The organism is Glutamicibacter sp. V16R2B1, assembly GCF_005774635.1.
Lineage (GTDB): Bacteria > Actinomycetota > Actinomycetes > Actinomycetales > Micrococcaceae > Glutamicibacter > Glutamicibacter creatinolyticus.
Map to the genome: position 1 here is coordinate 1 of NZ_VATX01000005.1, position 109,653 is coordinate 109,653.

Annotated in this window: 126 protein-coding genes, 3 tRNA genes, 1 other RNA gene and 6 pseudogenes; 93 read left to right on the forward strand and 43 right to left on the reverse strand. The window is 63.6% G+C overall.

Going from position 1 to position 109,653, the window contains the following annotated elements:
- Positions 1–608, reverse strand: a pseudogene (locus FDN03_RS02130) (pyruvate dehydrogenase (acetyl-transferring), homodimeric type); the annotation flags it as partial.
- Positions 609–966: 358 nt separating this feature from the next.
- On the opposite strand from FDN03_RS02130, the gene FDN03_RS02135 reads away from it, so the two are divergent.
- Both FDN03_RS02135 and FDN03_RS02140 read left to right on the forward strand, forming a co-directional pair.
- Entirely contained in the window at positions 967–1,383 is a 417-nt protein-coding gene (locus tag FDN03_RS02135; RefSeq protein WP_054821583.1) for a DUF3052 domain-containing protein, read from the forward strand.
- Positions 1,384–1,388: 5 nt separating this feature from the next.
- Complete coding sequence (locus tag FDN03_RS02140) at positions 1,389–1,844, forward strand: redoxin domain-containing protein (protein WP_249354226.1); 456 nt, start codon at positions 1,389–1,391, stop codon at positions 1,842–1,844.
- A 3-nt stretch (positions 1,845–1,847) separates the two neighbouring features.
- Here FDN03_RS02140 and FDN03_RS02145 read toward each other — a convergent pair whose 3' ends face one another.
- On the reverse strand, positions 1,848–2,426 hold the full coding sequence (locus FDN03_RS02145) for a hypothetical protein (RefSeq protein ID WP_138173665.1): 579 nt from the start codon (positions 2,424–2,426) through the stop codon (positions 1,848–1,850).
- Positions 2,427–2,970: 544 nt separating this feature from the next.
- Between FDN03_RS02145 and FDN03_RS02150 the strand changes: the two genes are divergently transcribed.
- Positions 2,971–3,043: transfer RNA gene (locus FDN03_RS02150), tRNA-Val, on the forward strand.
- Positions 3,044–3,205: 162 nt separating this feature from the next.
- On the opposite strand, the gene FDN03_RS02155 is transcribed toward FDN03_RS02150, so the two are convergent.
- The 3 genes from FDN03_RS02155 to FDN03_RS02165 are packed head-to-tail and all read right to left on the reverse strand — an operon-like array spanning position 3,206 to position 5,339.
- Positions 3,206–4,360 carry a site-specific integrase gene (locus FDN03_RS02155; RefSeq protein WP_138173667.1) on the reverse strand — a complete coding sequence of 385 codons (1,155 nt, stop codon included), beginning with the start codon at positions 4,358–4,360 and terminating at the stop codon, positions 3,206–3,208.
- Positions 4,361–4,370: 10 nt separating this feature from the next.
- Complete coding sequence (locus FDN03_RS02160; protein ID WP_138173669.1) at positions 4,371–4,733, reverse strand: ImmA/IrrE family metallo-endopeptidase; 363 nt, start codon at positions 4,731–4,733, stop codon at positions 4,371–4,373.
- A 54-nt stretch (positions 4,734–4,787) separates the two neighbouring features.
- Positions 4,788–5,339, reverse strand: coding sequence for a hypothetical protein (locus tag FDN03_RS02165; protein WP_138173671.1), 552 nt, complete (start codon positions 5,337–5,339; stop codon positions 4,788–4,790).
- A gap of 279 nt (positions 5,340–5,618) precedes the next feature.
- Between FDN03_RS02165 and FDN03_RS02170 the strand changes: the two genes are divergently transcribed.
- From FDN03_RS02170 to FDN03_RS02335, 34 genes are all read left to right on the forward strand, one after another.
- A complete protein-coding gene (locus tag FDN03_RS02170) occupies positions 5,619–5,894 on the forward strand; it encodes a helix-turn-helix transcriptional regulator (RefSeq protein WP_171021102.1) in 276 nt (91 codons plus the stop codon).
- A gap of 41 nt (positions 5,895–5,935) precedes the next feature.
- Positions 5,936–6,223, forward strand: a complete 288-nt coding sequence (locus tag FDN03_RS02175) for a hypothetical protein (protein WP_138173675.1) — start codon at positions 5,936–5,938, stop codon at positions 6,221–6,223.
- A 183-nt stretch (positions 6,224–6,406) separates the two neighbouring features.
- Positions 6,407–6,556, forward strand: a complete 150-nt coding sequence (locus FDN03_RS16350) for a hypothetical protein (protein WP_171021104.1) — start codon at positions 6,407–6,409, stop codon at positions 6,554–6,556.
- 3 nt (positions 6,557–6,559) lie between these two features.
- Positions 6,560–7,387, forward strand: a complete 828-nt coding sequence (locus FDN03_RS02185; RefSeq protein ID WP_138173680.1) for a hypothetical protein — start codon at positions 6,560–6,562, stop codon at positions 7,385–7,387.
- On the forward strand, positions 7,384–7,623 hold the full coding sequence (locus FDN03_RS02190; protein WP_138173681.1) for a hypothetical protein: 240 nt from the start codon (positions 7,384–7,386) through the stop codon (positions 7,621–7,623). Before FDN03_RS02185 ends, FDN03_RS02190 begins: the two co-directional genes overlap by 4 nt.
- A 25-nt stretch (positions 7,624–7,648) precedes the next feature.
- Entirely contained in the window at positions 7,649–8,581 is a 933-nt protein-coding gene (locus FDN03_RS02195) for a hypothetical protein (protein ID WP_138173683.1), read from the forward strand.
- Between the two features lie 83 nt (positions 8,582–8,664).
- Positions 8,665–9,873 carry an AAA family ATPase gene (locus tag FDN03_RS02200; RefSeq protein WP_138173685.1) on the forward strand — a complete coding sequence of 403 codons (1,209 nt, stop codon included), beginning with the start codon at positions 8,665–8,667 and terminating at the stop codon, positions 9,871–9,873.
- A 2-nt stretch (positions 9,874–9,875) separates the two neighbouring features.
- On the forward strand, positions 9,876–10,100 hold the full coding sequence (locus tag FDN03_RS02205; RefSeq protein WP_138173687.1) for a hypothetical protein: 225 nt from the start codon (positions 9,876–9,878) through the stop codon (positions 10,098–10,100).
- A gap of 2 nt (positions 10,101–10,102) precedes the next feature.
- Complete coding sequence (locus FDN03_RS02210; protein ID WP_138173689.1) at positions 10,103–10,597, forward strand: single-stranded DNA-binding protein; 495 nt, start codon at positions 10,103–10,105, stop codon at positions 10,595–10,597.
- A gap of 197 nt (positions 10,598–10,794) precedes the next feature.
- Entirely contained in the window at positions 10,795–11,475 is a 681-nt protein-coding gene (locus tag FDN03_RS02215; protein ID WP_138173691.1) for a hypothetical protein, read from the forward strand.
- The gene (locus FDN03_RS02220) at positions 11,472–11,783 is read left to right on the forward strand and encodes a hypothetical protein (RefSeq protein ID WP_138173693.1); all 312 of its coding nucleotides are present in this window, start codon (positions 11,472–11,474) and stop codon (positions 11,781–11,783) included. Before FDN03_RS02215 ends, FDN03_RS02220 begins: the two co-directional genes overlap by 4 nt.
- Positions 11,784–11,940: 157 nt before the next feature.
- Positions 11,941–12,420, forward strand: coding sequence for a hypothetical protein (locus FDN03_RS02225; RefSeq protein WP_138173695.1), 480 nt, complete (start codon positions 11,941–11,943; stop codon positions 12,418–12,420).
- Between the two features lie 293 nt (positions 12,421–12,713).
- Positions 12,714–12,971, forward strand: coding sequence for a hypothetical protein (locus FDN03_RS02230; protein WP_138173696.1), 258 nt, complete (start codon positions 12,714–12,716; stop codon positions 12,969–12,971).
- 2 nt (positions 12,972–12,973) lie between these two features.
- Entirely contained in the window at positions 12,974–14,011 is a 1,038-nt protein-coding gene (locus tag FDN03_RS02235; RefSeq protein ID WP_138173698.1) for a hypothetical protein, read from the forward strand.
- Entirely contained in the window at positions 14,008–14,418 is a 411-nt protein-coding gene (locus FDN03_RS02240) for a hypothetical protein (protein WP_138173700.1), read from the forward strand. The genes FDN03_RS02235 and FDN03_RS02240 overlap by 4 nt, the downstream gene beginning before the upstream one ends.
- A gap of 129 nt (positions 14,419–14,547) precedes the next feature.
- Entirely contained in the window at positions 14,548–14,928 is a 381-nt protein-coding gene (locus FDN03_RS02245; RefSeq protein ID WP_138173702.1) for a hypothetical protein, read from the forward strand.
- Between the two features lie 8 nt (positions 14,929–14,936).
- Complete coding sequence (locus FDN03_RS02250) at positions 14,937–15,128, forward strand: hypothetical protein (protein ID WP_138173704.1); 192 nt, start codon at positions 14,937–14,939, stop codon at positions 15,126–15,128.
- Positions 15,125–15,364 carry a hypothetical protein gene (locus tag FDN03_RS02255; RefSeq protein WP_138173706.1) on the forward strand — a complete coding sequence of 80 codons (240 nt, stop codon included), beginning with the start codon at positions 15,125–15,127 and terminating at the stop codon, positions 15,362–15,364. The genes FDN03_RS02250 and FDN03_RS02255 overlap by 4 nt, the downstream gene beginning before the upstream one ends.
- Before the next feature lie 148 nt (positions 15,365–15,512).
- Entirely contained in the window at positions 15,513–15,788 is a 276-nt protein-coding gene (locus FDN03_RS02260; protein WP_138173708.1) for a hypothetical protein, read from the forward strand.
- Positions 15,785–16,306: an ead/Ea22-like family protein gene (locus FDN03_RS02265; RefSeq protein ID WP_138173710.1), complete on the forward strand. Its 522-nt coding sequence runs from the start codon at positions 15,785–15,787 to the stop codon at positions 16,304–16,306. The genes FDN03_RS02260 and FDN03_RS02265 overlap by 4 nt, the downstream gene beginning before the upstream one ends.
- Before the next feature lie 358 nt (positions 16,307–16,664).
- Positions 16,665–17,123 carry a hypothetical protein gene (locus tag FDN03_RS02270; RefSeq protein ID WP_138173712.1) on the forward strand — a complete coding sequence of 153 codons (459 nt, stop codon included), beginning with the start codon at positions 16,665–16,667 and terminating at the stop codon, positions 17,121–17,123.
- Positions 17,116–17,523 carry a hypothetical protein gene (locus tag FDN03_RS02275; protein WP_138173714.1) on the forward strand — a complete coding sequence of 136 codons (408 nt, stop codon included), beginning with the start codon at positions 17,116–17,118 and terminating at the stop codon, positions 17,521–17,523. Before FDN03_RS02270 ends, FDN03_RS02275 begins: the two co-directional genes overlap by 8 nt.
- A gap of 404 nt (positions 17,524–17,927) precedes the next feature.
- Positions 17,928–18,224 (forward strand): hypothetical protein, encoded by a 297-nt coding sequence (locus FDN03_RS02280; protein ID WP_138173716.1) that lies wholly within the window; start codon positions 17,928–17,930, stop codon positions 18,222–18,224.
- Entirely contained in the window at positions 18,214–18,609 is a 396-nt protein-coding gene (locus FDN03_RS02285; RefSeq protein ID WP_138173718.1) for a hypothetical protein, read from the forward strand. The genes FDN03_RS02280 and FDN03_RS02285 overlap by 11 nt, the downstream gene beginning before the upstream one ends.
- A gap of 75 nt (positions 18,610–18,684) precedes the next feature.
- The gene (locus FDN03_RS02290; protein ID WP_138173720.1) at positions 18,685–19,374 is read left to right on the forward strand and encodes a hypothetical protein; all 690 of its coding nucleotides are present in this window, start codon (positions 18,685–18,687) and stop codon (positions 19,372–19,374) included.
- Positions 19,375–19,612: 238 nt separating this feature from the next.
- Positions 19,613–19,855, forward strand: a complete 243-nt coding sequence (locus tag FDN03_RS02295; RefSeq protein WP_138173722.1) for a hypothetical protein — start codon at positions 19,613–19,615, stop codon at positions 19,853–19,855.
- Positions 19,852–20,121: a hypothetical protein gene (locus FDN03_RS02300; RefSeq protein ID WP_138173724.1), complete on the forward strand. Its 270-nt coding sequence runs from the start codon at positions 19,852–19,854 to the stop codon at positions 20,119–20,121. The genes FDN03_RS02295 and FDN03_RS02300 overlap by 4 nt, the downstream gene beginning before the upstream one ends.
- A gap of 62 nt (positions 20,122–20,183) precedes the next feature.
- The gene (locus tag FDN03_RS02305) at positions 20,184–20,441 is read left to right on the forward strand and encodes a hypothetical protein (RefSeq protein ID WP_138173726.1); all 258 of its coding nucleotides are present in this window, start codon (positions 20,184–20,186) and stop codon (positions 20,439–20,441) included.
- 128 nt (positions 20,442–20,569) lie between these two features.
- Positions 20,570–21,262, forward strand: a complete 693-nt coding sequence (locus tag FDN03_RS02310) for a hypothetical protein (protein WP_138173728.1) — start codon at positions 20,570–20,572, stop codon at positions 21,260–21,262.
- A gap of 434 nt (positions 21,263–21,696) precedes the next feature.
- Positions 21,697–21,768: transfer RNA gene (locus FDN03_RS02315), tRNA-Gln, on the forward strand.
- A 216-nt stretch (positions 21,769–21,984) separates the two neighbouring features.
- Positions 21,985–22,470 (forward strand): HNH endonuclease, encoded by a 486-nt coding sequence (locus FDN03_RS02320; protein WP_138173730.1) that lies wholly within the window; start codon positions 21,985–21,987, stop codon positions 22,468–22,470.
- Positions 22,471–22,482: 12 nt separating this feature from the next.
- Positions 22,483–23,985, forward strand: coding sequence for a phage terminase large subunit (gene terL / locus FDN03_RS02325; protein WP_249354233.1), 1,503 nt, complete (start codon positions 22,483–22,485; stop codon positions 23,983–23,985).
- Positions 23,986–24,006: 21 nt separating this feature from the next.
- Positions 24,007–25,521: a hypothetical protein gene (locus tag FDN03_RS02330; RefSeq protein WP_138173732.1), complete on the forward strand. Its 1,515-nt coding sequence runs from the start codon at positions 24,007–24,009 to the stop codon at positions 25,519–25,521.
- Positions 25,522–25,672: 151 nt separating this feature from the next.
- Positions 25,673–26,725 carry a phage minor head protein gene (locus FDN03_RS02335; RefSeq protein ID WP_138173734.1) on the forward strand — a complete coding sequence of 351 codons (1,053 nt, stop codon included), beginning with the start codon at positions 25,673–25,675 and terminating at the stop codon, positions 26,723–26,725.
- Here FDN03_RS02335 and FDN03_RS02340 read toward each other — a convergent pair.
- On the reverse strand, positions 26,705–26,872 hold the full coding sequence (locus tag FDN03_RS02340; RefSeq protein ID WP_138173736.1) for a 3-oxoacyl-ACP reductase: 168 nt from the start codon (positions 26,870–26,872) through the stop codon (positions 26,705–26,707). The genes FDN03_RS02335 and FDN03_RS02340 overlap by 21 nt on opposite strands.
- A 23-nt stretch (positions 26,873–26,895) precedes the next feature.
- On the opposite strand from FDN03_RS02340, the gene FDN03_RS02345 reads away from it, so the two are divergent.
- The 12 genes from FDN03_RS02345 to FDN03_RS02400 all read left to right on the forward strand — a co-directional run bounded on the left by FDN03_RS02345 (position 26,896) and on the right by FDN03_RS02400 (position 33,271).
- Positions 26,896–28,089, forward strand: coding sequence for a hypothetical protein (locus FDN03_RS02345; protein ID WP_138173738.1), 1,194 nt, complete (start codon positions 26,896–26,898; stop codon positions 28,087–28,089).
- A 5-nt stretch (positions 28,090–28,094) separates the two neighbouring features.
- Positions 28,095–28,451 (forward strand): DUF2190 family protein, encoded by a 357-nt coding sequence (locus FDN03_RS02350; protein WP_138173740.1) that lies wholly within the window; start codon positions 28,095–28,097, stop codon positions 28,449–28,451.
- 18 nt (positions 28,452–28,469) lie between these two features.
- Complete coding sequence (locus FDN03_RS02355) at positions 28,470–29,540, forward strand: hypothetical protein (RefSeq protein WP_138173742.1); 1,071 nt, start codon at positions 28,470–28,472, stop codon at positions 29,538–29,540.
- A 30-nt stretch (positions 29,541–29,570) separates the two neighbouring features.
- Positions 29,571–29,948: a hypothetical protein gene (locus FDN03_RS02360; RefSeq protein ID WP_138173744.1), complete on the forward strand. Its 378-nt coding sequence runs from the start codon at positions 29,571–29,573 to the stop codon at positions 29,946–29,948.
- Positions 29,948–30,367: a DUF6093 family protein gene (locus FDN03_RS02365; protein WP_283205473.1), complete on the forward strand. Its 420-nt coding sequence runs from the start codon at positions 29,948–29,950 to the stop codon at positions 30,365–30,367. The genes FDN03_RS02360 and FDN03_RS02365 overlap by 1 nt, the downstream gene beginning before the upstream one ends.
- A gap of 11 nt (positions 30,368–30,378) precedes the next feature.
- Positions 30,379–30,750 carry an HK97-gp10 family putative phage morphogenesis protein gene (locus FDN03_RS02370; protein WP_249354236.1) on the forward strand — a complete coding sequence of 124 codons (372 nt, stop codon included), beginning with the start codon at positions 30,379–30,381 and terminating at the stop codon, positions 30,748–30,750.
- Positions 30,750–31,175 (forward strand): hypothetical protein, encoded by a 426-nt coding sequence (locus FDN03_RS02375; RefSeq protein WP_138173748.1) that lies wholly within the window; start codon positions 30,750–30,752, stop codon positions 31,173–31,175. Before FDN03_RS02370 ends, FDN03_RS02375 begins: the two co-directional genes overlap by 1 nt.
- Positions 31,176–31,186: 11 nt before the next feature.
- A complete protein-coding gene (locus tag FDN03_RS02380; RefSeq protein ID WP_138173749.1) occupies positions 31,187–31,399 on the forward strand; it encodes a hypothetical protein in 213 nt (70 codons plus the stop codon).
- 2 nt (positions 31,400–31,401) lie between these two features.
- Entirely contained in the window at positions 31,402–31,923 is a 522-nt protein-coding gene (locus tag FDN03_RS02385) for a hypothetical protein (RefSeq protein ID WP_138173751.1), read from the forward strand.
- Between the two features lie 104 nt (positions 31,924–32,027).
- Positions 32,028–32,252 (forward strand): hypothetical protein, encoded by a 225-nt coding sequence (locus FDN03_RS02390; protein ID WP_138173753.1) that lies wholly within the window; start codon positions 32,028–32,030, stop codon positions 32,250–32,252.
- A gap of 27 nt (positions 32,253–32,279) precedes the next feature.
- Positions 32,280–32,939 carry a hypothetical protein gene (locus tag FDN03_RS02395; RefSeq protein WP_138173755.1) on the forward strand — a complete coding sequence of 220 codons (660 nt, stop codon included), beginning with the start codon at positions 32,280–32,282 and terminating at the stop codon, positions 32,937–32,939.
- A 113-nt stretch (positions 32,940–33,052) separates the two neighbouring features.
- The gene (locus FDN03_RS02400) at positions 33,053–33,271 is read left to right on the forward strand and encodes a hypothetical protein (protein ID WP_138173757.1); all 219 of its coding nucleotides are present in this window, start codon (positions 33,053–33,055) and stop codon (positions 33,269–33,271) included.
- Here the strand turns inward: FDN03_RS02400 and FDN03_RS02405 are convergent.
- Positions 33,268–33,687 carry a hypothetical protein gene (locus FDN03_RS02405; protein WP_138173759.1) on the reverse strand — a complete coding sequence of 140 codons (420 nt, stop codon included), beginning with the start codon at positions 33,685–33,687 and terminating at the stop codon, positions 33,268–33,270. The genes FDN03_RS02400 and FDN03_RS02405 overlap by 4 nt on opposite strands.
- Before the next feature lie 77 nt (positions 33,688–33,764).
- Here FDN03_RS02405 and FDN03_RS02410 point away from each other — a divergent pair, with 77 nt between their 5' ends.
- From FDN03_RS02410 to FDN03_RS02425, 4 genes are all read left to right on the forward strand, one after another.
- On the forward strand, positions 33,765–38,054 hold the full coding sequence (locus tag FDN03_RS02410; protein ID WP_138173761.1) for a phage tail tape measure protein: 4,290 nt from the start codon (positions 33,765–33,767) through the stop codon (positions 38,052–38,054).
- An 89-nt stretch (positions 38,055–38,143) separates the two neighbouring features.
- Positions 38,144–38,929 carry a hypothetical protein gene (locus tag FDN03_RS02415; protein ID WP_138173763.1) on the forward strand — a complete coding sequence of 262 codons (786 nt, stop codon included), beginning with the start codon at positions 38,144–38,146 and terminating at the stop codon, positions 38,927–38,929.
- A gap of 338 nt (positions 38,930–39,267) precedes the next feature.
- Positions 39,268–41,214 (forward strand): hypothetical protein, encoded by a 1,947-nt coding sequence (locus FDN03_RS02420; RefSeq protein WP_138173765.1) that lies wholly within the window; start codon positions 39,268–39,270, stop codon positions 41,212–41,214.
- A 101-nt stretch (positions 41,215–41,315) separates the two neighbouring features.
- Positions 41,316–43,019, forward strand: coding sequence for a hypothetical protein (locus FDN03_RS02425; RefSeq protein WP_138173767.1), 1,704 nt, complete (start codon positions 41,316–41,318; stop codon positions 43,017–43,019).
- A 5-nt stretch (positions 43,020–43,024) separates the two neighbouring features.
- Here the strand turns inward: FDN03_RS02425 and FDN03_RS16910 are convergent, their stop codons facing one another.
- Positions 43,025–43,624 carry a DapH/DapD/GlmU-related protein gene (locus tag FDN03_RS16910; protein ID WP_283205474.1) on the reverse strand — a complete coding sequence of 200 codons (600 nt, stop codon included), beginning with the start codon at positions 43,622–43,624 and terminating at the stop codon, positions 43,025–43,027.
- Positions 43,625–43,697: 73 nt separating this feature from the next.
- On the opposite strand from FDN03_RS16910, the gene FDN03_RS02435 reads away from it, so the two are divergent.
- From FDN03_RS02435 to FDN03_RS02445, 3 genes are all read left to right on the forward strand, one after another.
- Positions 43,698–44,120, forward strand: coding sequence for a hypothetical protein (locus FDN03_RS02435; protein ID WP_138173771.1), 423 nt, complete (start codon positions 43,698–43,700; stop codon positions 44,118–44,120).
- Between the two features lie 419 nt (positions 44,121–44,539).
- Positions 44,540–45,907: a peptidoglycan DD-metalloendopeptidase family protein gene (locus FDN03_RS16570; protein ID WP_212743851.1), complete on the forward strand. Its 1,368-nt coding sequence runs from the start codon at positions 44,540–44,542 to the stop codon at positions 45,905–45,907.
- Positions 45,901–46,194: a hypothetical protein gene (locus tag FDN03_RS02445; protein ID WP_138173775.1), complete on the forward strand. Its 294-nt coding sequence runs from the start codon at positions 45,901–45,903 to the stop codon at positions 46,192–46,194. Before FDN03_RS16570 ends, FDN03_RS02445 begins: the two co-directional genes overlap by 7 nt.
- A gap of 58 nt (positions 46,195–46,252) precedes the next feature.
- Here FDN03_RS02445 and FDN03_RS02450 read toward each other — a convergent pair whose 3' ends face one another.
- A complete protein-coding gene (locus FDN03_RS02450) occupies positions 46,253–47,242 on the reverse strand; it encodes a P63C domain-containing protein (RefSeq protein ID WP_171021105.1) in 990 nt (329 codons plus the stop codon).
- Between the two features lie 117 nt (positions 47,243–47,359).
- On the opposite strand from FDN03_RS02450, the gene FDN03_RS16375 reads away from it, so the two are divergent.
- Positions 47,360–47,707 carry a hypothetical protein gene (locus FDN03_RS16375; protein WP_171021106.1) on the forward strand — a complete coding sequence of 116 codons (348 nt, stop codon included), beginning with the start codon at positions 47,360–47,362 and terminating at the stop codon, positions 47,705–47,707.
- Positions 47,708–47,998: 291 nt separating this feature from the next.
- Here the strand turns inward: FDN03_RS16375 and FDN03_RS02460 are convergent.
- The 6 genes and pseudogenes from FDN03_RS02460 to FDN03_RS02480 all read right to left on the reverse strand — a co-directional run bounded on the left by FDN03_RS02460 (position 47,999) and on the right by FDN03_RS02480 (position 52,818).
- Positions 47,999–49,146: pseudogene (locus FDN03_RS02460) on the reverse strand (IS3 family transposase).
- Between the two features lie 624 nt (positions 49,147–49,770).
- Positions 49,771–50,064 (reverse strand): annotated as a pseudogene (locus tag FDN03_RS02465) (IS3 family transposase); the annotation flags it as partial.
- 4 nt (positions 50,065–50,068) lie between these two features.
- Positions 50,069–50,257, reverse strand: a pseudogene (locus FDN03_RS16575) (IS30 family transposase); the annotation flags it as partial.
- Positions 50,240–50,485, reverse strand: a pseudogene (locus tag FDN03_RS16580) (transposase); the annotation flags it as partial. The pseudogenes FDN03_RS16575 and FDN03_RS16580, both read right to left, overlap by 18 nt.
- Positions 50,486–51,540: 1,055 nt before the next feature.
- On the reverse strand, positions 51,541–51,834 hold the full coding sequence (locus tag FDN03_RS02475; protein ID WP_138173783.1) for a hypothetical protein: 294 nt from the start codon (positions 51,832–51,834) through the stop codon (positions 51,541–51,543).
- A 723-nt stretch (positions 51,835–52,557) separates the two neighbouring features.
- Positions 52,558–52,818 carry a GlsB/YeaQ/YmgE family stress response membrane protein gene (locus FDN03_RS02480; RefSeq protein ID WP_138173785.1) on the reverse strand — a complete coding sequence of 87 codons (261 nt, stop codon included), beginning with the start codon at positions 52,816–52,818 and terminating at the stop codon, positions 52,558–52,560.
- A gap of 559 nt (positions 52,819–53,377) precedes the next feature.
- Here FDN03_RS02480 and FDN03_RS02485 point away from each other — a divergent pair.
- Positions 53,378–53,626 (forward strand): type II toxin-antitoxin system HicA family toxin, encoded by a 249-nt coding sequence (locus FDN03_RS02485; protein ID WP_212743852.1) that lies wholly within the window; start codon positions 53,378–53,380, stop codon positions 53,624–53,626.
- Positions 53,623–54,126: a hypothetical protein gene (locus FDN03_RS02490; RefSeq protein ID WP_138173787.1), complete on the forward strand. Its 504-nt coding sequence runs from the start codon at positions 53,623–53,625 to the stop codon at positions 54,124–54,126. Before FDN03_RS02485 ends, FDN03_RS02490 begins: the two co-directional genes overlap by 4 nt.
- Positions 54,127–54,484: 358 nt before the next feature.
- Here FDN03_RS02490 and FDN03_RS02495 read toward each other — a convergent pair whose 3' ends face one another.
- Both FDN03_RS02495 and FDN03_RS02500 read right to left on the reverse strand, forming a co-directional pair.
- Positions 54,485–56,131 carry an ATP-binding cassette domain-containing protein gene (locus FDN03_RS02495; RefSeq protein ID WP_138173789.1) on the reverse strand — a complete coding sequence of 549 codons (1,647 nt, stop codon included), beginning with the start codon at positions 56,129–56,131 and terminating at the stop codon, positions 54,485–54,487.
- Positions 56,132–56,389: 258 nt separating this feature from the next.
- The gene (locus tag FDN03_RS02500; protein ID WP_138173791.1) at positions 56,390–57,415 is read right to left on the reverse strand and encodes a site-specific integrase; all 1,026 of its coding nucleotides are present in this window, start codon (positions 57,413–57,415) and stop codon (positions 56,390–56,392) included.
- Positions 57,416–57,607: 192 nt separating this feature from the next.
- On the opposite strand from FDN03_RS02500, the gene FDN03_RS02505 reads away from it, so the two are divergent.
- The 5 genes from FDN03_RS02505 (at position 57,608) to FDN03_RS02525 (ending at position 62,690) form a co-directional block, all read left to right on the forward strand.
- Positions 57,608–58,312, forward strand: a complete 705-nt coding sequence (locus FDN03_RS02505) for a GntR family transcriptional regulator (RefSeq protein ID WP_212743853.1) — start codon at positions 57,608–57,610, stop codon at positions 58,310–58,312.
- 196 nt (positions 58,313–58,508) lie between these two features.
- The gene (locus FDN03_RS02510; protein WP_138173793.1) at positions 58,509–59,894 is read left to right on the forward strand and encodes an MFS transporter; all 1,386 of its coding nucleotides are present in this window, start codon (positions 58,509–58,511) and stop codon (positions 59,892–59,894) included.
- 5 nt (positions 59,895–59,899) lie between these two features.
- Positions 59,900–60,838, forward strand: a complete 939-nt coding sequence (locus tag FDN03_RS02515) for an ornithine cyclodeaminase family protein (protein ID WP_349291703.1) — start codon at positions 59,900–59,902, stop codon at positions 60,836–60,838.
- A gap of 152 nt (positions 60,839–60,990) precedes the next feature.
- Positions 60,991–61,611 carry a class I SAM-dependent methyltransferase gene (locus FDN03_RS02520; RefSeq protein ID WP_138173795.1) on the forward strand — a complete coding sequence of 207 codons (621 nt, stop codon included), beginning with the start codon at positions 60,991–60,993 and terminating at the stop codon, positions 61,609–61,611.
- Positions 61,612–61,895: 284 nt separating this feature from the next.
- Positions 61,896–62,690, forward strand: coding sequence for a siderophore-interacting protein (locus FDN03_RS02525; protein WP_138173797.1), 795 nt, complete (start codon positions 61,896–61,898; stop codon positions 62,688–62,690).
- A gap of 128 nt (positions 62,691–62,818) precedes the next feature.
- On the opposite strand, the gene FDN03_RS02530 is transcribed toward FDN03_RS02525, so the two are convergent.
- Complete coding sequence (locus FDN03_RS02530; RefSeq protein WP_171021107.1) at positions 62,819–63,388, reverse strand: VOC family protein; 570 nt, start codon at positions 63,386–63,388, stop codon at positions 62,819–62,821.
- A gap of 155 nt (positions 63,389–63,543) precedes the next feature.
- Between FDN03_RS02530 and FDN03_RS02535 the strand changes: the two genes are divergently transcribed.
- From FDN03_RS02535 to FDN03_RS02560, 6 genes are all read left to right on the forward strand, one after another.
- Positions 63,544–64,173 carry a hypothetical protein gene (locus FDN03_RS02535; RefSeq protein WP_138173802.1) on the forward strand — a complete coding sequence of 210 codons (630 nt, stop codon included), beginning with the start codon at positions 63,544–63,546 and terminating at the stop codon, positions 64,171–64,173.
- 82 nt (positions 64,174–64,255) lie between these two features.
- A complete protein-coding gene (locus FDN03_RS02540) occupies positions 64,256–64,687 on the forward strand; it encodes a hypothetical protein (RefSeq protein WP_138173804.1) in 432 nt (143 codons plus the stop codon).
- The gene (locus FDN03_RS02545; RefSeq protein ID WP_138173806.1) at positions 64,684–65,391 is read left to right on the forward strand and encodes a hypothetical protein; all 708 of its coding nucleotides are present in this window, start codon (positions 64,684–64,686) and stop codon (positions 65,389–65,391) included. The genes FDN03_RS02540 and FDN03_RS02545 overlap by 4 nt, the downstream gene beginning before the upstream one ends.
- A gap of 114 nt (positions 65,392–65,505) precedes the next feature.
- A complete protein-coding gene (locus FDN03_RS02550) occupies positions 65,506–66,267 on the forward strand; it encodes an ABC transporter ATP-binding protein (protein ID WP_212743854.1) in 762 nt (253 codons plus the stop codon).
- Between the two features lies 1 nt (position 66,268).
- On the forward strand, positions 66,269–67,009 hold the full coding sequence (locus tag FDN03_RS02555; RefSeq protein WP_138173808.1) for an ABC transporter permease: 741 nt from the start codon (positions 66,269–66,271) through the stop codon (positions 67,007–67,009).
- A gap of 58 nt (positions 67,010–67,067) precedes the next feature.
- The gene (locus tag FDN03_RS02560; RefSeq protein WP_138173810.1) at positions 67,068–67,658 is read left to right on the forward strand and encodes a dihydrofolate reductase family protein; all 591 of its coding nucleotides are present in this window, start codon (positions 67,068–67,070) and stop codon (positions 67,656–67,658) included.
- A 3-nt stretch (positions 67,659–67,661) separates the two neighbouring features.
- Here the strand turns inward: FDN03_RS02560 and FDN03_RS02565 are convergent, their stop codons facing one another.
- The 3 genes from FDN03_RS02565 to FDN03_RS02575 all read right to left on the reverse strand — a co-directional run bounded on the left by FDN03_RS02565 (position 67,662) and on the right by FDN03_RS02575 (position 69,218).
- Positions 67,662–68,093, reverse strand: coding sequence for a RidA family protein (locus FDN03_RS02565; protein WP_138173812.1), 432 nt, complete (start codon positions 68,091–68,093; stop codon positions 67,662–67,664).
- Between the two features lie 111 nt (positions 68,094–68,204).
- On the reverse strand, positions 68,205–68,705 hold the full coding sequence (locus FDN03_RS02570) for a nucleoside deaminase (RefSeq protein WP_138173814.1): 501 nt from the start codon (positions 68,703–68,705) through the stop codon (positions 68,205–68,207).
- 90 nt (positions 68,706–68,795) lie between these two features.
- Positions 68,796–69,218 (reverse strand): hypothetical protein, encoded by a 423-nt coding sequence (locus FDN03_RS02575; RefSeq protein ID WP_138173816.1) that lies wholly within the window; start codon positions 69,216–69,218, stop codon positions 68,796–68,798.
- A 197-nt stretch (positions 69,219–69,415) separates the two neighbouring features.
- Here FDN03_RS02575 and argE point away from each other — a divergent pair, with 197 nt between their 5' ends.
- Together argE and FDN03_RS02585 are read left to right on the forward strand one after the other, a co-directional pair.
- Positions 69,416–70,585, forward strand: coding sequence for an acetylornithine deacetylase (gene argE / locus FDN03_RS02580; protein WP_246049819.1), 1,170 nt, complete (start codon positions 69,416–69,418; stop codon positions 70,583–70,585).
- A gap of 32 nt (positions 70,586–70,617) precedes the next feature.
- The gene (locus tag FDN03_RS02585; RefSeq protein ID WP_138173818.1) at positions 70,618–71,892 is read left to right on the forward strand and encodes an MFS transporter; all 1,275 of its coding nucleotides are present in this window, start codon (positions 70,618–70,620) and stop codon (positions 71,890–71,892) included.
- A gap of 86 nt (positions 71,893–71,978) precedes the next feature.
- Here the strand turns inward: FDN03_RS02585 and FDN03_RS02590 are convergent, their stop codons facing one another.
- Complete coding sequence (locus tag FDN03_RS02590; protein ID WP_138173820.1) at positions 71,979–72,674, reverse strand: hemolysin III family protein; 696 nt, start codon at positions 72,672–72,674, stop codon at positions 71,979–71,981.
- 272 nt (positions 72,675–72,946) lie between these two features.
- Between FDN03_RS02590 and FDN03_RS02595 the strand changes: the two genes are divergently transcribed.
- Together FDN03_RS02595 and FDN03_RS02600 are read left to right on the forward strand one after the other, a co-directional pair.
- Complete coding sequence (locus tag FDN03_RS02595; RefSeq protein WP_138173822.1) at positions 72,947–73,600, forward strand: hypothetical protein; 654 nt, start codon at positions 72,947–72,949, stop codon at positions 73,598–73,600.
- The gene (locus FDN03_RS02600; RefSeq protein WP_138173824.1) at positions 73,593–73,889 is read left to right on the forward strand and encodes a transcriptional regulator; all 297 of its coding nucleotides are present in this window, start codon (positions 73,593–73,595) and stop codon (positions 73,887–73,889) included. The genes FDN03_RS02595 and FDN03_RS02600 overlap by 8 nt, the downstream gene beginning before the upstream one ends.
- A 133-nt stretch (positions 73,890–74,022) precedes the next feature.
- Here the strand turns inward: FDN03_RS02600 and FDN03_RS02605 are convergent, their stop codons facing one another.
- Positions 74,023–75,300 (reverse strand): hypothetical protein, encoded by a 1,278-nt coding sequence (locus tag FDN03_RS02605; RefSeq protein ID WP_138173826.1) that lies wholly within the window; start codon positions 75,298–75,300, stop codon positions 74,023–74,025.
- A 242-nt stretch (positions 75,301–75,542) separates the two neighbouring features.
- Positions 75,543–75,803, reverse strand: a complete 261-nt coding sequence (locus tag FDN03_RS02610) for a GlsB/YeaQ/YmgE family stress response membrane protein (protein ID WP_138173828.1) — start codon at positions 75,801–75,803, stop codon at positions 75,543–75,545.
- Between the two features lie 366 nt (positions 75,804–76,169).
- Between FDN03_RS02610 and FDN03_RS02615 the strand changes: the two genes are divergently transcribed.
- The 4 genes from FDN03_RS02615 to FDN03_RS02625 all read left to right on the forward strand — a co-directional run bounded on the left by FDN03_RS02615 (position 76,170) and on the right by FDN03_RS02625 (position 79,169).
- Positions 76,170–76,688 (forward strand): gluconokinase, encoded by a 519-nt coding sequence (locus tag FDN03_RS02615; protein WP_138173830.1) that lies wholly within the window; start codon positions 76,170–76,172, stop codon positions 76,686–76,688.
- Between the two features lie 69 nt (positions 76,689–76,757).
- Positions 76,758–78,170 carry a GntP family permease gene (locus FDN03_RS02620; protein ID WP_138173832.1) on the forward strand — a complete coding sequence of 471 codons (1,413 nt, stop codon included), beginning with the start codon at positions 76,758–76,760 and terminating at the stop codon, positions 78,168–78,170.
- Positions 78,171–78,316: 146 nt separating this feature from the next.
- Positions 78,317–78,448: a hypothetical protein gene (locus FDN03_RS16915; protein WP_283205475.1), complete on the forward strand. Its 132-nt coding sequence runs from the start codon at positions 78,317–78,319 to the stop codon at positions 78,446–78,448.
- A gap of 46 nt (positions 78,449–78,494) precedes the next feature.
- On the forward strand, positions 78,495–79,169 hold the full coding sequence (locus tag FDN03_RS02625; RefSeq protein WP_212743855.1) for a phosphatase PAP2 family protein: 675 nt from the start codon (positions 78,495–78,497) through the stop codon (positions 79,167–79,169).
- 10 nt (positions 79,170–79,179) lie between these two features.
- Here the strand turns inward: FDN03_RS02625 and FDN03_RS02630 are convergent, their stop codons facing one another.
- On the reverse strand, positions 79,180–79,911 hold the full coding sequence (locus FDN03_RS02630) for an FCD domain-containing protein (RefSeq protein WP_138173834.1): 732 nt from the start codon (positions 79,909–79,911) through the stop codon (positions 79,180–79,182).
- A 203-nt stretch (positions 79,912–80,114) separates the two neighbouring features.
- On the opposite strand from FDN03_RS02630, the gene gndA reads away from it, so the two are divergent.
- Complete coding sequence (gene gndA, locus FDN03_RS02635) at positions 80,115–81,554, forward strand: NADP-dependent phosphogluconate dehydrogenase (protein ID WP_138173836.1); 1,440 nt, start codon at positions 80,115–80,117, stop codon at positions 81,552–81,554.
- A 120-nt stretch (positions 81,555–81,674) separates the two neighbouring features.
- Here gndA and FDN03_RS02640 read toward each other — a convergent pair whose 3' ends face one another.
- Complete coding sequence (locus tag FDN03_RS02640) at positions 81,675–82,253, reverse strand: TetR/AcrR family transcriptional regulator (RefSeq protein WP_138173838.1); 579 nt, start codon at positions 82,251–82,253, stop codon at positions 81,675–81,677.
- A 168-nt stretch (positions 82,254–82,421) separates the two neighbouring features.
- Here FDN03_RS02640 and FDN03_RS02645 point away from each other — a divergent pair, with 168 nt between their 5' ends.
- On the forward strand, positions 82,422–83,432 hold the full coding sequence (locus FDN03_RS02645) for an NADP-dependent oxidoreductase (protein WP_138173840.1): 1,011 nt from the start codon (positions 82,422–82,424) through the stop codon (positions 83,430–83,432).
- 92 nt (positions 83,433–83,524) lie between these two features.
- On the opposite strand, the gene FDN03_RS02650 is transcribed toward FDN03_RS02645, so the two are convergent.
- From FDN03_RS02650 to msrA, 5 genes are all read right to left on the reverse strand, one after another.
- On the reverse strand, positions 83,525–84,019 hold the full coding sequence (locus FDN03_RS02650) for a GNAT family N-acetyltransferase (protein WP_138173842.1): 495 nt from the start codon (positions 84,017–84,019) through the stop codon (positions 83,525–83,527).
- A 2-nt stretch (positions 84,020–84,021) separates the two neighbouring features.
- Positions 84,022–86,283, reverse strand: a complete 2,262-nt coding sequence (locus FDN03_RS02655; RefSeq protein ID WP_138173844.1) for an excinuclease ABC subunit UvrA — start codon at positions 86,281–86,283, stop codon at positions 84,022–84,024.
- Positions 86,284–86,427: 144 nt separating this feature from the next.
- On the reverse strand, positions 86,428–87,012 hold the full coding sequence (gene epsC, locus FDN03_RS02660; protein WP_138173846.1) for a serine O-acetyltransferase EpsC: 585 nt from the start codon (positions 87,010–87,012) through the stop codon (positions 86,428–86,430).
- A gap of 150 nt (positions 87,013–87,162) precedes the next feature.
- The gene (gene cysK, locus FDN03_RS02665) at positions 87,163–88,098 is read right to left on the reverse strand and encodes a cysteine synthase A (RefSeq protein WP_138173848.1); all 936 of its coding nucleotides are present in this window, start codon (positions 88,096–88,098) and stop codon (positions 87,163–87,165) included.
- 159 nt (positions 88,099–88,257) lie between these two features.
- On the reverse strand, positions 88,258–88,788 hold the full coding sequence (gene msrA / locus FDN03_RS02670) for a peptide-methionine (S)-S-oxide reductase MsrA (RefSeq protein WP_138174251.1): 531 nt from the start codon (positions 88,786–88,788) through the stop codon (positions 88,258–88,260).
- Between the two features lie 132 nt (positions 88,789–88,920).
- Between msrA and FDN03_RS02675 the strand changes: the two genes are divergently transcribed.
- The 3 genes from FDN03_RS02675 to FDN03_RS02685 all read left to right on the forward strand — a co-directional run bounded on the left by FDN03_RS02675 (position 88,921) and on the right by FDN03_RS02685 (position 90,832).
- Positions 88,921–89,883, forward strand: a complete 963-nt coding sequence (locus FDN03_RS02675) for a Nif3-like dinuclear metal center hexameric protein (protein ID WP_138173850.1) — start codon at positions 88,921–88,923, stop codon at positions 89,881–89,883.
- A gap of 58 nt (positions 89,884–89,941) precedes the next feature.
- On the forward strand, positions 89,942–90,304 hold the full coding sequence (locus FDN03_RS02680) for a VOC family protein (RefSeq protein WP_249354239.1): 363 nt from the start codon (positions 89,942–89,944) through the stop codon (positions 90,302–90,304).
- A gap of 186 nt (positions 90,305–90,490) precedes the next feature.
- Positions 90,491–90,832: a hypothetical protein gene (locus FDN03_RS02685; RefSeq protein WP_138173852.1), complete on the forward strand. Its 342-nt coding sequence runs from the start codon at positions 90,491–90,493 to the stop codon at positions 90,830–90,832.
- Between the two features lie 10 nt (positions 90,833–90,842).
- Here the strand turns inward: FDN03_RS02685 and FDN03_RS02690 are convergent, their stop codons facing one another.
- Positions 90,843–91,640: a peroxide stress protein YaaA gene (locus tag FDN03_RS02690; RefSeq protein ID WP_138173854.1), complete on the reverse strand. Its 798-nt coding sequence runs from the start codon at positions 91,638–91,640 to the stop codon at positions 90,843–90,845.
- 130 nt (positions 91,641–91,770) lie between these two features.
- Between FDN03_RS02690 and rnpB the strand changes: the two genes are divergently transcribed.
- The 4 genes from rnpB (at position 91,771) to pstS (ending at position 95,926) form a co-directional block, all read left to right on the forward strand.
- An RNA gene (gene rnpB, locus FDN03_RS02695) (RNase P RNA component class A) lies at positions 91,771–92,131 on the forward strand.
- A 231-nt stretch (positions 92,132–92,362) separates the two neighbouring features.
- Entirely contained in the window at positions 92,363–93,823 is a 1,461-nt protein-coding gene (locus tag FDN03_RS02700; protein WP_138173856.1) for a glyceraldehyde-3-phosphate dehydrogenase, read from the forward strand.
- Positions 93,824–93,947: 124 nt separating this feature from the next.
- Positions 93,948–94,538, forward strand: a complete 591-nt coding sequence (locus tag FDN03_RS02705) for a hypothetical protein (protein WP_138173858.1) — start codon at positions 93,948–93,950, stop codon at positions 94,536–94,538.
- Positions 94,539–94,777: 239 nt separating this feature from the next.
- Positions 94,778–95,926 (forward strand): phosphate ABC transporter substrate-binding protein PstS, encoded by a 1,149-nt coding sequence (pstS, locus tag FDN03_RS02710; protein WP_138173860.1) that lies wholly within the window; start codon positions 94,778–94,780, stop codon positions 95,924–95,926.
- A 102-nt stretch (positions 95,927–96,028) separates the two neighbouring features.
- On the opposite strand, the gene def is transcribed toward pstS, so the two are convergent.
- From def to FDN03_RS02730, 4 genes are all read right to left on the reverse strand, one after another.
- On the reverse strand, positions 96,029–96,601 hold the full coding sequence (gene def, locus FDN03_RS02715; RefSeq protein ID WP_138173862.1) for a peptide deformylase: 573 nt from the start codon (positions 96,599–96,601) through the stop codon (positions 96,029–96,031).
- A 122-nt stretch (positions 96,602–96,723) separates the two neighbouring features.
- Positions 96,724–97,110, reverse strand: coding sequence for a VOC family protein (locus FDN03_RS02720; protein WP_138173864.1), 387 nt, complete (start codon positions 97,108–97,110; stop codon positions 96,724–96,726).
- Between the two features lie 9 nt (positions 97,111–97,119).
- On the reverse strand, positions 97,120–97,953 hold the full coding sequence (locus FDN03_RS02725) for an aldo/keto reductase (RefSeq protein ID WP_138173866.1): 834 nt from the start codon (positions 97,951–97,953) through the stop codon (positions 97,120–97,122).
- Between the two features lie 468 nt (positions 97,954–98,421).
- Positions 98,422–101,049, reverse strand: a complete 2,628-nt coding sequence (locus FDN03_RS02730; RefSeq protein ID WP_171021108.1) for a LuxR C-terminal-related transcriptional regulator — start codon at positions 101,047–101,049, stop codon at positions 98,422–98,424.
- A 493-nt stretch (positions 101,050–101,542) separates the two neighbouring features.
- On the opposite strand from FDN03_RS02730, the gene FDN03_RS02735 reads away from it, so the two are divergent.
- Positions 101,543–101,758, forward strand: coding sequence for a DUF2945 domain-containing protein (locus FDN03_RS02735; RefSeq protein ID WP_138173870.1), 216 nt, complete (start codon positions 101,543–101,545; stop codon positions 101,756–101,758).
- 10 nt (positions 101,759–101,768) lie between these two features.
- A complete protein-coding gene (locus FDN03_RS02740) occupies positions 101,769–102,317 on the forward strand; it encodes a DUF488 domain-containing protein (RefSeq protein ID WP_138173872.1) in 549 nt (182 codons plus the stop codon).
- Positions 102,318–102,418: 101 nt separating this feature from the next.
- On the opposite strand, the pseudogene FDN03_RS02745 reads toward FDN03_RS02740, so the two are convergent.
- Positions 102,419–102,853: pseudogene (locus FDN03_RS02745) on the reverse strand (YdhK family protein); the annotation flags it as partial.
- A 432-nt stretch (positions 102,854–103,285) separates the two neighbouring features.
- Between FDN03_RS02745 and FDN03_RS02750 the strand changes: the two are divergent.
- The gene (locus FDN03_RS02750; RefSeq protein WP_138173876.1) at positions 103,286–103,861 is read left to right on the forward strand and encodes a dihydrofolate reductase family protein; all 576 of its coding nucleotides are present in this window, start codon (positions 103,286–103,288) and stop codon (positions 103,859–103,861) included.
- A gap of 120 nt (positions 103,862–103,981) precedes the next feature.
- On the forward strand, positions 103,982–104,395 hold the full coding sequence (locus FDN03_RS02755) for a nuclear transport factor 2 family protein (protein ID WP_138173878.1): 414 nt from the start codon (positions 103,982–103,984) through the stop codon (positions 104,393–104,395).
- Between the two features lie 261 nt (positions 104,396–104,656).
- On the opposite strand, the gene FDN03_RS02760 is transcribed toward FDN03_RS02755, so the two are convergent.
- The 5 genes from FDN03_RS02760 to FDN03_RS02780 form a co-directional block, all read right to left on the reverse strand.
- Positions 104,657–105,094, reverse strand: a complete 438-nt coding sequence (locus FDN03_RS02760; RefSeq protein ID WP_138173880.1) for a helix-turn-helix domain-containing protein — start codon at positions 105,092–105,094, stop codon at positions 104,657–104,659.
- Positions 105,095–105,097: 3 nt separating this feature from the next.
- Entirely contained in the window at positions 105,098–105,841 is a 744-nt protein-coding gene (locus tag FDN03_RS02765; protein ID WP_138173882.1) for an alpha/beta hydrolase, read from the reverse strand.
- 239 nt (positions 105,842–106,080) lie between these two features.
- The gene (locus FDN03_RS02770) at positions 106,081–106,647 is read right to left on the reverse strand and encodes an NADPH-dependent FMN reductase (RefSeq protein WP_138173884.1); all 567 of its coding nucleotides are present in this window, start codon (positions 106,645–106,647) and stop codon (positions 106,081–106,083) included.
- On the reverse strand, positions 106,644–107,738 hold the full coding sequence (locus FDN03_RS02775; protein WP_212743856.1) for an LLM class flavin-dependent oxidoreductase: 1,095 nt from the start codon (positions 107,736–107,738) through the stop codon (positions 106,644–106,646). The genes FDN03_RS02770 and FDN03_RS02775 overlap by 4 nt, the downstream gene beginning before the upstream one ends.
- Positions 107,735–108,235 (reverse strand): MarR family transcriptional regulator, encoded by a 501-nt coding sequence (locus FDN03_RS02780; protein ID WP_138173886.1) that lies wholly within the window; start codon positions 108,233–108,235, stop codon positions 107,735–107,737. Before FDN03_RS02780 ends, FDN03_RS02775 begins: the two co-directional genes overlap by 4 nt.
- A 215-nt stretch (positions 108,236–108,450) precedes the next feature.
- On the opposite strand from FDN03_RS02780, the gene FDN03_RS02785 reads away from it, so the two are divergent.
- Both FDN03_RS02785 and FDN03_RS02790 read left to right on the forward strand, forming a co-directional pair.
- Positions 108,451–108,843, forward strand: a complete 393-nt coding sequence (locus tag FDN03_RS02785) for an MmcQ/YjbR family DNA-binding protein (protein WP_138173888.1) — start codon at positions 108,451–108,453, stop codon at positions 108,841–108,843.
- The gene (locus FDN03_RS02790) at positions 108,840–109,214 is read left to right on the forward strand and encodes an MmcQ/YjbR family DNA-binding protein (RefSeq protein WP_138173890.1); all 375 of its coding nucleotides are present in this window, start codon (positions 108,840–108,842) and stop codon (positions 109,212–109,214) included. The genes FDN03_RS02785 and FDN03_RS02790 overlap by 4 nt, the downstream gene beginning before the upstream one ends.
- Positions 109,215–109,447: 233 nt before the next feature.
- On the opposite strand, the gene FDN03_RS02795 is transcribed toward FDN03_RS02790, so the two are convergent.
- Positions 109,448–109,523 (reverse strand) — tRNA-His (locus tag FDN03_RS02795).
- Positions 109,524–109,653 lie beyond the last annotated feature (130 nt).

Consider the following 109,653-nt stretch of genomic DNA (forward strand, 5'->3'; position numbering starts at 1 on the left):
AACTGCCAAAACTCCGGCATCGAACGCGGGTGCGGGTAGGAGGGCAGGGCATGGCCCTGCTTCGACTTCTCCTGCCGGAACCCGTCCATGTCCTGCTCCGAAAGGCGCCCTTCCAAAAACGCGCGCGCGTACATGCCCGGCGAGGCGTGGCCCTGGAAGAAAATCTGGTCCCCACCCCCGGGATGGTCCTGGCCACGGAAGAAGTGGTTGAACCCGACCTCGTACAACGTCGCCGCCCCGGCATAGGTGGAAATATGCCCACCCACCCCGATATCCGGGTGCTGGCCACGATGCACCATGATCGCCGCGTTCCAGCGCATGTACGCCCGGTACCGGCGCTCGATCGCCTCGTCCCCGGGGAACACCGGCTCCTGATCCACCGGGATCGTGTTCACATAATCAGTGGTCGTGACCATCGGCACGCCCACCGACTTCGCCCCGGCCCGCTGCAACAACGACCGGATAATGAACTGGGCCCGCTCGGTGCCCTGCGACTCGACCAGCTGGTCAAAGGAATCCAACCATTCCTGAGTCTCTTCCGGATCCCGGTCGGATAACTGATACGTCAGACCACTACGGATCTGGGAGATGTGTTCCTCGACAGCCACGGTTACTCCTTTATTGAAGCGGCTACATCCCGGTGGTGAGTTTCAGACACCGCGATGAGTTTGGGACTACGGGCGGTGGCGCACTGGAGTGGCGTGCTACGCCCGTTCGTCATCAACTCTAGTTCGCATTCCGGTATTTTGAGGACAAGTTTTCATGCTGTGAGAAGAAAAACCGCCGATTTTCGGTGACCTAAGCAACTGCGTACAAGGTCATCTTACGTAATGGTCATGACTTGGAGACGTGTAACACGGGATCGGGAAACTAAAAATCCCGGCGTGTTGGCCCGCTGGCGCTTGAACGCGCGGGGAAAAGCGTGTTTCGTTGGTAGTAACGCTTTGCACCAGCAGGAGGAAACAAGTGAGCGACGCCGTATCGGCAAGTGTGGAGCCCGCAAAGAAGATGGGCTTCAAAGAGGAAGATCTGATCCAGGAACTCGGCTACGACGACGACGTGGATTATGACCTTCGCGATTCCATTGAGGATCTGATCGGCTCGGAGCTGCTCACTGAAGAGGACCACGACGTCGTAGATGCGGTCATTTACTGGTGGCGTGATGGCGACGGCGACCTGGCCGATGCCCTCATGGACGCCCTGGCCAGCCTGGAAGACGACGGCGTGGTGTGGCTGCTGACCCCGAAGCAGGGGCGCGAAGGCCACGTCTCACCGACCCTGGTGCAGCAGGACGCCCCCACCGCGGGGCTGCACATGACCAACGCCGAGGGCGTGTCCAAGGAATGGTCCGCCATTCGCCTGGTCCAGCGACGCAAGCACTAACGCCCTTGCAGCCCGGAACGAAACTTCCAGACTTTAGTCTGGAGAATCAGTACGGGGAGCGGGTCACCAGCCAGGATCTGTCCACGGGCCGGAGCATCATCGTGTTCTACCCGTGGGCATTTTCTCGTGTCTGCGGGGGAGAGCTGGCCGAACTGCAGCAGCATCTGCCTGAGTTCCGTGACGCCGATGTGCGCCTGGTGGCCATCTCCGTGGACCACAAGTTCGCGCTGCGCACGTACGCCGAGCAAGAAGGTTTTGGCTTTGAGCTGCTGGCCGACTTCTGGCCACACGGGCAGGTGGCCGAACTCTTTGACGCCTTTGATGCCGAGCGCGGGGTCGCCCGGCGGGTCACGATTCATGTCCACAACGGGGTTATTACTGATCGTTTCGCGTCCGGAATCAGTGAGCCGCGGAAACTAGATCAGTATCGTCAAATTCTGAGCCAGCGGGATATTTTCTAGTCGTCAAAGTCTCTCTTCAAAAAGTGGACTTGGTTGGAAATTCTTCTTTTTCAGAGGGCTCTGCTGGTTCGCGAACAAGAGGATCCATTGGCGGGAAAAGCGATTTGAGCGGGATAGCCGACTTAGTAGCATCCTCGATTGTGAGAGTGTTTCAAGGATTTCCTCAGAACCGTCGAAACCTTTTTGCAAACCAGCGCCGGTGGTTGGGTGCAAAACGCTTATCGCAATTGTCAAACGGTTAGCAAGAACGGCTGCAGCTATAGCAAGAGGTTTAGTACCGATTGAATGGAGTAGCAGGAGCGTCTCATAGGCCCCGTCTTTGACTCGGTCGATAGTTGTCTCGGTCCGTATCAACTGATCGTCCGGGCCAAACTCCGCGCCAGGCACGTGATAGTTCCTTAGGGCAGATTCAAGGGCGTACACTTTCGATATCGCCTCAGCTGAAACAGCCTTTCTTTTTTGTTCCATTTCGCCAGCGCGCGTCAACACCCCACTGATAAAAGCAAGAACCGCACTAGCGAATACGGCAAGGCCGGCGATCAGCGTGGCTAAAGCCAGTCCGTCATTCCACAAATCGCCCATCCTTTGATCCTCTCGCTTTTTGCTCAACTCAATCGTAGCCTCATGGGCTGGCGGGTTCCGTTAGAAGATCCAGAAGGCCGGTTTTCTTCACTCCATAAGCTGACCCTCTTACCGCGCCTATTGGCGACTGCATAAAAGCACCGCTAGAGCATGCAATCCGCAACGGAGAAGGATCGTGTTTGTCATTTTCTCCTGCTGCCCCGTCTGCTCGTGATAACGGGTGCCAAGGGAGAGAGCGAACAGTATCCAAGGCTAATTGCGAGGATTCCGGCCATGTGGATTTCCGGCAGGATATAGCCCTATTCCAAGACGAGGAAGTCGGGAAACAGCCACAATTTTCAGGACGGACAAAAGTGAAGGTCTGCATCTATCTGTCATTTCAACGGCAGATTCAGAAGAGTGGACGATGCCCAACCAGCCAACCCCCGGAGCTTTTTTGTGTGGGAGAGACGCAGCTCACGCTTCCCCGGCTTGCCCGGGCACCCGGGTTCCAGTAAAGTTATTCCCTGTTGGCAGGAAGGTTTTTCCTCTTGTCGCAGGTCAAGGGCCTTTAGCTCAGCTGGTAGAGCGTCACGTTTACACCGTGAATGTCATCGGTTCGATCCCGGTAGGGCCCACGACACAAAACCCGCTCTGACTAGTCGTAATAGATTAGTCGGAGCGGGTTTTCCTGTTTTCAGGCCTGCTTTCCGCCATCCAAACTTGCGCGTATTTCCAAGGGCTGTCTGGCGCTTACGGGAACTAAACCCGTCCCAAAACCGTCCCAAACGCCGGCCCGGCTAAGCAGCTTCCAACAAGGCCTCCATGCGCGACGCTACATCATCGAGATCCTGATCAAAGAGACCCGCGTAGGTGTCCAGGGTGATGGCCGCGGTGGCGTGTCCCAGCATCCGCTGGACCGCTTTCACCGATGCCCCGGACCGGACCAACCATGACGCCGCGGTGTGCCGCAGGTCGTGCACCCATAGTCCTTCCGGAATCGTGGGTGCATCCTTGTCTCCCTTAGCGACTGCCAGTGCGGCTGCGGCATTCACCGCGGCGACGGCGCTATCGAAGTCCCTGCGCTTGAAATTATTGGGTCGGATCTGCAACCCGCGGACCGTCGTGAACACGAGCTCGTTAGGGCCGCGCCTCTTGGCCAGTTCCCCTAGCATCCGTGACAGCTTCATGGTTACCGAGACCGTTCGAGCCCTACCGGATTTCGGGGGACCCACAACAGGGGAGCCGCCCCGCACGAACACCACGGCACGTTCGACGCGGATCCTACCCCGCTCCAGCTGCAGGTCCTTGACCCGCAGCTCCACAGCTTCGCCGATCCGCAGCCCGCAAGTTGCCAGGAGCCAAATGAGCGGGCGGTATCTTTCGTGGACGGTATTCGCGAGAGCCGTAACCTGCTCGATGGTGAGGAACCAATGCTCGCGAGCGCGACCTTTAGGCAGGTTCACTCTAGACGCAGGGTTCTTGGCGATCAGGCCTTCTTCGACGCACCAGTTCAGGAACGTTAGGAACCGTCCGTGAATCGTGCCCACGGTTCGAGGTGCCTGCTGCATCTGCGCCACCCAGTCCTGCACGTCACGCTTCCTCACGGCGCCGATTGTCCAGTCACCCCAGTGCGGCCTGAGGTGGGCTTTGATGTCGGATTCAGCTGCAACCCGGGTCGAGGGCTGCCAGTGCAGGGAGGCCGCGGCCCACTGGTCGAGTAAGTCTCCGACGAAGGCATTCCCGCTCGTGGCGTTGATGTAGGTGCCTGTGCTCTTGTCGGCGGTGACTTTCTCCAGGTGGGCTTGTGCCTGGTCTTTGGTGCGGAAGGATTTGGTGCGTTCGACGCCGTCCAGGTCGTCCCAGACGGCGACCCATCGCAGGCCTTTGCCGTAGCGAGGGCGTTTGGTGCGCTTGTCTTTTTTGAACCAGCGGTCTTCTATTCGTGCAACCATGGTGGGCTTTCTAATTTTGGGCGCGTTCGAGTAGGCGCATGTATGCGTGGATGTCTCGGGGGAGTACGTCGAGTTCGTGGGCGAGGCCGGTGGCGGTGGGGTAGATGCGGCCGGCGCGGACGAAGTCGGGGTAGGGGATTAGCCAGGACGCGGCGAGTTCTTCGGCTTGGCGTTCTTGGCGGGGGTGGTGGCCGGTGTGGCCGAGCGCGGCGTGCGCTGTTTCGTGTGCGAGTGTGGAGCGCCGTTGGATGGGCGCCAGGTTGGGGCGTAGCCAGATGGTGTGGGTGCGGTTGTCGTAGGCTCCCCACCAGTTGTGGGGGAGGTACCTTTCAATGATGCGGGGGCGGAGGCGTGAAAGAACTTCTTCGAACATGTATTCGAAGATAAGGGCGTGCGCCGACAGTTAGACCGCGGTCACGCGTTTTCCCTAGTCCTCCGGTAACTGCTCCGGATCCACGCCCGGCTGGCCCTTGTCCGCGGCCATACGGTCCTCGGGGAACAGTTCGTGCACGTTCTCCCCGCTGGCAGCTTCCGGGTGTGCCTGCTGCTGGTAGCGCGCCAGTCGTTTCTCCAGGCGGCTCACGTTGCGTTCAGACTTCTCCAGATCTGCCTGGGCGACTTCTTGCTGCTCCTGCCACCACAGCATGTTGTCCGCGGTTTCGCGGATGATGCGTTGTGATGCCTCGGGCAGGTGGCCGGCGCCGGGCAGGGTGAGGCTTGAGGAGTCTGTTTGGACTGGCAGGCCCAGTGAATTGGCGTAGGCGACCACGACGTCGATCACGCGGACTCCGAGGCCTTTCGCTAGGCCGAGGATGACAGCGTTTTCTTTTGGCCAGCTGAGGACGGGGCGGTTGATCAGGCGGTCGAGGTTGGCGCGGGTGGGAATTCCGCCGCAGGCTTTGGAGAGGGATTCGAGGCTTCGGTCTCCGCGCTTGTTGAGGATCAGGTCGCGAATGCCTTGGTTTGGGTTCGTGTTCATGGTTTGAATCCTCTGCCGGGTCGGGGTCGGCGCGCCATCGGACGCCAGTTCTACCTGATAACCCCTAATTCTGCCGTAGTCAGCGGCTGATGATAACCAAATAAACCCCGCGCTTATGCGGAACCGTGAGATGTAGGCAAATTTCTTGCTACCAGAGGTTGCGTTAGTGATAACCAGTAGTACATACTATTGCTATCAGCAGTTGCAAGAAGTGATAACTAGAAAGGGTTGCAAATGTCCCCATTCAGAACAAAACGCAAGTGGCAGGAGGGAACCTACATGCGCCTATCATCCGCCCAACGGCTCCGAACCTTCATCTACACCAAGGAGGACATGGACGCCTACCGCAACGGCTCACCCATCGATCCCCGCAAGATCACGCAACGCTCACTGGCCCGCCGCGCAGACGTCAGCCAGGCGTTCATTAGCCAGCTCGCATCGGGCAAGAAAACTAGCTGCAAGCCCGAAACCGCCGAACGTATCGCGGAGGTCATCGGCGTGGACGTGACAGTCCTTTTCGACCCCGAACATGCGACCGTCAGTTGCATTGCGTAACCCTGGTGGTAGCACCAGAAATTTAGAGAAAGGACACGCCGGTGACTGCACAACCAATGGCACTAGAAGACACCAACTGGCGGCTCGACGCCCTGGACCTCGTTGAACGCTGGGCCACGCAAGGCCGGCAGTTCACAGCAGACGACCTCCGCGAAGCAATGGGCCGCCCAGCACCAAAGCACAACATGATCGGCTCGATCTTCACCACCGCGCAACGCCGCGGACTGATCACGAAGGTCGCCAACACCAACAGCCGGACCAAATCACGCAACGGCGGCCACCAATACGAGTGGCGAGGAATCGATGAAAGGCGGCACCACGGTGAGTGACCTGAATGTGAAGCAAGCAGCCAGCGAACTAAACCTGAACCCCGAAACTGTTCGGCAGCTCGCCGACCAGGGCCGGTTGCGGGGCGCTTACAAGGGTGGCCGCGGCGGCAAGACCTCGCCTTGGCGGATCCCGCCCCGCGCCTTGGACCTGTACCGGTCATCGCAGCCACAGGGGTACCGGGCATGACCCGTTGGCTGGAGCGCCACGGTTTGCGGCTCACCGCCCGCGCCCACGCTCTCGGGGAGGCCATGTTGGGGCTGGCTGTCGTGGGTCTGGTCTGGTTCGCGTTCGCTGTGGACGCCGTCATCAACACGAGCATTGGAGGGGCGTAAGCCATGAGTCTGAAATTCAACGAAAAGTCGCACCGGTACCGGCTGGACGGTAAGCACGTGTCGGGCGTGACAACGATCTTGGGCGGCGGGATCCCGAAGCCGGCACTGATCCGGTGGGCACCGGCTGTGGTAGCCAACTGGGTTGCGAACCCGGAAAACAAGGGCGAGCTGACCAGCCTGCTGGCCGGTGACCCGGACACCGCGGTCCGATACCTCAAGGGTCTGCCTAACCGAGAGCGTGACGAAGCGGCAGAGCGAGGCACCGAAGTGCACGACCTCGCCGAGAAGCTGATCCTCACCGGTGAGGTAGACGCCCCCGAAGACCTGGCCGGGTTCATCGAAGGATACCTGGACTTCCTGGACCGCTGGCAGATCACCCCGGTGATGGCGGAGCAGATCATCGGGAACCGCGCCCACTGGTACTCGGGCAAATTCGACTTGATCGCCACCAGCCCATACCTGGCCGACGGTAAGCCGGTGATGATCGACCTGAAAACCTCCAAAGGGGTGTACGGGGAGACTGCGCTGCAGTGCGCGGCCTACTCGCGGGCCGAGTTCTGGATGGACGGGGAGAAGGAGCAGCCGTTCCCGGAGCTGGCGGCCACGTACGTCGCCCACGTGACCCCGATGGACCGGGAGGGCGTGAACGCCCGGTATGCGGGCAAGCCGCTCGGCACGAGCCTCTACCAGCTTGCCGGGAGCGCCGAGCAGATCGACGAGCAGTTCTCAATGTTCCTGCACGCGAAGGCGATTTTCGACGGCACGAAGGTGCGCGACCAGATCATCGGCGAACCACTGCAGGCACCCCTGGCCGGGCAGGTGGCGGCATGAGCGAGTACCAGTTCCAGTGCGACCTGCGAGGCGAGGATCTGGACTTGTTCTACGAGGACGAGAACATCGCCATCGACATCACCCCAAACAAGGACCACGACCGCTACAAGCGGATGCCGCGGAGCTTCTATCCCGGCTATGAGGTCATCATGCCGGTGGACGAGGTCGAGAACCTGATCACCCACCTGCAAACCATGGTCGCCAGAATTCGGGAACGCCACCCGGACGCTGCCTAAACAATCCACCAACAGAGGAGTCACCATGACCATCACCCCAGCTATCCCGAGCCAGTCAACCGACCTGAGCATGCCGACCATGCCGGGCGCTACCGGCATCGCCAACCTTGAATCGTGGGTGAACGCCCTCGGCCACGCGAACAAGATCGCCAGCTTCATGGCGCGCTCGAATTTCGTCCCCACCCCGCTGCGCATGAAGGGGAAGAACAACTACAAGACGCCCGAAGAACTGACCATGGACGTCACCGCGATCATCATGGCTGGCGCGTCGGTTGGGTATGACCCCTTCCAGGCAGTCCAGCAGATGTTCATCGTTCACGGGTCGCCGGCAATGTACGCCCGGTCCATGGTCGCTCTGGTGAAGTCGCACGGCCACAAGGTCGACCAGGTTAGCGCGTCCCCGGACGCGGTGACTGTACGAGCGCGTCACCGTGACGATGCGGAGTGGCACGAGTTCACCTGGACTTACCAGCGGGCCGAGCGTGCTGGCTACACCAGCAACCCGAAGTACAAGACCAATCCCCAGGAAATGCTCTATGCCAAGGCAGCCACTGAGGCTTGCCGGCGCATGTTCCCGGAAGTGCTCTCTGGTATCTCACCGTACTCGGTCGAGGAAACCGAGCTGGAGGACATGGGGGAAAAGCCGGAACCGGCACCGGTGAAGACCACGAAGATCACCCGGAAGCCGAAGGTGAAGGCCGCGGAGTCCCTGGCGCGCCCCGCCTCCGAACCAGCCCCGGCAGCGGAGCCGGAGCCCGTAGCCGACACGGAGACCGGGGAAGTGCAGGAACCCCAGCCGGAACCCGAACCGGAACCAGTGGACTACGCCGCCGAGGTAGAAGCCCGATACGGGAACGCCGACGCGCTACGGGAACTGTACAACATGGCCAGCGCCGACGGTCAGGACCGGGAAATCCTCGACCTGATCGCCACTGCTGGCCGCGAAGCCAAGCAGTAAACCCGCCACACAGACCGGTGGTCGCCTTGCTTGGGGGCGGGCGGCCACCAACACCAACCAACCAACCATTCAGGAGTCAGACCATGAAAATCATCAGCCTGGAAACCACCAACTACAAGCGCGCCAAGCACGTCCAGATCGTCCCAGACCCGGACGGGAACCTGGTCATCGTGGCCGGCAAGAACGGGCAAGGCAAGTCCTCGGTGCTGGACAGCATCGCCGCCGCGCTCGGTGGCGCCAACAGCAAGACCACCCCGAAGCCGATCCGCGACGGGGAAGACCGCGCCGAGATCATCCTCGAAACCGAAGAACTCACCGTCACCCGGATCTTCACCCCCTCCGGCTCCCGCCTCACCCTCACCAGCAAGGACGGGGCGAAGTACCCGAAGGCCCAGGCGAAGCTGGACGAACTGGTGGGCAAACTGTCCCTGGATCCGCTGGCGTTCACCCTGCTGGATGACAAGAAGCAGCTGCAACAGCTCCTCGACCTGGTCGACCTCCCGTTCAACCCCGAACAGCTGGAATCCGAGCGCAAGCAGGTGTTCGAGGAGCGAACCGCGGTGAACCGGCGCGCCAAGGAATTCGAGTCCGCGCTGGCCCAGTTCGGTGAACTCCCGGCAGACCTTCCCACCACCGAGGTGTCCGTCGCCGAGCTACTGGGAGAGTACCGGGAAGCGGTCGACCACAACGAGTCCTACAGCCGGGCCCACCAGCGGTCCGAAAACGCGCAGAAGCGACTTGACCAGCTTCGGGCAGAACTGGCCGCGGCTGAGCTTGAACAGCAGGAAGCAGATGGAGCATGCGCCGCCCACGGCGCGCCGGTGAATCTCGAAGCAGTCCAAGCCAAGATCGATGGGGCCGAGGAAACCAACCGGCTCGTGCGCAAAGCACAGGAGCGCGGCTCCCTGGAATTCCAGTACGACGCGACCAAGGACCAGGCCGCGAAGCTCACTGCAAAGCTGGAGCAGATCGCTAAGACCAAGGCCGACGGGCTGGCCGCCGCGAAGTTCCCGGTCGACGGGCTCGGCTTCACCGAAGACGGGGTCACCTACCAGGGGCAGCCGTTCAAGCAGGCGTCCAGTGCGGAGCAGATTCGCGTGTCCATGGCCATGGCCATCGCACTGAACCCGGCACTGCGGATCATCCGCATCAGCGACGGATCTCTGTTGGACTCCGACAGCCTCGCGCTGGTGGAGAAAACCGCCCGCGAGCACAACTTCCAGATTTGGATCGAAATGGTCGAAGGCGATCACGAGAACGCATTCACCATCATCGACGGAGAGGTCGCATAACCATGGCTCGCAGCATCACAACCGACGAGGGAACCACAGTCACCCTCACCGACGGCAAGGTCTTTCTAACCCACCCCGAAGCACCCGTTGACATGCGGGGCATCCAGGCAGGTCGGGCAGTCTGCCACGGCCAAGGCTTTCAACCCGCACCATTGTTCCCCGGAGCGCTGCGCCCCTCAGTGCTGCGCGCCATCGCTGACCTTATCGAGAACACCAAGGAGTCTTAATCATGGCTGGAGAACCAAGTATCACCCTGATCGGAAACCTGACCGCCGACCCGGAACTACGGTTCACGCCCTCCGGATCCGCCGTCGCGAACTTCACCATCGCCGCAACACCGCGCACCTTCGACCGGCAGGCCAATGAGTGGAAAGACGGGGAGCCCCTGTTCCTGCGCTGCAGCGTCTGGAAGGAAGCCGCCGAAAACGTAGCTGAAACCCTGACCAAGGGGATGCGGGTCATCGCCGAGGGGCGGTTGCGCTCTCGCTCCTACGACACCAAAGAGGGCGAACGCCGCACCGTCATGGAACTAGAGGTCGACGAGATCGGCCCATCCCTCCGGTACGCATCCGCCAAGGTCACCCGGTCCGCCCGCGGTGGCGGTGAAGGTGGCGCTGGCCGAAACACCAGCCCCGCCGCCAACACGCACGCGCCCGGCCCCGGGTGGGGCACCCCGCCCGCCGGGGGTGACCCTTGGCAGAACAACGGATCGGCCCCGTTCTGATCCGGTGCCCCCGCTGCCGTAAACCCGCCACCCACTCCCGGAAACACTGCGGACTCGAACCGTGGTGCGGGTGGGTGACCTGCCAAACCTGCAAGCGGGTGTATGTGCCGGGTACTCCGGCGGATCCAAAACCATAACCAACCGGGTGGCCCCGGCAAACACTGGGGCCACCCAACCCACACCACAAGGAACCACAGATGACAAAGCTCGCTTCACTGACACACCGCGACGTCCAGTACACCGACCACAAGACCGGCGTCCCCGCCCTGTTGGGCGACTTCAACGCCAGCATGGCCAACCACGAGATGACCATCCTGTACGAGGAAGGCCTCTACCGCCACTTGCGGTTCAGGAACCCAACCAACAGCTTCTACTGGTACGACCTGATCACCTGGCCCGGCTGCCTCACCATCACCGGAGACATGGGAACCTACACGTTCCGCCGCGTGGAGGACATGTTTCAGTTCTTCCAGGGGTACATCAACACTGGCTACTGGGCCGAAAAGCTCCAGAACGGGGACAGTGGCGGACGCTCCCAGGTTAAAAACTACGACGAGGACCTGTTCAAGCAGTGGGTGGTGCAGGACTTCTGGGAAACCAGCCGCGACATGGACGCCACGAAATCCCGCATCTGGTGGCACACGATCAAGGACGAGGTGCTGGACGGCTGGGTGGACACCACCAACGCACACGCCGCGCTTAGCGCCCTGGCCGAGGTAGACCGAACCCAGGTCGCACCGCTGAACCACTACGCGGACGCGTGGGAGGCCGCCGAGGGCTGGACTCGGTACGACTGGCACTTCGAATACTGTCTCGCCGCAGTCCTCACCGGCGTCCGCACCTACGAAGTCCACAAGCAGGAGGAGACAGCAGCATGAGCGGGTACAGGTACGGTCCGAACACGGAGCTGGAAGCTGCACGCACCGTCTACGACAAGGCGCGGGTCCAGGCAACACGGATCATCGCCGAAGCCGACGAACAAGCGCGACAGATCATCAGCGCCGCGAAGATGCGGGCGGAGCGCGAAGCCGAAGTGATTCGTGAAAATGCTCGGGTGACTGGTCTGGCGGAGGCGGAAGCGAAGATCCTGGACGCGAAGCGTCGTCGGAAGCAGGAGGCAGAGGCCCGCCTCCGGGCAGTAGTTGCCGAAGCGACAGGATACCGCCGACTCAAGGACACAGCATGAGCGCCTGCAAGAAGTCCTGCTGCTGGAGCCCGTTTGGAGTATGCGGGAGGCGTCAAGCGTGCGGCTGCCACACAGGCCACCAGCCCATCAGGAAGCGGCTAAGCCAGCTTGAACTCGAACGCGCCACCGCGCTGACTGAGAAGAAAGGCAAGAGACGATGACCACGACCATCCCCGGCCAACTCGACGCACTCGACCTACTCGCACCACCTAAACCCCCAGCCAACCCGCACGCCTCCTACCAAATGGTGAACCCCTGCCCAGCATGCGGAGAAGAATCACCAAACGAGTTCATGGCTGAACTCAACCACTGGGGAATGCCCAACGAACGCCACAAGTTCGGGCACGACGTGTGCGTGAGCATGAGCCTCAAACTCAACCACGTGCACCACGCACTAGCCCGGGCAGGGAACAAATGGGAAGAAGAAGCCACCTGCTGCTGGTCAAAAACCGACCTGCACGGCAAAGCCATCAAGAAGCCAACCCGCGACCACTGGCTAGACCACGCACGCCACGAACTCACCGCCGCAACCAAACTCTGGGCCCTGCACCTCGACTCACTAATCCGTGAAGTCTCGGCACTCAGGGAAACCTACGGGGTCAAGCCCAACGAATGCCCCATCGTGGAGGAAGCATGACCTCCCAACCGCACCCGCACCGGTCGCCCCGCCCCGTCTGCCCAGACCCATGCTGCGGCAAAGTATGGGCGCCAGACAAACGCACAGCCAAACAACTACGCGCCGAAATCATCCACGAAAACGGCAGCCACAACCACCCCGTCCGCTACTACCAACACGCGGGCGGCTGGCACTGGACCAGACAACTAGAACGCCCCGCACACGCGTAACCACAACTGCAATTGGCGGTAGTATCTTTGCTACCGTCAATTGCTAGACTTGAATATGACATATGGCAAGGAAGGTGAAACACCTTGAAAACCACCTACGAATACCGGCCCGCCCCCGCGCACATTCGTGATCGTCGAACCCATGCAGATCTGGCCGAACACCTCAAACAAAACCCGGGAGTGTGGGCAAAAGTCACCACCACCAGCACCCAGAACGCGGCCGCCACCATGGCCTGGCAAATCAAACAGGGCGTCCGTGCAGCATTCCGACCCGCCGGCCACTACGACGCATACAGCACCGGCAACGACGTCATCGCAAGCTACACCGGAGGGAGAGCGTAACCATGGCACGCGACCGCGCAAACCTCCGCACAGACATGATCAGTGACGACCACTATCGTGCGCTGAACCGAGACGAGCAGTGGCTATACAAGCTCCTCCTGATCCACCCCTCCCTGAGCTATGCCGGCGTCGCCGACTGGCGGCCAGGGCGCCTAGCCAGCACCGCCGCGAACACCACCGCCGCCGACGTGCGCGCAATCGGAGAAGGGCTGCAATCCAAGTACTTCATCTACGTTGACGAGGACACCGAAGAAGTGTTCATCCGATCATTCGTGAAGCATGATGGGCTACTCAAGCAATACCGGCTGCCCATCAGCATGGCGAACGACTACGCCGGCATCTCATCGCGTCCCATCCGAGAGTTCTTCATATACGAGCTGCAGAAGATCCATCGCAAGTCGCCCGAGCTCAAAGCATGGGAATTCGATCGCGTGAAGAACCTGCTCGAACGCCCCGCGAAGAACATGAAGGAACTCAGTTTCGGGGACGAACTACCCCTCAATTTCGGGCACGAGCAGGCAACCGAAAACCCGGGCCATGCCGACAGTTGCGGCGAAGGCTATGGCATAGAGTATGGCAACGGTTATGGCACAAGCCCGGGCAAGGGCTATGGGATGTTAACAGCTACTGCTACTGCTACAGCTACATCTACCCCTAACGGGGTAGATAACGCGGGGCCAGTAGACAAATCACCAAACGACAGCGACAACACCACCGGCAAAGCCGGAACCAGACTCCCACCAGAATTCACCGTCACACCCCAAATGCACCGCTGGGCACTCAACCACGCACCCAACGTCAATACCCAAACCAGCACCCGCAAATTCAAAAGCTACTACCGCAGCGTCTCCGGCCCCGCCCAATTCAAAACCGACTGGACCGCCGCATGGGAAGCCTGGCTACTCGGAGACCAAGAACGCGCAGCCCAAAACCTCACCGCCAGCGACAAACGACTCCACCAAGGACTCCAACTCGCCCAACGCGCAGCCACACGCCAACCCCAAAACAACCCATTCGAAGGACGTGAAATCGAACAATGAACCAACAACAAACCATCGCCATCATCACCTACGCCAACCAGATCGATCCGCTGATCCCCTTGAACGAAAGCACCGCCGACGTCTGGCACGAAGCACTCCAGCACCGCGACTACCAACAAGCACTCTGGTGTGTGAAGGACTACTACGCCAACACCCAACCAGGCCGCGACGGGCGAATCCCGCCACTCACCTCAGCAACACTCCGCCGCCGCATCGACCAGCACCAAGAAGTCCATGACGCGAAGCAGCGCGCAATCTCCGCCAGACCCACCAAGCACCCCCGCCAAACGTTCCGGGCACGCAACCCCGAAAAGTGGGATCAGCTTGTCAAGCAAGGGCAACAAGAGTTCCGGGAAAACGTCCAACGGCTCACATCCGAAACAACCCGGGGCGTAGCCCCATTCTAAAACCTTTCATGCCAACCGTTGCACCCAGCACAAGCAGGAATAGCGGTCAGCAAGCGCAGGGTGGGCGCTACGGCGCGAACAGCACCCGGAGCGGGTATTCACCCACAAAACAGATTTGAGGCTCTCAAAATGGATTCTACGGCCCCTAGTGCTTTCACGCTTGAAATCCCGAAACTAGCGGACTGGCTCAACGCCAACCAGAAACTCCACTGGGCGAAGCAAAACAAGCTCGCCCAGGCGTGGCGGCACGGGGCGCATATCTACGCCCGGCAGCAGAAGGCACCGAAGGGGCTGGATCGGGCGCGGGTCGACGTCTACGTGTGGAAGTCTTCGCGCCGCCGCTATGACCCGCACAACCTAATGCCGAGCGTCAAGCACTGTATTGACGGCCTCGTCGACTACGGGATTCTTCCGGACGATTCGCACGAGTATCTGGAGGGCCCATTCCTGCATCATGGCGGGTACGGGCCGGAAAAACTGGTGGTTGTCATTCAACCACTGGAAGCATAGTTTCGTGCTTGTGGTTGCAACCATTGATTGCTAGGGTTGCAAGTGTCGATAAGCAAAAAATGATCCCGTCAGCATCTTGTGGCGGGGGAGGGGGAACGATTATTTTGTTTGAAGCTTTCATCACCACCGGCACCGTTGTCGCGGTCGCCTTGGTTCTGGGTTTGGCGGTTCTCGCTTACGCGGGCGGTGACCGGGCATGAGCCAGCACATAACTGAGCAGTTGGTCGAACAGGTCGCCCGGGCGGCGCATGAGCGTCAGGTCGAAGCCGTCAAGGCGTCCGGCACGTACGTTCCGCCGGAGTTGTTGCGGCCGTGGGACGATCTGCCCGTCATGGAAAAGTTCCATCGGCGCGAGTACGCCATGCGTAACCTGCGGACTATCGTCCCGGTGTTGCTCGCCGCGGGCTGGCTGCCGCCGGTAGGAGGTGCGGCATGAGGTTCACGAGGCGCACGTACCGGGCCGCGATAGACCGGTCCATCACCAAAGAACTCGGCTACTACGCCGCCTACGACGACCAAGCGTTGGTGCGGCAGAAACGTGTCACCGACGCCCTAGTCCGCCGCAAACGACGGGAACGCGTCGCATGACCACCCAGCCAGCACTCTTCGGCCAACCACTTCCCACCCTCCCCGGCATGACCACCGGTGTGGTCGCCATCAACGGACGCGGCAGGGGATCCACCACCCTGCAGTGCGGTGACTGCTACGCACTAGAAACCCCGGACGTCCTGGTGTTGATGACCTTCAAATTCCTGCGGTGCGCCAACGACCCGGGGCCGGTGCGCAGGTGCCCCGACTGCACCACCACCCACCTCCAAACCTGCGGCGACGACATGCACAAGACAAGGCGGACACCATGACCAAGGGCCTAGACCAGCTGCGGCAGGTAGCCAAACGTGCGACCCCCGGCCCGTGGGCGCGGAAAGGAACCGCCGTACTCGGCCCACGCGAACCCTGGGACCTCGGCACAGGCCCCGCCCGAATCATCGCCGCACAAATGCCCTGGCAACGCGACCGCATGGAGGCGAACGCCGAGCACGTCGCCACGTTCGACCCGCCCACCGTCCTGGCCCTGATCGACCGCGCCGAAGCCGCTGAAGCTGCGGTGTCTAACCAGCGTAGCGTGGTCAAGACTCTGGCAGAACGCAACGTGGAGCTGACCAAGTTCAAGGATGCTTACTCGTTGCAAGCACAAGAACTCGAACAGGCCGAAGCTGAGCGGGATTTCCGCCAGAAGGAGAATAAGGAATTGTTTGAGCAGATCGAACGCGTGCGGGAGTTGGCGTCCGAGTATCGAAAAACCATACCCGAGGAAGTACTGCATTCTGTGATGGTGGACATTCGCCGCGCCCTGGACGGTGGTGAGCCGAATGAGTGACCTGCGTGCCGCGTTGGTGGCAATCCAAGAACTGCACAAGCCGGAGAACATCTACCTGCCTTCCTACGATGGACGCGGAAACCCGATTTACAAGGGGTACCCGCGATGCACAGGCTGTGGCAGTTACGAGGAGCCTTGCCCGACCCGCCGCCTGGCTGACGAAGCACTAGGAGGAGATACCGATGGCTAAGAAGAAGAATCCCGAACTCGTACCGTGCCCATGGTGTGACGCACCAGTAGGGGAACGGTGCGCAACCGAAGGCCCATATGGCCGGGTCACTATGCAGATCTTCCGCGCCCACGCATCACGGTATGTGGCACTCAAGGCCGCCCGCACCACCAAGAACGGAGACAACAAATGAGCAGCAAGACTTTCAAGAGCGTGGTTCACGGCTCTTCAATTCAGGTTCACGACAACGGGGAGGGTGTGTTCATCGGGTTGCTTCGCGAAGATTCGATGACCCGTGGGACAACGCTCAGTAAGTCTGATGCGCCTGCCCTGATGCAGGCTATTGGTGAGTGCTTGCCACCGATCCCGGATACGGTGCGTGACGGCTCATACGAGGCGTTCATGGCGGTTGCGTTGGAATATCTGGGCAAGGCTGTCCGGGCGCTCGAAGCTGAAACCGCCGAAGCTAAGGAACAGGCGGAGTTGGAAGCCGAAGCGCTGGAACTGCGGAATGCGTTCAGCTTGGCTATCGGAGGCGCATCGATTGACTCATTCGCGGGACACTCGGTGAACAAGCCCGGATGGATCGACGCCGCCCGTCGCGCCCGCGAGATGCGAAACGAAAAGAAGGTGACTACCGATGACTGATCGTCTCAACCCGGAAGCTTTCCTAGCCGCCAAGGACGCGGCCCAGGAGGCGTTCCACGACCATAAGGACTGGCACGACATCACTACCGCCATACTGAGCGCCTACGACAAATCCCTCGCCTCCGCCCAGCCCTGCACCATCGAGGGCGTGTACGACCTCGGATCACCAGAACCCGAAGGCGTTGATCATGTCATCGAGTGCGATGAAAACGGCAATCCATACGAGCGCGACCCCGAAGGCAGTGACGACCCCACGTGGTCCAAGACCATCGACGGCACCCGCTGGAAGGGCTACAAGGACGGGAAGGAATACCGCGACTGGGGTGACCTCGTGCGCCGGTACGGGCCAGTCATCGACGTGCGATGGGTACCCACGGAAGGCGGCGGGGATGCCACGTAAGCCGTACAACGAGCAAAAGCGGCACGCCGGGGACGTCTGGGGCGAGGGATACCAACGCGGGTGCGACTGCATCGACTGGGGCGCAATGGTGCCCGGCTGGGAAAGCCACTGCCACCACCACGGATGCCCAGGGTGTGGCCACCAGATGCACTACGGGGCCGAGGTCGGATGCTGTGCGCCCGACTGTCTCACCGGATTCTGCGAATGCACGCACGGCTGGCTCTGGACCCGACCCAACCCCACCAAGCCACTACTCCACAAAGGACGGAAACCATGAGCATCCTGAATGCTTTATCATTCGTCGGCTGCACCCTGATGGGGCACGACTGGGTGCACTTGAAGCGAACCCCGAATTGGGATTACTACGAGTGCGCAGAATGCGAAATGCGCAGGAAGGACCCACGATGACCATCCTGGAACTACTCGAAGCGCACACGGTGAAGCGCCCGTGGAGTGAAGCCAGCAGGATGCGGTGCAAGTGCGGGGAAGTCGTGACCGCCGAGACCGAAGGGCAGCTGTACGCCCTCCATCGCGCCCACCTCGCCGAGGTGTTGGAAGCACGCCAGCAGGAACAGCAGGCTCGCGCATGGAGCGACGGATTCCACAAGGGCAGGAAAACCGAGAACGGTTCACACGTCAGCACATGGCCGAGAAACCCATACCGCACCAACCATCCCAAGGAGGACAACCATGGGCGCTGACAAGTACACGCCGAACACTGAGCAAGTGCGCGACCAGTACACCCGCGAGCAACCACCACACATCGGAACCGTGAGCCAAAAGAGATCCGAGTTAGACCGGTGGCTGGAGCAGGTCAAACGAGAAGCGAAAGCTGAAGCACTCACGGAAGCAGCTGACGAGCTCGCGGCCATCGACCCTGACGGCAACTCGGTCTACTGGGACGGCACCTACTACCAGAACGTCACCGACTGGCTCCGAGACCGCGCCCAACAGGTTAGAGGCGCCAAGCCGGGCCAGCCAGACTACGCGGAGCTATTCTGCCGCTCCATGCTCAGCTACAGCGCCGAAGAATATGCCCCGCACAAAGCAGAGTTCGAAGCCTCCCAGCGTGAGGACACCCAGTGATCCCTGTGCTTTGGTTCCTGTTCCTGCAAGCCCACCATTGGGCGCACTCCTGGCTATAGAAAGGCAACGGACAATATGCCCATACCCAAGGCTGATATTCAGAAAGCGATCCGCCGGTACAAAGGCGACCCTACCTATGCGCCCGGCCAGGAACGCAACGGCCGCCTAATCTGTGGAGCCAAGAAGAAGAACAACGACCCCTGCGCATCCTCACCAGCCCCAGGTGCGACCCGGTGCGGACGCCACGGCGGCAAATCACCCCGCGCCAAGGCAGCCGCCGAACAACGAGTAGCCGAAGCCGAACTAGCGCAGAAAGTCGGCACACTCGGCATCCGCGAAAAATATCCAGACGTAGACCCCGGCCAAGCGCTACTATCCGAGATCCAGATCAGTCACGCTCATGTGCAGTGGCTTAGGGCGAAGGTCGCCGAGATCGAACCTGACGAACTGATCTGGGGCACCACCAAAACCGAGTCCGGCATCGGCCCGCAAGGCCCAGTGGACATGACCGTCCAAGAAGCCGGATTCCACACCTGGTACCAACTCTATTTGAAGGAGCGCGAGCACTTCGCCAAACTAACCACCATGGCACTCAAAGCCGGTATTGAGGCCCGCAAGATCCAGCTCGCCGAGCGCACCGGCGAAATGGTGGCCGGCGCTATCCAACGGATCCTGGACGGGCTGCAGCTCACCCCAGACCAGTCGAAGATCGTGCCCACCCTGGTGCCCACAGTGTTGCGCGAACTCGCACCAACCGCCGCATGAGCGCCGCTATGATCCTCGCCCCGGCCGCCGCTCTGCTGGCCTGCCTGATCGTATGGCAAGTGTGGCAGGCCGTGTTCCCGCCCGCCGACGTCCGGTTCATGCGCGCATGGTTCCAAATGGAAGCATACCGGGGGAACGTGGCCGAAGTGAGAGCGCCAACAACAAGTGAACTGCACGCCAGCATAACGGTACACGCCACAACCCCGCACCCTGATAACAGCCAACACAAGGAGGAACCATGACCGTAACCCGTGAAGCCCGGTATCTGTCCGGCAACGACATCGGCAAAGCATTCACCGCCACCGACAATGAAACCGGAGAACGAGTATCAGCCAAGATCGACCACCTGCTAACCAGCAAAGACTGGGTCCAGATCTCCTACCGCGTCGAAGGATGGTGGGCGCACCGTGAAGGGCCCATGTACCGGGACATCACCGTGAACCCCCAAGACCCCGTCACCTTCACGGGGGTGTCCACATGAAGCGGATCATGCCAGCCTTCGCGGCGGTCATCCTCCTGCTCACCGCTTGCGGATGGACCGGCACCGGCGACGTACTCGGAAAGTACTATCAGCCGCCCTGGACCAGCTTCATCATGTCCGGCAAAGTCATGGTGCCCGTCATGCACCCTGCCTGCCACGGCATCACCCTCGACACCAGGGACGGCAAGCAACGGTCATTCTGCATCAGCAAGACGGTATGGGAGCGCGTGGAGCCCGGACAAGAATTCACCATCACCAAGGAGTAAAGCGTGACCATCGAAGCTCAAACCCACCCCGTCACTATCACCGGCCAAATAGGATAAGAAGCATGCAACTCCAAGCCCAATGGCTCACCCCAGACAACAAAGGCCAACGCATCACCGAGCCAACCACCTACGCCGGCATCATCATCAACACGCAACACCGCACCACCCGCATCGATGAAACCACCCACGCCGACATGGCAGCAGGACGCGAACGCATCATCACCATCCACCAGGTAGAGATCGAGATCGAACGGTTCCCCGGCGGCACCGAGATCGTCCGCATCCAACCGGAAACCCTACTCACCCTGGAGGAAGCATGACCTGCCAGTACTGTGAGACCCCGACCACGGGGGAGCTGTACCTTTGCCGGCGTTGCCATGACCGGCTCACCGCGTTGTTGGATCGTGCACCCGGTACGTTGCGGACTGCCCGTGAGACGTTGGCGAACATGGGGGTCACGCCCCGTGTTGGTTCGGCTGGCACCAGCGCGCCGGGGATCCCGGTGAACCTGGACATGTCCGAACGGTTAGGCGAATGCGTTCGCCTACTCGTGGAGTGGGCGGTGTTCGTGAACAACCAGGAAGAACCCGGGCGCTTGCGGATCTTCACCCGCCCCGAACAGGCCGCCGCCTACCTATGGCAGAACCGGAACATCCTCTGGCAGCGCGACTACGTCGGCCACCTACACACGGATCTGGTCGACGCTGAACGGCGTGTGCTGTCAGCCGCTGACCGGCCACTGGTGAAGCGCCCGTTGGGGGAGTGCGGGGCGCTCAGCCTGGCGGAGGACAACACCGTCACCCGGTGCGCGGGGACCATCCTCGGCCACGAAACCGCCACCACCGGGCGGTGCGACACCTGCCACCGCGAACATGACGCCACCCAGAGGATCACCGACCGGATCAGCCAAGCCTGGCACACGCTCGCCCCGTTGGCGACCGTGGTGAAAGCGTTGAACGCGGCCGGCTACCCGATCAAATACGCGACCGCCCGCCAGTGGGTGCGCCGAGGCAAAATCGCGGCCCGCTGCGACATCACCACCCGCCAGGAGGGCCACACCCCAGCCGAACTACTCCTTGCCATGCAGAAAACTGCAAGTAGTACACGCAAAACTAGCGTGTGCGAGTTGCAAAAAGCCTGAACTGTCACTAAGTTGGAATCAAGATCGAAGAACTGTAACTAGCGGCGCGATCTGCGTAGCCACGGGGAAAGCTTATCGACAATAAGACCGCCGAGAGCAGGGCCACAACCCCCATACTGTGGGCCAGCTGCCAAGACCGGCACCCCAACGCACGCACAACAAAATAGCCCCGACACGAGCGGGGAGCCGAAGACCTCCACGACGGAGCGTTCGGCAGCGCGTCCGGGGCCTGCCCCCGCCGGTTCACGACCGAGACGCGCACGACACCACACCCCCAAGAGTGGTGAGAAGCAGCCCCAACCGTCCCCACAGACGCGGTAAAAGGTTGCACGGCCCGGCCCCGCCGAATAGAAACGGGCCACGAAGCACTGCAGCTGCGTAAAGCACCGAGCAAGACTCGGATGGGCGCGGTTCGACTCCGCGGCAGTGCACCTTCTCCGCTGGTGTAGTTGGCAGCACAACGGTTTTTGGTGCCGTTAGTCGAGGTTCGAACCCTCGGTGGAGAGCGAGTGGAGTCAACACCCACCAGACGGGTGAAGGACGGCCAAGACCCGCGTATAGACGGCGAGCCCACCCTGCTCCACACACACTTGACGGCGAGACCCCAGACCAACAGTAGAGGCACCGCTGGCAAGCCGCCGTCAAACAACCCAAGAAAAAGAGAACCCCGCGAGGCTGCAACCTCCGGGGTTCATGTGTACCCGCCAAGAGAGGGCGAGAACATGACCAAGCGTATCGCATACAAAACCCCGCAAGCATCCTTCGCCGCCCGCACCCAACGCCAAGGCGCATGCCTGGTGTGGGCCGGAGCTATCCGCCCCAATGGCTACGGCGTCATGTGGGACGGCCAACAAGTCGTAAGAGTCCACCGATGGGCCTACGAACAAGCAAATGGCCCAATCCCTGAGGGTGCAGACATCGACCACATCTGCGGCAACCGGGCATGCGCCGAAGCGTCCCACCTTCGCGTGACCAGCCGAAAACAGAACATGGAAAACCTCACTCGCCCAAACCGCAACAGCCCGACCGGGGTGCGCGGAGTCCACCGCAACACCAGCGGCGGCAAGCCGTGGCGGGTCCGCGTGAAGCACAACTACCGCGAGTACAACGGCGGCTACTACGACACCATCGCAGAAGCTGAGTCCGCGGCCATTGAACTGCGCAACAAGCTATTCACGCACAACGACGCGGACCGTAAGGCAGCATAGGAGGGCCGGGCGGTGACAGCCAGCATCTGGGAGATCGCCGCCCGCAAATTCGAGACACCCGCCCTACAGTGGGAAACCCCCGGCCAACTCGCCCAGGCGCTCGACCCACGCACTAAACAGACCAAGGCCATGGACGTCATCGACGAATCCCTGGTGTGGGCGTGGAACACCCCCGACGCACGCCTCATGATCGCAATGAGTCCCCAGATGGGGAAATCGCAACGAGCTGTCCGCCGGTTCACCGAATGGGTACTCACCCAGAACCCCGACACCCGCGTCACCATCTGTTCCTACAACACCGACACCGCACGCCGGTGGGGCCGAACCATCCGCGATGACATCAACGAGCACGGCGAACAGCTAGGCCTATCCATCCGCAACGACGTGGCCGCACAATCCGAATGGATCCTGGAAGGCCACGAAGGCGGAGTGTTCACCGCCGGTGTCGGATCATCCCTCACTGGCCGCCCCTCCGAGCTGATGATCATCGATGACCCGGTGAAAGGCCGCGAAGACGCCGACTCGGAACGCTACCAGGAACGCAACTGGGACTGGTGGCGAGAAGTAGCCATGACCCGCCTCGCCCCCGGCGCCCCGGTCATCCTGATACAAACCAGGTGGAGCATTGAGGACTTGGCGGGGAAGGTACTCAAGCCGGAGAACGGCGGCGACGAATGGCGCGTAGTCAGCATCCCCGCCCAGGCCGACCACCGCCCCGAACTGGGGGAGACCGACCCGCTAGGCCGTGAACCGGGCGAGTGGATGGAAACCACCCGCGGCATGACCCCAGCACAGTGGGAGCGCCGCAAACGCGACACCGGCCCCCGCTCCTGGGCTGCCTTGTATCAGCAGAAACCGACCCCGGACGAGGGTGGAATCTTCCCCCGCGAATGGGCGACCTACGACGAACCCATGTGGATCGTCAAGGATGACGGCACCCACTGGATCCCCGGCATGGACCGGGACGATCACGAGATGCTGATGTCGGGCGACCTCACTTTTTCGGACTCGAAGAACTCCGACTATGTGGCCCTGCAGGTGTGGTTGCGCGTCGGGCACAAGGCCTACCTGCTGGATCAGGTGCGTCGCCGCATGAACTTCAACGACACGTGCGAGGCGATCCTGGCCATGCGGGCCAAGTGGCCGCAAGTGGTGGCCACCCTGATCGAGAACGCGGCGAACGGTCCCGCGGTGATCAACGCCCTGCAGAAGCAGATTTACGGGCTGATCCCGGTCGAACCGTTGGGGTCGAAGTCGGCCCGAGCATCGGCCGTGTCTCCGTTGGCGTTCTCCAAGGACATCGTGCTCCCCACTGCCCGGCTGTTGCCGAACGTGGAGGATCTGCGCGAGGAACTGGTGAACTTCCCATCGAAACATGATGACACCGTGGACGCGCTCTCTCAGGCTGTGAATCAGTTGCTGTTGCATCGGATTGATGGGCATGGGGATGGGCTGGAGCAGCCGGAAGAGTACGACTTGCTGGACGAACGTGGGTGGCTTCTGTCGCCCTACTAAATATGGAAGGTGGTGCCGAGTATGGGCGTGGTTTACGGGCTTGGCACCGTCGCTGAGGTGCAGACCGAGACGTTCCCCTCTGGGACGCTGGCAACCATGGAGCACAAGCTGGAAACGATGCAGGAATCTCTTGCCGCGTTACAGCTGGCTCGGGAAGATGCTGGGTGGGAGCGTATTCGCCTTGAGGGGCAGCGCGAGTTCTCTCAGGATGCTCGGATCAAGAATGCCGAACTCTGCCGCGTCTACGCCCTGAGCAACCCCCTAATCAAGCGCGGCCTGGAGCTGCGGGCCGCGTACGTGTTCGGGCAAGGTGTCGGCACCACCGCGGCGGGTGAAGACGTGAACGCCCTGGTGCAGGACTGGCTGGATAATCCCGAGGTTCGGGAGGTGTTCACCGGTGCGCAGGCGCAGGTCCGCAACGAGCAAGCACTCGGCACCGACGGGAACTTGTTCTTCGCCCTGTTCACTAACCCGCTCACCGGGCGGGTGAAGCCCCGTATTCTGCCGTTCCATGAGATTCAGGAGCAGGTCACCGACCCGGAGGACTCACTCACTGTCCGCTTCTACAAGCGCGTGTGGGCGCGCCGCGACGCCACCGGCAACGATCAAGAGGTCACCAGCTACCACCCGCACTACGCGTACCGGCCCCAGATCCGTTCTCGCCACCTGGACGGGCACGAGATCGTTTGGGATGCTCCGATCTACCATGTGAAGGTCAACGACCTCACCGGGTGGCAGTACGGCATCGGTGACGCCTACGCCGCGTTGCCTTGGGCGCGAGGGTATAAGGAGTTCTTGGAGGACTGGGCGGTCCTGATGAAGGCGCTGTCGAAGATCGTTTGGCAGCGCACCAGCCGGGGCGGGAAACGCACCGCCGCCGCTGGCCGCCGGGAGCTGGAGAAGATGTCCACCATGCAAGCCGGTGGCACGTTCAACAGCACCGACGACAGCAAACTGGAGGCGGTGCCCAAGACCGGTGCCACCATCGACTCCGAATCAGCCCGGCCCCTGGCCACCATGGTCGCCTCCGCCCTCGGCATACCAGTCACCACGCTACTCGCTGACCCGGGTCAGACCGGTGCCCGGGCCGTGGCCGAGACCCTGGACAAGCCGACCGAGCTGGTCATGCAGAACCGGCAAGAAGTGTGGCGTGAAGCGCGCCGGCAGATCATCGGGTACGTCATCGACCAGGCGATCATCGCACCCCGCGGCCCGCTACGCGGCACCGTGGAACGCGACGGGGACCGGCTCTACGCACGACTCCCGGACGAGGCGGACCGGACGTTGACCATCGTGTTCCCGGACATCTCTAAGACGTCCATGGAAACCCTGATGAACGCCCTGGAGAAGGCGGACGGGCACATCCCGCCGCTGCTGATCGCTGAGCTGATGATGCGTGCCTTGGAAGTGCGGGACGTGGACGAGTGGCTGGAGCAGTTGCAGGACGAGGACGGGAATTTCCTGGACCCGTTGGTGGCTGCTGGTCAGGCCGCGGTGGACGCGTACCGGCAAGGCCGAGACCCGGCGGAGGTGTAGCTATGGCTCATACCTGCTGCTGCACTGGCCGCCCTTGCTACTACTGCTCGACAGCAGGCACCAAGGAACGAGGGTACGAGGCGCACAGCCTCTTGCCAGTTGACGAGTTCACCGAGCTGTTCGCAGACAACGAGGACTAGGTGGTGATCTGGTGGCTGTCACAGATGAAACCCTGCTGGCAGCCGCCGACACCCGCCGCCGTCTGCAACGCCTCACAGACGAGCAAGTCGTAGCGCTCACCCGGGCATGGGTAGAGGCGTGGGATGACCTCGCGCCCCTGTTCAACGAGGCGTTCCTCGAACTCCTCCAAGGCGCGGAAGGCCGGTTACCCCGTGCAGTCATCGCACGAAACCGGAAACTCCAATCCGCGCTCAAGCAAGCTCGCGCCACCCTCAACGAACTAGCGGCCGCGGCGGACGAGATCATCGGCAACGAGATAGCCGGCGCGATCCTCGACGCGGTGGACGGGCACCAGCAGATCCTACGCACCCAGCTCCCACCGGCGACGGCAGGTGTCGGGTTCGATCTGGACGCCCCGGACCCTGGGGCTTTGGATGCGATTGTCGCCCGCACCACCCAGCAAATCCATTCGGCCACCAGGCCGCTGGCTGGGTGGGTGGTGGCGGCCATGCGAAAAGAACTAATCCGCGGCATAGCGGTAGGGAGCAATCCTAGAGAAGTTGCCCGGAAGCTGATCGCTTCCACCGAGGGGCACTTCAACGGGGGACTCGCACGGGCTTTGACCATCGCCAGGACTGAATTAATCGACGCGCATAGGGCTGGGTCGCTGGCGTCAGCCAAGCAGAACCGAGACCTGCTGGCCGGGTGGCGGTGGCAATGCACCCTCGACCGCAGGACCTGCCCCGCCTGCCTAGCGAAACACGGGACCATGCACAGCGTGGACGAATTCGGGCCCGAAGGACACGCTAACTGCCGTTGCGCCCGGGTGGACGTCACCAAGTCCTGGAAAGAACTTGGCTTCACCACGGTCCCCGAACCCGAGGATGACTTCCCCGACGCGAAGAACTGGTTCGACGGGCTCACCGAAGACAGCCAACTCGCAATCATGGGGCCCAAGCGCCTCCAGCTGCTGCAGGACGGGGACATCGGGTGGGATGACCTCGCCACCAAACGCCACACCGACGGGTGGCGAGACAGCTATGTCGCCACACCGGTGAAGGATCTACATGCCGTCGCTGGCTGATGGCCGGTAGCTGACGGTTCCGCACCATTTGCATTTGACGCTCATGGATCCGCCAGTCATCCGCAGGTAGATGCCGTGCACCTTCCAGGCGTGCCCGGGGCATTCGCCGGGGGCGCCGGGGTTGTCGTTCGCGTCATCAGCACTCATGCACCCAGTTTAGGAGAAACCTCATGGCATTCATTCGTGAAGCGGCTACTGCCACCCGGCGCGGGCCGGGCCGAGTCCTGCTAACCATCATCACCCCGGGGGCTGGTAGCTCCGGCGAGTACAGCCCCGAGGTGATCGCCAAGGCCGCCAAGGAGAAAGCCTTCCCCCGCGGCACCCTCGGCATGATCGACCACGACACCGAAACCGAACGCATGGAACGCCCCGAAGGCTCGTTGCGAAACCTCGCGCTCGTGCTGGAAGAAGACGCATTCGTGGGTGAAGGCGGGGCGCTGCAGGCCGAGGCCAAGGTGGCGTCCGCGTGGCGTGACCTGGTGGAGGACTTCCACGAGCACATCGGGGCGAGCATCTACGCCAGCGCCGAGATCAGCGTCAACGAATCCGGCAGCAAGGTGGTGGAGCGGATCATCCCGAACCCGTTCAACCGCACCGACCTGGTAACCGTGGCTGGCCGTGGGGGCCGTGTAGCGGAGCTGCGGGAGTCCGCGAAGGCCATTGAGTCGCGTTCCGTAGTTCAAGAAGCGACAGCGGATGACGTCTACATGTGGTTGTCCGCGGCCCTGCGCGAAGAGTACGCCGGCGATGACACGTGGGTGTACCTGCGCGATCACGATGACACGTACGTCTACTACGACACCCGGAACAAGATCTTCCGGCAGCAGTACGCGCTGACCGGGGTGAACGTCACCCTGTCCGGGGAGCCGGTCGAGGTGCGGCGCCGTGTCGAGTATGACCCAGTAATTTCCCCTGTCACACCGGCTGGGGTCACCGAAAACAAGAAGGAGGATGCCGGCATGGCAACCACCCAGATTGAGGAAGCGGAGCTGACCCAGCTTCGTGAGTCCGCCAGCCGGGCCACCGCGCTGGAAGCAGAGTTGAAGGCCGAGAAGGACGCCCGCGCCAAGGAGGCTAAGGAGCGCGCCGAAGAAGCCCACAAGCACCGGCTGGCTGAGGCGAAGCGCATCGTCGCCGAAGCGTTCGGAGAAGACGCGCCCGCCCTGTACACCCGGCTGGCTGAGTCCGTCGCCACCCCGGAGGACTTCGACGCCGACGCGTTCCGTGCCGAGGTCACCGAAGCCGCGGCGAAGCGTGAAGCCGACCAGGGCGCGGGAACCCCTCGCGGGCTGGGCGGCGGCACCGTCACCGAATCCAAGACCATCAGCAACGACGACATTGTCGCCGCGCTCGGAGAGGACTAACCACCATGGCCATGAACCAGCGTTACACCAACGCCCTACACATCGCCGTCACCGCGCCTCGTGACATCAAGTCCGGCGACCCGGTCCAGGTCGGCCAGATCTCGGGCGTCGCCCAGATCGACGCGAAGACCGGGGAGAAGGTCACCATCTGGCTGGACGGCTCCTGGGACATCGAAGTCACCGGGGCACTCGCTACCGAGGGCCTGCCGGTGTACATCACCAGCGCCGGGAAGCTGACCGCCACCGCCACCGGCAACACCCCGTGGGGCATCGCCCTCGCATCCAAGACCAGCGGCGCCGCACCCGTCGAGGTGGCACCACTCGGCTACACCGCCCCCGCCCCTGCAGGCGCCGGGGCCTAAGAAAGGAAGCCAAACAACATGAGCTACTTTGACAAGGCCGGTTGGCGAGCCGCCGGCACCCCCGAGGAGCGCGTCAAGGAGGCGGCCGAATTCTTCGGCAAGAACCGCCGCGGCAACCCGATCAAGCAGGCCGAACTGGTGGAGGCATTCACCACCTCGGACTTCCCCGTCCTGCTGGGCAACGCCTTCCAGGCGAAGGCCATCGTCGCCCAGAAGGCCGCGGTGAACGAATTCGAGCCGATCCTGGCCACCACCACCGCCCCGGACTTCGAGCGCCGCAAGCTCGTTGACCTGTGGTCCAGCGACGCGTTCCAGCGCGTCGGACAGGGCGAGGAATACAAGGCCGGCAAGCTCAAGGAAACCGACCTGTGGCACGGCACCGAGAAGTGGGGCCTGACCTACGGGCTGACCTTCGAGCTGCGCCTGCGTCGCATGTTCTCCGACCTGGCCAAGTTCCCGACCTTCCTCGGCAACGGCGCGGTGCGTGCGAAGAACAACGCGGTCGCTGACCTGCTGGTGAAGGACGGCGCCTGGAATGGCGACTTCTTCGGGTCGGTCGCTTCGGTGAACTTCACCCCCGAAGCCCTGGACGGCGCGATCAAGGATCTCGCTCTGCGGGAGGATCACCGCGGCGACCAGGTCGAGGTCGGTTCCCTGTACCTGGTGCATGGCTCCGGCCTGCGCGGCGAAGTGAACCGCATCCTGAACGCCTCCAAGCTGGTCATGGAATCCACCAACGGCACCCGCAAGACCAACACCGAGGTGGAGAACCCGTTCCGCGGCATCGTCACCCCGCTGGAGTCCCGCACCATCGGCAAGGCCCTGGGCGGCAACCAGTCCAAGGCGTGGGCGCTGGTGCAGGGCAAGGACGGCGACTTGCCGTCGATCATCGACACCGGCCTGGAAGGCCACGACGGCAACGTGGACATCCGCGTCAAGCGTGACCAGGGCGAGCACGTGGGCGGCGGCCAGGTGCCGGTGGACGAGGGGTCGTTCAACGATGACACCATCCATTACCGGGGCCGCACGTTCTTCGGCATCGACAAGGGCTTCACCGAGGGCGTTTGGGCGTCCAACGGCGCAGCCTAGCCCGACTAGTCGAAAGGGGGTGGGGTGTTCGTGGACTACGAGACACCTATCCGACAGGTTAGAGCGCTCACCGCAGACATGGGCACCCCGCACCTGATCGATAACTCCACCTTGCAGGTCTACCTGGAGTTGCAGGGTTGGGAGGACGGGGCCCGGTGGGCGGTGCTACGTGCCGCCGCCGACGCCCTGGAAGCCGTAGCCGTGTCTGAGGTGCTGGTGGCGAAGAAGATCCGCACCCAGGACTTGTCCACGGACGGCCCGGCGGTGGCTGAGGCGTTGCGGAAGCAAGCCCTCACACTGCGTGCCCGGGCCGATGATGAAGACCCCGACCTTGAAGGCGGGTTCGAGATCATCGACACGGGGGCCGGGATCCGGCACGAGGCTGAGGAATGGCGGGTCGGGTTCTGATGCCATTCCCAAACCAGAAGATCATCCCGGACGGGTGGGCTGAGTATCATCGCCCGGTTGCGGCTGGGGTCATGACCGGTGCATGCACGGTAGACCGTGTGGACATCGGCCCTGCACCTTGGCCGCAGCCGGAGGACTGGTCAGGCCGCACCCGGGTTTGGTCTGGGCAGTGCCGGATCCAGGAGCTCAAGCGGGAGCAATCTTCGGTGCCGGTGGAGCAGCCGACCGAGTCCCGCCAGTACCTGATCCAACTCCCGTACACAGACGAGTACCCGGTGCCGGAGTTGCGGGTGGGGGAGCGGGGCGACATCGTCACCCACGCCGGGGTCGAGTACATCCTCAAGCAGCGGATGACCGGCACCCTGCTGTGGACCCACGACTTTACGGCGGTCGAAAACCAGACCCAGCAAAACCCATAAGGAGGCGCGCTGTGTCCATCGAATTTGATGCGTCCGAACTACGCACCCTGGCCGCTGACCTTGGCAACGTGCCGAAACTTGCGGGCCAGCTGGCGAAGGTCGCCGTGAAGAAAACCGCCAAGGACATCGAAGCCACCGCGAAGACACTGGCACCGGTGGACACCGGGTTCCACCGGGGCGCGATCAAAACCTCAGATCTGCGCTCAGTGTCGCAGGACTCCCCAGAGGCAGAGGTGCGCGCCGGAGCCGAATACGCCACGTACTTGGAATTCGGCACGAGCCGCATGGCCCCACAACCATCCCTCGGCCCTGCCGCGGACAAGCACACCCCAGCGTTCGAAGTCGCCATGGCCGAAATCGCTGACAGAGCGTTGGGGGGCTGATGGACGCCACCCTATTCACCGAACAACTCTTGGCCACCCTCCGGGCAATCCCCGGACTGGGTGGCCAAGTCTTTGACGGGGACGTCCCGACCAAGCTCCCCACCGACGGGGCCGGGTATATCCGCCCTTACGTGGTCGTGTTCTCCGGCCTGTCCGATGATCTGCCGGGGGAGCGGGACCTCACCGGTCTGGCGGACACGACGGTGCATGACTGGTCGCCGCAGACCACGTGTGTGGGCCCGACTCCGGCGCATGCCCGGGCTGTGGCTGTGGCCGTCAAAGCAGCTCTCACGAATGCGCGGATCGGTAACCACTGGCTGTTGCCTGACCCGGACGGGTTCCGGGTAGAAAAGCCGGTCCGAGACAACCAGGGCACCCCGGCCCGGTTCTTCCTGCCGCTCCCGTGGCGGCTCACCACCAACTAAGGAGGCCCACCGTGGCAACCAAGAAACAGGTCACCGAGCCAGCAGAAGCGCCGGCGACCGACCAGCAAACCGAACCCGCCCGCGTCTACGACCCCAACAAGAGCGTGAAGGTCTACGACAAAAACACGGGAGAAGTGCTCCGCCGCACCGTCCCTGAAACCTGGCTTGACGGGCGCTTCCCCAACCTCAAAGCAGCCCCCTCCAACAAGAAAGAAGGCAAGTAGCTATGCGCCTTGGACCGAAGATGCTCAACACCGCGAACCGACGCCTGGACTGGGTGCCAACCATCGCGGATATCACGAAGCCCACCCCGGAAGAACTCAACGCCGGAGTCAACCTGACCTGCCGTGTGACCGTCGCGAACTACCAGTTCGGGGTCACTGGAACCAACATCATCACCGACCCGTCCCCGTGCGACACCATCGAAGCGGGCGCCCCTGGAATGGACACCTTCGAGGCAGGGTTCGACATGTTCCGGTTCAAGGAAGAAGCCGACGACGTCGCTTGGACCACGTTCACCCGCAAGGGCCTTCCCGGTTACCTGGTGGAGCGTATCGGCCAGGTGGAGGAAGGGCAGAAGGCCGAGGACGCCCCGTACAAGGCGGGGGACGAGGTCGCTGTGATGGAGGGTCTGACCCTGTCGCCGCGTCCGATGTCGTTGGACAACGCCGGATACGAGAAGTTCCGGCAGGAGTTCGCGCCTCAGTCCTTCGCACCGCGGGCCGTGGTGGCCACTGCTGGCGGCTAAGCCCGGCATCACAAAGACCAGTCGTGGCTGGGGTGACCTGACTCCCACCCCAGCCGCGACTCTAAACCCCCGCACTGGAGTCACCACAGTTTTAGGAGTCAACCATGGCCAAGACCATCCACGGAGTGCCGGAGTCTCTGACCCGTAAACAGTTCACCGCGCTGATCCGCTCATTCGGATTCACCCCCGAGAGCATCAGCGAACTGCGCATCGACCCTACGGGGGTTCACGTGACCGCGTTCGAGTTCAACGAGGACGGCACCAGGTTCATCGGCCCGGACGGCTCGGCTTACGCGAAGCACACCATCCATATCCCTGTCATCGACTAACCCCACCATCTTTCAAGGAGTCAAACCATGAACGACCAGATCACCCCCACCCCGTCCACCGAACTCGACTTGAACGAGTGGCTGGCCACCGGTGAACGCACCACCCACACAGTGAACCTGTACGCCCGCCTCGACCTCATTGCCGAGATCGACGCGCTGGAAGCGCAGAAGGTCGATGCGCCCGCCGCGCCGGAGGGTGAGGAAGCGTTGGGCGGGGAACGCAATCCCAACGCCGAACTCGACGCCCAGATCGCGGACCTGTACCAGCGAATCGACGCATCCAAGCGCGTCTTCCGGGTCACCGCGCTGACCCGCGCCGAGATCGACAGCATCCGCGAAACCGTGCTGTCCGAATGCTCCGACAAGATCGACGCCGCCGCCAAGCTCGGCCGCGACGAAGCGAGGAAGACCTGCAAGCGCATGGAAATCACCGTGCCCGCCGACATTAACGCCTACGTGCGCATCGGCGTCAAGGAATTCACCGACAACCTGATCAACCGCGAAACCACCCTGCGCATGATCGCCCAGGCCACCAGCGTGCAGGTCCGCGACCAGTTCGTCCAGCTGGATCTCGACCAGACCCGCACCCTCTACGAGAAGCTCGGTGAAGCCCAGGCCGGGTTGCTCGCTGACGCCGCCGACAAGGCGAACAATGAAACCCCAGAGGTCACTGTCCCAAAATCGTAGAGGCCATGGCCACCCGCCGTTGGGGCCACCTAGTCGGGTGGGCCCGCACGGCGCGGTCATGGAGGCTACCGATCACCGTGCTGCTCGGGTTCCGGGAGGACAACGGGCGGTTTGTGGAACAAGACAAGATCATGGCGCTGGCTCTGCAGCAGTACGAGGACAGCATCCATTCGTGCGGTGTCCCGGCGTCGAAAGCGTTCGGGGATCACAACGTGGGCACGGTGGAGTGGCACGAGGAAATCTGCCACGCCTGCGCAGGCAAGGAATCAGCAGCTGAGAACGACAAGAACCCCATGCCCGGGAAGATCCGTTACCCCGTGTGGGAGGACTAGCGGGCGGTGCCCTTGCAAGTCGCGATGCTGTAGTCGCCGCTGGACGTGTTCTCGCTGATCAGTTCGCCCGACGAGTAGATCCGGCACGTGATCGAGCCGTAGGCGTCGTTTTTCTGCGCGGAGATGTACAGCGGCGAGCCTGCAGGGGCGTCGCCTCGCACCCCAGTCTGCCCATCTTTCGTTTTCATCGGCAGGTCCACCGTCTTCTGCACGGTGCCTGTCGGTGTTGAGACGGTGATGTCTGCGGAGGGGGTCTTGCTGGTCAGCCCTTTGTGGGCTGCTTCGAAGTCCACTTCGTAGCGCACTTCCACCTGTGCCGGCGCTGACGGTGTGGCGGCGGGTTCCGGCGTGCTGGCTGCGCACCCGGTGAGTAGTAGGCCGATGGGTAAGGCGACGGCTATGGCCGATTTCTTCAAGACAATTTCCCCCTGAGTGATGATGCCAAGAGCCTATCAACACTGCGGGGGGCTCATAACTGAATAGGTGGTGCCCTGTGGCGACTCGTGACATCGTGGTTCGGATCCGGGCAGAGGTTGGCGCGTTCAAGAAGGACATGGACGCCGCGGCCGCGAAGGCCAAAGAAACCGCCCAGAAAACCGAGGCCGCCGGCAAAACAGCCGAATCAGGTATCGGTAGGCTCGCCCAGACCGCGAAAGCCCACGAGAAAGCCTGGTCCCAGGTATCTACCGGCATGGTCGCCGGCGGCACCGCAATCGTTGGCGCCCTCGGGCTGTCCACTAAAGCGGCCATGGACTGGGAGTCAGCGTTCACCGGTGTCAAGAAAACCGTGGAAGGCACGCCCCAACAGCTCGCCCGGGTAGAGGACGGCCTGCGCGGGCTCGCCCGCACCCTGCCAGCCACCCACACGGAGATCGCGGCAGTGGCGGAAGCCGCTGGCCAGCTCGGCATCCAAACAGACAACGTCGTGGACTTCACCAAGGTCATGATCGACCTAGGCGAATCCACCAACATGACCGCTGAACAAGGTGCCATGGAAATGGCCCGGTTCATGAACATCATGGGCACCAGCCAATCAGAGGTTGGACGCCTCGGCGCCACCATCGTCGGCCTGGGCAACAACTTCGCGGCCACCGAATCCGAGATCATGGCCATGTCCATGCGCCTCGCCGCCGCGGGCAAGCTGGCTGGCCTGTCCGAGGGCCAAGTCATGGGCCTGGCGACCTCCATGTCCGCAGTCGGTATCGAGGCTGAGGCCGGCGGCACCGCCATGACCCAGGTGCTCACCAAGATCGGCAAGGCCGTGGACGGTGGCGGCGAAAAGCTCGGCGTATTCGCAACCACATCCGGCATGACCTCTGAACAGTTCCAGAAGGCATGGAAGGAAGACGCCTCCGGCGCCCTGGACACCCTGCTCAAGGGGCTTGGTCAGGTCGAATCCGGTGGCCAGTCCATGAACGCCGTGCTGGACGAGATGGGCATCAAGGGCATCCGCGAATCCTTGGCCATGAAGAACCTTGCACTCGCATCCGCGGGTGTGGGTGAAGCCATGACCATGGGCGCCCAAGAATACGACCGCGGCATGGCGCTGATTGAGGAAGCAGACAAGCGTTACGCGACCGCTGAATCCAAGGTGAAGATCGCTTGGAACACGATCAAGGATGCAGCGATCTCCGCCGGATCTGTGATCCTGCCCGTGGTTGCGGGCATCGCCGACGCGATAGCTGACCTGGCGGGCTGGTTCGCCGATCTGCCCGCACCGGTACAGGGCGCCCTGACCGCTATCGCGGGTATCGCTGGTGTGTCCATGCTGGCCGCTGGCGCCCTTATGAAGATCGTCCCCGGCATCACCACGACTATCGGCGGCCTCAAAGCCCTCGGTAGCGCGGCGGGCATCGGCGCTAAGGGACTGGACGCGTCCGGTGTCGCCGCGGGTAAGGCCCGGGGCCAGATGGTCACCATCGACGCCGCAGTGTCTCGCACCGAGAAGAACATGACCCGGCTGGGCAAGGGCGCGAAACTCGCGGCCCAGGGACTGTTGGCGATGGCCACCGTCGGCCCGATGATTGGCTCCATGGTGTCCTCTGGGGATCTCGCTCAAATTGACGAGATGAACGCGGCCCTGCTGGGAACCGGGAACATTGTTGGTGACCTGGACTCGATGTTCAGTGGCACCGGGAACTGGTTCAACGGGCTCGATGTGTCCGGCATCGAGCACGCATTCCAGATCATGGGCGACCCGTCGATTTCAGAGAAGATCGACCAGAACGTGTCCAAGTTCTTGACGTTCGGGACACGTTCATCCTCCAACTTCGAGTTCGCGAAAAAGAACTTCGAACAGCTGGACGGCGTGCTGGCGTCCATGGCGAAGTCGGGTAACGCCGACGCGGCCGCGGAAGCCTACGATCAGATCGCGGAGAAGGCTGATGCAGCTGGATTCCCGGTGGAGAAGCTGGCCGAGATTTTCCCGCAGTACGCTGCAGCTCTCAAGCTTGCCGCTGCTGAGGGGGATAACGCTGACTTCTCGGCACTGGCCGCCGACCTCGGTTTGACCTCTTCGTCCGCTGAGGACGCGGCGAAAGCCATTGACGATTTCTATCAGTCAATGGTCAACGCTGGCATGGTCGTGCTGAGTGAACGTGAAGCCCTCCGCGGCATGCAGGAGGCGTTCGACGCCGCCGGTAAGGCCGCGGCAGAGAACGGGAAGAACCTGGACATCACCACCGAGAAGGGGCGCGCCAACCAGGCCGCCCTGGACGGTATCGCGTCCTCGACTTTCCGAGCAATGGAAGCCCAACGCGAAGCCGGCGCAACCGCTGGTGATCTGGGCGCCACTATCTCGCAGGGCCGGGAAGCGTTCATCCAGAACGCTACCGCGATGGGTATGAGTGCTGAAGCAGCTGGGAAGCTGGCGGATCAGATGAACCTGATTCCCGGTGCCGTGTACATCCAGTTCGACTCCAACACCGGTGACCTCGCGGCGAAGCTGACGGAGATCCACGAGCTGGTGCAGTCCACCCCGGACGGCCAGGTCACGATCACCGAGAACAGCCCCGAAGTGAAGTCAGCCCTGGAAGCCCTCGGGTACATCGTCACCACCCTGCCAGACGGCAGGATCAAGGTCAGCGAAACCGGCACCACCGAAACCGGGAAGAAGATCGACGCCACCGCGGGCAAGAAACGCACCGCGAAGATCAACGCCGAAGCAATCACAGGCACAGCAGAGACAACCTTGGCCAACCTGGCCCGGCAGCGGACCGCGACCATCGTCGCTTCCGTGATCGGTGGCCCGCTCGGTTCCGTGGTTGGTGCCGCGGTAGGTGCACACCGCCAAGCCGGCGGGCGACTGCCGGGCCTCGACACTGGCGGCCGCCTCCCGGCCACCGGGCTCGGCACCGACAAGATCCTCGCGGTCAATGCCGCGGGTGTGCCGATCGCGAGAGTCGATGACCGGGAATGGGTGGTCAACCGGCGCTCCTCCGACAAACACGACGAACTACTCAGCATGATCAACCGCGACGACCCCCGCATAGACATGATGAAACAGCTCGTCGGGTTAGCTGGTGGTGGCAGGGTTGGGGCCGCTGAGAAGCGTGTCCAGTCCCTGCAACGCGCCTACAGCAGGATCAGCGGCGACAAGGCCAACCGTGCCCGCAAACTTGCGGCGAAGGATCAGCTGGACGCGGCCAAGGCCGAACTGAAAGCGGTCAAGGAGCAGTCCAAGCGGTCCGCTGAGGCGGCGAAGGACGCGAAGGAACGTGCCAACCGGTTGAGTGAATCGCGCAGGGATCTGCGTGTCGACCTCCGCCGCGGCACGATCACCGACGCGTTCACCTCCGGTTCTGGTTTGTCGCAGGTGGACAAGCTGCTGGAAGTATCCCGCAACGCCGATTATTCGGCCCCTGCTAGGAAGCGTGCTGCGAAGGACGCCGCAGGTCTTGAGAAGGCGCTCGCGTCTCTGACTAGCCGGTCGGAGAAGTTGAAGACAGCGTTGGAAGAGGCTACTAAGCAGGCTGACGAGTTGCGCAGTGTGCGTGACGCGGTGGCCGGTGACTTGCGTGGCGAGTTCGCGTTGAGCGGCTCCATGAATTCCATTGTGGGCCCGTACAAAACGTTGAACGCTAAGGGCATCATCAACACGGCGAAGGGTGCCGCGAACCGTATTGCTGGTTTCGGTAAGAAGCTGGACAAGCTGCGCGGTAAGGGGTACTCGGCGGCGATTGTTGAGGAAGTCGCTGGGCTTGGCTCTGCTGAGGGCGGCAAGGTAGCGGACGCGTTGCTGGCTGGTTCGAAGTCTGAAGTGTCGGAGCTGAATAAACAGTATCGGCGCTTGGATTATTGGTCGGGCAAGGCTGGCGATTCTGTCACGAAGTCCATGTATAAGGGTGGTGTTGATGCCGCTGATGGGCTTGTGCGTGGGTTGCAGGGCAAGTCGAAGGACGTGGAGAACGCTTTCTACAAGCTCGGCAAGAGCGCGGAGAAGTCGTTCAAACGTTCGCTTGGTATCAAGTCCCCGTCCAGGGTGATGATGCAGGCCGGTGTGCATGTTGGTGAGGGCGCCGAGTTGGGCATCCTGTCCAAGGTGGGTGACGTGTCGAAGGCTGCCGAACGGCTGATGGCGCCGCCCGCACTCGCGGTGCCGCCGTCGCCGGAGGTGGCCCGGTACGCATCCGCACAGTCCGCGTCCTCGCCTATTTCCGCGGACGCTATTGCTGCTGCTGTGCAGGCTGGCATGGCTGGCTGGCAGCCGATGGTGCAGATCGATGGCCGTAAGTTCTACGGAACGATGCAGCAAGTCGCTAAGCAGTACGGTGGCCGACGCTAATTGAATCAGTGAGGCGGGACGCTCCGAGCGTCCCGCCTCACCTTTTGCCCTAGGAGGCTTCATTGACTTATCTCGGCACTCTTGGGCGGATGATCAACATCAAGTGCCCGTCATCGTTGTCCACTGAGCACGGTGACCGGTACACGTTGACGCCTACGGTTGAAGGTGGTGTGCGTGCTCAGGTGCGTCCGATCTCGGCCCGGCAGTGGCAGATCGGTTGGGGGGATCTTTCCACCCCGGCCGATTTGGCGGTGTTGCAGGATTTCGCTCGCGGGGCGTGGGGTGCTGGTCCGTGGTGGTTCTTGTCTCCGGACGCGTTGAATACGAATATTCTCACGCCACGGCAGGCGGCACTCGTGGAGCGTGAGCAGCGGGACGAGTTGGCGAATGGTGGGCCGGTGCAGGTGTCGGATGGTTCATTCGCGCCTATGTCTGTGCTTGTGAACGCTGTTGGTACTCAGAGCATCCCGCTCGTTCGTCGGCTTCCTGTGATTCCTGGTATGCCGGTGACTTTCACTGCGGAGGTTGAAGGTGACGGGACAATCGCCCCCGAGATCTGGGTGGCATTTTATGACGTGAACGGCGCCAATATTCGGGGGCACTTTGGTGCAGGGAGAGCCCGTGCAGGTATGCAGCGAGTTTCGGCCTCGGGGGTTGCTCCGGATAACGCTTATTACGTCTCTGTGGGTGCGCGTTCGCAGACTCTCCGACTGACTCGCCCTCAGGTGACCTGGACTGATGTTCCACCCCCGGTGTTTTCTGATGGGCGCGGATGTAGTGCAGCCGTAGTTCACGGCGTGTCTGAGGGGCTTGTGCTCACTGATCCCACCAGAACTTTCATGAACGCCGGGTTTACTGTATCGGAGGTACTCTAATGCAGGACGGAGCACTGGCCTCTGGTATCCCTGAATGGCGCCGGATTGTCTTAGTGGATGGTGTCGAGCGCAAGGTGGCATCGGTCTCTCTAGATGGCGAAATTTCTAGCGACCTGCCTGACCCCGTTGCAGGGGTGTCCGGTGTTTCGGCTAGGACTGGATCAATCCGTTGGGCGCCACAAACCGTGGTGCAAGAGCGCCCGGAGTTCCCGTGGCAGCGCCGCGCCGGGTGGCCGCCCGCCCCTGGTGCGCGTGTAGAGGTGTGGGTGGGCGACAGCGCCACGTCTTGGCGGGTGTTCACTGGCCGCATCGACGTAACCCGAGGTGGCGGAGATTCGTTGACCTCCGACATTGTTGATGACAGCGACTCACTCTCTGCGCTGACATCGATCCCGGCAGCAGCCGAACTCATGCCAGCATCCTACGACCCCTCCACACCGAGCATCACCTGGGAGCATGTCGGAACCGCCTTGGAGCCTTGGCACGTAGCCTACCGGGCAATGCGCGCAGCAGGGTACGGGGTCGCAGTCCCTAAAGTCACCTCAGGAACACGGCTAGTTGAGACTGAGATTCAAGGCTCATTGATTGCCAGCGTCGGCAGGTTGCAGGTTGCCTCGGCGGACAAATCCATTGGCTGGTCCAAGGGATACACCTACCTGGAAGCGGGGACGATTCGATACATCCCCGCGGTGTCTTTGGCTCCTGGGGGCTTACGTTTGTGGCTGCGGTGGCATGGCAATAACTCGGCAATGTCAGCGCAGTTCTCGGACGGCACCACTATTGCTGTCCGTGGCGCGCATACTGGATCAACAATAACTTTGACCTACACGGTTCGTTCGGGCGGTTATGATGGCCCAATCCAGTTCGAAACCACTCGATCCTTCTCTGCCGCATGGGGTTCGGAGCCTTGGATAGAAGTGTTTGTGCGGCCCGGTGATACAACGGCTAGGGTTGTGGTTCCGACCAGCGGAACAGGGGCTACCACACCCAACTCGGAAATCGCTCATTCAATTCCCGTGAATCGCACCTATCAAGCTGATGCAGTTCTGGAGGACGTACGCGTCACTACAGGCACGATTGCTGCGCAAGCTGGGTCAATTTCATTGGCTGGATGGCAAGCATCGGTCGCAACAGTTTTTGATTCGACGGTTAAAGCTTGGGGTAAGGGTCTTGTGGAGTCCATGGGTGCCACGAACACGATCCTGGACACCAAGGCCGGGGATATTCTTCGTGAAGTTGGGCAGGCAACGTTGACCGCCATCTTCTTCGATGAACATGGTGTCCTGAACTTCGCCCCAACCAACGTGCTTCACGCTGGCTCCCCGGTCAGGACTGTGACCACTGCTCAGGACATATTTGAGCTGGGTTGGATGGAAGCGTTGCTGACACGCCGCAAACAGGTCGGGGTGGAATATCGGGAGACCGCCTTGACCCTATCCAAGCGGTACGAAGTGCTCCTGTACCAGCCGTCAAACAGCCAGCAGGTAGGGGCAGGGGAAACCATTGAAGAGTTCATCGGCCCCGACGATGACGCTGAATGGTTCGAACCTGACATGACGTTCTCCGCCATCACTCTGTCGGACATCGTGAACTTCAACCTTGGACGCGACTCGTGGTACGGGGGCGTGTACCGGTCCGGTGACGGAGACACTTACGTGCGCGACACGTCCCTGGCTATTGGGACACAGGAAATCGAGGTGGGCCGACGGTGGTTGATGCGCCACCGAAACCCGTCTACGCGTGACGTGTCCATGATGGCTCCGCCTGAATCGACCGCCGTATACGCCAAATGGTTATCTGCGCCGCTGCCAATCCTCCGGGGGCGTGGCCTGGCAAACTTCACTAACGCCAACGTGACCGCATCAACCGGCGCCCCGTCTTGGACTCCTGCGCTGGAGCATGAGCTAGGGGTATATGGGAAGAAAGCGGACGCCACACGGGTCAGGGACTGGCTGGCGGCACGTCTCAAAACGGGCATCATCACGCTCACAGACGTGCAGATCGCCTACGATCCGCGCCTTCAACTTGGAGACGTGATCACTGTCGAATCAAAAAAGTTCTACGGGTTCAGCATGGATGCGCTGATCATCGGCAAATCCGAGTCCCATGATGACGCGGGCGCACAGATGTCGTTGTCCGTGCGAACGCTGACAGTACGCACAACACACACCACCTACCAAGACTTCGAGGACGCCTATCAGGGCAGGAACTATGCAGCACTCGAACAAGCATGGAGCAGCGCCACATATGCGGCGCTCGAAAACAATCCAACAGGAAGGGCGTAACGGAATTGGTCAATTACACACCTCGAAAAAGCATCCCGTACCCGAGTACCGGAGACGCCCCGAACGTCGCTTCACGGGACTTCCGTGATATGGCATGGAGTGTGGATTCGGCCATCGTATCCACCGAAGCATATCTGAACGGGCGAGTGGACACTACACAAAACCAGATCGCCAGCACAGCGTCCCAGTTGAAGGCTGCCCTGACGGTTCAGGGCGAAGAGTTCGAGCAACTGTTGGCAGGGGTTTCTACCGCCTATGATGTGGCCGTAGCCAACGGGTATAAAGGATCTATCGCGCAGTGGTTGGACTCTCTACGCGGTCCGACCGGCCCGGAAGGCCCCTACGGGGGCGCTAGTGTCACAGATCCGCAGGTGGCTTCCTACGTCGGGGCCGATACCGCCACCCGGGCGGCATTGGAGAACGGTTTCATTGCCCGGCGTGGCACCCGTGGGGCCACGCGGACCATCTATGTGCGCGCCACCGGAGACGATGCGAATAGCGGTCGCACCGAGCAGACTGCGTTCCGTGAGATCAAAACCGCCGTGAACTCGCTATCGAGTGAGGGGCCAGTCATTCGTGGTTCGGTGATCATCGATGTCGGCCCGGGCACGTACAAGGGCGGCATTACCTTGCCCACCACCCGCACTACAGCACAGGATGACTTCATAAAGATCATCGGTCCAGTAGTCGGTGGACACCCAAGTATCCCCACAGCAGTCATCGACAAGGCCGCGGACGAAACGGCCAACACCGGCATTTACGCCGGGGACGGCAAAACCCTGTGGTTGCAAGACCTGAAAATCGTTGGAGCGTTCAACAACGCCGTCGATGCGCGTGGCGGCTCTTACCTTCAGTGGCGAAACGTCCACGTAGACGGGGCAAAAATTGGTGGGAACATCGTCGGAATGACCCGCTACACCGTCATTGGCGGGATCATCGAGAACTGCACCTACGGTATCTCAGAACTGTTCGGCGTAACCCGTGACTTCGGAGGCGCGCCCGACTCTGCGGGACAGATGATCATCCGCAAATGCCATGTAGGCGTGAAAGCCAAGGAGAACTGTGTAGGCCATTTCGACTACATCAATATCCATGACTGCGATGTTGGCCTGGAGATGCAACTTTACTCCGGGGCTAACATGCGTTTGGCTGAGTTCAAACGTAATGGCATCGGCATCGTTTTGACGAACAGCGAGATCCATAACGAAACCTCGATTGTTTGGGGTGCCGGGGCAGATATGAACACGCGCCGTATTTTGTCGATGGGCAACTCCTCTGAGCTAACGCTTACCGGGTGGGATGCTTATTCGGGCGCTCCACCTGCCGTCAGGACTGGCCACCGCCCCCTACTCATGGTCGCTTCCGACTACACGGAGCGAGTAGTTACTGGTGCGGCAACGGAGAAGTCTATAGTGAGCTGGGCGAGCCTGTTGCGTGCCGACTGGTTCGCAATCAAGGGGAAGCGAGCGAAGTTTGTCCTGTGGGGAACCACGTCCAGTAACCAGGCGATGCAAGCGAACTACCGTATTCTCCTGCGAGTAGCCACCTCGTTGGCTGCTGAGGTTACGCTTCCGGCCGGGCTGGCTGGGGGTTCCCACTTCGCGGTGGAGTTCGAAATGGTGGCAACAGCTGACGGTGCGGCTCAAAGATTCTTGGGACGCCTGCTAGCTGGCGATAAGTCACAGGCCTACGTAGCTTCTCGGTCCATCGATCTTTCATCAGGCGACCGACCCGTGGCGTTTTCAGCGATCGCCGGGAACACCACCGACTCGGTGACATTCCGGCTCGCTGAAGCGTGGGGTTAAGACGTTCACACATCGCTGGGCAGCTCACGAATGGTCCGCATCGGTACGCCACCCACAAGGGTGTGTGATGGGACGTCGCGATTAACAATCGTGCCGGCAGCTATGACTGCGCCCTCCCCAATGGTGACACCACCGAGGATGATGGCACCAGCACCGATCCACGTCCCATCACCTACCTTGATTGGCGGGAATGAGCCTTTGCCAGCTCTACGGTATGTCCCGCCAATCTCGTGGCTGTCAGTGATGAAGCGCACGAACGCTCCCACGTTGACCCTGCTGCCGATGGTGACGTTGGCTCGAACATAGCTGTCCCGATTGAAGATTGTCCGGTCGCCAACGGTGATCGGGCCGATCCACTCAGCTCCTCGCCGGATAGTGCAGTTGGAACCGATACTAATCGGGTTGTGGGGCTGGCTGGCGTAGAACGTAGTTTCGATGGCTATGGTGCAGTCAGCACCAGCGGTGAAGTACTTAGGTAAGTACGGGGCGTCACGTCGGACTGCCATTTTTTGCTTGAGTTCACTGTTCTGTTTGCGCAGCTCCACGACTGCGCTTTCTAACGCTTCAAGACGTTCATGCAAAGCACTATCCACCATCTCAGACATGAATATGATCATACATTCCCTGAAAGGATCACCATGCCACACCCATTTTGTCGTGCTGACCCGAGGGGGAGTTGTGATTGATCGTAATTGGCCGCTCGCGTTGTGGTTGAAGATTCAGGAGCCACGGATTGTGTCGGTGATCCAGTTCGTTGTGTACCTGTTGGCGTTGGCGGCGGGGTGGGCGGCGTTGGCTAAACCACCGAGGAGTGTGGAGGTGACGGCGGGGCAGGGGTTGACGTTCTATTGGTCGGTCATGCTGATCTGCGGCGGCGTGCTTGGCGCGGTCACCGTGTTGCCGGGGTGGTGGTTGTTTGAGCGTGCCGCCACTATCGCTTGCCTTGGGTCCACGGTGATTTATGGGGTGACGATCTGGTCATCCCATGTCTCGGAGTCGGGGAACCGGATCCCCCAGTTGTGCATGGTGCTGATTGTGGCCGCGCACTTCGCTAAACGGTGGTTCAGCATTCGACGTTACGCCTATGACCCTGAAAGGTAGCCAAGTATGGATGCCACTCAGGCAGCTATCACCCTCCTTGGTGGGGGTACTCTCGGGGCGATTCTTACTAGCCTCGTGAACGCCGGTATCAAGTTCTTTACTGGCAAGGCGGGCCGGGAGAAGGCCCGTAACGCTGATATGCGTACTCAGCGGAATGAGGCGTGGGAGGACGCGGAGCGGGAGCGGGCGCGGGCTGATGCGGCGCAGGAGCGGGCTGATCGTGAGGCCCGGAAGCGGCGAAAGATTAGCGAGTACGCGTCAGCTTTGCGCAGTGACTTGATCGGGCAGGGTGTACCGCCGGAGCAGGTGCGGCCCTGGCCTCAGCTGAACGACAACTAGACCGCCACAGTGCGGTCATATTTTTTGCCCCGTCACGGGTTGTGGCGGGGCTTTTCTCATGCCCGAAGGAGGGCCGCATCGTGAAGATCAGACAGCAGCTGGTCACCAAGAACAAGCATACCTATGGCGGGGTGAATCCGCTTCTCGGTGTGGTCGTGCACGAGACCGGGAACACCAGTCGGGGCGCGAACGCCGCGGCGCACGCGAACCTGCAGAAGAACGGGAACAGCCGGGACGCGTCCTGGCATATCACGGTGGACGAGAAGGAAGCCGTCCAGTCCTACCCAGACACGGCGCAGTGTTGGCACGCCGGGAACCGAGAAGCGAACACCACCCGCCTGGCCGTGGAGATCTGCGTGAACGAGGACGGCGACTTCAACGCCGCGTTCCGTAACGCCGCCGCGGTGGTGCGCATGAAGCGCATCGAACACGGCTGGTCCCGCGCCAACGTGGAGCAGCACTTTGACCATTCCGGGAAGGACTGCCCGTCCCGGATCCGAGCTGAGGGCCGATGGGAAGAATTCCTGGACCTCACCGAACCAGAAGGAGAAACCGTGACCCAGTTTTCCAGCCCCCTACCCGCAGGCACCTACCGCACCGATAGCTTCGACGGACTGCACGGGGGACGCCAGCACATGGGCACCGACTGGGCTGGCCCCCACGTGGGGGACATGACCGAGGTGTACGCGGTCGCTGACGGCGTCATCGAACATATCGGCGGCCCGGAGCGTGGCGCCGTGCTACCCGGTCACTCCGGCCTGATCATCGTCATCGACCACGGCATCCTCAAGGACGCCAACGGCTCCGACCGCATCCGCACCAACTACGGGCACTTGTCCAAGATCTACGTCCGCGAGGGGCAGCGGGTGAAGGCTGGGCAGGTGATCGGCCGCACCGGCCGCACCGGCAACGTCACCGGCGTACACCTGCACATGGGGGTGCGGGAGAACGGGACCGGGTACGGGAACTACTTCGACCCGGAGGCATGGTTGAAGCGCAAGGGCATCACCGTCGGCAAGACCCCGCCGCTCAATGCCGGCGGCAGCGCCCCGGCTGAGGTGAAGCCCGCCGGGAAGCCCGCCCCGGTGAAGAAGGTCAACAGCAAGGCCGACAACACAGCCATCCAGAAAGCGCTCACCAACATGGGCTTGGACGTCGGCTACCCAGACGGGGAGGACGGGCCGAAGCAGAAGGCCGGGGTCCGGGCCTTCCAGAAGCACCACGGGCTCGTGCAGGACGAATACTGGGGCCCGCTCACCCAGGACGTCTACGAGTACAACAAGCGCCTGCAGCGTGCCCTGAACAAGATGAAGTCCACCACCCCGAAACTCAAAGTCGACGGCTGGCTCGGCGCTCCCACCCACCGGCGCAAGGCCGACGTGCTCAAGCGGAACAAGTGGACCAACGCAAACCTGATCAGCAACCTCAAGAAAGTGCAGGCATGGTAACCATGGGCAAGTACGAAGCAAAAGGAACCGGGCTCAACGACGCCAGAACCCGCAAGGGCATCTACACCGCGGCCATCGTGTTCAGCGCGGTGGTGCTGGCCGTCATCGTCACGATGGGGCTGATCAGCATCGACCAGGTGAACAGCTTCATCACCCTGGTGGTGACGCTGGTCGGCATCCTGGCCGGTGTGCTTGGGCTCGTCACGGCGGCGCTGGCGCGCAACAACGTCGAACCACCTGCTGACCCGGTGCAGGATGCTGTCACGAACCTCGGCCAGCCCGACTAAACAAAACCGCCCCACCCTCATTGCGAGGGTGGGGCGGTTTTTTGCTTGGACAATTAACCTAGGTTTCGATAACCAGGGGCAGCCGTTGCTGTGGAGGAGGAAAAGCTTCCTCGAACAGCTCCTCGAACTTTTCCTTAGTGGGAGAGATGCGGAGGAGCAAAGTGACATTCGAAATCTGTCGGTCTAGCGCTGTCAATCCAGTTTCTTCGGTTAGGTGCTGATGATGCTTGTGCGACCTGTTCCCGTTATCATTCTTGGGATTCAGGCGCTGCAGTTCTTCCTTCACCCCCGGCGCTAATTGGTCGTAGATGTACTTATTGACTAACTTGCCAACATACGGCGTTCTCTTTGACTGACCGGGCTTATACGCCCACCCATTGATACGGTAGATCTCTTTGAAGAACTCGTCAGGAAAGCGTTTCATCCATGGCCGAAGTTCTGCTTGAACGAATTCATCCAGAATCTGCTGTAGTTCATCCCGGGCTCGAACTTCCTGGTAGCCGGTCGCTTCATCAACCAGGGCAGTGATGCCCACACGGGCAAGCCCTCTCATGATTAGCTCTGCAGCGCGTATCGCGTTTTGCTGACTATGCAGATCGTTTCCGTCATCCCTGGCGGAAAGGTAGATTTCACAAACATCGGGGAGGATGTCAGCGTCATACCCGTAAGAAATCGTGTTCCCTTTATTGCGGAACCGAACGGCTGTCCACTTCGATCGCAGTTCTTCGGTGGCATACATTTGTAAGTTTTTTGCAGCTAAAAACGGTGGGATTGTCGACCCCGCGCTGCCTGTTCCACCCTTGGCCTTGGGTGCGCGGTCGAGTGCCGTCAGAAAGGATTCTTGCGTAATCAGGCGAGTGCCATTCTCAAGAACGGCGCAGGAGATGGTCTTATCACCTATGATCAACTCGCCGCTGTGGGTAGCCTTTTCGATTTTCGATCCCCATCTCTTTTCTGCTGCTTTTCGCGCTATTTCAGACCTTTCGGCTTTAGAGAGTGCTTTCGCTCTCGCTTTACCACCAGCGCTCGCATCGAGATTCCCCGCCATCCGTATCACTAACCTTCCATGCCGTCGACCATGCTTGCTTGTAGTAAGCATAAGACTACCGCTAATGCTTACTATCGGCAAGCATGCCACCGGGCTATCTGCGAGTACAGTCAACTTGTGACCAATACACAGGACCCCCGATTTGAGGGCATGCGCCGCTACGAACCCAACCGCCGCCCCTACGTTGAAGTACGGGGAGGTGACCGCCGTTTCCATGCTCAAGTCATCGGTTGGAACCAGGGTGAGGTGTTCATCGAGTACCCGACCCGGATCTTGAACAGGGTCACCACGGGTCAGCGGGAAGTGAAGTGGGTGCCCACCGCGGCCGCTACCCGGATCCGGCGCGCTGACAGCATCTGGGCGAGTACCGAGGACGACCACGCCTGGCACGCCGCCGAGGACCAGCGGATCGAATACCGGGCAGACCCCTGGACGGTCTATAGCCAGGAAGTGCCGGGGGAGTAGGGCAGGGCGCAAACCGTCCCAGAACCGTCCCGCGCCTGTTTTGACCGCGTGTTTGCTGGGCGCACATGATCGTTTACACCGTGAATGTCATCGGTTCGATCCCGGTAGGGCCCACCACACAGAACCCGCTATGATTAGTCCTAATTGACTGATGATAGCGGGTTTTCCTGTTGCCTGACGGATTTTCCGTCGTTCAAACTTCCGCGTATTTCCGAGGGTTGGCCTGCGGTTGCTGGGGCTAAATCGGTTCCCAAACTGCCCCTGATTAGGCCCCCTTTAGCAGTCCAGCAGCTATGCGATAGCTAATTGCTGGTCTGCGGTCCACTGATCCCAGTAGTTGGATGGTGTCATTCCGTCCAGGGACCCGTGGGGCCGTTCATGATTGTTGATGTCTTTCCACTCCTCGGCCAAGTACTTTCCTTCGGACATGGTGTCCATGATTTCTCCGCAGAGTTCTTCCCTTCTGAACTGGGCGTTGAATGATTCGATAAACCCGTTCTGCCAGGGCGATCCCGGGTCGATGAACGCGGTCTTCACACCAGCGGTGTTGCACCAGTCGATCAGCGCGGCGGCGGTGAATTCCGGACCGTTGTCGCAGCGCACGAACACCGGTTCGATGCCGGTCTCGTCGATGATGTTCTCCAGCACCGCGACCACGTCGCAGGCCTTGAACGAACGCCGCGGCACGATGGCCAGCGCCGTGCGCGTGTATTCGTCGATGACGTTGAAGAAGCGGATGTGGCGGCCGCAGGAACTGACTTGGGACTGGAAGTCGAAGCTGATAGCGTGCATCGGGCATTCGGCCTTCAGTCGCTTTTATTCGCCCGCGTCCGGGCCGGTCCGGCGTTTCTTCTTCAGCTTGGGTTTGCAGACCAGTCTCTCCTCCCGCCAGAGCCGGCGTACCCGCTTCTTGTTCAGTGCCATGTTCTGCCACTGCGGCTGGGTAGGCACGTGCCAGCGGGCCTTCCTCCAACCCCACGCAGGATGTTTCTGCGCCACAGCCCGCAGGTCGGCGCGCAGCCGTGATTCTTCGAAACTAATTTCGGGTTTCTTCTTGCGCAGGGCCGAGCGGTTCTGCCCCAGCACTTTGCAGGCAAAGCGTTCCGATGCTCCGAACTTCTCCATCACCATGCGCACGGCGCGGCGGCGTGGTTCGGGTCTCAGAATTTTCCCTTGGGCACCTCGTTCAGGATGTCGATGGTGAGCTCTTTCTCGGCGAGAAGTCGTTTGAGTCTGGCGTTTTCCTTCGCCAGCTCCTTGGCTCGTTTCGTCGCCTCAGCGTTCTTCTCGGACCCGTACTGGCTCAGCTACCGGTACCATGCTGCCTCGGTGACCTGCAGTTCCTTGACGAGCTCGATGAGGGGCCGTCCTTCGTTGGGCATTTTCTGGCCCTGCCGGACCTTCGTGATGACCTGCTCGGGGGTATGTCTACGTGTCATAACTGGTGAATTTCCTCCTGCGTCCATTCTGGGACATGAAACTCACATAGTCACCGGACTCCTACACGGGGACCCAACCACCCCAAGCTGTCCGGCCTACGCGGTTTCCAGCAAGCTCTTCGTGGGCTGAGCAACGTCTTCGAGATCGTGAACTACGAGGCAAGCAAAAGTGTCATGAGTGATGGCCGCGGTGGCGTGCCCCCGCCTCCGTTGCCGCAGTTGCCCATGCCCCGCAGAGGACGCGCCACGACATCCCTCGATTGAACCCGTCGTCTGGCCTTCCAAGAACGGATTTCGCAGCGATACTCCCAGGCGGCCACCACAACAAGTTCGTGGCTGGCTCCGATGTGGTGCACCTTATGACCCCGTTTGAGAACACAGTACGCGGCACAGGCATAGGCGAGATGGATCTCCGGAAAGATAGTGTACGCGGTGTTGAGGTCTGCGGCATCGACGGTGTCACCTCGTTGGTAGTATCTCATTCCCAGAGGGTAGATCATGAGCGGACAAGGTGATCGAAGATGGGCGGTCGCTGGGCAAAGCTTTTTGGGACTGAGGCGTTCTAGGATGTGCACTGCCGCCGCAAATGAAGGGGTCTGCTGAAGGTTTGGTTGACACCGGAGTTTATGCCGCCAGAGCGACGGACTCGAGCATTTTAGCTTCGAACTGGACCGGGGTCATTTTCCTCAACCGTCGCTGCTTGCGCTTGCGGCGATACTTCCCTTCCAGCCAGGCGATGATCGCCAAACGCAGCTGCTGACGACTGGAGCACCACTGACGGTCCAGCACATTCTTCTGCAGCAGGCTGAAGAGCGATTCCATGGCTGCATTATCACCAGCTGCCCCGACACGTCCCATGGAACCGACCAGGTCGTGGCGCTCCAAGGCCTGGGTGAACTTCTTGTACCGAAATTGGGTGAGTTCAACCGGTCGTTGCAACACCATCGGTTTTGAGTGAGTGGATCTGCTCGGCGAAGACTTCGGCTGGCGTCTTCCAGCCGAGGACTTTCGGGGGCCGATTGTTCAGTGCGAGGGCGACAGCTTCGAGGTCTTCGGCTGACCAGCGGGAGAGGTCGGTGCCTTTCGGGAAGTACTGACGCAGCACCTCGTTCTCCATCTCCAGCTCCCTGATGCGATTGAGCGCTTGGGACATCTCCTTACGCTCATCAGCATCAGCAGAGGGACTCATTCCATGAGACTGGAGCCGGGCATCACGCGCCCATGTCTGCAGCGCGGTTTTCGAGACTCCCAGGTCCTTGCTGACCTGGGGCTGCGAGATGCCAGTCTCCAGTAGCGCCACTGCGTCATGCTTGAATTCGTCGGAGTAGATCTTCGGCATGGTTTGTTCCTTCTTTCAGCAAACCATAAGAGATTATGCGGTCGAAGTGTCAACCAAACCTGCAGCAGACCCGTAGGACGCCGGGACGACATACCTTCCTGCGTGAGCGTACTGACGGGCACATTCGATATCAATTCCCAGGAAAGACGCGTAGACTGAAAACGTAGTGGTAGGTGCTATAGTCAGGGCGCTTTCCAGTATCCTGTCGCAGCGACTGTGCCGTGAATTAAAATCGCACGACGAACAGATGAAGCAGGCGCTTCCGTCAGATGTTTTACGAGCACTGGTTCTTTCAGGATCCGGCTCGTCCTGTGAATCAGGTCAACTGGGCATTAGCCAGATATATTCAGTCTGTTGAGCCTGGGCATCATCGCAATTTCATTGACTAGTCGCCCCGCATTCAGCATATCTTGCGAGGGGTAAGTGCTATAGGAAGGCGGACAGCAAATGATCAGGCCACAAATTTGTCCTAGATGTTACCGTAGCTCGCTCACAGAGACCGAGACGTACCGATTCATCGATGAAGATAATCAGGAGCAACGGTGGGAAGACGATGGGGGGCACGACGAAGGACAGCAGCAAGACCAGAGGATTGTGATGCGTGAAGTTCTTTGGAAATGTGCCCGGTGCGGGTGGAACAAGGTGGCGTTTAGCGCTCAAGAACCGCATCTGGGTCCCGAACGACAGCTTGAGTGAGCAGCATACTTCCGCCCGTCATGAAACCTCATCCGACCTTGGGATTTTCCTCCAGAGCAGAGGCGTCTTCTAACTGCGCGCCCCGATCGCTGCCGGCTAGCGAAGGCCAGCGGTCTTCTAACTCCTACGAGACGCACGACCCCATGGCTGATTCCTGATGCTGGCCTGCTGGCAGCACCTTCCTCTGATCGATTCTGAGTCTGTAGCATTTCGTCTGGTCGATGTGGTACAAACTGCGTCCCGCGCCGCGGCTGTCAGGGTCCAGTGGCTGCGCCACCAGCGGCCGGAAATCGCAGTGCCCCTCCGCTGTTTGCGACAACTTGGCGTTCGCCGGATCAACCGGTCCGGCGCATGACAAGTTAGTTATCGAATGCCGTGTCTTCCGCGAAGCACCAAATTCCGAAGAATTCTCCCGTGTCGTCCGAGACTAGAACATGTATAAGGCCTTGGGCTTTTACGGTGGCCAGACCGCGAACGGACACCTTGGCGCTCAGCACAGGCAGGATGACAGACACCGGGCGATGCGGTACGTAGTGGGTTTTCCTGGCGTTCGGATCTGGGTTCAGCCTCAGCAACTGGTGTTGTCGGCCATTGTGCGTGAACTTTCGCCCCTCCTCACCATCAAGGGACCGCGAATCGGGGGAATCAGACATGCACCAACACTAATCCAGCACCGACCCGAAGTGGGGTGGCTACCGGGAAACTGCCAGGGGCGCTTTGGTTGGTTCAGGTCTTGGCTTGTTCCTGGATCTTCAGAGATTCTCCACCAGGCGGTGGCGGCACGTGGAATCGCTCGCCCATTGGTTTCACTATTGTGGTCAAAGGGAGTCAAATACGTGCCCTTGGGGCCCTTTGCGGCTGCGGGGTCAGCGCCTGGGGCTTACAAGCGGATACGAACTGGTCCTCCAGCCGGATTGGGCCTTGAAATTCACCGTTGTGGCCTTAATTCCCCGAACCCAGCGGTGGTGTGCCCACCAAGGGTGTTCGCATAGCGCGTGCTCACATGCTGAGCGAACGGGAGCGCAAGCTGCTGCTGGGAGACACGGTGCATGCAGCGAGAGGTAGCCGAGCCTTTTATCCGCCTGATGCTTGCCTGTGAAGTTCTCAGACAACGTAGATCTCCCGGCCCAGCCAGTCTCGTTTCACTGACACGAGGCCACTGTCTGCATCAACTTCCGCATATTTTTCAAAGACGCACATCAGGATGGCGCTGGGACTTCTGTTTTGCCCCGTTGACTTCTCCTCCATTGAGGATAGAGGGCTTCACGCCGTGGAAATCAGGTCTCACTGATGCTGTACTGGAACGAGTTGGGGGATTCGTGATTATAAAGAACGGGGTCTTACCCTAAAGGTAAGACCCCGTTCAGTCGTGCAGGTTAAGCCCGCTTGCGCGTGAGCAGTCCCCAGATAACGAGGACGATCAGCGAACCGCCGATGGCCAGCAACCAGGTTGACAGGGACCAGAATTCGTCGACTCCGACTCCGAAGATCGCGGATCCAATCCAACCGCCAACGATGGCGCCAACAACACCCAGCAGCAAGGTCACGAGCCAGCCGCCACCTTGCTCACCTGGCTTGATCGCTTTCGCGATCGCACCGGCAATCAGGCCCAAAACAATCCAACCTATGAAACCCATTACTTCCTCCTAAACGGATTGAGTGACTTCGTTCAGCATCAGGACTGTGATGCACCCGGAAAACATTACCCGTAAGTATGGAATTGGGTGCGCAAATCTGCAAGGACACGCCAAAAGAAGTGTCAAAAGCTATTCGAACTAGACATGAAGCGATGGCCGCAAAGTCCGGCACAAGCGGGGGAGCGTCGATGGTCCGATCTTCCGCGCTAGTCAGGTCGGCTTGGCTAAGAGGATAGAGGAATGACCACTGCCAGTAGTTTGAGTGCGTGATATCTACAGATAATGCAGTGGAGGGCGGCGTCATCAACTACGCCGGGACTGCGCCAGATAACTACCACGAGTTCGGCGGCGTAGCTGCATGAGCAAAGCAGGCGCCGCAATTTACTTGCTGCGAATTGGCCGCAGCGGACCGTCCGAGCTGTGGATGGAGTATTTCGCTCAAGTAGTAGAAAAGGGTGCGGAAGTCGTGTGCTGAACTGCGTTATGCCCCCCTGCTAAACTGCTCTTGCCGCCGCTTAGGCCGCTATACGCATGGAGCTTATGCCTCTAAACTATAATTGTGATGAAACGCGCTCACCTGTTGAATCGGCTTAAGGGGATGGCCGGCGCAGAAGGTCTGCCGTTTGAACTTTTGCGCGAAGGCGGAAACCACAGCATGTATGTCATCAAAGATAAAGTTCTCCCGGTTCCCCGCCATAGTGAAATCAACGAGAGGACTGCGAAGGGGATTATCAGACAAGCAGAAATTGTCATAGCAGAATTTAGACAGAAGCCAGAAGTAGACGAATCGCCAGAGGAAACACCATGAAGATCACCGCCATTGCAACTCAATCCGAGGGATGGTGGGCTATTGAAGTTCCGGAACTCGGATTTATGACTCAGGCCAAACGTCTCACCGAAATCGAAAGTATGTCCCGTTCCCTTGCGGTAGACCTGTTGCAAATTGAACCAGAGGCAGTGGAAGTGGATGTCAACATTGTTTTGGAAGACGAAGCCGCTGAAGCGGTGAACGCCGCGCGCGAGCAGATGCGCGACGCTCAGCAGCAGCTCGCCGCTGCTTCCAAAGCAAGCTTCGACGCTGTAAATGTCTTACGCCACGATTCCGGGCTGACGGTCCGAGAGGTCGCCCAACTACTGCAGATTAGCGCGGGACGCGTCACGCAGATCGAACAAAAGAAGGCACCCGCTGCAGGCGCAAAGCCAGTGTCACAAAACCTGCGTGTCTTTGGGTACTCCGAAGTGAAGCCAACTGATTTGGCTTTTGCCGCAAGGTTTACAGGCAAGCCACTGCGCGTCCATTTTGAGTAGCACCTTGTGCTGAAATTGCGCGGCCGTGACGTGCTTGGAGTCCCTGGTGAGTGCCGTCCCTATGATTCGAATAATCGCAGCCTCCGCTGGACTGAGCTCGGTCCTATGGGGTTTTGCACCTTCGGAAACCGTCATAAGTTCCGTTACTGTTCGTTTCCCGCGCGTTGTCTAACGTGTGGAAGCAGGTGCAGAAAATCGGAAGGCGTACCCGGAAACTCAGCTATGGCCGTGCCAGGGTTCGGTCCGGGACGTAGCGACGGCCGGATGGGAATCCGGAACGGCCACTCTAATTTTCGGGCGCATTTATTCACTCTCGGTTTGAACGCGCACATTCGGTGCCTTGGGGATCATTGCGGAACTATGATTCCTGACTCGAAGTCGGACGCAGCCCGAGCTGGGGCCAGTGCCCCAGATCCCGGAGCAGCTGCCGGTCGTGGCTGGAAAGCACAACCGCGGCCTCGGTCGCATCAAAGGCCTCGGTCAACTCGTCCACCAGCGTGACGGACAGGTGGTTGGTCGGCTCATCGAGCAACAGCAGGTTCGGTCGTGCGGCCAGGGCCAGCGCGAGGTCAAGCCGGCGCTGCTGTCCCATGGACAGCTCTCCCACCCGCTTGTTCATTTCCGCCGAGCGCAGCAGTCCCAGGCTCGCCAACCCCACCACCCGTTTGTCGGGCACCGTACCGGCGGCGACCAGCCGGTCCACGTGGTTGGCGTAGACCGTGCTCGCCCGCTGTTCCAACGGCAGCGCCGACTCTTGCTGCAGGAAGGCACGCCGGGCGTGGGCCGAGTGGTGAACCGCTCCCTGATCCGGGTCCAGCTCCCCGGCGAGGATCACCAACAGGGTTGATTTCCCGGCACCATTGGGCCCGGTGATCAGTAGCCGGCTGCGGCCGCGCACCGTCACCGATACCGGGGCCAGCCGGCCGGGGACTCCCACGCCTTCCGCGGCGACCAGCGCCGCACCGGCCCGGGAGGTCAGCTCGGGGAAGTGGATGGCCTGTGGGGGAGCGGGCACGGTCAGCGCCTGGGCGTCCAGGGCCGCCTGCCGGCGGCGGACGCTTTGCACCAGCCCGCCGGCGCGGGTGGCCCGCTGGTGTTTTCCGGTGCCCTTCTCCGGGCGCCACCCGCTGATGAGCCGGTTCTGGGCTGCGCTGAGGTCATCCTGCAGCCGGGACCGCTCGGTCTGCTGGGCCGCGTATTGCTGTTCCCAGCGCTCGATTTCGGCCCGGTGCCCCTCACGGTAGCCGGCGTATCCGCCGCCGTAGACGCGCGGGCGGTCATCGTAGGTGGGGTCCAGGTCGATCAGGGTCTCGGCGACGTCGGCGAGCAGTGCCCGGTCGTGGCTGACGATGACCACCCCGCCGTGGCGGGACTTCAGCGCGGTGGTCAGGAAGTCCAGCCCGGCACGGTCCAGGTGGTTGGTGGGCTCATCGAGCAGCAGGAAGTCGTCATCGCCGCCGATCAGGCAGGCCAGACGCACGCGGTAGCGCTGGCCGACGGAGAGCTCGGCCAGCGGCCGGCCCCAGTCCGGTTCGGCATCCAGGGCCTCCATGGCCACCCGCACCCGCCGTTCGGCGTCCCAGGCGTCCAGCGCCAGGGCCAGTTCCAGGGCCTGGGCGTAGCGGTCATCGGCGCCGGGTGTTCCCTCGGCCAGGGCGGTGGCCGCGGCATCGAGTTGCTCCAGCGCCGCGACCGCGTGCCGGACCGCCGCGGCGGCGACTTCACCCACGGTGCGCTGATCGTTGGTGGACATCTCCTGTTCGGCGATGCCCAGGGTGCCGATGCGGGTGACCTGGCCGCTGTCGGGGGTCAGGTGCCCGGAGAGCACATGCAGCAGCGTGGATTTGCCGCGGCCGTTTTCCCCGACCACGGCGATGCGGGAGGTCGGGGTGACCACGAGGTCCACCCCACGCAGGATGGGGTTGGCGCCAAGGGCCAGCCAGATGTCGGACAGGACGATTTGGGCGCGCGAACGGGCAGGGAAGGTTGGGGCAGTGATAGGCACGGTGTTCCTTTTGGGTGGGCGCGCCGCACCGCAGCAGGCAGGGCAGAATAGACCAGGCACTGATAAGGGGTGTGGGGGCACGCAAAACGGTGACCACTGGGGTCATGGACGCATGACCACGCGCTCGGAGCAGACTCAACGAGCGCGGCTGGCCGCGATCACCGTTAGAGGAACAGCAAATATTGCATGGTTCAACGCTAGCACGCGGCACGGGTGCGGCAACAGCGGGTGTGATCGAATCGTGGCCGGGGTCGTGGCTCACCGCGCGCCCTTGCGGTTTGCGTCCCCATCGGGGTTGTCCGTGAGCATCCGGTCCAGGCGCCGGGCGACGTCATCGAGTTCGTGGTCGAACAGCCCCGCATAGGTGTCCAGGGTGATGGCCGCGGTGGCGTGCCCCAGCATCCGCTGCACCACCTTGACCGAGGCGCCGGAGGCGACCATCCAGCTGGCGGCCGTATGCCGCAGATCGTGAACCCGCAGCTGTTCGGGCAGGCGGACCGCCTGCGGGCCGGCGTCCCGGGCCGCGGCGTTGACCGCCAGCACGGCCGGGGTGAAGCTGCGGCGCCGAAAGTTGTTGGGCCGGATCTGGGCTCCGCGGGCGCTGGTGAACAGCAGCCGGTCCGGATCCAGCGGCGCGGCCAGGGGCTGCAGCAGCCCCATAAGCTGCGCGGTCAGCGCCACGCTGCGCGGCTGCCCGTTCTTGGGAGGCCCCACCACCGCAGGCCCGCCGTTGACGAACACCACCGAACGCTCCACCCGCAGCCGCCGCAGTTCCGGCTGCAGATCCCGGCCACGCAGTTCCACCGCCTCCCCGATGCGCAGCCCGGTGCTGGCCAGCAGCCAGATCAGCGGCGCGTGGCGTTCGCCGGCGGAATCGGCCAGGGCCCGCACCTGCGCGACGGTCAGGAACACGTGTTCGCGCGGGTTCGGCGGCGGCAGGCGGATCTTGTGGCCCGGGTTCTTCTGCAGCAGTTCCTCATCCACGCACCAGGAAAGGAACGCCAGGAACCGGCCGAAAATGGTGTCCACGGTGCGCGGTGCGTAGTCCAGGTGGGCCACCCACGCCTGGATGTCCCGCCGGCGGATCGCCTCCAGCTGCCAGTGGCCCCAGTAGGGCATGAGGTGGGCGCGGATGTCCGAGGCCGCCGCGATGCGGGTCGAGGCCCGCCAGTGCAGGCTGCTGGCCTGCCACAGGCGCAAAAGATCGCCCACCACGGGTCCCGGGGCGGGGCTGCGGGGCCCCGGGCGTGCCGGCAGGTTTGCGGGCTCGGCTGCTGGTTCCATTTCTTGCCTCCCAACTGTTCGGGGGTGCCCACCAGTCTCACCCGCTTCGGCTCCGGTACTGGTGGATGACCGGGCGCACTGGGGACAAGCGGCGCCCGGGAGAGGGTCATTGTTTCGCGCAAGCGCCGTGGGGCTGAGATACTGGGGCTCCGGTTCGGCAACAGGTTTTTTGTGGTGGCAGAGGGTGATTGGGTGGTTGTGATTGAGGATCCGTTCCAGGTGCGCCTGAGCGGGCGCGGGGGCGCGGTGAGCCTGCGCCAGCAGGTCTCCGATGCGGTTCGCGACGCCCTGGTGGCCGGCACCCTGGTGCCCGGGCAGGTCTATTCGGCCCCGGCCCTGGCCGAGATGCTGGGGGTTTCACCCACCCCGGTGCGCGAGGCGATGATCGACATAGCCCGCGAGGGGCTGGTGGAGGCGTTGCGCAACAAGGGCTACCGGATCGTGGGGTTCAGCGACCGGGACCTGGATGAGCTGGCCGAGCTGCGCGCGCTGATCGAGGTGCCCACCATGGCCCAGGTGGCGCTGCATGCCCGGCGCGAGGACCTGGAGCAGCTGCGCCCGCTGACTAAGACGCTGAACTCCACGGCCGAGCGCGGGCAGCTGCGCGAGTTCATTGCGGTGGACACCGAGTTCCACCTGGGCGCCCTGGCCCTGGCCGGCAACCGGCACCTGGTGGACAACGTGCGCCAACTGCGCTCCCGGGCCCGGCTGTCCGGGCTGGCGCAGCTGGCCGAGGCCGGGCAGCTGGTGAACACCGCCCGGGAGCACGGCCAGCTGCTGGATCTGATGATCGCCCACGACGCCGGGGCGGTGGCCGAGCTGATGCGCCGCCACATCGGACACACCCGGGGCGTGTGGGCCGGACGCGGGGAGCAGAACCGCACGTCAGCGACGTAATCCGCACACTTTTTCACCCTGCTGGCCCGGCCATTGTGAGCTGGGCCTTTTGCTTAACCGACAGTAAAATTTTACTGTGGTGTCTGTTCGTGGCGCAGGTCACGGGCTTTCAATGACCAGATCGCGCTACCACCGCGCATCCCCGGCCGCACCCGGCGGGGAAGCGGGTGGGGGCGCACGGCAGATGGGCAAGGACATGAGTCAACAGGTTTCCGCGGCACCGAAGAAGGTGAGCTATCCCAAGGTGCTGACCGCTAGCCTGAGCGGATCGGCCATCGAGTGGTTCGATTTCTTCCTCTACGCGACGGCGGCGGCGTTCATTTTCGACAAGCAGTTCTTCCCCTCCGATGACCCGTACATCTCCCAGATGCTCTCCTACACGACCCTGGCGCTGACCTTCTTCATCCGCCCGTTCGGCGGGATCATCTTCTCCCACATCGGGGACCGGATCGGGCGCAAGAAGACCCTGGTGGTCACGCTCTCGCTGATGGGCGGGGCCACGGTGGCCATCGGCCTGCTGCCCACCTACGCCCAGGTGGGGATGCTCGCCCCGGTGCTGCTGATCCTGTGCCGGATCATCCAGGGCCTGGCCATCGGCGGGGAGTGGGGCGGGGCGCTGCTGCTGGCCTATGAGTACGCGCCGAAGAACCGGCGGGGATTGTTTGGCAGCATCCCGCAGACCGGGATCACCATCGGCATGCTGCTGGCCACCATCGCCTTCTCCCTGGTCAGCCTGCTGCCGCAGGCCTCCTTTGAGTCCTGGGGCTGGCGCCTGCCGTTCATCTCCAGCATCGTGCTGATCGTGATCGGGCTGTGGATTCGCGGCGGGCTGGGGGAGACCCCGGCGTTCAAGAAGCAGCAGGCCACCGGGGACGTGGCCAAGCTGCCGATCGCCGAGACGCTGCGCCACCACTGGCGCTCGGTGCTGATCGCCATCGGCGCGAAGATCGTGGAGACCGCGCCGTTCTACATCTTCGCCACCTTCGTCGTCAGCTACGCCACCGGCACCCTGGACTACGAGCGCTCCACCGTGCTGAACGCGGTCAGCGCCGGGGCGCTGGCCAGCACCCTGATGATCCCGGTGATGGGCTGGCTGGCCGATAGGTGGGGCCGGCTGCAGGTGTACCTGTGCGGCGCCGTGGTGATCGGATTGTTCGCCGCCCCGTTCTTCTTGCTGCTGGGCACCGGGGCCGACTGGGCGGTGTTCATGGCCGTGATCGTGGGCCTGGGCGTGGTCTGGCCGCCGGTGACCGCGACCCTGGGCACCTTGACCTCCGAGATCTTCTCCACCCGGGTGCGCTACACCGGGGTGACCCTGGGCTACCAGATCGGCGCCGCGCTGGCCGGGGGCACCGCCCCGCTGCTGTGCACCTTCCTGCTGGCCCGCTTCGACGGGTCCTGGGTGCCGATCGCGCTGTACATCGCCGCGATCGCGGTGCTCTCGATCATCGCGGTCTCCTTCGCCCCGAAGGTGGCCCGGGCCGATGACTCGATCGAGAACCCGGCCACCGAACACCCCGAGACGAACCACGACCTGCCCGGCGGGCTGCCGGACGGGCTGAGCATGACGGAAGTGAAATAGGAAAGATGAGCACAATGTTCGAGCACGCCCCGCGCTGGTACGGCGCCGATGAGGTGGCCGCGGCGATCACCCCGGCCCGCGCCCGCCAGCTGATCGAGCAGGCCCTGGGCGGGGACTTCGACCCGGCCGATGACCCGGCCCGCTTCCACGCCCCGGCCGGCACCGGGCACCTGCTGTTGATGCCCTCCACGATCGGTGAATGGTCCGGGATCAAGGTCGCCTCCGTGGGACCGCAGAACCCGTCCCACGGCCGCCCGCGGATCCAGGCGACCTACATCCTGATGGACGCCCTGACCCTGACCCCGCAGGCGATGATCGAGGGCTCGCTGCTCACGGCGCTGCGCACCCCGGCGGTCTCGGCCGCCGCGGTGAACCGGCTCGCCGCGCCCCGGGCCTGCACCCTGCTGGTGTACGGCACCGGCCCGCAGGCCTGGGGCCACATCCAGGCGATGGCCGAGATCCGCGACCTGGAGCAGGTGATGGTCTGCGGGCGCAGCCCCGAAAAGGTGCAGGAGCTGATCGCCCGCACCCGGCAGCTGGGGCTGGCCGCGCGCCCGGCCACCCAGGCGGACCTGGGGCAGGCGGACATCATCGTGTGCGCCACCTCCGCCACCGAGCCGCTCTTTGACGGATCGCTCATCAAGGACGGGGCGGCGGTGGTGGCCATGGGCTCCCACGAACCGCAGTATCGGGAACTGGACGCGGACCTGATGGGCCGTTCACTGATCGTGGTGGAGGAGGTGGACACGGCCCTGCGCGAGGCCGGGGACCTGATCCAGGCCATGGCCGAGGACCCGGACCTGTCGGCCGAGTCACTGCACACGCTGCGGGACCTGGTGCGCGGCCAAATCCAGCGGGCCACCGACCGGCCGAACGTGTTCAAGGGGACCGGGATGTCCTGGCAGGACCTGGCCATCGCCGTGGGAGTGCACGAAACCCGCTAACCGGTGGCGCCGCCGAGGCGTTTGGCAAAGAGCGCGGGCCGCGGTGCCGGGAGAAGGATTCCCGGTGCCGCGGCCCGCGCCATATTTGCCTGTCGGCAGATCCAGCCGATACCGGTTTCATTCTCACCGGGCGGCACTGGGATACTGGGGCCATGAGTGCACCTAGGGAAAACGTGTGGCTTGCCGCCGTTCGAGCCAATCCGGACCATGCCCACAACTACGCGCAGCGCTGGCGCCGGCTGGCCGCCGAGGGCAGCGACATCTACGGCGAGGCCCGGATGATTGACGCGATGGCCGAGCGCGGCAGCCGCATCCTGGATGCCGGGTGCGGCACCGGTCGCATCGGCGGCTGGCTTGCCGCCCAGGGCCACCGGGTGGTGGGCGTCGACCTGGATGAACACCTGATCTCCGTGGCCCGGGAAGACTACCCGCAGGCGCAGTGGTTCGTCGGCAACCTCGCCAGCCTGGACCTGCAGGGCCAGCAGGACGCACCCGGAAAGTTCGACCTGATCGTCAGCGCCGGAAACGTGCTGACCTTCCTCGCCGAGGACGAGCGGCTGCCGGCCCTGCGCCACCTGGCCGGGCACCTGGCGCCGACCGGCCGGCTCGTGGTCGGCTTCGGCGCCGGGCGCGGCTATGACTTCGACACGTTCGAATCGGATGCCGCCGAATGCGGGCTGCGGCTGCAGCAGCGCTATTCGACCTGGCAGCTGCATGGGCCAGCCAGTGATTTTCTGGTGGCCGTGCTTGGACGCGGCGACCAGCCCGGGTAGCCCCTGTTCCAGCCGAAGACGGCCTTTTCTTGCGGTCCGGGTTCGCCGCGGGACACAATGGGCGGCAACGGTTATTGACGTGGAGCAGCATGCATTGAATTGTGCTCCTGGCCGGCCGCCCCGCCGCTGAGCACGGTGGGAGCGTGGCTGGCCCGTTGGCGCCACGGCTTTCGCTGCGTGGCGCCCTGCCAAGCGAGGGCCACCAGGTTCCTCGGCCACGACACAAGCCGGCGGACCATCAGGGCTCACGTTCCCCGGCGGGTGCCGGCGGATAGGACGCCGCGATGAGCAATATCGCCGTAACCCATGCCGATTCCGGGCTGGTGCGCTGCCAGGTGCAGCGCAGTGAACGCATCACCCCGAACATGACCCGGGTGACCTTCGGCGGGCAGGACCTGGAGCGTTTCGAATACCGGGGCTTTGACCAGTGGTTCCGGCTGGCCATCCCGCTGGACTCGCACTCCCGCTTCGACAACCTGCCCGCAAAGTTCGGGGTCGGCGGCTACCTGAACTACCTGACGCTGCCCAAGGGCACCCGCCCGGTCATCCGCAACTACACGATCCGCCAATTCCGCGCCGGTGCGGGGGAAATGGACGTGGACTTCCTGGTGCACGGCACCGAAGGGGTTGCCGGGCCGTGGGCGGCAAGCGTGCAGCCCGGCACCCCGGTGGCCTTCATCGACCAGGGGTGCGGCTGGAACCCGGTGCCGGCGGCCCGGCAGCTGATCATCGCCGATGAAAGCGCGATGCCCGTCGCGCTGGGGATCCTGCGCGACATGCCGCGCGACGCGGTGGGTGAGGCGCTGATTGAACTCTTTGATGAACGCGACCGCCAGGACGTACCGGCGCCCCAGGGGATGAACGTGCGCTGGCTGGTGCGTGAGCCGGGCGCCGCCCCGGGCAGCGCGGCGCTGCCGGTCCTGCGTGAGCTGCCGCTGGATGCGGACCGCTACGCCTTCGCGGTCGGCGAGTCCGCGCTGGCCACCGGTGCGCGCCGCCACCTGGTCTCCGAGCGCGGAGTGCCCAAATCCAACGTCACCTTCTCCGGCTACTGGGAGCTGGGCCGCGCCCAGGGGTAGCCGCTGTGAGGTGTTCGGTGAGGGCCTCTGCTGCTGCGCAGCCGTGTCTGCCGCCAGCAGTGCTCGGTGCCGACCGGGTGGCGGGCGGATCCTTCGCCCGGCCACGTGCGCGACGGGGCGAAGGATCATCAGCGGTTGACGTTGCGCAGGGTGAGGTAGCGCAGCGCTTCCCCGCGCACCTTGCGGTATTCGGGGATGGTGTCCATCGCCTCCCGCGAGGGTTCAGCCAGTCCCGCCCGGGCCACCGCGCGCAGCGTGTGCCAGCGTTCCCGGTTCAGCTCGCGTCGTTCGGCGCGGGTGCGCCGGGCGCGGTTGGGGGTCGCCGGACCCGGGGCGCGCAGGTGCCAGTGGTGGCCGAAGGGGTCGCAGAAGTCCGCGACCCGGCCCTGCTCCTGATGGTTCTGCGGCTCGGTCAGCAGTTTCACCCCGGTCAGCTTCACGGCGTGGGCCACCGCGTCCACGTCATCCACCATCAGGTGCAGGCTGACCGGCCCGTTCGGTGCCGTGGTGGAGGATGCTGGGTCATCCAGGGTGCGCAGCAGCACCGCCGCGCCGTGGATGTCCAGGGTGGTTTCCTGGGCCGGGCCGCGTGGGGCGCGCCGGTGTTGGCCGACCACCGTGGCGCCCAGGGCGGTGCGGTACCAGTTGAGGGCGCTGTCCGGGTCGTCGGTCAGCAGCAGTGGGGCTAGCGTGTACATCTTCCTGAACCTTTCGGCGTGGGCAACACCCCGTCGTGTCATCCCTAGGTTGACACCGTAAGTCGCCGGGTCTACTGTGTCAATACCCTATTGACAAAATGAGTCGGCGGCCGCGGAAACCCGAGGGTGCGGCCGCCGGCTGGAATGGACTGGCCATGGAGAATCGGCATGAAAACCTGGATGGACAACTCGCCCCCGCAGGGCTCGGGCATCGGCAGTCGAACGCGGGTCTTGCCACACTGCCGCGGCTCATCTGGGCCCGCTGGCCCTCGGTCGTGGGGCTGCTGGCGCTCCTGGCCAACATCTCCGATGGGCCGGACGCGCACCTGGCCTCGCTGGTGATCATCCTGGCCGCCATGTGCTACCTCGGGGCCGCGGCCCTGGGCTTCGCCCGGGCCGGCTGGCTGATGGTGGGGCTGAGCATCGTGGTGGTGTTCGCCGCCGCGCTGGCCGGAGTGGACAAGACCGTGGCGGGCCTGGCCCTTGGGATCGGCGTGGGCCTCTACGGGCTGGTGCGCGCCCCGGGCGGGCGGCGCGGGGAAGTGGCGCTGCAGGGCGTCGCCTTCCTGGGCTTCAGCGCGCTGGCGCTCAGCGCCATGCTGAGCCAGCCGGTGCTCGCCGCCTACCTGGCCGCGGCGGCAGCATTGAGCCACTGCGTGTGGGATGTGATCCACTTTGTGCGCAACAAGGTGGTCGAGCGGTCGCTGACCGAATTCTGCTTCGTGCTGGACCTGGGATTGGGGGTGGCCCTGCTGCTGGCCGCGTGGGGACTGTTCCCCGCCTAGCCCTATCGGCGGGACCGCGAAGCGAGTAAACTCCCTATTGACAGGTGGCCACCGGCTAGTTGAGTTCAAAGGCGGGCAGATCATGAGCAACGGGCGCAGGCTCGAGACCACCAGCACCACCTGGCAGCAGGTCCTGGCCCACCGCGAGCCCGAACAGATCCAGGAGATCGCCGCCCGCTTCGAGCAGGCCGGGGTGCGGCCGCAGCTGGTGGCCCAGGCCATCGCCGATGGCGGGGCCCAGCTGGATGTGGCAATGCGCTCCAACACGCCTGGCTGGGAGCAGCCCTTCGGCGGGCTGCTGGCGGTCGCACTGCTGGCCGGAGAGGTCGCCGCGCATTCGGCCTACCTGGTCTCCCGCGCCTCGGCGGTCCGGGCGGTGGCGGTGGATGGGCTGCTGGAGGACTTCAGCGCCATCGCCGTCGGCGCGAGCCTGGGCGTCTCACGCCAGAAGGTGTACGAGATCGGCCGCAACGGGCAGCGGGTGCGCGCCGAGGGCGGGCTCGGCGGGTCATGAGCCCGCGCCGGCGGGAACCGGTGCGTGGACAGGCGCCCGCGCTGCTGCACCCCGTCGACTTCGCGCCGGCCCGGCGCTACTACCTGCTGGCCATGTTCCTGCAGCTGGCCGCCTCACCCATCATCTTGGCCGCCGCCATCATCTTCTTGTTGGGCATCAGCGGCAATCTTTTCACCCCACTGCTGGGACCCATCGTGGGCTTGAGCATCACCAGCTATGTGGAGCGCCGCTACCGGGCCGACGCCTGGGCGCACATCGCCCGCAAGGCGCAGGACCGCACGCGCAGCGACCCGGCCCCCTGGGTGCAGCTGGCCCTGACGCTGCAGCTGGTGCTCCTGCTGCTGGCGGTGCTGGGCCTGGTGCAGGCGGTGCGCGCCACCGGTCAGTCCGAGGCCGCCGCCCTCGGCGCGGGGATCCTGGCTGGCCTGGTGCTGGTCGAAGTCGCCGCGCTGATCTGGGACCGCCGGGCGCAGGCGGAACTGCGCAGCGTGGCGGTGGGCGGCAGCTGGCGGATCCTGCAGGGCTTGGGGGTGCTCGCCGTGGCGCTTCCCGGCGCTGGCGTCCTGCTGGGCTTCGGGCCATTGAACCCGTGGCTCCTGCTGCTGGGCGTGCTCGCCCAGGGCGGCACCTGCGTGCTCTGGTACGTCATCCGGATGATCCCGGCGACCAGCAGCTGCGTCCCCAAATCCTTCCCGCTGCCCTAGGGGCGTGGGCGGCAGCAGATTTGTCATCCCCCTATTGACGGAACGTGCGGGGTGTGCCATTCTTGCGATATAGCTGTCAACCGAGGGGTGACAGTAGTGCCGAGGGAGGCCACCATGAGCATGCGCAACCCGGTGATCCGCGCCGAAAACCTGCACAAGTCCTTCGGGAACGTGCGGGCCCTGGCCGGGGTGGACCTTCATGTGGCGGCGGGGGAGATCTTTGGAATCCTCGGGCCCAACGGGGCCGGGAAGACCACGGCCGTGGAATGCCTGGCCGGAACGATCAAGCCCGACACCGGGGCGCTGTCGGTGCTGGGCGTTGACCCGGCACTGCAGCGCGAGATGATCCGCCGCCATGTGGGGTACCAGCTGCAGGCCACCACCCTGCCCGCCGCGCTGAAGGTCGGCGAGGCCATGCGCTGGTTCGCGGCCCTCTACCCGGATCCGGCCGACCCGGTGGAACTGCTGGAGCTGGTGGGCATGAGCCAGCGGGCCAAACGCCGGATCGGCACCCTGTCCGGGGGAGAGCGCCAGCGCCTGTCGATCGCCACCGCCCTGGTCGGCCGGCCCCGGATCGCGATCTTTGACGAACTGACCACCGGGCTGGACCCGCAGGCCCGGCGCGGGATCTGGGCGCTGGTCCAGTCAATCCGCGCCGGCGGGGTCACCGTGGTGCTGGTCTCCCACGCGCTGGATGAGGTGGAGCGCCTGTGTGACCGGATGGCCGTGATCGACCAGGGGCGGCTGCGCTTTGCCGGGACCCCGGCCGAGCTGCGCCGGCAGGCGCCCGGGCAGCGCCGGGGCGGTGCGACCCTGGAGGACGCCTACCTGCGGCTGCTGGACGCCGGCGCCCAAAACGTGATGGAAGGACAATGACATGCGTTCCCTGCTCGCGCTGACCCGGGTCGAATGGCTCCTGTTCCTGCGCAACCCCACAATGCTGTTCATGGCACTGCTGCTGCCCAGTGGCCTGCTGCTGTTGCAGGCCTACATCATCCCCGGCACCCGGACCCCGCTCGGGCAGGGCGGGCTGAGCGCCATGGACCACCTGGTGGTGCTGGCCCTGGTGGTCGGGGCCACCAGCGTGGCCATCACGAACTACCCCTCCTCGGTGGCCGGGTACCGGGAGAACGGGGTGCTGCGCAAGCTGGACACCACCCCGGCCGGGCCGTTCCGGCTGCTGCTGGCCCAGTGGATCATCGCCCTGATCTCGCTGGTCGCCGCGGCCGGGCTCGCCCTGGCGATCGCCTCGGTGAGCTTCGGGCTGCTGGCCCCACGCCACCCGGGCATGGTGCTGGCCGTGTTCGTTGGCGGCAGCGTGTCCATGATGGCGCTCGGTTCGCTGATTGCCGCGCGCGCGGCGAGCGCCCAGATCGCCTACGGGGTGGGACTGCTGGTGTTCATGCTCAGCCTGTTCGCGGCCGGGTTGTGGACCCCGGGGCCGTTGATGCCCGATGCGCTGGAACCGGTCGTGGGGCTGACCCCGGCCGGGGCGATGGCCCAATCGCTGCAGGCGGCCTGGTTTGAGGCGGATGTGTCCCTTGGGCCGCTGGCCGTCTTCGCGGTGTGGACCGCGGGCTGTGCGCTGATCGCCGCCCGGATCTTCCGCTGGCGCTAGCCTGGCCGGTTTGCATAGCACCGTCACCTATTGAATTTCGCAGTCAGGGGAGTACATCATGCGCCAGTTGGTCGCCGTCGAGTTCCTGTCCGTGGACGGGGTCATGCAGGGACTGGGCTCACCGGATGAGGACCGCAGCGGCGGATTCGTACACGGCGGCTGGGGTGCGCGCTACGCCCCGGCCATCCACGCGGCGCTCGGCGCGCAGGGGCTGGAAGCCACCACCGCCTACGTGTTCGGGCGGCGCACCTACGAGAAAATGGCCGCCTACTGGCCGTTCGTGGGCAGGGACAACCCCATCGCCGCGCACATGAACCAGACGCCAAAGTACGTGGTCAGCACGAGGCTGCGGGATCCGGCCTGGCGGCACACGGAAGTGATTGCCGCTGAGGTGGGCGAGAAGGTGCGCCGGCTGAAGTCCGAAGGGCAGGGGGAGATGGTGATCCTGGGCAGCGGCATGCTCACCCGCCAGCTGCTGGCCGAGGATCTCATCGACAGCCTGCGCCTGTTCGTACATCCGCTGCTGCTCGGTGCCGGCAAGCAACTCTTCGGGCCACTGCCAGCGCCCCGCCAACTGCGGCTGACCGGCTGCCAGGCCAGCGAGCTGGGCAGCCTGATCCTCTCCTACGACGTGGAACCGAACCACTGAAGCTCAGTGCTCGAGTACCTGGTGCCCCTGAGCCGAGGGCAGGCGGGCGGCCACGGCGCTAAGCTCCACCAGCGCACCGGGCACGCCGAGGCCTGCGACAAACGCCGCGGTGACCAGGGGTGGATCCGCACCGGCCAGCCGGGAGGCGATCACCCCGTACGCGGCCCCGGGTTCCACCCCTTCGATGAGCAGCACGTTCCACTGGATGACGTCCGCCAGTCCTGCCCCGGCCGCGGCGAGCGCTGTTTCGGCGTTGTCTAGCGCCCGGCTCACCTGCACCGCAATCTCGTCGTCGCCGATCAGGGCACCGGTCTCATCTACCGAGTTCTGCCCGCCCACATAGATGGTGCTGGCCCCGGCCGGGACGATGGCGACATGGCTGAAGGCCCGGGAGTGCACGAGCCCCGCGGGGCGCAGGCGCTGGATCTGGGGCATGGGGAGTCCTCGCTTCGGGGGCGTGGGGCCGGGTCACCGAGTCTACCTGGCACGGACCGGCCTGGACAGGGAGTCACCAAGCAGGCGGCGCCCTCCAGGGGCCGGCGGCTTTTAGTTGTGGCTGATCCCGTTCAGCCGCGCGTGCAGCGCCTTGATCTGGGTGCTCAGTTCCTCATCGGGTCCGGCGACCTCCAGGCCGGGGGCCACCTCGTTGATGGGCAACGGCTTCACCGGGCCGGGTTCCACGCCCCATTCGCCGTGCCAGTCCATCAGCTGCCGGCTGCTGCTGGCGTAGACGATGCGCCCCAGCCCCACCCATGCGTGGGCGGCCGAACACATGGGGCAGTGCTCCCCGGAGGTGTAGACCGTGGCGGCGGCACGTTCGGAGGGGGCCAGGTTCTCCGCGGCCCAGCGGGCGATCGCGAACTCCGGGTGGCGGGTGTGGTCCCCCTCGGCGACCCGGTTGCGGTCGGCGAAGCGCACCTGGCCCTGCTCATCGACCAGCAGGGATCCAAAGGGTTCGTCCCCGGCCTCCAGCGCCTCACGGGCATAGTCCACGCACTGGGCCAGGAACGTACGGTCGGTCTCGGTGATTGATGCGGAAGTTGCCATGCCAACACCTAACCACCCTCCGGTGCCAAAGTGAAGTATGACTAGGAACTTCTCAGATCCACGCCGAGTTCACAGATGGCGGTGCCTGCATCAGTCGATTCCGGCGTAGTCGTACTGGGCGTAGATCCGTACCGCGGTTCCGGCCACGTGGGCACCGATGCAGGTGCGCCGCCAAATCAACGGATTCCACGCACCACATTGCTCGGTCTCCAAACCGAGATCCGTGGCCAGCTGCCGGGCCCGGGCGGCGGTGCCGGCCTGGACTTCAAGTTCCCGCCAGCACCCGCCGGAGGCGCACTGCAGCTCGGGCTCGCCCACAATCAGTTCCGTCGGCAGATCCGGGAACGCCGAGGTGCCGGGTACCGCGGCCTCATCCAGGCGCACCCAGAGCACCGCCGCCACCCAGATCAGCAGCAGCACGCCCAGCCCCGCGAGCGTTCGCAGAATCCAGTACAGCGTGCGCTTCGATGCGTCCCGTCGTGGGGTGTTCTGCCGCCGCTTGCCGTCCTCCATGCCTTGACCCTACGCCAGTCAAGCCGCGTGCTTAGCCGTGCCGGGGGCTGCGGCGGTATTATCGCGCCAAGTCACAGTAGGACTCGAAGCCTGTACCGGCCCGGAGGGATGTGACAGCATGGGCTGATCACATACCTCGCGTACGCCACAGCCTGGGTGCGCGGTAACAGCAACGCACGAGCACATCAGGAGCAGCAGTGAGCGCAGCACCGGGTGAGAAGACCCTGAACGAAATCAATGAACTGATCCGCCTCGACACCACCAGCCGGGACACCAACCTGCCGCTGATCGAGAAGGTCATCGACAAACTGCATGCCGTCGGGGTGGAGCACACCCTGATCCACAACGCCGAGGGCACCAAGGCCAACCTGCTGGCCACCATCCCCGCCCACGACGGAACTACCACCGGCGGCATCGTGCTCTCCGGACACACCGACGTGGTGCCGGTTGACGGGCAGGAATGGAGCAGCGAACCGTTCGAACCGGCGGTACGTGAGGGCAAGCTCTACGGGCGGGGCACCTGCGACATGAAGGCGTTCATCGGGGTCATCCTCTCCCGGCTGACCGAACTGACCAGTGCCCGGCTGAAGGAACCGGTCCACCTGGCCTTCTCCTATGACGAGGAGGTCGGCTGCGTCGGCGCGGTCGGGCTGGTGGAGAAGATCACCGAACTCGGCCTGGCCCCGCGCGGTGCGGTGGTCGGGGAGCCCTCCAGCATGCGGGTGATCCGCGGGCACAAGTCCATGAACGTGTTCAAGGTCGACTTCCACGGGGTCGCAGCCCACTCCTCGCTGCCCGGGGAGGGGCTGAACGCCATCTCCTACGCCACCCGCTTCGCCCGCTTTGTCGACGAGGTCTCCGCCGAACTGCGCCAGGGGGAGCGTGATGAGGCATTCATCGAACCGACCACCACCATGAACGTAAACCGCATCGACGGCGGCATCGCGGTGAACACCATCCCGGCGCTGTGCACCGTGTTCTTCGAATACCGTTCCCTGGCCAGTGTTGACCGCGAGGCACTGACCGCCCGGATGCGCGCCGAGGCCGAACGCCTGCGGGACGAGATGCGCCAGGTGAACCCGGCCGGCAGGGTCGACTTCAGCATCCAGGCCGGAGCTCCCGGGCTGGATACCGCCCCGGAGGCCGAAATCGTGGAACTGGCCGCCCGCTGGGGCGGGGAAACGGCTCAGGACAAGGTCACCTACGGCACCGAGGCCGGCCTGTTCGCCGGCGCCGGGATCCCCACCGTGGTCTGCGGCCCCGGCGACATCGCCCAGGCGCACGCCCCGGATGAGTTCATCGAGCTGTCCCAGATCACCGCGTGCGAACAGTTCATCGACGCGATGATCGCCGACCTGTCCCAGTAGCCCGCGCCGCACCCAACAGCCAGGAGGCACCCATGAGCCCACCGCGTGAAGTGACCGCACACCAGCTGAAGGCCGCCCGCAAGGCGGTCATTTCCTCCTCCATCGGGGCGGCGCTGGAGTGGTTTGACATCATTGTCTACGCCACCTTCGCCACGGTCATCGCCAAGATCTTCTACCCCGAGTCCAATCCGACGTTCGCGCTGATCCTTACGTTCGCCACGTTCGCGATCTCCTACATCATCCGCCCGCTGGGCGGGATGGTGCTGGGCAGCTACGCGGACCGCAAGGGCCGCAAGGCAGCGCTGACGTTGACCCTGATGCTGATGATGGTCGGCACGCTGATCATGGCCATCGCCCCGACCTACGAGATGGTCGGGGTGTGGGGTGCGCTGATCATCCTGCTTTCCCGGCTGATCCAGGGCTTCTCCGCCGGCGGCGAGTTCGGCACCGCCACCGCGTTCCTGATTGAGACCGCACCGCACAAGAAGGCGTTCTACGCCTCCTGGCAGGTGGCCAGCCAGGGCGCCTCGATGCTGCTGGCCAGCGCGTTCGGCTACGTGCTGACCACCCAGCTGTCCACCCAGGCCCTGGAAAGCTGGGGCTGGCGGGTGCCGTTCTTCGTCGGCCTGCTCATCGGCCCGGTCGGGTTGTACATCCGCGCCCGGCTGGAGGAGACCGAGGAATTCGTAGCGGCCGAGAAGGTCAAGGCGCCGCTGGCGACCCTGTTCGCCGGGCACTACGGACGGCTGTTGACCGGCTCGGCGATCATTGGGGTGGCCACCATCTCGGTGTACATGATCCTGTACATGCCCACCTTCGCGGTGACGAACCTGGGGATCCCGGCCGACGCCGCGTTCCTGGGCGGGGTGGCGGCCGGAACCATCACCCTGTTCGGGGTGCCGCTGGTCGGGCACCTGGCCGACCGGGTCGGTCCGGCCAGGGTGATGACCTATGCGGCGATCGCCGCCCTGGTGTTGGCCTGGCCGCTGTTCCGGCTGATGACCTCCACCCCGACCGTGCCGGTGATGGTGGTGGTGATCGCGCTGCTGGGCGTGATCATGTCCTTCTACTTCGGACCGATGCCGGCCCTGCTCTCCAACCTGTTCCCGGCCGCGATCCGCGGCTCGGGCCTGTCGGTCACCTACAACATCGGGGTGACGCTGCTGGGCGGCATCGCCCCGCTGGTGCTGACCTGGCTGCTGAGCGTGACCGGATCCCTGGACGCCCCGAGCCTGTACTACATGGCGATCGCGGTGATCTCGCTGATCGGGCTGGGCTTCGCCCGGCGCAAGTACGCGCAGCAGTAACCGCGCCACGGCAAGCAGAACGCCCCCGAAAAACCATCAAGCGGTTTTTCGGGGGCGTTCTTCGCGTGCGGAGAGTCTGCGGGTTCTTACAGTGCCACCAGCAGCACCGCGGTCCAGTGGCACAGGTAGGCCAGGACGGTGCAGGCGTGGAAGAGCTCGTGGAACCCGAAGACGGTGGGCAGCGGGTTGGGGCGCTTGAGCGCGTAGAACACCGCACCCACGGTGTAGAACAGGCCGCCGATGATGATCAGGATCATTACCGCGGGGCTGGCGGCAAAGAAGGCCGGCAGGTACATGACCGCGCCCCAGCCCAGCAGGATGTACAGGCTCACCGACAGCCAGCGCGGGGCGCCGGGCCACAGCGTGCGCACCAGCACGCCCAGCAGGGCACCGGCCCAGATGATGCTCAGCACGATGATCGCCTGCTTCAGCGGCAGGATCAGCCACGCCACCGGCGTGTAGGTGCCGGCGATCAGCAGGAAGATGTTCGCGTGGTCCGCCCGGCGCAGCCATGCGGTCTGCCGGGCACTCCAGTTCCCGCGGTGGTAAATCGCCGAGGTGCCAAAGAGCAGGATCGAGGTCAGGGCGAAGACCGCGGCGGTCCATTCGGCCGCCGTCCCATTGGCCAGCAACACCAGCAGCAGCCCCATGATGATGGACAGCGGCGTGGTCCAGGCGTGCAGGGTGCCCCGCCACCGGGTGCGTTCGGTGCCGAAGACCGGTCGGGGGATGCCAGGGGGCGTGGGAAGTGGGCGGTTGGCATGCGAGGACTGGGCGCTCATGATCACTCCTTGACGGGCCGGGGCGGAAGGCCGAAACGCTACTGTTGAGTATATTTCACCGGTCTGTGAGCGCACAGTGTACGTCTTTGGCGAATGCCGGGCGGCGAGCCGTGGGGCAGCGCCTGCCCACCCCTTCCGCCGGGAATGCTTCGGTGCTATCTTTAACTTTGTAATGCAAAGTGCTTGCCACTGGAAAGTCAGAAGGTTGTGAAAAGGACTCCGGCTTGGCAGCGTGCCGCGTATTTCGACACCCAGCAAGGGAATGGTTCACCATGGACGCCAACGAGAGCCACCTGGAACCCGCCGCCATCCTGCGCGGCATTGATGAACTAAGCGCCAGTACCCAACGGGCCATGGGCCCGAACACCAGCCTGCTCTACCTGTTGTGGGGAGCGGTGTGGCTGCTGGGGTTTCTGGCCTTCTACCTGGCCTTCATCCCGGGCGCCGAGCCGTTGCTGCCACTGTGGCTGGCGGCCCTGGTCGCCGGGATCCTGGTGGCAGGCGCCATCGTGTTCTCCGCGGTCCACTCCGCCCGCAGGGCCCAGGGCACCCGCGGACCGAGCATGATCCAGGGCGCCGTCTACGGCAACTGCTTCGCCCTGAGCTTTATCCTGGCCGGTCTGCTGGGATGGCGCCTGGCGGCCGCGGGGCTGGATGCGGCGGGACTGGCCTCCTACGCCCTGGCCGCCGCCTGCCTGGTGATCGGTTCACTGGCCGCGGTCGGGGCGTTGGTCTGGAACGACAGGGCGCAGCTGGTCACGGGCGGCTGGATTCTGTTGGTGGGTTTGCTCTCCCTGGCCCTGCCGTCACCACATCACCTGTTGGTCGGTGCCCTCGGCGGGCTGGGCATGATGCTGATCGGCGTGCTCCTGGCCGCCCGTCCGGCACTGGTGTCCGGTCCGGTGCTGCAGGTGGGCCATGTCTGAGCTGGACCCGGTGATCCACGCCCAGGCGCGACTGCGCACCATGACGGTGTTGAACACGCTGGGCGTGGGGGACACCATCGCCTTTCCTCGCCTGCAGGAACTGCTGCAGATGACCTCCGGCAACCTGGCCACCCACCTGCGCAAGCTGGAAGGCAGCGGTTATGTGAGCGTGGAGAAGGTCCTGGAGGGACGAAGCCCGGTGACGTACATCGGGTTGAGCCAGGAGGGCCGCAGTGCGTTCGCCACCTACAAGCGGCAGCTGCGCAAGCTCCTGGAATCCACCGGCTGATGCGTTCGGGGGAACGTTCAATCCCTGAGGTCGGTCTATCCCTGAGGTCGGTTAGGGGAGCAGGTCCTGGAGCAGGGCATAGAACTGCTCGTTGTTGAAGTAGGCGCCGTGGCTGCGGGGAAACGCCACCCCGTTATCCACCTGGTGGTCGCTGGCCTTCGCGCCGAACAGCCCGGCACTGCGGTAGGCCAGGAAGTCTCGATCGTCGTAGATGAAATGGGTGGGCGGGAAATCCGCGGGCAGCTGGTAGTCGGGGGGCAAAACGCCCGGCAGGCAGCGCATCGAGCTCAAAAAGCAGCCCCGATGCCGAGCCCACCGCGATGAGTTGTTTCACCTGGGGCAGGGGTTCGCCCAGGAGCAGGTCCATTACCGCCACGGCGCCCAGACTGTGGGCAATGATGATGAGGTCCTGGTCCCCGATGTCCAAAATTTGCCGGCGGATGAATTGACGCAGGTCCTCGCCGCGCGCCAGGTATTTCAGCACGTCTCCCACGGCGGGAGCCGCCTCCTGGGTCAGCTGCACTCGGCGCTTGGCCGCCCACCGGGTGGCGAAGCCCAGCACCAGTTCCAGCAGGGTGCTGGTCACGGTGGACTCGCTGTGTTCGGCCAGTTCCCGGGCCAGCAGTACCGCTGCTGCCTGCCCCTCAATGGCCCGGCGGTGCTCCCCGTCCACCGCCGCATAGCTGCCCAGCTGCCCATCCCGGTGCCGCAGGGCCAGTGCGGTGAATGCTCGGGCCAGCCCCTGGGCGTGTTCGGCGGCCGGGAGCGCGGCCCGGCCAAAACGGCTGAAGGATTCACTGGCCACCAATTCGGTGGCTGCCGCCAGTGCCGTGGACTCCAGGCCGGCATCACGCAGCGATCGGCTCAGCCCGGTATCCGGTTCCAGCCCGGCACCCAGCAGCCGCGCCAAATCACCTGGGTCCCGGGATTCGCCGCGGCCCGATCCCGCAGCGCGTTCTGGTGAGGTTCCGGGTTGCGTGCCGTCCTGGTGGCGGTGGGAGAGCGCCTCCAGCTCCAGCAGGGGATCGGAGTCCAGCAGCTCCCACAACTGGACATGCAATTGCCGCGGATCATGGACCACCCCGTCCTGGTCTGCCAGGGCTTGCGCCGTCGCCGACTTCCGCTGCGCCAACGCCTGAACCAGCAGTGAGCCAAACGCCGGTTCCATTCGCGTCGAGGCGTTTGCCAGGCTCTCGGAGGTGGCTGTTTCCAGGGATGGAGTATCCGGTTCGGCGCCGGGCACGGATATCCCGCCGGCCAGGAGGTTGGCGCCCACGGCATCGCCCCAACGGCAGGCATGCAGCGTGTACCCCGGACGCATCCGGTTCAAGTGGGCAGAGAGCTTGGCGAAGTAGTCATCGATTCCGGCGCCGCGCACTCCCATGCCGGGGATAAACAGAACGCTGGTCATCTCACCGCCCCTTCACCTGCGCGATGGTGGCGCAGGAGTGCGCCGTCTGCCCATTCTAGGAGCTGGGCCGAGGGTGGTGAAGGGTCGCGGTGTCCGAGCGTCGAGGGTCGGGAAGGGGCGGTCTCGTCTGCCGGGAAAGGCCGCGCTTAACGCGCGAGACCCGCCGCTTCCGAAAAGTATCCGGAAACGGCGGGCCAGCGGACCTGGGACCCTAACGGGCCGAGGCCAAGCAAGTGAGGCGGTTAGGCCCTCTTGCGGGTCAGTAGACCCCAGATGATCAAGACGACCAGGGCACCGCCAATGGCGAGTAGCCACGTGGACAACGACCAGAATTCGTTGATGCCCACTCCGAAAACGGCAGAGCCGATCCAGCCGCCGACGATGGCGCCTACGACGCCGAGCAGCAGCGTGACGAGCCAGCCGCCACCTTGTTCACCTGGCTTGATCGCCTTGGCGATGGCGCCGGCAATCAATCCCAATACGATCCATCCAAGAAATCCCATGGTTCACCCCACTGGTCTGAATGTTTGTAGTGGTCGGTTTTGATCCACTTAGTGGTGAGACTACGTGCTCATTCTCCGAAGTCAAAGCACTTCTTGGGAAACGTTCAGCATCTTTTTGTGCCGCGCTGGATCCTTCAAATCTTGAACCTGCACTTGAAGGTTAATAATCAGTTCTCCGGCCATTCAAACCCCTAGTGAAACTCGGGTTAGACCATAAAGTCCGTAGTTGCTGAAAACCAGCTGGTCTCCGTCACTGCCGGTGATGCTTGACACCCCTGCGGGCCGGGCCTAGTCTGAATAAATCAGATTTAAGACGTGAGTTTTTGACTTAAGTCTGACATTAGTGGAACACAACGGAGTGAAGAGATGACACAGCAGGTCATGCCCATGGTCATTATGGGCGTATCCGGATGCGGCAAGTCGACCATCGGCGAACTTCTGGCCCAGCGACTGGGCGTGGAATTCATCGACGGGGACGGCCTGCACCCCACGTCCAACAAGGACAAAATGGGTGCCGGGATCCCGCTGACCGACACCGACCGCGCACCCTGGCTGGAAATCATCGGCCAGCGCCTGGCCGAGCGCGACGCCAACGGCCAGCCGGTCATCATCGCCTGCTCGGCGCTGAAGCGCTCCTACCGGGACGCGATCCGCGCGCACGAGCCGGAAACCCGTTTCATTCACCTGGTCGGGGGCAAGGAACTGATCCGCGGGCGCATGGACGCGCGCGACCATGAATTCATGCCCTCGTCGCTGCTGACCAGCCAGCTGACCACGCTGGAAGTTCCCAACCCCGATGAACACGCCATCAGCGTGGACATCAACCAAACCCCCCAGCAAATCGTTGCCTACATCCTGGGCGAACTGGGCCTGGATAACCGCTAGCCGGCGCCGGCCCACCCTGCGGGGTCGACGAGTCGACCCCTTTTTACCAACCATTGATCAAGGACGACAATGAACACTGACCTAGTCCTGAATTGGACGCTGAGTACCCCGGCGCTGCTGGGTCTGGCGGTGGCGGCCATCGCCCTGCTGCTGGTGCTGATCATCCGCTTCCGCGTCCACGCGTTCATCGCGCTGGTGCTCACCAGCCTGCTGACCGCGGTGGCCGCAGGCATCCCGGCCGGTGAAATCATCGGCACACTGACCTCCGGCTTCGGCGGCACCCTGGCCAGTGTGGCCCTGCTGGTGGGCCTGGGCGCGATGCTCGGGCGCATGCTGGAAACCAGTGGCGGCGCCCAGATCATGACCACCTGGCTGATCGACCGCTTCGGTGAGAAGCGCGCCCCGCTGGCGCTGTCGGTCGCCTCGCTGCTGTTCGGCTTCCCGATCTTCTTCGACGCCGGCCTGGTCGTCATGCTGCCGATCATCTTCACCGTCGCCCGCCGTCTGGGCGGCTCGCTGCTGTTCTACGCGGTGCCCGCGGCGACCGCGTTCTCGGTCATGCACATCTTCGTGCCCCCGCACCCGGGCCCGGTGGCCGCCTCCGGCCTGCTGAACGCGAACGTCGGGCTGGTGCTGCTGCTCGGCCTGCTCGTGGCGATCCCGACCTGGTTCTTCGCCGGTCACCTGTACGGCAAGTTCGTGGGCAAGCGCTTCAACGTGGCCGTGCCGGACATCCTGAACGCGGCGCTGGGTGCGCAGGACAAGGACGACTTCAAGTCCTCCCCGTCGGTGGGCACCGTCTTCAGCCTGCTGCTGCTGCCGCTGGTGCTGATCTTCCTGAACACCGGGCTGAACATGCTGGGCACCGCCGGCGTGGTGGACCCCGAGGCGATGTGGGTGCAGTGGCTGCGCCTGCTGGGTGAAACCCCGGTCGCGCTGATGATCTCGGTGCTGCTGGCCATGTACCTGCTGGGCTTCCGCAAGAACAAGGACAAGACCCTGATCGAGACCGTCGTGGACTCGGCGCTGGGCCCGGTGTGCTCGATCATCCTGATCACCGGCGCCGGCGGCATGTTCGGCGGCGTGCTGCGCGCCAGCGGCATCGGCAACGCGATCGCCGACTCGCTGGAGCAGGTGGGCCTGCCGTTGATCGTGGCCGGCTTCCTGATCGCCGCCGTGGTGCGCCTGGCCCAGGGCTCGGCCACCGTGGCGTTGACCACCGCCGCGGCCATCGTGCAGCCGGCGGTGCTGGACAGCGCGGATCTGAGCGCCTTCCAGGTCGCCACCATCGTGCTGGCGCTGGCCGCCGGCTCGGTGTTCGCCGGCCACGTGAACGACTCCGGCTTCTGGCTGGTCTCGCGCTTCTTCCAGATGGACGTGCCCACCACCTTGAAGGTGTGGACCGTGGGCCAGGCCCTGGTCGGCGGCGTGGGGTTCATCTTCGCGATGGTGCTCTACGGCGTGGCGACCATGCTCGCCTAGCAACACCACGCCCCGTTTCTGACGGCCGGTTCCAGCGCAACAGCGGTTGCACCGGGACCGGCCGCCGGCGTTAAGGCCCCGGGCCGGGTTTTCTACCGGATGCTGGCGCTGGGCATCCTGCTCGGGCACTGCCCGGAATGCTGGCCTTGGGATTGATGCTCGTGCCGCTGGTGTTCGCCGGGCTGCTTGGCGCCACCTGCGCCATGGGGCCAATCGTCGCGCCCACGATCGCCCGGATCCTGCAGCGGGAGTGGCGTGCCGTCTGGCCGCACCGCTGACCGGCGGGCCGCCGGGGGCAGGCCCGACTCCGTATACTCGTGATCCATGAGTTCGAAGCATCCCCACCTGTCACTGCCGGCCCTGAAGCCGACCCTGCTGATGCTGCTCCTGCTGGCGGCGGCCGGCTTCGCCTCCTACGTCTTCAAGGAACCCATCTACCGTGGCGTCTCCGGGGCGGCCGCGCAGTTTCCGGCGCTGGGGCAGGTGGCCGCGGTGATCACCGAGCCGGGGCTGGTGGCCCTGGTGGTACTCACCGGTGCGGTGGCGCTCTGGGGCTGGGCAAGGGATCGGGCGGCCTTCTGGCGCCTGGCCGGATCCGGGATTGGGGTCATCCTGGCCTATGCGGCCAGTGAGGGGATCAAGCTGCTGGTGGCCGAGGAGCGCCCCTGCCGGACCCTGGAAGTGGTCACGGTGCTGGCGTGCCCGGAGGCCGGTTCCTGGTCCTGGCCCTCAAACCATTCGGTGATCGCCGCGGCCTTCGCCACCGCCTGCGTGATGGCGGTGCCGCGCCTCTTGTGGATCGTGGCCCCGGCCGCGGGGCTAATTGCGCTCTCCCGGGTCGCGGTCGGCGCCCACTACCTGCATGACGTGCTGGCCGGGCTGGCGCTCGGGGTGCTGGTGGTGCTGGTGTGCCTGGTGCTGCTGCGGCCACTGATCGAACGCGTCGCACCACCGGCCGAACTGCGCGAAACCCAACCCGTCGCGGTGGCCGAGCGCTAGGGCAGAAGCGCTAGCGGGGACCGGCCGGGTCGATGAACAGCCGTTCCTGCCCGGCCCAGATCCCGCAGATCTCGCTGTGGGTGCGGCGCATGATGTTCTCCATGTTCTTTCGGGCGGCCAGCGCATCGTGGTTGGAGACTGCGTCGGCGACCGCCTGGTGCCAGGCCAGGGCCTCCTCGTGCGGGCGTTCGGGCATCAGGCCCAGCTCGGTGCGCCCGCGAAGGGTCTCCCCGATCGGGATGGCCAGGTTCGCGAACATTTCATTTCCCGAGGCGGCCAGCAGCACCGCGTGGAAGCGGATGTCCAGTTCCAAAAAGCGGCGCAGGTCCCCGATCCGGCCGTAGTGGTTCATCTGCGCTGAAAGCGTCATCAGCTCCTCGCGGAACTCGGCCGGGGAGTACTGGGCGGCGAGCTCGGCGGCCATCGGCTCTACGGAGATGCGCAGCTCGGTCAGCGAGCGCAGCTGCACGCCCTGCTGGTTGCTGGCCAGGCGCCAGCGGATCACCAGTGAATCAAAGGGGTTCCATTTGCTCGGGCCCTGCACCCGGATGCCCACCCGCTTGGTGCTGGTCACCAAACCGCACTGGGCGAGCACGCGCACGGCCTCGCGGATCACCGAGCGTGAAACCTTCAGCTGCTGCTCCAAGTCGGCGGCAAGCAGGATCGTGTCCGCGGGGATGAATCCGCTGACAATTCGTGAGCCGAGGTGCTCCACCACGTGAGCATGCAGACTGGTAGCCATTGCCTCATCATATCCAAGCGACGCCCCCAAAACCCCCACCTCAGGGCACCGGAAGGCAAATAAATCAGATTTAAGTGGGCGGTGCCTCTGGGTATTGACCCGCCCGAGCGGTAGAATCAAAAACGTCACGAAGCCGTGCGGGCACGGAAGGTGCCCGGCGATGACGGCGCACCTTTCCGGTTACATATTGGAGAAATGATTTTATGCCTGCACAGATTGGCGTCACAGGTCTGGCCGTGATGGGCGCAAACCTCGCCCGGAACTTCGCCCGCAACGGATACACCGTTGCCCTGCACAACCGCTCGATCGGCAAGACCGATGCGCTGCTGGAGGCGCACGGTGACGAAGGCCAGTTCATCCGCACCGAAACCCTCGAAGAGCTGGTGGCCAATCTGGAAACCCCTCGCCGGGTGATGATCATGGTCAAGGCCGGCGCCCCGGTCGACTCGGTCATCGACCAGCTGGTGCCGCTGCTGGATGAGGATGACATCATCATCGACGGCGGCAACTCCCACTACACCGACACCCGCCGCCGCGAAGCCGCGCTGGCCGAAAAGGGCCTGCACTTCGTGGGCGTTGGCGTCTCCGGCGGTGAGGAAGGCGCCCTGCTGGGCCCCTCGATCATGCCCGGCGGCTCCAAGCAGTCCTACCAGGCCCTGGGCCCGATGCTGGAGAAGATCGCGGCCAAGGCCGATGACGGCACCCCGTGCTGCGCCTGGATCTCCACCGACGGTGCCGGGCACTTCGTGAAGATGGTGCACAACGGCATCGAATACGCCGACATGCAGGTCATCGGCGAAGCCTACGACCTGATGCGCCACGCCGCGGGCATCGAACCGGGCGAGCAGGCCAAGATCTTCGCCGACTGGAACCAGGGCGAGCTTTCCAGCTTCCTGATTGAAATCACCGCCGAGGTCCTGGGGCACACCGATGCCGCCACCGGCAAGCCGCTGGTGGATGTCATCCAGGACTCCGCCGGGCAGAAGGGCACCGGCCGCTGGACCGTGCAGTCCGGCTTGGACATGGGCTCCCCGGTCTCGGCCATCGCCGAATCCGTCTTCGCCCGCTCGCTGTCCTCGCAGCGCGAAATTCGCGCCGTGGGTCAGGAAGTGCTCCAGGGACACACCGCCGAGGTGAACCTGCCGGAGAACTTCGTCGAGGACGTGCGCCAGGCGCTGTTCGCCTCCAAGCTGGTCTCCTACGCCCAGGGCCTGGACATGCTCACCTCCGCCGCCGGCGAATACGGCTGGGAGCTGAAGCTGGACGAGATCGCCGGGCTGTGGCGTGAAGGCTGCATCATCCGCGCCGCCCTGCTCAAGGACATCATGGCCGCCTACAAGGGCGAAACCAGCCCGGCCAACCTGCTGTTCACCCCGGCCTTCACCGAGGCAATCGGCAAGGCCGTTCCGGCCTGGCGCCGCGTGGTGGCCGTGGCCGCCCAGCTGGGTATCCCGGCCCCGGTATTCTCCTCCTCGCTGGCCTACTACGACGGCCTGCGCCGCGACCGCCTGCCGGCCGCGTTGACCCAGGGCCTGCGTGACTTCTTCGGTGCGCACACCTACCGTCGCACCGACAAGGAAGGCACCTTCCATACCCTGTGGAGCGGGGACCGCACCGAGATCTCCGCCGAGGACACCCACTAGGAAGCCTCTGCCGCACCCGTGCGGGAAACGGAATCGGCCGTGGCCTGGAAAGTCGAGCGATTTTCCAGGCCACGGCCTTTTTCATGTCCACGGGTGGGGGTGCCCCCGGGCGCCGGAGGGTCAGGAGTCGAGCAATTCCACCCCGTTGCGCAGCAGCTGCGCCGCTTCGCCCGGAACAATCCGGGCCAGGGCGAAGGCGGCCACCACCAGGCCGGTGAGCGTCTCGGCGAGCACCTCCTGGCGGTGCGCTGCGGCGGCGGGCAGGGCCGCCTGCACGCCGCGGGCCAGCGCCGCATGCAATTCACTGCGGTAGCTGGCAATGATTTCGGCGACCTGTTCATCGCTGGCGATCGGGGCGTTGGCCGAATTAATCAGCAGGCACCCATTCGCCGCGGTAACCGAGCCCGGGTTGGCGAAGGTCTCGGCTAGGTCCCCAAGGTAGGTCCTCAGCGCGCTTGGCTGCACGCTGGGTTCACGCAGCGGACGCAGGCGTGGGCGCACAATCTCCTCCAGATAGCTGTCCACGGCGGCGGCGAACAACCCGCGCTTGGAGCCAAAGGAGTTGTAGATGCTGGAGCGGCTGAGTCCGGTGGCCTGCTCAAGCTCGGGAATGGAGGCCGCCTCATAGCCGCGCGACCAGAACACGGCGCGGGCCTGCTGCGCCACCCGGGTCCGGTCAAAGGCTAGTGTTCTGGCCATCACGTTCCTCCAGTCTTTTCGTAACGACCATTCCAGTATATATTGGAATGACCGTTACAAATAGTGGTGGCGGGTGTGACGAGCAAGCTCACCTTGGCTCCGAGTCATCCGCCGGTTGATAAACCGCCACTCGACCTGCAATCTCCGCGACGAAAGGTTCACCATCCCATGACCGACTTCAAGACCACCGAAATCCGTCTTGCCTCCCGCCCCACCGGCTGGCCCAGTGAAGAGAACTTTGACTTCGCCACCGTCGAGAATCCGCCCCTGGGGGAGAACCAGGTGCGCGTGCGCAACGAGTTCATCTCCGTGGACCCCTATATGCGTGGGCGCATGAGCAATGCCCGCTCCTACGTGGCCCCCTACGAGGTGGGCGAGCGCATCACCGGCGGGGCCGTGGGCCGGGTCGTTGAATCCACCTCCGATGAACTGCCCGAGGGCAGCCTGGTCACCCACCAGCACGGCTGGTCCGACGGCATCCAGGCCGACGCGAAGACCTTCAAGAAGGTGCCCGAGATCGACGGGGTGCCGAACTCGGTGCGGCTGCACATCCTGGGCATGACCGGGATGACCGCCTTCGTGGGCCTGAAGGAGATCGCCGGGCTGAAGGAAGGCGAGACCGTGTTCATCTCCGGCGCCGCCGGCGCGGTGGGCACCGCCGCCGGACAGATTGCCAAGCTGATGGGCGCCAAGCGGGTCATCGGTTCGGCCGGCAGCCCCGAGAAGATCAAGCTGCTGACCGAAAAGTACGGCTACGACGCAGCCTTCAACTACAAGGACGGGGATGTGCGCGGCCAGCTGGCCGAGGCCGCCCCGGAAGGCATCGACGTGTTCTACGACAACGTCGGCGGCGAGCACCTTGAGGCGGCACTGGCTGAATTCAACGACGGGGGACGGGCCGCCCTGTGCGGCGCGATTTCCAGCTACAACTCCACCGAGGCGCCCGCGGGACCGAAGAACATGTCAAACATGGTCACCCGCGGACTGAAGATGCAGGGCTTCACCCTGGGCAACTACCTGTACGCCGCCGGTGACTTCAATGAACAGATGAGCCAGTGGTTCGCCGACGGGAAGATCGTCTACGACGAGACCATCGTGGACGGCATCGAGAACACCGTGGACGCCTTCGTGAACATGATGAAGGGCGCGAACATCGGCAAGATGCTGGTGCGCATCTAGCCACCCCTCCCGCCAGCGTTCGGGCGCCGAACAAAGGTGGGGGAGCCGGTCCGATGTGGCCGGTTCCCCCACCTTTGGTGGTTAACCGTTTTCTAGCGCACCATCCGCAGATCGGTGATCCCCGGGATGCGGGGATCCTGGATTGCTGCGCCATCGAATTCGAAGCCGTGCTTGCGATAGAACGCGATCGCCCGCGGGTTCTCATCGGCCACCCACAACAGGGCTGGTTCGCTGCCCAGGGCCGCCTCGAGCAGCTCCCGGCCCACACCCTGCCCGTATTCGCTGGCCAGCACATAGAGGCTGAATAATTGCAGCCCCCGCACGGGATCGGACCCCTCGGCCGGCAGCGGGGTCCCGGCGAGCGCGAATCCCACAATTTGTCCCTGGCGTTCGGCCACCACGCGGCGCAGGGCGGGGTCCTCATCGGCGAGCAGGCGGTCCCACAGGGCGCGCCGCCCCTCGGCGTGGGCCTGAGTGAAGAAGCCGCTGGGCAGCAGGTGCCCGTAAGCCTGTTTCCAGGTGGTCACATGCAGTGCCGCCAGCTCGGCCGCATCGTCAAGGGTCGGGGTGCGCAGCGTGAAGTCCATGCTCAGCTGCCCACGTAGCGGGCCAGGTGCTCACCGGTGAGGGTTGGGGCCTGAGTCAGCTGGCGCGGGGTGCCTTCAAAGACAATGCTTCCGCCCTCATGCCCGGCGCCCGGGCCCAGGTCGATGACCCAGTCGGCGTGGGCGATGACGGCCAGGTGGTGTTCGATCACGATGACCGTGTTGCCCTCGTCCACCATCTCATCCAGCAGGGCCAGCAGCTTGTCCACGTCCGCCATGTGCAACCCGGTGGTGGGTTCATCCAGCACATAGGTGCCGGCCCCCTTGCCCAGGTTGATGGCCAGCTTCAGGCGTTGGCGTTCCCCGCCGGAGAGCGTGTTCAGCGGCTGGCCGAGCTTCAGGTAGCCCAAGCCCACCTGGTTCAGCCGCTGCAGCATGGCCTTGGCCTTGGGGACCTTCAGCTGCTGCTGGGCCTGTTCGATGCTCAGCTCGAGCACCTCGGTGATGTTCATCCCGTCCAGCCGGTAGTCCAGCACCTGGGCGGTGTAGCGTTTGCCCTCGCAGACCTCGCACAGCAGCGGCACCCCGGCCATGGAGACCAGGTCGGTGTAGGTGTAGCCCACCCCGTTGCAGTTCGGGCAGGCGCCCTCGGAGTTCGCGCTGAACAGCGCGGCCTTGACGTCGTTGGCCTTGGCGAACGCGGCACGGATCGGATCCAGCACCCCGGTGTAGGTGGCCGGGTTCGAGCGCCGGGAGCCGCGGATCGCTGACTGGTCCACCACCGCCACGTCCTCGCGCTTGGAAATCGTGGTGTGGATCAGTGTGGACTTGCCGGACCCGGCGACCCCGGTCACCGCGCACAGCACCCCGCGGGGGATGTCCACGTCCACGTTCTTCAGGTTGTGGGTGTTCGCCCCGCGGATCTGCAGCGGGTCCCGGCCCTGGCGCACCTGCTGCTTCAGCGGCACGGTGGCGGAGAAGTGCTGGCCGGTCAGGGTGTCGCTGGCGAGCAGCCCGGGCACATCCCCGGCGTAGGTGACCTGACCGCCGTGGATGCCGGCCCCCGGGCCCAGGTCGATGACGTGGTCGGCGATCTTGATGACCTCCGGCTTGTGCTCCACCACCAGCACCGTGTTGCCCTTGTCGCGCAGGTCCGCCAGCAGGTGGTTCATCCGCTGGATGTCGTGCGGGTGCAGGCCCACCGTGGGTTCATCAAAGACGTAGGTGACATCGGACAGGGCACTGCCCAGGTGGCGGATCATCTTCACCCGCTGCGCCTCCCCGCCGGACAGGGTGCCGGCGGGACGGTCCAGGGAGATGTAGCCCAACCCGATCTGCACCATGGATTGCAGCACGGCCTTCAGGTTGCCCAGCAGGGGAGCGGCGTCGGGGATCTGCAGCTGATCCAGGACCGGGATCAAATCCGAGACCTGCAGGGCGCTTAGCTGCGCGATCCCGTACCCGTCGATCTTCGAGGCCCGGGCCTTTTCACCCAGCCGGGCACCGCCGCAGATGCTGCACGGGGCGGTGGTGGAGATCCGCGCGATCCAATCGCGGATGTGCGCCTGCTTGATCTCCCGCCCGGAGTGGATGTAGTTGTTCTTGATCCGGGTGATCAGCCCGGAGTAGCTCATGTTCGCCCCGTTCAGCTTCACCTTGCCCGGCTCCTCGTAGAGCAGCCGCTCCAGCATCGGTGCGGGCATGTCCTTGAGCTTCACATCCAGGTCCGCCTCGGTGCCGGCGGTCAGGGTCTGCCACAGCCAGGCGCCCGGGGCCAAGTTCGGGGCGTTGATCGCCCCCTCGTTCAGGGTCTTGTCCCAGTCCAGCAGCTCGTCCAGGTCAATGCTCGCCTCGGTGCCGAACCCCTCGCAGGCGCTGCACGCTCCCTCGCCCAGGTTGAAGGAGTATGCCCCGGCCCCGCCGGCGCTGGGGGTGGAGTAGCGGGAGTAGAGCACGCGCAGCAGCGAGTAGGCGTCGGTGGCGGTGCCCACCGTGGAGCGGGAGGTGGCGCCCATGCGTTCCTGGTCCACCACGATCGCCGCGGTCAGGTTCTGCAGCACCTCCACGTCCGGGCGGGGCATGGAGGGCATGAACGTTTGGATGAACGCGGTATAGGTTTCGTTGATCAGCCGCTGCGATTCGGCGGCGATGGTGCCAAAGACCAGGGAGGACTTGCCCGAGCCGGAGACCCCGGTGAAGGCGGTGATCCGGCGCTTGGGGATGTCGGCGTCCACGCCCTGCAGGTTGTTCTCCCGCGCCTGGCGCACACGGATCATGTCATGGGTGTCTGCTGCATGCTGGCTCATGGACTTCAGCTTACTGAATCGTCGGGGCCGCCGACTTCTTGATTCCTGCCCATCCACCACCGGTGTTGCTGAGCAGGAGCCGTAACGCAGCCAGGGGCCCGCGGCACCGGGATGGTGCTGCGGGCCCCTGGGGCGGGTAGGGAGCTAAATCCACATGGCCGGGTCAATGTACTCGGCCGGGTCCACCGCCGGCTTGCGCTCCTCCGGGGAACGCGGGCGGTTGCGCGCCGGGATGCCGGTGACAATCGAACCGGCCGGGGCGTCCTTGACCACCACGGCGTTTGCGCCCACCGCCGAGTCGTCCCCGATCACGATCGGACCCAGGATCTTCGCCCCGGCCCCGACCACCACCCGGTTGCCGATGGTCGGGTGGCGCTTGACCTTGGCCAGTGAACGCCCGCCCAGGGTCACCCCGTGGTAGAGCATCACATCGTCGCCCACCTCGGCGGTCTCACCGATCACCACCCCCATGCCGTGGTCGATGAAGAAGCGCCGCCCGATCGTGGCTCCGGGGTGGATCTCAATGCCGGTGACGGCCCGGTTCAGCTGCGAGAGCATCCGCGCGGCAAAGCGCAGGGACGGGTTCTGCCACATCCGGTGCGCGATCCGGTGCATCCAGATCGCGTGCAGCCCCGAGGCGGCGAAGAAGTTCTCGGTGTCGCTGCGCGTGGCCGGGTCGTGGGTGCGGGCAGTGGCCAGGTCTTCCCGTAGCCGGGAGATAAAACTCATGTGTTCACCTTAGGGGTCAAGGGCTGGCGACGTGCCATCGTGGGTCCCATTACGGGAGGTCACACGACAAATCGGCGCGCCGGGGCGGGTCTATCCAGTCCAACCGCACGGCACGCCGATTTATTCGCCAGCCATCACAATCCGCGGAAACTAGCCGCGGATGTCGTCAAAGAGCAGGGTCGAGATGTAGCGTTCGCCGAAGTCCGGGACCACCGCCACGATCAGCTTGCCGGCGTTCTCCTCACGGGCGGCCACCTGCAGGGCGCCCCACACGGCGGCGCCTGCGGAGATGCCGCCCAGGATCCCTTCCTTCACGCCCAGCGCGCGGGCCACGGAGACCGATTCCTCGATCGGGGCGTCCAGCACCTCGTCGTACAGTTCGGTGTCCAGCACCTCGGGGATGAAGTTCGCGCCCAGGCCCTGGATCTTGTGCGGGCCGGGCTTGCCGCCGTTGAGGATCGGGGAGTCCTTGGGCTCCACCGCCACGATCTTCACCTCGGCGTTCTTTCCCTTCAGGTAGCGTCCGGCGCCGGTGATGGTGCCGCCGGTGCCGATGCCGGAAACCAGCACGTCCACCTTGCCCTCGGTGTCTTCCCAGATTTCCGGGCCGGTGGTGTCGTGGTGGATCTTCGGGTTGGCCTCATTGGCGAACTGCTGGGCCCAGATCGCGTTCTCGGTGGTGGCCACGATCTCCTTGGCCTTCTCCACCGCGCCGCGCATGCCGTCGGCGCCCGGGGTCAGCACGATCTCGGCGCCGAAGGCGCGCAGCATCACGCGGCGCTCGGTGCTCATGGTCTCGGGCATGGTCAGCACCACCTTGTAGCCGCGGGCCGCGCCGACCATGGCCAGGGCGATGCCGGTGTTCCCGGAGGTGCCCTCCACGATGGTGCCCCCGGGCTTCAGCGCGCCCGAGGCCTCGGCGGCGTCCACAATCGCCACACCGATGCGGTCCTTGACCGAGTTGGCCGGGTTGTAGAACTCCAGCTTCACCGCAACGTTGCCCGGCAGCCCCTCATCCAGCCGGTTGAGCTTCACCAGCGGGGTTCCGCCGACGACCTCGGTGACGTTGTTGTAGATTTTGCCCATCGTGTTGGTTCCTTCGCTGTATCGGTTGGCTGTGATCGCTAGCTTGCTCCGGGCCCGCGCACGGATCCGGAAGAACGAGTTGTGCTTCGGCCCGCCCCTTGCGCTCAAGGGCGCGGTGCCGAGAAAAGCTTTCCCTCTCTAGGGTAGTTCTCGCGCCAATTACGACTCGTTGTTAAGCCACGAACCGTAATATTTCTTTACCTTTGCCAGCTTTGGGTCGATTATGACCCGGCAATACCCGGCCTGGGAGTACTGGGTGTAATAGTCCTGGTGGATGTCCTCGGCCACCCAGAAGTCGTCCGGCTGCTCCATGGTGGTCACGATAGGATCCGGGTAGAGCTCGGCGAACTTCGCGATCGCCCGCTCATAGTCCTTACGCTGGGCGTCATCCAGCGGGAACATGGCGCTGCGGTACTGGGTGCCCACGTCGTAGCCCTGCCGGTTCAGGGTGGTCGGGTCGTGCAGGGTGAAGAACATGTCCAGGATGACCTCGGCCGGCACCACGGACTCGTCGAAGGTCACCGCCACGGCCTCGGCGTGACCGGTCATCCCGGTGCACACCTGGTGGTAGTCCGGGTGGGAGGTGTTCCCGCCGGTGTAGCCGGAGATCACCGAATGCACCCCACGGGTGCGCTGGTAGACGGCGTCAAGACACCAGAAGCAGCCGCCGGCCAGCACGAAGGTGCGCAGCGCACGGCCATCAATCTCACTGGTCGGCTCGAAATGATGGGCTTGGGTTTTGGTTTGTGAACTCACATCCATAGCCAACACCACGGCGTTGCATTCTGTTCCCGTTCCCGGCCCACCGCGTAGGCTAGAGGTATGCAGAGCAAGGTGAACAACCCGGTCGGCGATGCGCGCAAGACCGAGGCAACAAAGCAGGATCAGGCTGCCAAGAACCCCGAATCCCCGGCCGCGGCCGGCGGTGCGGCAGCCGCGGGCGCCGAGTCTGCCGTGCCCAGCGTGGGCACCGTGCTGGAGGCCGCCGAGGAGCTGTGGCCGCAGTCGCTGGCCGAGGACTGGGACGCCGTGGGTCTGGTCGCCGGGCGCACCACCGCCAGCGTCAAGAAGGTCGTCTTCGCGGTGGACCCCACCCTTCAGGTCATTGAGGACGCGATCGAGCGCGGCGCGGACCTGCTGATCACCCACCACCCGCTGCTGCTCAAGCCGGTCAACCAGGTCGCCGGCACCAGCTTCAAGGGCGAGGCCATCACCCGGCTGATCGAATCCGGGTGCGCGCTGCTGACCGCCCACACCAACGCGGACAGCGCCATCGGGGGAGTGAACGACGCCCTGGCCGACGCGTTCGGGCTCAGCGACTGCGTGCCGCTGGTCGTCTCCAAGGACGGGCTGCCCGAGGAGGGCCTGGGCCGGGTCGGCTACCTGGAAAAGACCATGACCCTGCAGGACTTCGCCGAACGGGTCTACACCGTGCTGCCGGCCGTGGCCGGCGGGGTGCGGGTGGCCGGGGACCGCAACGCCATCGTGCGCAAGATCGCGCTGTGCGGCGGAGCCGGGGATTCGCTGTTCGACGCGGTGCGCTCCCATGACGCCGACGTGTACGTCACCGCCGATTTGCGTCACCACCCGGCCAGCGAGGCCCGCGAAGCGGCCGGGGATTCGCATCCCTACCTGGTTGACGTCTCCCACTTCGCCTCGGAGTGGGTATGGCTCTCCGCCGCGGCCCGCGCCCTGCAGAACGTGTTGCGGGATCTGGGCTTTGCCATCGAGGTGGAAGTCTCCCAAATCAACACCGACCCGTGGGACTTCGTGCTCACGCCGTAGGGGGTAGCGAGCTTTTCGAAACCCCTGATTCCCCTTCCCTCGACGAGCTGGAGCACCCGTGCTGCATCACCTGGAGTTGTGGGTCGCGGACCTTCAGCAGTCAAAGGCCAGCCTGGGATGGCTGCTGCAGCGACTGGGTTGCGCCGTGCTGGATGAGTGGGCGCACGGGGTGAGCTACGGCCGGGACGGGTTCTACATCGTTCTGGAGTCCGGGCCGGACGTGCTCCCCGGCCGGCACCAGCGGTGCGCTGCGGGGATGAACCACCTGGCGCTGAGCGTTCCGGCCGCCGAGTTCAATCAGGTCACCGAGGATGCGCTGAAACACGGGTTCACGCTGCTCTTCGCCGACCGGCACCCGTTCGCCGGGGGGCAGCGAGCACCGCGCCGCCTACCTGGAGGACGCGGCGGGCTTCGAAGTTGAACTCGTGGCACAGGATCCCCGGTAGATTCCCGCCGGGCGGCGGCATGGCCATGGGAGCCAAGCAGCGGCCGAAGCGGGAAACATCCCTTGTCAGATGGCGCCAAGTGGCCTAGGTTGAAGGTCAACGATATTCGGCGCCGCACCCAGGCGGTGCCGAATGAAGGCACCGGCAGGGGGCATCCAACGATGAAGGCAATCCACAAGAAGCTCATCGTCGTGGGACTGGGCGCCGTGGTGCTCGGGATCCTGCTCAGCGTCATTGCCCCGGTCATCTTCCAGCCGGTCGCGCTCAACATCGGCCCGAACAGCAATGACCCGCTGATCACCTACACGTTGGGCGCGATCCTCTTGTTCGCCCAGTCGTTCCTGACCCCGTTTGGCGCCACGCTGACCGCGATCGGAGTGGCGCTGCACTGGATGGGGCGCCAGGAGGCCAGCGACAAGCAGTCGAGTCATGAAGCGGGTGCGGAGCCTGAAACCATCGGGCGGGATGCCGCCCACCCCAGCGATTCCGACGAACTGCAGTAGTTCGGCCCGGCTACACCCCGGCGGTCGCCTTCGCCGGGGACGTGAACTGGTGGTCCTCGGCCAGCACGATGTTCAGGGCCAGCCCCTTCTTGTCCTCCGACAGGCTCGCGTCCCACCGCGTGTTGGCCAAATCCAGCAGCTCCTGCGCGTTGGCCGGCTCGGTTTCCTGTTCCATCAGGAAGCGGGCGACCTCACCGCGGGTGTGCTTGGCGAAGTGCGAAACCACCTTCGGCGTCCCGTTGCGCAGCTGGAAAACGTTGACCGCCACGCTGTTGCCGTTGGACGGCTTATAGGCGGCCGCGTAGGTGCTCGAGCGCGCATCCACGATCAGCTGATCCCCAGCGCGCGCGTCCAGCACCGGGGTCAGGCGCTTCTTCCACCAGCTGGCCAGCTTGCCCACCGGCTCGAGCTTCACGCCCATCGAGAGCCGGTAGGGCGGGATCCGGTCGGCGAAACCCACGGCACCCCACAGCGCGGAGACCACCACGATGGACTCATCGGCCCGCCGCTGCGCGGCGGCATCCAGCGTGGAATACCCCAGGGCCTCGAAGAGCACGCCGGAGTACACGTCATGGGCCTGGGCCGCCGGTTCGCGGTGCAGGGTGATGTTGCGTGCCACTTCCTCGGCCAGCGATGCCCCGACGCCCAGCACTTGCATGGCGTCCTCGGCAGCCGACACCGTGCGCAGCGCCGCCAGCACCTCACCGCGCGCCTCGCCCAGCTGGGGGAAGGAGAGCGCGGACATCTCAAATGGGTCGCCGCTCGCGTGGGCGGTCTTACCTTCGGAAGGGGGCAACAGAATCAGCACGCCTTCCAGCGTACTAGCAGTCCACGCCCCAATGCCCATCGGGTGAAGGCGGCCTGCAAGCGGCATAATCCCTTTCGGCAACCGGCTGATTGCCGTGGTTGCCGGTGCAGCGCGTAGAATGAACGGCGAATGGGATGACCAGGCGACCGCGTGCCGCATCAGCGGCCCGAGGAACGTCCGGGCTCCACAGAACAGGGTGGTGGGTAACGCCCACTCGGGGTAACCCGCAGGCCAGTGCCACAGAAAGTAAACCGCCAGGTCTTCCTGGTAAGGGTGAAAGGGTGGTGTAAGAGACCACCAGCGTCCCGGGTGACCGGGACGGCTAGGTAAACCCCACTCGGAGCAAGGTCAGACAGACTGCGTTATGAGGGCTGTTCGCCCCAGCAGTTGGGTGGACCGCTAGAGGCTGTCGGCAACGGCAGCCGTAGATAGATGGTCGTCGCCGCCTCATGCAGGCGGAACAGAACCCGGCGTATCGGTCATCCCATTCACCATCCTCCTGCCTCCACCCTGATGCGGTTTTTTCCGACCGCTGCCCTCCGGCTGGGTGACAGGTCTCACAGGGTCACATTCCGCACCGGTTCACCAAACGTTTATGATGGATGTGTATTCAACGGGGAATGATCCTGAAACCCCGTGCCACCGTAAATGCAATGGTGCTTCTCACGGTGCCAACCGACTTTGAGGATCCGGAAGTCGGCTGAAATTGGAAGGGATTTTCTGTGACCCAGCAGTCTGTCGTTGCCCAGGAAGATTGGAGCGGGCGCGAAGAGCTCGCCGAGGCCATGATTCCGCTGATCGGACGTCTTTACCGCAAGAACAATGTGGTGACCTCCATCTACGGCCGCAAGCTGATCAACCAGTCCGCCATTGACATCATCAAGGCCCACCGCCTGGTGCGTCGCATTGATGGCGAAGAGCTGGCTCTGACCGCGACCATGCCGATCCTCGAAGCCATTGATGAGCTGAACGTGGGGGCCGTGTCCGTTGACCTGGGCCGCCTGAACAAGAAGTTCACCGAATCCGGCGCCACCGACCTGAAGTCCTTCCTGAGCGAGGAACTGGGCGAGAAGGTCGGCCAGGCCGGCGCCACCGACGCCGAGCCGCAGGACGTCGTCCTCTACGGCTTTGGCCGCATCGGTCGCCTGCTGGCCCGCATCCTGATCGAACGCGGCGGCTACGGGCTGCGCCTGCGCGCCATCGTGGTGCGCAAGGGCGCCGAGAACGACCTGCAGAAGCGCGCCAGCCTGCTGCGCCGCGACTCGGTGCACGGCAAGTTCGACGGCTCGATCACCGTGGACGAGGAAAACAACACCATCCTGGCCAACGGCACCCTGATCCAGGTCATCTACTCGAATGACCCGGCCTCGGTGGACTACACCGAGTACGGCATCGACAACGCCATCGTGGTGGACAACACCGGCCGCTGGCGCGACGAGGAGGGCCTGGGCCAGCACCTGAAGGCCAAGGGCGTCTCCCGCGTGCTGCTCACCGCCCCGGGCAAGGGCGATGTGAAGAACATCGTGCACGGCATCAACGATTCGTGGATCGGCGCCGAGGACACCATCCTCTCGGCCGCCTCCTGCACCACCAACGCCATCACCCCGGTGCTCAAGGCCCTGAACGACAAGTTCGGTGTCGAGCACGGCCACGTTGAGACCGTTCACTCGTTCACCAACGACCAGAACCTGATCGACAACTTCCACAAGGGTGAGCGCCGCGGCCGCTCCGCAGCGCTGAACATGGTCATCACCGAGACCGGGGCCGCCAAGGCCGTGGCCAAGGCCCTGCCGGAGTTCGCCGGCAAGCTGACCGGCAACGCCATCCGCGTCCCCACCCCGGATGTGTCCATGGCAATCCTGAACCTGAACCTGGAGCAGGAGACCACCAAGGACGAGCTGAACGCGTACCTGCGTGAGACCTCGCTGACCAGCGACCTGCACAAGCAGATCGACTACATCGACTCCCCCGAAGTGGTGTCCACCGACTTCGTCGGCTCCCGCCGCGCCGGTATCGTTGATGGGCTGGCCACCATCGTCTCGGGCAAGAACGCCGTCGTCTACGTCTGGTACGACAACGAGTTCGGCTACTCCTGCCAGGTGGTGCGGGTAATCGAGAGCATCGCCGGCACCCACCCGGTCGCCGTTCCGGCGCTGAAGGCCGAGGCCGTCGCCGCCCAGTAGCACCGGCAGCAGGCCCAACCACCGGGCGCCAGGAACGCATTGTTGCGTACTTGGCGCCCGGTGGTGCGTTTAATCACCAGTGATCAGCGACAATTTTTTGACGGTACTTGTTAGGCTCGGAAATATGAAAGCAGTTGCCGCAGACACCCGAAAGCGTATCCGTCCCATGGTGGCAGTGCTCGCGTTGAGCCTGGCTGGCATGACCGCCTGCTCCGCGCAGCCCAACGACGCCAGTGCGTCCCAGGCCCCCTTTAGCCCGGCAGCCAGCAGCGAAGCGGCGCCGAGCACTCAGGCCGAGTCGACCCCCAGCACGGAAGCCAGCCCCAGCACTAAGACCAGCGCCCCGGCCAGCGAAACCGCTGCCGCTGCCGATGAGGCGAAGCTGAGCCTGACTAAGGAGAAGCCGCGCGGGGTCATCGCCGACACCGACTTCAAGGATGTAAAGGCCACCGAGCAGAGCGGCAAGCTGATTGTCGCCGACGGCGGCTGCCTGCACCTGAAGGACAAGGGCGAGCCGACCCTGCTGCTCCTGCCGGAACAGGCCGAGGTCCTGAACCGCCAGCGCCCCGGCGTTGAGCTGGATGGCACCACCCACTACGTGGGCCAGCCGGTGACCATTACCGGTGAACTGGCCGAACTGACCGACGCCCAGGAAAAGGCCGTCCAGCAGTGCCACCCGCACGGCAAGGTGCTGCAGGTCCAGTCCATGAAGTAGGCGCGAAAAACAGCGCATCCACCGCGACCGCCGGAACCGGGCCGAAAAAGCCCGATTCCGGCGGTCGCTGCCGTTGACGCCAAAACGCTGCCGCACAGGTCGCTGCGGGAACGGGGGTGGCGTGCATCTCCCCGGCGCTGTAGGGGCCGTGGCTAAGTGGCCGACGCCCAGCAGGGTTGCCTAGGATTGAGGGTGGCCACAGTGAGGGCCGACTTTCCCCCAACCCAGGAGTTCCACCCATGCCAGGTACGTCCGCACCTGACCCGGTCCGCACCCACCGCCGCCCCGCACTGTCCGTGACCAGTGTGCTCGCGCTGAGCACGCTGCTGCTCACCGGCTGCGGGAATGACTACCCGCTGGGTGAAGAACAGCGCAAGGCCGCCGAGCAGAACACCTCCTCCCTGGCCGGAACCATCACCGGGGGCGGCTCCACCGCACAGAACGCGGCCATGAACGCCTGGACCACCGGGTTCTCCACCCTGCACCCCAAGGTGCAGGTGCAGTACGCCTCGGTGGGCTCCGGCGCCGGGCGCGCCGGCCTGCTGGCCGGCGGCACCGAATTCGCCGGCTCGGACGCGTACCTGAAGGATGAGGAGGAAGCCGAGTCGCGGGCCACCTGCGGCCCGCAGGGCGCCATCAACATCCCGGCCTACATTTCCCCGATCACCGTGGCCTTCAACCTGCCCGGGGTGCAAAGCCTGAACCTGGATGCGCCCACGGTGGCACGGATCTTCAACGGGCAGATCACCAGCTGGCAGGATGAGGCCATCGCCAAGCTGAACCCGGGCGTGAAGATCCCGGACGTGCCGATGACCGTGGTGGTGCGTTCGGATGACTCGGGCACCACCGAGAACTTCACCGAGTACCTGCACGAGGCCGCACCCCAGCAGTGGAAGAGCGACCCGAGTGGATCCTGGCCCTCGGGCACCCGGGTGGAGCAGGCCCAGGGCAACTCCGGGGTGGTCACCACGGTGACCCGCACCGAGGGCGCCATCACCTACGCGGATGACTCGCTGGTCGATGATTCGCTGGGCAAGGCGGCCATCGGCTCGGGGGACACGTTTGTTGAGGTCAGCGGTGAGGCGGCCGCCCGTGCCGTGGAGGAGGCCGAACGGGTCGAGGGCCGCGGCGAGCACGACATCTCCCTGGCGCTGGACCGCACCACCACCGCGCAGGGCGCCTACCCGCTGGTGATGGTCTCCTACTTCATCCTGTGCTCCAGCTACACCGACGCCAAGCAGCTGGAGCTGGTCAAGACGTTCGCCGACTACGTGGTCAGCGACGAGGGCCAGCAGGTGGCGGCCGAGTCGGCCAAGAGCGCCCCGATGCCCAAGAACCTGGCCGGCCAGGCCCGCGACGCGGTCGCCTCGATCACGCTGCGCGACTAGACCTGCCGGACGGCGCGCAGGCACCACCGCAATGACAAGGACCGGGGTCCGTGAAGCACGAACTTCACGGACCCCGGTCCTTGCCGGGTTTGCCTGGTGGGCCTAGTGGCCGAACGGGTCCGCGTCGGTGCCCGGCAGCCAGGTGATGCCCGGGGTGCCCCAGCCCAGCGACTTCTTCGCCTTCAGCCAGCGCTTGTCCCACTTGGGCACCAGCTTGTCCACGTACAGCAGCCCGTCCAGGTGGTCGAACTCGTGCTGCATGATGCGGGCAAACCAGCCGTGGGCCTCGAAGGAGATCGGCTTGCCGAACTCGTCCACGCCCTCCACCTTCGCGTAGTCCGCGCGCTTGAGCGGGAAGGAGAGTCCGGGCACCGACAGGCACCCCTCGGACTCCTCGTCCACGTCCGGGGCCGCCTGGGAAACCTTGGACAGGGTCAGCTTGGGGTTGATCAGCACCCCACGCTCCGGGGCGGTGTCCTGGTCCGCGTAGATGTAGGTGAAGATCCGCAGCCCGATGCCGATCTGCGGGGCGGCCAGGCCCACCCCATGGGCGGCGTCCATGGTGGTGTGCATGTCGGCCACGAGCTCGCGCAACTCGTCGTCGAAGACGGTCACTTCCGCGGCGCGCTGATGAAGTACGGGTTCCCCGTAGACGGTGATTTGCCGGATGGGCACTGGTTCGGGTCCTTCCAAGATCCAGTCAATGACTTCTCCATAATTCCACGCCTGCCCCGCCCAGGCCACTTGGGTGGCGGCGCCGGCGGACAAATGTGAGCGGGACGTCACCCCCTGTGGCACTACAGGTAGGCCGGGGCCAGCAGCTCCAGATGGTTGCCGAACGGGTCCTGGACGAAGAAGCGCTCATAGCCCTCGAAGCTGTGCCGTTCGGACCAGTCCACCTGGACATCGGCCTGCTCCAGGGTGTGGGCCAGCAGCGCCAGCTCCTCCCGGTCGGCCAGCCGCAGCCCGGTGTGTCCGCTGCCTGCGGGCACCGGGGCGCCGACCTCCAGGTGGATTTCGGCGGTGACCAACCCCTGGTCGTCGAAGCAGCAGAACCACAGCTGCCCGTCATGGGCCCGGGCCGGGCGTTCAACTTCCTCCAGCCCCAGCAGCTCGGCGTAAAAATGGCGGGCGGTGTCTTCCAGCCCGGCGGGCATGGCCAGCTGGATATGGTGCAGTCTCATGTTTGGTCCCTAGATGACTTCCAGCGGCACCGGTGAGGTCGGGGCCGGGAAGGCGGCGTCGATGCGGGCCAGATGCTCGTCATTTAGCCGCAGGCTGCCGGCCTCCGCGTTTTGCCGCACATGCTCGATGCTGCTGGACTTGGGCAGCGCGATCACGCTGCCCGAACGGATCGCCCAGGCGATCAGCACCTGGGCGACGCTGACCCCCAGTTCCTGGGCAATGGCGTTCAGGGTGGGGTCGGACAGCATCTCGCCCTGCTCCAGGGGCGAGTAGGCCATAACCGGCACCGGCGGCTTCATGGACAGCTGCTGCGGGATCAGGTCGAATTCGATGCCGCGGCGGGAGGGGTTGTACAGCACCTGGTTCGCCGCCGGGTGCCCGGGCAGGTATGACAGTTCCTCCGGATCAAAGTTGCTCACGCCCCAGGCCCCGATCAGTCCGCGGTCCTTGAGCTGTTCGAAGGCCTCCACGGTGTCTTCCAGCGGGTGCGCCCCGGGCCAGTGCAGCAGGTAGAGATCGATCCAGTCGGTGCCCAGGCGCTCCAGCGAGCGTTCGCAGGCGGTGATGGTGCCCTGCCGCGAGGCGTTGGAGGGCAGGACCTTGTCGACGAGGAAGACTTCATCGCGCACCGGCGCGATCGCTTCCCCGACCAGGTCCTCACTGCGCCCATCGCCGTACATTTCCGCGGTGTCCACCAGCGACAGGCCCAGCTCAATGCCGGTGCGCAGCGTGGCGATTTCCTTCTCCCGTGCCGCGGGAGCATCTCCCATGAACCACGTGCCCTGGCCAATGGCCGGAACCGCATCCCCAAGCGCGAGTTGTACCAAAGTATGGTGTTCCATGTCATACACCCTAGGCGAGGAGTCGTGTTCCGCCCGGTATTTGTTGGCTTGGTCAGCACCGTTGGGGGCGAATTCCTAGCAAAATCAGCGTTTGTTAACAACAGCGCGCTGCCGCGTCCGGGTCGGCGCAGAACAGGAATCCGGGGGTAAAGTCGGCGCAACGAGAAAAGCCAGCATCTGTGAATGCTGGCTTTTCCCGGTATCGGCCGAAGTCGTTCTGCGCGTCATCGACGCGAGCGAGAAGACCGTGGCTAACTTACTCAATTGACCAAATGGCACGCCCCCCAAAGCGTCCAAGTGCCCCGTTGGCCAATTGACCATAGCTTATTGGGTGCCAAGGACATATGGAGGGGTACTAAGTAGTGCTTTCGGAATTTTTAGGTAGTACTGCGTAAACGAATAGCTGGCCTGTCCGACAGGGTTTGGGCGAAAACCGACCGCCGGCGCGAAGACTGGGGCAGGCATTGCTCAGGTGGCGCTGTCCCAGTAGCTTGTGACAGCCTGCGATGCCCGGTCCGGCTGGGCCGGTTGCGCCGCCCCATGGTGGAAGTCGTCGGGGTCGCTGTCGTCATGGTCAATGAGCTGGCGCCGGTCGCGGATTCCCAGCTTGGCGTAGGCCCGCTGCAGGTGGCCCTCCACGGTGCGCGGGGAGAGGTACAGTGCGGCGGCGATTTGCGTGTTGCTTTCACCCTGGGCGGCTCGCACGCAGGCGGCGTACTCGCGTTCGCTTAGCAGGGCGGAATCCACCCGGGCCCGTCCCAGACGCGGGGAGTTCACGTTGGCCAGCGGTCCGGCGATCTCGGCGCAGCGGCTGAGCAGGTGGGAGGCCCGCGCCCGTTTCCCGGAGGCCCGGGCCAGTTCGGAGCCGTGGTTGGCCAGCTCGGCGGCGTACAGCAGGCGCCCTTGCCGCACGTGGTTGTCAATCAGCTCATCCAGCTGCGGGCCCAGGTTCTCCAGTGCGGTGCCGTAACCGGCCAGGGTGGTGGCCAACGTACCTTCCACGGTGGCGGCCAGGGAACTGAACTGTTCGGTCTGCTCGGTCAGCCGCAACCGCCAGGCGTCATGCAGCAGCCGCACCTGCTGCATTTTCAGCCCGCGTTCCTCGGCCTGGGTGAGCAGCCGTGAGAGGTAGTCCCGGGCCGCGGCGGTGCCCTCGCTGCGCAGTACGGCCGCCAGCAGCGCCCGTTCCGCTTCCAGTCGCAGAGGCTGTCCATCAAAACGGGCTGTGCGGGCCTGCTGCAGGAAGTGCCGTGCCTGTTCGGTGTTCCCCAGCAGGGAGGCGGCCCGGGAGCGCAGTGCCCAGACAATTGAGGCGGCGTTCAGCGGGTCGTTGAGCTCGGCTAGGGACAGCGCCTGGTCCAATGCCACCGCGGCGACCTGCGCGTTGCCGGTCTCCAGGTTCCAAGCACCCTTCCAAATCAGCTGATCCAGGTGGTGGGCGGAGCTGGAGTCGTCCTGGATCCGGGTGATGCGCGAACGCAGCTGCTGGGACCCGTTGCCTTCGGCCAACAGGACCGGGTGCAGCGCCGAGAACATGGTGCGCCGGCCACAGGCGCCGGTGTGTGCCCACACCGGCGAGGCGAATACCTGGGTGAACAGCTCGCGGGCCCGTACCGCCTGCCCCTGATAGGCCAGCAGCAGTCCGTAGCGGGCGAGGCAGGCCAGGCGAAGATCCGCGTGGATCCGCTGGTCCTCGAATGCCGCCAACAGGCTGACCGAGTCCACCGGCTGGTCCTGCAGGCTCAGCAGCACCAGACGCTGGGCCTCCACATCCGGCGGATCCCCGGGGCGCGGCTGCAGCAGGTCCAACGCCAGCTGCGGGGTGGGGCCATGGTGGTGAATGTAGGCGGCCGCCTGCCGAATTGGCGCCGCATGCTGGTCCAACCAGGGGGATAGGGTCTCCAGGCCCTGATTTGCCGCACCGGTCTCGAACTGGGCCACGGCCCGGGCGGCGGCCAACAGGGTGCGGGTCTCCTCGGCCACCTGCTCCTGGGAACCCAGTTGCTCGGTCAGCGCCACCACGATGTCATACCGGTAATTCGCCCCAGCCCGCAGTACGGGCCGCAACAGCTCATCGGCCGGCAGCGGACATCCGACCCGCTGACGCAGCAGGGCCAGGTTGATTTCCAGCTCCCCGGCCTGCGTCCCATTCGAAATCACCGGGCCCAGCGCCTGCAGATGCTGGCCCAGCCGGTGACGGCCCAGCAGGCCAACAACGGCCTCCGCCGGGATGCCGGCAGTCAAGTCGACCAAGGGGGTGGCGGGTGAGTCGCCAGGGGAAGGCTCGGCATCCAGGACCCGCGCGAGTCCGGTATCAATGGCCCGGTCCAGCACCTCGGTGCCCAGCACCTCCCCGGCCCGCTGCAGCGGCAATTGACCGGTAATGGCCAGGCGCTCCACCAGTTCGCGCATGGGAGGGGACTCGGCCCCAAGCCGGGCGTGGACCAGATCGCTGATCCGCGTCCCATTGGGTTTCCACTCCGGGTGCAGGCTCCAGTACCCGCCCACAAAGCGCACCGCCTGCTCGTCCTGCGCGTCATAGAGCAACTCACGCATCTGCAGGGGCTTGCCGCCAGAGACATGCAGCAAGGTGCACACGGTACTTTCGTTGACCGGGCCGCCAAGCACCTCCTCGGTGAGGAACCGTGCGTCCTCCCGATTCATCGGCGCCATCTCCAGCCGCCAGGAGCTGTGCATGCTGGCCAATTGGGCCAGGCAAATGGGCAGCCGACGCAGCTGGGCGGTCGCCACCACCAGGTGCACCTGACCCGATAGGGCCAGTTGCGCCAGGACGGCGGCGCTTTGCTCATCGACCTGCTCGGCTCGATCCAGCAGGATCCACATGGGTGAGTGGGAAGAGAACCCGGTGATGGCGGCAATCATCCGCGTCGGATGCCCCGCCGCTTCCCGCGTCTGCGGGATCTGTGAACACAGGCTGGACAGGACAGCGAACTCAACATGGGCCAAGCCCGAAGCACCGGTAATCCAATAGAACTTCTGCCCCAGCGCCCGCAGCAGACGCAGGGCGAAAGTGGTGCGCCCACTGCCGGGCTTGCCAATCACAAAAACCGTCTTGCCCTCCTGCAGTCTTTGCACGCCTTCGTGCATCGCAGTGTGTCGGGATGGCAATAGAGCCGGCAGGGGGGCGGAGGGGCCAGTCATGGGCGCAAGGACTTTCAGTGCGAAGCGGGTAAAGGGGGCTGGGGAAGAGAGCTAATCCGGCACTCGCCGCGCACCACGCAACACGGCCCAAGAGGGGCTGGGGTAATGCGCGGTGTCCATAACCCCAGTGTCGCACCGCGTGCGTTTTTGCGATAGCCCCGCGTCAGCGCGAACAGATGGCGCAGATATTCGAAATACGCTCAGGGAAGGACGGGGAATGCAACAACACCAAAACACCCATTCGAACACATGTTCTAATCGAATGATCCCCCCTGCTTCCGCCGACCCGAACCGGACACGGTAACGCAGCGCTCGCCGAGAGCCGCCAGCACCAGTGATCCATCTAGCGGGACGCCCAGTCGCTGGAACCACAGGCCGCACGGCGTTACGCTACGGTCAGAAGCACGATCTTTAGAAAGGAAGCGTCATGAGCCACAAATTCTCCGTCGGAGACCACGTGTCCTGGAACTCCGAGGCGGGACGCGTCACCGGCAAGATCACCAAGGTCCACACCAACGACTTCACCTACAAGGGGCACAACCGCCGCGCCAGTGACGACGAGCCCCAATATGAAATCAAGAGCGACAAAACAGACCACATTGCCGCGCACAAGGGCAGCGCCCTACACAAGCTGGAGAAGTGAGTAGCGGGCAGTGAGTAAGGCAACGGTCTACACCATCGGTCACTCAACCCACGACATCGACGAATTCCTGGCAATGCTCAAGGAACAACACGTCACAGTCCTCGTGGACGTGCGCCGCCTGCCCGGCTCCAACCGCTACCCGCAATTCAACCAAGATGAACTGCAGTCTGCGCTCGCCGATGCCGGAATCGACTACCGCTGGATGCAATCGCTCACCGGCCGCCGACCCGTGAGCCGGACTGTGCCATTTGAAGCCAACGCCTGGTGGCAGAACCGCAGTTTCCACAATTACGCCGACTACGCGCTGAGTGAGGACTTTAACCAGGGTCTGGGGGAGTTGGCAGAACTGGCCAAGGAACAGATCCCGGCGGTGATGTGTTCCGAAGCCGTCTGGTGGCGCTGCCATCGACGCATCATTGCGGACCACCTGCTGGCCCGCAAGTTCCCGGTGCGCCACATCATGGGACCTGGCGAGGTGAAGGACGCCGAACTCAGTTCCGGCGCGCACATTGAAGGCAACGAGTCCGAGGTGACATATCCCGCCGATGCCGCCGAATAGGGGCCGTGGGCAAAGCAGCGTCGGCCGCCCAAAGGGGCGGCCGACGCTGCAGCGCTGATGTGTGAAACGCGGCGTTTTTAAGCCAGTTCACGAGGTTGCGCCTACTGGGCAGGTTGGATCTCACTTTCCGTGACCCACTTGTGGTTCGTCATGTTCATTCCGTCTGCTTCGTAATCCACCATGTAAACCGTCTCGTCGGTCGAATGAGCGACGGTGGCTTTCGCGCCGCGCATTCCGTTCATGTGCTCAGCCAGCAGGGTTACTTCGCTGCCGTCCGCGAATCGGCCTGATCCTGCATTCTCCAGCTCTTCCTGCACTACCCAGCGGTGGTCTTCGACCTCGTCGCCACCGTCGAGTGGCGTGTAGTTCACCGAATACGTAAACGTCTCGAAGGCGCCAGAGATGGTTGCCTTCGCGCCGCTCATGCCCATCATGTGGTCCGCAGTCAGGGTGACCTCTGTCCCGACCGGGTAGGTCGGGTTCCGCGCTTCCTTGATGCCCACCGGGGCCGGTCCGCCGTCCATCGGGTGTTCCATCTGTGAGTGGTCCATAGTCCACACCTTTCTCTGGTTGTTCCCTCTGTCAATGCCGACGCTATACCCCTAGGGGGTATAGATCAAGTTTGGTGGTCTGCGCCCAGGAGCCGGTGGAGAAGGTGAGAAGTTCCAGGGAGTTCCTGTCGGCCGAACTGAGATTCGCGGAGAAGGCGAGAGCCGACCCCGCTGAAGCCGTCACGGAATTCCAGGGGCCGTGTTGCCCGGGGTCGGGGCCAGAGCGAATCGCGTCTGGAAGCTGTTAACCAACCGGAGCGGTGGCTGGAAACTCCCGTGAATTGTCACCCCGCTATGGACACGGTGCAGGGGTGATGGGATTCTTTTGCCGTTCAATAGCCGTCCGGGTGTTCCAGCTTTGAGGATTATCTGTGCGCCAAGCGGTTCCGTTCACAGGCCAGTCAAGAGGCATCCATCATGAGCGAACAGACAGCCGGGCAGCCGCTGCGCTATTCCATCAACCTCACCCTAGACGGGTGCATTGACCACCGAGTGGGGGTGCCGGACGAGGAACTACACGCGCACTCGGCCCAAACCATTGCCAAGGCCGACGCGCTGATCTTCGGGCGGGTTACCTACCAACTCATGGAGAGCGCCTGGCGGGCCTCGCCGACGGCACCACAAATGCCACCGTGGACGAAACCTTTCGCGCAAACCATTGATCAGGCCAAAAAGTACGTGGTCTCCAGCACGCTGGAACACGTGGACTGGAACGCGGAACTGCTCGCCGGGGACCTTCAAATAGCAATCAGGGGGCTAAAGCGTCAGCCCGGCAGGGGCCTTTACGTTGGGGGAGTGCAGTTGCCGCTGGCTCTGGCCGAATTTGGGCTGATTGACGAATATGAATTCATAATTCAGCCGCGGGTGGTCGGGCACGGGCCCGCGCTGTTTGCAGGGCTCTCGCAGCACGTGGAACTGGAGCTGGTGGGCCACAAGGAGTTTTCCTCGGGTGCCTTCGCGTTGCAGTATGTTCCCCGGTCCGCGGCCGTTTAGCGGCGTCGAATTCCAAGAGCGCTGTGCAACGTCTGCAGGTCCAAAAACGACGGAGCGGGAACCAAGTACAAGCTGACGGCTTGCGCGTTAACGAGCCATGACTGAGAGGGAAGGAGATTAATGATGGGTAGCGGACATAGGGAGGAGACTCCAGGGGTCGATCGTGAACTGACGAGCTTCATCCATCGATGGGCGGAAGCAATAGTCACCAATGACGTGAGTCGAATGGAATCATTCACGACGGCGAACTGGATTCTCATCGACCGGCCAGGAGTGATTTCTCGCGATTCTTTTCATAATGCCGTGGCAACCGGCCACCTTCGCCACGACAGCATGAGTCATGAAGTCCTGGGCATTGACCGGTATGGATCAATCGCCGTGATTCGAACTCATGGCCGGAATTCAGGGCGGTTTCAGGGCCATCCGATTAAGGCCGATGAGTGGACCACCAATATTGTGCTCAAGGAAGCAGGAGGGTGGAAGTGTTTCTTGACGCAACTGACGCCCACAGGCACCGGGGCGGCCGAGGAATGAGATACCGAAAAATCTGCTGCGGACGAAGTGGGCTGGCCCATTGATGCTGCAGAACAACGATTGTCGTGAACCTCAGCGTGGACAAAATGCCGACGCCGAACGAGTTTGCGCCCGAGCTGGTGTCACTGGGCGAACTGCACAAGACTCGTGGGCATGCAGGCCAACCCTTGCGAAGCGACGAAGCATTCTTGGGCGATGCCGTTATCGCAGGGGTTCCTGCCGTCCTCTAGTAGAACGTTCGCACGTCTTGCGGGTTGACACTCAGGTTCTGGCCTTTATTTCTGTCCGATGTTCAGCTCGCCGGGAGTCCATGACGTTCCGCCATGACGCCGGCAGGTCGTAGGCGAGCTCCCGGACGACGTCGGTTTTCTCCTCATCCGCAGGACAATGCTGCGCTCCCCACTGCCCGACGGTGGCGATGATCGGAACGAGATCGATGCCCTTTTCCGTCAATGTGTATTTGGCTTTTTGCCGGTGAGTTGGATCGTCGACGCGGATGAGGATCCCCGTCGTTGTGAGTCGTTCAAGGCGATCGGCGAGGATGCTGCTGGTGATTTTCTCTTCCGATCCGCGCAGAAGTTCGCGGAAGTGCCGACGTCCAGCGAAGATGATGTCGCGCAGGATGAGCAGCGTCCATCGATCGCCGAGGATCTCTACTGCGAGATTGATGGGGCAGCCGGAACGGTCCGTTGTTGCCATGATCTACCTTTCTTCCTGGCTGTAGTGCGCGACTTCTTCAGCGATAAGGTCAACGACCTCGTTCGGCCGGGACAGCATGGGCCAGTGCCCACTCACAAGATGCTTATAGCGCCATCGGCCTTGGGGGTGGTCGATGGCCTGACTCGACGTCCGGCTCTCCTCCTGTGAAAGGACCACGTAGGTCGTTGGCTGGCCTGAAGTGTCCTTCGTCAGCCGTGCAGGGTCGAGGACGGTATACCCCGGATGCGGCGTGAAGCTCTCGGCCAGACGGTTTCGGTCGGTAGCCGTGAGGTCTCGCTCATGGTCCAGCATGTGTCGTTCGGGAGGCAACCACAGGTTTCCCGCCTCGATGATCGCCTGGCGCTCCTGGTTGCGCGCCGACTCCGAGTCGCCCCAGCCATCGAGCAGTGAACGTCCGTCCGTTGGCATGAAGCCGCCGAAGTGAATAAGCCCGGCTACCTGCTCACCAAGCCGGTCAGCGACCTGGGCCGTAACCATTGACGAATAGGCGTGAGACACCAGCACCACCGGTGCGCCCATCCGCTGGATGTAGGTGGCGAGCTGATTGACGTGATCTTCCAGGTGGGCCTCGGCGATGGAGGCGTGCGCCTGACCCGTTTCGAGTCCAAGCAGGGTCACGGCTTGCGCTTCAAAGCCCCTGCGACGCAGAATGCTGGCCGTCGGTTCCCAGACTGAGGCTCCACTCCACGCGCCGGGCACCAGGACTATTGCGGGATGAGTTTTCATCTCAAACCCTCGCTATCTGATCGGTTTTTGCGAGCAGTTTAAGGCTAGGGGATCTGATCGTGAAACACAACCAGAAATTTGGAGGAAGCTTCCGGTCCTCATCGACTGCTCCCACGGAAAGAAAGCTGTCAAAAGCGCATCGCGCCTGCCATTGTGTAGCAGGCGCGATGCCGTTGGGTTGATGCAGGTGATCTCGACCGATCTGCTCAGACTACCTCTGCCGACCGCGACGCCATGGGTCAGAATCCGTAGGACGCCTCGCGCTCCGCACGCATCTGCGAGTAGGCCTGGGTGAGAACCGCGGTATCTTCCACCAGGCGCTCGATGCGCAGCGTCACGTCGCCGCTGATGATTTCACCGCGGTGGATGTCCTTCGCTTCGATGAAGACGTAGCTCTGGACCACCTGTGCCTTCATGTAGGTCAGGATCGGGCGCAGCTGCTGCTCGGCCACCAAATAGTGCTTCGGCGAGCCGGCGGTGACGACTATGCCGACCACCTTGTCCTGGAAGGCATTGACCGGAAGCAGGTCAAAGACATTCTTCAGTGATCCGGGGATCGAGGCCTGAAAAATCGGCGTGCCAATGATGATCGCATCTGCCTCCATCAGGGCCTGGGTGACTTCGCGGGTATCGCCGGTGTACTCCACGTAGTCACGACCGTCGGAAAACATCAGGTCGTAATCGGCCAGGTCAATCAGGCGAGCCTCAATCTCCGGGTCGTACTGCGCGATGGCCTGCATGGCGTAGTTCATCGCCGTGCGGGTGGTTGAGCCGACCGTTGAGCCGGAGAGTCCTACGATCTTCATGCCTTTGCTCCTTCGACGCTTGCGGTGTACTTCTTCACGGCAGGAATGATTTCGCTGCCGATGATTTCGATGTTCTTCATGACGTTCTCGAAAGGCACGCCCCCGAAGTCGATCTGCCCGATGAAGCGCTGGTGGCCAAACTCCTCGTACTGGTACAGGATCTTCTCGATCACCTGCTGCGGGCTGCCGATGTTCATGATGCTGCGCGGATCGGTGCTCTGCGCGAACAGCTGCTTGGGCATGCCCCGGCCGTTGGTGCGGATCATGCCCTCGTTGATGTGGGGGTAGAAATCACGCAGGGCCTGCTGCGAGGATTCGGCCACGTAGAGGAACCCGGCGGTCGCTATCGGCAGGTTTGCCGGGTCGTAGCCGCTGTGCCGGGCCGCTTCGCGGTAGGAATCGACCGTATCCTTGAACGCGGCGACGGGACCACCAAGGTGAGCCATCACCATCGGGGCGCCGGCCAGGCCCGCCTTGATTGCGCTGGCTGGCGCGCCGCCAACGGCCCGCCAGATTGGCATCGACCCGTTCTGCGGACGAGGCAGTACCTCTGCGTCCTTCAGGTCTGCGCGGAACTTGCCGGACCAGTTCACCACGTTCTCCCTGTTGATCTGCCGCAGGAGGTCGAATTTCTCCTCAAAGAGCTCTTCGTAGTCACGCAGGTCATAGCCCAACAGCTCGAACAGACCGACGCGGGAGGCGCGACCGGCAACGATCTCCGCCCGCCCTTCGGAGAGCAGATCGATGGTGGCGAAGTTCTCGTACACTCGCACCGGGTCCGAGGTGCTCAAGATGGTCGAGGTGCTGGCAATCTTGATCTTCTCGGTGGCCTGGGCGATCGCGCCGAGGATCACGGCGTGGGCCTGGGAGGCGAAGTACTCCTGGTGGCTCTCGCCCACAGAGAAGAAGTCGAAGCCCGCCTGCTCGGCGGCCTGGGAGTAAGCGACGAATTCGCGGATTCTTTCCCCGGCGCTGACCCGTTCTCCGGTCAGGGGGTTGGGGAGGTGGTCACCCAGGGTGTACATGCCGAACTCCAGCCCGGCCTTGGGGTCAATCCTGAATTCAGACATGCCGTTGGTCTCGGTGGTCATTTTGCTTCCTCCGTGTTTTCGTGGCTTGGGGGCTCGGTCGGGTAGGTGGACTCAGTTTTGGGTGGTGCCTGTTTGGTGACACTGTTCTTGTGCACCTTGAGCATCAGGGCATAGAGCTGTTTCTGTTCTTTGTCGTCCAATACGTCTTCGAACATCGAAGCCTGCAGCGCCACCTGTCCCAGGTAGACCGACTGCAGCTTTTCGCGGCCCTCATCAGTCAGGGAAATGTACTTCGTCTTCCAGTCGGGGGTGCGCTTGATCAGCCCTTCATCTTCCAGCCGACTCAGCATTCTGGAGACACCTCCGCCGCTGAGCAGAAGCCTGGCGGCGAGGTCGCTCTGTGTGACGGGCTGGTAGACGCGGATGTGGTTCAGCGCTTCAAACTGGGCGGCGGTCAGCCCCGATTGCCCCAGATACTCGTTGGAGATCTGGTTGCTGCGCTGCACGAACCGGGCCATACGCAGCCAGATCATCAATCCAAGTGGACGTTCTTGCATGTTGCCTCCTTACCGATGTCATCACTTTACCACGCAATTGATAAATCAGTTAACCATGCAAGTGAGACTTGGAATCGATGGATCAGTGGCTGGCAAAGGCAGGCGAACGGGCGGCAGAAGGTAGGGGAGCGTCAGCTGCGTTGGGATCATCGCCGCCTTCTCCAAACAACTACTGGATAGAGTGGACTCAGCGTAGTTGGGCAAGGAGGAAACACGTGGACGGTGAGATGATCCAGCGGTTGGCGGCAGCGTGTGCCGAAGAATTGCCGGGTGCCGGTCTCAGCCACCCCTTCGGCCCAGACTGGGATGTGTTCAAGGTGCGAGATCGGGTATTCATGCTGCAGACGCGAATCACGGGCGAGCCGATCGTGGTCCTCAAGGCCTGGCCGGCGGACGGCGCAGCTCTGCGCGAGGCATATCAGGAGATCACGCCGGGCTACCACATGAACAAGAAGCACTGGATCACCTTGAACCCCGGGGAGAAGATTGACGCCCAGCTGGTCGAGGATTTGGTCACGGAGTCCTATCTTCTGGTGCTGGAGCAGAATGTGCCGAAGAACCGCTGGCCGGTAGACCCCTCTACGTTCGGGAAGGGTGCAGGACAATGAGCCTGAGCGGAAAACAGATCCAGCACATCGCGGCCGAGGTCGCGAAGCGGCTACCGGGTACGGACAGCGGGTATCCGTTCACCGAGCATCTGCAGGTTTGGAAGGTTGCCGGAAAGGTCTTCCTGGTCATCACCGAAGATGAGCCGGAGCTTGAAATCATCACCATCAAGACCGCCCCGGATCACGGGGACAAGCTGCGGCGCGATCATGCTTCGATCAGCCGCGGTCACTACCTCAATAAGCAGCATTGGATTTCTGTTGCCAGTGGCGAGACCATCACCCGCTCACTGGTGGAACAGCTCGTGGAGGACTCCTATGACCTCGCAAAACATCAAGCGCCGGTGAAAGACCGGCCCGAGGAAGACGTATAGCAGCCAGCATCACGAGGCGAAGCAGGTTGCATTGACGTGAGCCGGGGCCTGGACAACCCAACGTTCCATGTCGTGACAACAGTGATCTGGGAGCATGGGGCGCCGTGGTGCTCAGCGTGATCGTTCACCGGGAGCTGTCGATGACCGAGTGACCTGCGCGGAAGGCGCATTAAATGAGAACGAGGTGCGAACCTCGATTGCTTTCACAATCTGAAGTTCACACCTCGACTACTTGGGGTGAGTAACGGGGCTTGAACCCGCGACCTTCTGGACCACAACCAGACGCTCTACCAACTGAGCTATACCCACCATATTCATTTTTTGTTTCCGGACTAGTCAGAACGCTTTTGCTTCCTGATTTCGTACCGGGCAACGAGAATTATCATACACACAATCGGCTGGTGAATGCCAACTCGGAAAGCATCGGTTTCGCTGTGTT

Bases quoted from the DNA above. Each gene is read 5' to 3' on its own strand.
- FDN03_RS02145 (WP_138173665.1), bottom strand. From the start codon at position 2,426: ATGGGCGATTTGTGGAATGACGGACTGGCTTTAGCCACGCTGATCGCC.
- FDN03_RS02155 (WP_138173667.1), bottom strand. From the start codon at position 4,360: ATGGTTGCACGAATAGAAGACCGCTGGTTCAAAAAAGACAAGCGCACC.
- FDN03_RS02160 (WP_138173669.1), bottom strand. From the start codon at position 4,733: ATGTTCGAAGAAGTTCTTTCACGCCTCCGCCCCCGCATCATTGAAAGG.
- FDN03_RS02165 (WP_138173671.1), bottom strand. From the start codon at position 5,339: ATGAACACGAACCCAAACCAAGGCATTCGCGACCTGATCCTCAACAAG.
- FDN03_RS02170 (WP_171021102.1), top strand. From the start codon at position 5,619: ATGCGCCTATCATCCGCCCAACGGCTCCGAACCTTCATCTACACCAAG.
- FDN03_RS16350 (WP_171021104.1), top strand. From the start codon at position 6,407: ATGACCCGTTGGCTGGAGCGCCACGGTTTGCGGCTCACCGCCCGCGCC.
- FDN03_RS02185 (WP_138173680.1), top strand. From the start codon at position 6,560: ATGAGTCTGAAATTCAACGAAAAGTCGCACCGGTACCGGCTGGACGGT.
- FDN03_RS02190 (WP_138173681.1), top strand. From the start codon at position 7,384: ATGAGCGAGTACCAGTTCCAGTGCGACCTGCGAGGCGAGGATCTGGAC.
- FDN03_RS02195 (WP_138173683.1), top strand. From the start codon at position 7,649: ATGACCATCACCCCAGCTATCCCGAGCCAGTCAACCGACCTGAGCATG.
- FDN03_RS02200 (WP_138173685.1), top strand. From the start codon at position 8,665: ATGAAAATCATCAGCCTGGAAACCACCAACTACAAGCGCGCCAAGCAC.
- FDN03_RS02205 (WP_138173687.1), top strand. From the start codon at position 9,876: ATGGCTCGCAGCATCACAACCGACGAGGGAACCACAGTCACCCTCACC.
- FDN03_RS02210 (WP_138173689.1), top strand. From the start codon at position 10,103: ATGGCTGGAGAACCAAGTATCACCCTGATCGGAAACCTGACCGCCGAC.
- FDN03_RS02215 (WP_138173691.1), top strand. From the start codon at position 10,795: ATGACAAAGCTCGCTTCACTGACACACCGCGACGTCCAGTACACCGAC.
- FDN03_RS02220 (WP_138173693.1), top strand. From the start codon at position 11,472: ATGAGCGGGTACAGGTACGGTCCGAACACGGAGCTGGAAGCTGCACGC.
- FDN03_RS02225 (WP_138173695.1), top strand. From the start codon at position 11,941: ATGACCACGACCATCCCCGGCCAACTCGACGCACTCGACCTACTCGCA.
- FDN03_RS02235 (WP_138173698.1), top strand. From the start codon at position 12,974: ATGGCACGCGACCGCGCAAACCTCCGCACAGACATGATCAGTGACGAC.
- FDN03_RS02240 (WP_138173700.1), top strand. From the start codon at position 14,008: ATGAACCAACAACAAACCATCGCCATCATCACCTACGCCAACCAGATC.
- FDN03_RS02245 (WP_138173702.1), top strand. From the start codon at position 14,548: ATGGATTCTACGGCCCCTAGTGCTTTCACGCTTGAAATCCCGAAACTA.
- FDN03_RS02255 (WP_138173706.1), top strand. From the start codon at position 15,125: ATGAGCCAGCACATAACTGAGCAGTTGGTCGAACAGGTCGCCCGGGCG.
- FDN03_RS02260 (WP_138173708.1), top strand. From the start codon at position 15,513: ATGACCACCCAGCCAGCACTCTTCGGCCAACCACTTCCCACCCTCCCC.
- FDN03_RS02265 (WP_138173710.1), top strand. From the start codon at position 15,785: ATGACCAAGGGCCTAGACCAGCTGCGGCAGGTAGCCAAACGTGCGACC.
- FDN03_RS02270 (WP_138173712.1), top strand. From the start codon at position 16,665: ATGAGCAGCAAGACTTTCAAGAGCGTGGTTCACGGCTCTTCAATTCAG.
- FDN03_RS02275 (WP_138173714.1), top strand. From the start codon at position 17,116: ATGACTGATCGTCTCAACCCGGAAGCTTTCCTAGCCGCCAAGGACGCG.
- FDN03_RS02280 (WP_138173716.1), top strand. From the start codon at position 17,928: ATGACCATCCTGGAACTACTCGAAGCGCACACGGTGAAGCGCCCGTGG.
- FDN03_RS02285 (WP_138173718.1), top strand. From the start codon at position 18,214: ATGGGCGCTGACAAGTACACGCCGAACACTGAGCAAGTGCGCGACCAG.
- FDN03_RS02290 (WP_138173720.1), top strand. From the start codon at position 18,685: ATGCCCATACCCAAGGCTGATATTCAGAAAGCGATCCGCCGGTACAAA.
- FDN03_RS02295 (WP_138173722.1), top strand. From the start codon at position 19,613: ATGACCGTAACCCGTGAAGCCCGGTATCTGTCCGGCAACGACATCGGC.
- FDN03_RS02300 (WP_138173724.1), top strand. From the start codon at position 19,852: ATGAAGCGGATCATGCCAGCCTTCGCGGCGGTCATCCTCCTGCTCACC.
- FDN03_RS02305 (WP_138173726.1), top strand. From the start codon at position 20,184: ATGCAACTCCAAGCCCAATGGCTCACCCCAGACAACAAAGGCCAACGC.
- FDN03_RS02310 (WP_138173728.1), top strand. From the start codon at position 20,570: ATGGGGGTCACGCCCCGTGTTGGTTCGGCTGGCACCAGCGCGCCGGGG.
- FDN03_RS02320 (WP_138173730.1), top strand. From the start codon at position 21,985: ATGACCAAGCGTATCGCATACAAAACCCCGCAAGCATCCTTCGCCGCC.
- FDN03_RS02330 (WP_138173732.1), top strand. From the start codon at position 24,007: ATGGGCGTGGTTTACGGGCTTGGCACCGTCGCTGAGGTGCAGACCGAG.
- FDN03_RS02340 (WP_138173736.1), bottom strand. From the start codon at position 26,872: ATGAGTGCTGATGACGCGAACGACAACCCCGGCGCCCCCGGCGAATGC.
- FDN03_RS02345 (WP_138173738.1), top strand. From the start codon at position 26,896: ATGGCATTCATTCGTGAAGCGGCTACTGCCACCCGGCGCGGGCCGGGC.
- FDN03_RS02350 (WP_138173740.1), top strand. From the start codon at position 28,095: ATGGCCATGAACCAGCGTTACACCAACGCCCTACACATCGCCGTCACC.
- FDN03_RS02355 (WP_138173742.1), top strand. From the start codon at position 28,470: ATGAGCTACTTTGACAAGGCCGGTTGGCGAGCCGCCGGCACCCCCGAG.
- FDN03_RS02365 (WP_283205473.1), top strand. From the start codon at position 29,948: ATGCCATTCCCAAACCAGAAGATCATCCCGGACGGGTGGGCTGAGTAT.
- FDN03_RS02375 (WP_138173748.1), top strand. From the start codon at position 30,750: ATGGACGCCACCCTATTCACCGAACAACTCTTGGCCACCCTCCGGGCA.
- FDN03_RS02385 (WP_138173751.1), top strand. From the start codon at position 31,402: ATGCGCCTTGGACCGAAGATGCTCAACACCGCGAACCGACGCCTGGAC.
- FDN03_RS02390 (WP_138173753.1), top strand. From the start codon at position 32,028: ATGGCCAAGACCATCCACGGAGTGCCGGAGTCTCTGACCCGTAAACAG.
- FDN03_RS02395 (WP_138173755.1), top strand. From the start codon at position 32,280: ATGAACGACCAGATCACCCCCACCCCGTCCACCGAACTCGACTTGAAC.
- FDN03_RS02415 (WP_138173763.1), top strand. From the start codon at position 38,144: ATGATCAACATCAAGTGCCCGTCATCGTTGTCCACTGAGCACGGTGAC.
- FDN03_RS16910 (WP_283205474.1), bottom strand. From the start codon at position 43,624: ATGTCTGAGATGGTGGATAGTGCTTTGCATGAACGTCTTGAAGCGTTA.
- FDN03_RS02445 (WP_138173775.1), top strand. From the start codon at position 45,901: ATGGTAACCATGGGCAAGTACGAAGCAAAAGGAACCGGGCTCAACGAC.
- FDN03_RS02450 (WP_171021105.1), bottom strand. From the start codon at position 47,242: ATGGCGGGGAATCTCGATGCGAGCGCTGGTGGTAAAGCGAGAGCGAAA.
- FDN03_RS02475 (WP_138173783.1), bottom strand. From the start codon at position 51,834: ATGTCTGATTCCCCCGATTCGCGGTCCCTTGATGGTGAGGAGGGGCGA.
- FDN03_RS02480 (WP_138173785.1), bottom strand. From the start codon at position 52,818: ATGGGTTTCATAGGTTGGATTGTTTTGGGCCTGATTGCCGGTGCGATC.
- FDN03_RS02490 (WP_138173787.1), top strand. From the start codon at position 53,623: ATGAAGATCACCGCCATTGCAACTCAATCCGAGGGATGGTGGGCTATT.
- FDN03_RS02500 (WP_138173791.1), bottom strand. From the start codon at position 57,415: ATGGAACCAGCAGCCGAGCCCGCAAACCTGCCGGCACGCCCGGGGCCC.
- FDN03_RS02510 (WP_138173793.1), top strand. From the start codon at position 58,509: ATGAGTCAACAGGTTTCCGCGGCACCGAAGAAGGTGAGCTATCCCAAG.
- FDN03_RS02515 (WP_349291703.1), top strand. From the start codon at position 59,900: ATGAGCACAATGTTCGAGCACGCCCCGCGCTGGTACGGCGCCGATGAG.
- FDN03_RS02520 (WP_138173795.1), top strand. From the start codon at position 60,991: ATGAGTGCACCTAGGGAAAACGTGTGGCTTGCCGCCGTTCGAGCCAAT.
- FDN03_RS02525 (WP_138173797.1), top strand. From the start codon at position 61,896: ATGAGCAATATCGCCGTAACCCATGCCGATTCCGGGCTGGTGCGCTGC.
- FDN03_RS02530 (WP_171021107.1), bottom strand. From the start codon at position 63,388: ATGTACACGCTAGCCCCACTGCTGCTGACCGACGACCCGGACAGCGCC.
- FDN03_RS02535 (WP_138173802.1), top strand. From the start codon at position 63,544: ATGGAGAATCGGCATGAAAACCTGGATGGACAACTCGCCCCCGCAGGG.
- FDN03_RS02540 (WP_138173804.1), top strand. From the start codon at position 64,256: ATGAGCAACGGGCGCAGGCTCGAGACCACCAGCACCACCTGGCAGCAG.
- FDN03_RS02545 (WP_138173806.1), top strand. From the start codon at position 64,684: ATGAGCCCGCGCCGGCGGGAACCGGTGCGTGGACAGGCGCCCGCGCTG.
- FDN03_RS02550 (WP_212743854.1), top strand. From the start codon at position 65,506: ATGAGCATGCGCAACCCGGTGATCCGCGCCGAAAACCTGCACAAGTCC.
- FDN03_RS02555 (WP_138173808.1), top strand. From the start codon at position 66,269: ATGCGTTCCCTGCTCGCGCTGACCCGGGTCGAATGGCTCCTGTTCCTG.
- FDN03_RS02560 (WP_138173810.1), top strand. From the start codon at position 67,068: ATGCGCCAGTTGGTCGCCGTCGAGTTCCTGTCCGTGGACGGGGTCATG.
- FDN03_RS02565 (WP_138173812.1), bottom strand. From the start codon at position 68,093: ATGCCCCAGATCCAGCGCCTGCGCCCCGCGGGGCTCGTGCACTCCCGG.
- FDN03_RS02570 (WP_138173814.1), bottom strand. From the start codon at position 68,705: ATGGCAACTTCCGCATCAATCACCGAGACCGACCGTACGTTCCTGGCC.
- FDN03_RS02575 (WP_138173816.1), bottom strand. From the start codon at position 69,218: ATGGAGGACGGCAAGCGGCGGCAGAACACCCCACGACGGGACGCATCG.
- FDN03_RS02585 (WP_138173818.1), top strand. From the start codon at position 70,618: ATGAGCCCACCGCGTGAAGTGACCGCACACCAGCTGAAGGCCGCCCGC.
- FDN03_RS02590 (WP_138173820.1), bottom strand. From the start codon at position 72,674: ATGAGCGCCCAGTCCTCGCATGCCAACCGCCCACTTCCCACGCCCCCT.
- FDN03_RS02595 (WP_138173822.1), top strand. From the start codon at position 72,947: ATGGACGCCAACGAGAGCCACCTGGAACCCGCCGCCATCCTGCGCGGC.
- FDN03_RS02600 (WP_138173824.1), top strand. From the start codon at position 73,593: ATGTCTGAGCTGGACCCGGTGATCCACGCCCAGGCGCGACTGCGCACC.
- FDN03_RS02605 (WP_138173826.1), bottom strand. From the start codon at position 75,300: ATGACCAGCGTTCTGTTTATCCCCGGCATGGGAGTGCGCGGCGCCGGA.
- FDN03_RS02610 (WP_138173828.1), bottom strand. From the start codon at position 75,803: ATGGGATTTCTTGGATGGATCGTATTGGGATTGATTGCCGGCGCCATC.
- FDN03_RS02615 (WP_138173830.1), top strand. From the start codon at position 76,170: ATGACACAGCAGGTCATGCCCATGGTCATTATGGGCGTATCCGGATGC.
- FDN03_RS02620 (WP_138173832.1), top strand. From the start codon at position 76,758: ATGAACACTGACCTAGTCCTGAATTGGACGCTGAGTACCCCGGCGCTG.
- FDN03_RS02625 (WP_212743855.1), top strand. From the start codon at position 78,495: ATGAGTTCGAAGCATCCCCACCTGTCACTGCCGGCCCTGAAGCCGACC.
- FDN03_RS02630 (WP_138173834.1), bottom strand. From the start codon at position 79,911: ATGGCTACCAGTCTGCATGCTCACGTGGTGGAGCACCTCGGCTCACGA.
- gndA (WP_138173836.1), top strand. From the start codon at position 80,115: ATGCCTGCACAGATTGGCGTCACAGGTCTGGCCGTGATGGGCGCAAAC.
- FDN03_RS02640 (WP_138173838.1), bottom strand. From the start codon at position 82,253: ATGGCCAGAACACTAGCCTTTGACCGGACCCGGGTGGCGCAGCAGGCC.
- FDN03_RS02645 (WP_138173840.1), top strand. From the start codon at position 82,422: ATGACCGACTTCAAGACCACCGAAATCCGTCTTGCCTCCCGCCCCACC.
- FDN03_RS02650 (WP_138173842.1), bottom strand. From the start codon at position 84,019: ATGGACTTCACGCTGCGCACCCCGACCCTTGACGATGCGGCCGAGCTG.
- FDN03_RS02655 (WP_138173844.1), bottom strand. From the start codon at position 86,283: ATGAGCCAGCATGCAGCAGACACCCATGACATGATCCGTGTGCGCCAG.
- epsC (WP_138173846.1), bottom strand. From the start codon at position 87,012: ATGAGTTTTATCTCCCGGCTACGGGAAGACCTGGCCACTGCCCGCACC.
- cysK (WP_138173848.1), bottom strand. From the start codon at position 88,098: ATGGGCAAAATCTACAACAACGTCACCGAGGTCGTCGGCGGAACCCCG.
- FDN03_RS02675 (WP_138173850.1), top strand. From the start codon at position 88,921: ATGCAGAGCAAGGTGAACAACCCGGTCGGCGATGCGCGCAAGACCGAG.
- FDN03_RS02685 (WP_138173852.1), top strand. From the start codon at position 90,491: ATGAAGGCAATCCACAAGAAGCTCATCGTCGTGGGACTGGGCGCCGTG.
- FDN03_RS02705 (WP_138173858.1), top strand. From the start codon at position 93,948: ATGAAAGCAGTTGCCGCAGACACCCGAAAGCGTATCCGTCCCATGGTG.
- pstS (WP_138173860.1), top strand. From the start codon at position 94,778: ATGCCAGGTACGTCCGCACCTGACCCGGTCCGCACCCACCGCCGCCCC.
- FDN03_RS02720 (WP_138173864.1), bottom strand. From the start codon at position 97,110: ATGAGACTGCACCATATCCAGCTGGCCATGCCCGCCGGGCTGGAAGAC.
- FDN03_RS02725 (WP_138173866.1), bottom strand. From the start codon at position 97,953: ATGGAACACCATACTTTGGTACAACTCGCGCTTGGGGATGCGGTTCCG.
- FDN03_RS02735 (WP_138173870.1), top strand. From the start codon at position 101,543: ATGAGCCACAAATTCTCCGTCGGAGACCACGTGTCCTGGAACTCCGAG.
- FDN03_RS02750 (WP_138173876.1), top strand. From the start codon at position 103,286: ATGAGCGAACAGACAGCCGGGCAGCCGCTGCGCTATTCCATCAACCTC.
- FDN03_RS02755 (WP_138173878.1), top strand. From the start codon at position 103,982: ATGATGGGTAGCGGACATAGGGAGGAGACTCCAGGGGTCGATCGTGAA.
- FDN03_RS02760 (WP_138173880.1), bottom strand. From the start codon at position 105,094: ATGGCAACAACGGACCGTTCCGGCTGCCCCATCAATCTCGCAGTAGAG.
- FDN03_RS02765 (WP_138173882.1), bottom strand. From the start codon at position 105,841: ATGAAAACTCATCCCGCAATAGTCCTGGTGCCCGGCGCGTGGAGTGGA.
- FDN03_RS02770 (WP_138173884.1), bottom strand. From the start codon at position 106,647: ATGAAGATCGTAGGACTCTCCGGCTCAACGGTCGGCTCAACCACCCGC.
- FDN03_RS02775 (WP_212743856.1), bottom strand. From the start codon at position 107,738: ATGACCACCGAGACCAACGGCATGTCTGAATTCAGGATTGACCCCAAG.
- FDN03_RS02780 (WP_138173886.1), bottom strand. From the start codon at position 108,235: ATGCAAGAACGTCCACTTGGATTGATGATCTGGCTGCGTATGGCCCGG.
- FDN03_RS02790 (WP_138173890.1), top strand. From the start codon at position 108,840: ATGAGCCTGAGCGGAAAACAGATCCAGCACATCGCGGCCGAGGTCGCG.